General features: G+C 69.7%; 113 protein-coding genes and 2 pseudogenes (1 of these 115 running past the window's edge). 65 read left to right on the forward strand and 50 right to left on the reverse strand.

Annotated features, from left to right (window positions below; translation table 11 throughout):
• Both IE302_RS02955 and IE302_RS02960 read left to right on the forward strand, forming a co-directional pair.
• Nucleotides 1-625, forward strand: the end of a protein-coding gene (locus IE302_RS02955; RefSeq protein ID WP_191251458.1) for an alpha/beta hydrolase. Its footprint begins 983 nt before the window's first position; only the last 625 of its 1608 coding nucleotides appear in the window; the start codon falls outside the window, past its left edge; the stop codon is at nt 623-625.
• A gap of 11 nt (nt 626-636) precedes the next feature.
• Nucleotides 637-792, forward strand: a complete 156-nt coding sequence (locus tag IE302_RS02960) for a hypothetical protein (RefSeq protein ID WP_191251460.1) — start codon at nt 637-639, stop codon at nt 790-792.
• Between the two features lie 32 nt (nt 793-824).
• Here IE302_RS02960 and IE302_RS02965 read toward each other — a convergent pair whose 3' ends face one another.
• The 3 genes from IE302_RS02965 to IE302_RS02975 are packed head-to-tail and all read right to left on the reverse strand — an operon-like array spanning nt 825 to nt 3510.
• A complete protein-coding gene (locus IE302_RS02965; protein ID WP_191251462.1) occupies nt 825-1172 on the reverse strand; it encodes a darcynin family protein in 348 nt (115 codons plus the stop codon).
• 14 nt (nt 1173-1186) lie between these two features.
• The gene (locus IE302_RS02970) at nt 1187-2077 is read right to left on the reverse strand and encodes an SDR family oxidoreductase (RefSeq protein WP_191251464.1); all 891 of its coding nucleotides are present in this window, start codon (nt 2075-2077) and stop codon (nt 1187-1189) included.
• Nucleotides 2078-2082: 5 nt separating this feature from the next.
• Nucleotides 2083-3510: an MFS transporter gene (locus tag IE302_RS02975; protein ID WP_229907647.1), complete on the reverse strand. Its 1428-nt coding sequence runs from the start codon at nt 3508-3510 to the stop codon at nt 2083-2085.
• Between the two features lie 156 nt (nt 3511-3666).
• Between IE302_RS02975 and IE302_RS02980 the strand changes: the two genes are divergently transcribed.
• Both IE302_RS02980 and IE302_RS02985 read left to right on the forward strand, forming a co-directional pair.
• Nucleotides 3667-4572 carry a LysR family transcriptional regulator gene (locus IE302_RS02980; protein ID WP_191251467.1) on the forward strand — a complete coding sequence of 302 codons (906 nt, stop codon included), beginning with the start codon at nt 3667-3669 and terminating at the stop codon, nt 4570-4572.
• Nucleotides 4573-4907: 335 nt separating this feature from the next.
• Nucleotides 4908-5384: an MgtC/SapB family protein gene (locus tag IE302_RS02985; protein ID WP_020635103.1), complete on the forward strand. Its 477-nt coding sequence runs from the start codon at nt 4908-4910 to the stop codon at nt 5382-5384.
• On the opposite strand, the gene IE302_RS02990 is transcribed toward IE302_RS02985, so the two are convergent.
• Nucleotides 5381-6181, reverse strand: coding sequence for an alpha/beta fold hydrolase (locus IE302_RS02990; protein WP_191251469.1), 801 nt, complete (start codon nt 6179-6181; stop codon nt 5381-5383). The two genes, IE302_RS02985 and IE302_RS02990, sit on opposite strands and share 4 nt — an antisense overlap.
• A 74-nt stretch (nt 6182-6255) precedes the next feature.
• On the reverse strand, nt 6256-9063 hold the full coding sequence (gene acnA, locus IE302_RS02995; RefSeq protein WP_191251471.1) for an aconitate hydratase AcnA: 2808 nt from the start codon (nt 9061-9063) through the stop codon (nt 6256-6258).
• A gap of 343 nt (nt 9064-9406) precedes the next feature.
• On the opposite strand from acnA, the gene IE302_RS03000 reads away from it, so the two are divergent.
• From IE302_RS03000 to IE302_RS03025, 6 genes are all read left to right on the forward strand, one after another.
• Complete coding sequence (locus IE302_RS03000) at nt 9407-10756, forward strand: NlpC/P60 family protein (protein WP_191251473.1); 1350 nt, start codon at nt 9407-9409, stop codon at nt 10754-10756.
• A 3-nt stretch (nt 10757-10759) separates the two neighbouring features.
• The gene (mobA, locus tag IE302_RS03005; protein WP_191251475.1) at nt 10760-11302 is read left to right on the forward strand and encodes a molybdenum cofactor guanylyltransferase; all 543 of its coding nucleotides are present in this window, start codon (nt 10760-10762) and stop codon (nt 11300-11302) included.
• Between the two features lie 43 nt (nt 11303-11345).
• Nucleotides 11346-13613: a hypothetical protein gene (locus IE302_RS03010; RefSeq protein ID WP_191251477.1), complete on the forward strand. Its 2268-nt coding sequence runs from the start codon at nt 11346-11348 to the stop codon at nt 13611-13613.
• 120 nt (nt 13614-13733) lie between these two features.
• Nucleotides 13734-14804 (forward strand): AAA family ATPase, encoded by a 1071-nt coding sequence (locus tag IE302_RS03015; RefSeq protein ID WP_037305078.1) that lies wholly within the window; start codon nt 13734-13736, stop codon nt 14802-14804.
• A 69-nt stretch (nt 14805-14873) separates the two neighbouring features.
• The gene (locus tag IE302_RS03020; RefSeq protein ID WP_229907648.1) at nt 14874-15758 is read left to right on the forward strand and encodes a DUF58 domain-containing protein; all 885 of its coding nucleotides are present in this window, start codon (nt 14874-14876) and stop codon (nt 15756-15758) included.
• On the forward strand, nt 15755-16735 hold the full coding sequence (locus IE302_RS03025; protein ID WP_016334115.1) for a VWA domain-containing protein: 981 nt from the start codon (nt 15755-15757) through the stop codon (nt 16733-16735). The genes IE302_RS03020 and IE302_RS03025 overlap by 4 nt, the downstream gene beginning before the upstream one ends.
• Before the next feature lie 88 nt (nt 16736-16823).
• Here the strand turns inward: IE302_RS03025 and IE302_RS03030 are convergent, their stop codons facing one another.
• Nucleotides 16824-17285, reverse strand: a complete 462-nt coding sequence (locus IE302_RS03030) for a tRNA (cytidine(34)-2'-O)-methyltransferase (protein WP_005150128.1) — start codon at nt 17283-17285, stop codon at nt 16824-16826.
• A 111-nt stretch (nt 17286-17396) separates the two neighbouring features.
• Here IE302_RS03030 and IE302_RS03035 point away from each other — a divergent pair, with 111 nt between their 5' ends.
• The gene (locus IE302_RS03035; RefSeq protein ID WP_191251481.1) at nt 17397-18992 is read left to right on the forward strand and encodes an alkaline phosphatase D family protein; all 1596 of its coding nucleotides are present in this window, start codon (nt 17397-17399) and stop codon (nt 18990-18992) included.
• On the opposite strand, the gene IE302_RS03040 is transcribed toward IE302_RS03035, so the two are convergent.
• The 6 genes from IE302_RS03040 to IE302_RS03065 form a co-directional block, all read right to left on the reverse strand.
• Nucleotides 18980-19411, reverse strand: coding sequence for an acyl-CoA thioesterase (locus IE302_RS03040; protein ID WP_191251483.1), 432 nt, complete (start codon nt 19409-19411; stop codon nt 18980-18982). The genes IE302_RS03035 and IE302_RS03040 overlap by 13 nt on opposite strands.
• Before the next feature lie 61 nt (nt 19412-19472).
• Nucleotides 19473-20762 (reverse strand): alpha/beta hydrolase family protein, encoded by a 1290-nt coding sequence (locus IE302_RS03045; protein ID WP_191251484.1) that lies wholly within the window; start codon nt 20760-20762, stop codon nt 19473-19475.
• Nucleotides 20763-20860: 98 nt separating this feature from the next.
• Complete coding sequence (locus IE302_RS03050) at nt 20861-21802, reverse strand: TAXI family TRAP transporter solute-binding subunit (protein ID WP_191251486.1); 942 nt, start codon at nt 21800-21802, stop codon at nt 20861-20863.
• Nucleotides 21799-23202, reverse strand: coding sequence for a sensor histidine kinase (locus IE302_RS03055; RefSeq protein WP_191251488.1), 1404 nt, complete (start codon nt 23200-23202; stop codon nt 21799-21801). The genes IE302_RS03050 and IE302_RS03055 overlap by 4 nt, the downstream gene beginning before the upstream one ends.
• Before the next feature lie 3 nt (nt 23203-23205).
• Nucleotides 23206-23868 (reverse strand): response regulator transcription factor, encoded by a 663-nt coding sequence (locus tag IE302_RS03060; protein ID WP_191251490.1) that lies wholly within the window; start codon nt 23866-23868, stop codon nt 23206-23208.
• A gap of 16 nt (nt 23869-23884) precedes the next feature.
• Entirely contained in the window at nt 23885-25240 is a 1356-nt protein-coding gene (locus tag IE302_RS03065; RefSeq protein ID WP_191251492.1) for an MFS transporter, read from the reverse strand.
• Nucleotides 25241-25431: 191 nt separating this feature from the next.
• Between IE302_RS03065 and fabG the strand changes: the two genes are divergently transcribed.
• On the forward strand, nt 25432-26136 hold the full coding sequence (gene fabG, locus IE302_RS03070) for a beta-ketoacyl-ACP reductase (RefSeq protein WP_191251494.1): 705 nt from the start codon (nt 25432-25434) through the stop codon (nt 26134-26136).
• 49 nt (nt 26137-26185) lie between these two features.
• Nucleotides 26186-26953, forward strand: coding sequence for an enoyl-ACP reductase FabI (gene fabI, locus IE302_RS03075; protein ID WP_191251496.1), 768 nt, complete (start codon nt 26186-26188; stop codon nt 26951-26953).
• A gap of 72 nt (nt 26954-27025) precedes the next feature.
• Here fabI and IE302_RS03080 read toward each other — a convergent pair whose 3' ends face one another.
• From IE302_RS03080 to IE302_RS03090, 3 genes are all read right to left on the reverse strand, one after another.
• Entirely contained in the window at nt 27026-27424 is a 399-nt protein-coding gene (locus tag IE302_RS03080) for a nuclear transport factor 2 family protein (protein ID WP_191251498.1), read from the reverse strand.
• Nucleotides 27425-27438: 14 nt separating this feature from the next.
• On the reverse strand, nt 27439-28620 hold the full coding sequence (locus IE302_RS03085; RefSeq protein WP_191251500.1) for a Cmx/CmrA family chloramphenicol efflux MFS transporter: 1182 nt from the start codon (nt 28618-28620) through the stop codon (nt 27439-27441).
• 71 nt (nt 28621-28691) lie between these two features.
• Entirely contained in the window at nt 28692-29276 is a 585-nt protein-coding gene (locus tag IE302_RS03090; RefSeq protein ID WP_191251502.1) for a TetR/AcrR family transcriptional regulator, read from the reverse strand.
• 85 nt (nt 29277-29361) lie between these two features.
• On the opposite strand from IE302_RS03090, the gene IE302_RS03095 reads away from it, so the two are divergent.
• Nucleotides 29362-30408: a ferrochelatase gene (locus IE302_RS03095; protein WP_191251504.1), complete on the forward strand. Its 1047-nt coding sequence runs from the start codon at nt 29362-29364 to the stop codon at nt 30406-30408.
• Nucleotides 30409-30494: 86 nt separating this feature from the next.
• On the opposite strand, the gene IE302_RS03100 is transcribed toward IE302_RS03095, so the two are convergent.
• Both IE302_RS03100 and IE302_RS03105 read right to left on the reverse strand, forming a co-directional pair.
• Entirely contained in the window at nt 30495-30908 is a 414-nt protein-coding gene (locus tag IE302_RS03100; RefSeq protein ID WP_229907565.1) for a hypothetical protein, read from the reverse strand.
• Nucleotides 30905-31501, reverse strand: coding sequence for a TetR/AcrR family transcriptional regulator (locus IE302_RS03105; protein ID WP_191251506.1), 597 nt, complete (start codon nt 31499-31501; stop codon nt 30905-30907). Before IE302_RS03105 ends, IE302_RS03100 begins: the two co-directional genes overlap by 4 nt.
• A gap of 88 nt (nt 31502-31589) precedes the next feature.
• Here IE302_RS03105 and IE302_RS03110 point away from each other — a divergent pair, with 88 nt between their 5' ends.
• Both IE302_RS03110 and IE302_RS03115 read left to right on the forward strand, forming a co-directional pair.
• A complete protein-coding gene (locus IE302_RS03110; RefSeq protein WP_191251508.1) occupies nt 31590-32486 on the forward strand; it encodes an alpha/beta fold hydrolase in 897 nt (298 codons plus the stop codon).
• Nucleotides 32483-33103, forward strand: coding sequence for a VC0807 family protein (locus tag IE302_RS03115; RefSeq protein WP_191251510.1), 621 nt, complete (start codon nt 32483-32485; stop codon nt 33101-33103). The genes IE302_RS03110 and IE302_RS03115 overlap by 4 nt, the downstream gene beginning before the upstream one ends.
• Here IE302_RS03115 and IE302_RS03120 read toward each other — a convergent pair whose 3' ends face one another.
• On the reverse strand, nt 33104-33901 hold the full coding sequence (locus IE302_RS03120; RefSeq protein WP_191251512.1) for an Rv1486c family protein: 798 nt from the start codon (nt 33899-33901) through the stop codon (nt 33104-33106).
• A gap of 10 nt (nt 33902-33911) precedes the next feature.
• A complete protein-coding gene (locus tag IE302_RS03125; protein WP_229907566.1) occupies nt 33912-34403 on the reverse strand; it encodes a hypothetical protein in 492 nt (163 codons plus the stop codon).
• A 133-nt stretch (nt 34404-34536) separates the two neighbouring features.
• On the opposite strand from IE302_RS03125, the gene IE302_RS03130 reads away from it, so the two are divergent.
• Both IE302_RS03130 and IE302_RS03135 read left to right on the forward strand, forming a co-directional pair.
• A complete protein-coding gene (locus IE302_RS03130) occupies nt 34537-35934 on the forward strand; it encodes a sigma 54-interacting transcriptional regulator (protein WP_191251514.1) in 1398 nt (465 codons plus the stop codon).
• Nucleotides 35931-37889: a vWA domain-containing protein gene (locus IE302_RS03135; RefSeq protein ID WP_191251516.1), complete on the forward strand. Its 1959-nt coding sequence runs from the start codon at nt 35931-35933 to the stop codon at nt 37887-37889. The genes IE302_RS03130 and IE302_RS03135 overlap by 4 nt, the downstream gene beginning before the upstream one ends.
• A gap of 1 nt (nt 37890) precedes the next feature.
• Here IE302_RS03135 and IE302_RS03140 read toward each other — a convergent pair whose 3' ends face one another.
• A complete protein-coding gene (locus IE302_RS03140; RefSeq protein WP_191251518.1) occupies nt 37891-39204 on the reverse strand; it encodes a cytochrome P450 in 1314 nt (437 codons plus the stop codon).
• Between the two features lie 49 nt (nt 39205-39253).
• Here IE302_RS03140 and IE302_RS03145 point away from each other — a divergent pair, with 49 nt between their 5' ends.
• Nucleotides 39254-40018: a MerR family transcriptional regulator gene (locus IE302_RS03145; protein ID WP_191251520.1), complete on the forward strand. Its 765-nt coding sequence runs from the start codon at nt 39254-39256 to the stop codon at nt 40016-40018.
• Between the two features lie 75 nt (nt 40019-40093).
• A complete protein-coding gene (gene mshC, locus IE302_RS03150) occupies nt 40094-41332 on the forward strand; it encodes a cysteine--1-D-myo-inosityl 2-amino-2-deoxy-alpha-D-glucopyranoside ligase (RefSeq protein ID WP_191251522.1) in 1239 nt (412 codons plus the stop codon).
• 72 nt (nt 41333-41404) lie between these two features.
• Here the strand turns inward: mshC and IE302_RS03155 are convergent, their stop codons facing one another.
• Nucleotides 41405-43012, reverse strand: coding sequence for an ABC-F family ATP-binding cassette domain-containing protein (locus tag IE302_RS03155; protein WP_191251524.1), 1608 nt, complete (start codon nt 43010-43012; stop codon nt 41405-41407).
• Between the two features lie 150 nt (nt 43013-43162).
• Nucleotides 43163-43642, reverse strand: coding sequence for a MarR family winged helix-turn-helix transcriptional regulator (locus IE302_RS03160; RefSeq protein ID WP_005150195.1), 480 nt, complete (start codon nt 43640-43642; stop codon nt 43163-43165).
• 156 nt (nt 43643-43798) lie between these two features.
• Between IE302_RS03160 and IE302_RS03165 the strand changes: the two genes are divergently transcribed.
• The 3 genes from IE302_RS03165 to IE302_RS03175 are packed head-to-tail and all read left to right on the forward strand — an operon-like array spanning nt 43799 to nt 46452.
• Nucleotides 43799-44377, forward strand: coding sequence for an ArsR/SmtB family transcription factor (locus tag IE302_RS03165; RefSeq protein ID WP_191251526.1), 579 nt, complete (start codon nt 43799-43801; stop codon nt 44375-44377).
• A complete protein-coding gene (locus IE302_RS03170; RefSeq protein ID WP_191251527.1) occupies nt 44374-45612 on the forward strand; it encodes an MFS transporter in 1239 nt (412 codons plus the stop codon). The genes IE302_RS03165 and IE302_RS03170 overlap by 4 nt, the downstream gene beginning before the upstream one ends.
• 15 nt (nt 45613-45627) lie before the next feature.
• A complete protein-coding gene (locus IE302_RS03175; protein WP_191251529.1) occupies nt 45628-46452 on the forward strand; it encodes a metallophosphoesterase family protein in 825 nt (274 codons plus the stop codon).
• A gap of 98 nt (nt 46453-46550) precedes the next feature.
• Here the strand turns inward: IE302_RS03175 and IE302_RS03180 are convergent, their stop codons facing one another.
• A complete protein-coding gene (locus IE302_RS03180; protein WP_005150209.1) occupies nt 46551-47450 on the reverse strand; it encodes a PAC2 family protein in 900 nt (299 codons plus the stop codon).
• 190 nt (nt 47451-47640) lie between these two features.
• Between IE302_RS03180 and IE302_RS03185 the strand changes: the two genes are divergently transcribed.
• The 5 genes from IE302_RS03185 to hisG all read left to right on the forward strand — a co-directional run bounded on the left by IE302_RS03185 (nt 47641) and on the right by hisG (nt 51562).
• Complete coding sequence (locus IE302_RS03185; RefSeq protein ID WP_191251531.1) at nt 47641-48321, forward strand: HAD family hydrolase; 681 nt, start codon at nt 47641-47643, stop codon at nt 48319-48321.
• Nucleotides 48322-48377: 56 nt separating this feature from the next.
• Nucleotides 48378-49841, forward strand: a complete 1464-nt coding sequence (locus IE302_RS03190; protein ID WP_191251533.1) for a DNA-3-methyladenine glycosylase 2 family protein — start codon at nt 48378-48380, stop codon at nt 49839-49841.
• Between the two features lie 15 nt (nt 49842-49856).
• Nucleotides 49857-50348, forward strand: coding sequence for a methylated-DNA--[protein]-cysteine S-methyltransferase (locus IE302_RS03195; protein ID WP_191251534.1), 492 nt, complete (start codon nt 49857-49859; stop codon nt 50346-50348).
• Between the two features lie 72 nt (nt 50349-50420).
• Nucleotides 50421-50684 (forward strand): phosphoribosyl-ATP diphosphatase, encoded by a 264-nt coding sequence (locus tag IE302_RS03200; protein ID WP_020635144.1) that lies wholly within the window; start codon nt 50421-50423, stop codon nt 50682-50684.
• 32 nt (nt 50685-50716) lie between these two features.
• Nucleotides 50717-51562 (forward strand): ATP phosphoribosyltransferase, encoded by an 846-nt coding sequence (gene hisG, locus IE302_RS03205; protein WP_191251536.1) that lies wholly within the window; start codon nt 50717-50719, stop codon nt 51560-51562.
• 111 nt (nt 51563-51673) lie between these two features.
• On the opposite strand, the gene IE302_RS03210 is transcribed toward hisG, so the two are convergent.
• The 3 genes from IE302_RS03210 to IE302_RS03220 form a co-directional block, all read right to left on the reverse strand.
• A complete protein-coding gene (locus tag IE302_RS03210) occupies nt 51674-52609 on the reverse strand; it encodes a ParA family protein (RefSeq protein WP_191251538.1) in 936 nt (311 codons plus the stop codon).
• Nucleotides 52610-52676: 67 nt separating this feature from the next.
• Complete coding sequence (locus IE302_RS03215; RefSeq protein WP_191251540.1) at nt 52677-53462, reverse strand: thioesterase family protein; 786 nt, start codon at nt 53460-53462, stop codon at nt 52677-52679.
• A gap of 17 nt (nt 53463-53479) precedes the next feature.
• A complete protein-coding gene (locus IE302_RS03220; RefSeq protein WP_005150226.1) occupies nt 53480-54373 on the reverse strand; it encodes a RecB family exonuclease in 894 nt (297 codons plus the stop codon).
• Nucleotides 54374-54501: 128 nt separating this feature from the next.
• Here IE302_RS03220 and IE302_RS03225 point away from each other — a divergent pair, with 128 nt between their 5' ends.
• On the forward strand, nt 54502-55653 hold the full coding sequence (locus IE302_RS03225) for a M50 family metallopeptidase (RefSeq protein WP_191251542.1): 1152 nt from the start codon (nt 54502-54504) through the stop codon (nt 55651-55653).
• A 57-nt stretch (nt 55654-55710) separates the two neighbouring features.
• Nucleotides 55711-56535, forward strand: a complete 825-nt coding sequence (locus tag IE302_RS03230; RefSeq protein ID WP_007035384.1) for a tRNA (adenine-N1)-methyltransferase — start codon at nt 55711-55713, stop codon at nt 56533-56535.
• Nucleotides 56536-56682: 147 nt separating this feature from the next.
• Here IE302_RS03230 and IE302_RS03235 read toward each other — a convergent pair whose 3' ends face one another.
• Both IE302_RS03235 and IE302_RS03240 read right to left on the reverse strand, forming a co-directional pair.
• Nucleotides 56683-57132, reverse strand: coding sequence for a hypothetical protein (locus IE302_RS03235; protein ID WP_191251544.1), 450 nt, complete (start codon nt 57130-57132; stop codon nt 56683-56685).
• Between the two features lie 10 nt (nt 57133-57142).
• Entirely contained in the window at nt 57143-57994 is an 852-nt protein-coding gene (locus IE302_RS03240; protein WP_191251545.1) for a hypothetical protein, read from the reverse strand.
• Between the two features lie 363 nt (nt 57995-58357).
• On the opposite strand from IE302_RS03240, the gene arc reads away from it, so the two are divergent.
• Nucleotides 58358-60160 (forward strand): proteasome ATPase, encoded by a 1803-nt coding sequence (arc, locus tag IE302_RS03245; RefSeq protein ID WP_191251547.1) that lies wholly within the window; start codon nt 58358-58360, stop codon nt 60158-60160.
• A 54-nt stretch (nt 60161-60214) separates the two neighbouring features.
• Here the strand turns inward: arc and IE302_RS03250 are convergent, their stop codons facing one another.
• Nucleotides 60215-61138, reverse strand: coding sequence for a DMT family transporter (locus IE302_RS03250; RefSeq protein ID WP_191251549.1), 924 nt, complete (start codon nt 61136-61138; stop codon nt 60215-60217).
• A gap of 143 nt (nt 61139-61281) precedes the next feature.
• Between IE302_RS03250 and IE302_RS03255 the strand changes: the two genes are divergently transcribed.
• The 3 genes from IE302_RS03255 to IE302_RS03265 are packed head-to-tail and all read left to right on the forward strand — an operon-like array spanning nt 61282 to nt 63232.
• Nucleotides 61282-61626: a hypothetical protein gene (locus IE302_RS03255; RefSeq protein ID WP_191251551.1), complete on the forward strand. Its 345-nt coding sequence runs from the start codon at nt 61282-61284 to the stop codon at nt 61624-61626.
• Nucleotides 61623-62570 carry an aldo/keto reductase gene (locus IE302_RS03260; protein WP_191251553.1) on the forward strand — a complete coding sequence of 316 codons (948 nt, stop codon included), beginning with the start codon at nt 61623-61625 and terminating at the stop codon, nt 62568-62570. Before IE302_RS03255 ends, IE302_RS03260 begins: the two co-directional genes overlap by 4 nt.
• 56 nt (nt 62571-62626) lie before the next feature.
• Nucleotides 62627-63232 carry a hypothetical protein gene (locus tag IE302_RS03265; RefSeq protein ID WP_191251555.1) on the forward strand — a complete coding sequence of 202 codons (606 nt, stop codon included), beginning with the start codon at nt 62627-62629 and terminating at the stop codon, nt 63230-63232.
• Here the strand turns inward: IE302_RS03265 and IE302_RS03270 are convergent.
• Nucleotides 63229-63744, reverse strand: a complete 516-nt coding sequence (locus IE302_RS03270; protein ID WP_191251557.1) for an NUDIX hydrolase — start codon at nt 63742-63744, stop codon at nt 63229-63231. The genes IE302_RS03265 and IE302_RS03270 overlap by 4 nt on opposite strands.
• Before the next feature lie 43 nt (nt 63745-63787).
• Between IE302_RS03270 and dop the strand changes: the two genes are divergently transcribed.
• The 4 genes from dop (at nt 63788) to prcA (ending at nt 67318) form a co-directional block, all read left to right on the forward strand.
• Entirely contained in the window at nt 63788-65290 is a 1503-nt protein-coding gene (gene dop, locus IE302_RS03275; RefSeq protein ID WP_191251559.1) for a depupylase/deamidase Dop, read from the forward strand.
• 97 nt (nt 65291-65387) lie between these two features.
• Nucleotides 65388-65582 (forward strand): ubiquitin-like protein Pup, encoded by a 195-nt coding sequence (locus IE302_RS03280; protein WP_005150863.1) that lies wholly within the window; start codon nt 65388-65390, stop codon nt 65580-65582.
• A gap of 74 nt (nt 65583-65656) precedes the next feature.
• Nucleotides 65657-66493 (forward strand): proteasome subunit beta, encoded by an 837-nt coding sequence (gene prcB / locus IE302_RS03285; protein ID WP_191251561.1) that lies wholly within the window; start codon nt 65657-65659, stop codon nt 66491-66493.
• A gap of 63 nt (nt 66494-66556) precedes the next feature.
• Nucleotides 66557-67318, forward strand: a complete 762-nt coding sequence (prcA, locus tag IE302_RS03290; RefSeq protein ID WP_191251563.1) for a proteasome subunit alpha — start codon at nt 66557-66559, stop codon at nt 67316-67318.
• A gap of 332 nt (nt 67319-67650) precedes the next feature.
• Here the strand turns inward: prcA and IE302_RS03295 are convergent, their stop codons facing one another.
• Entirely contained in the window at nt 67651-68289 is a 639-nt protein-coding gene (locus tag IE302_RS03295; protein ID WP_191251565.1) for an RICIN domain-containing protein, read from the reverse strand.
• A gap of 286 nt (nt 68290-68575) precedes the next feature.
• Between IE302_RS03295 and IE302_RS03300 the strand changes: the two genes are divergently transcribed.
• Nucleotides 68576-69550, forward strand: a complete 975-nt coding sequence (locus IE302_RS03300; protein ID WP_191251567.1) for an ArsR/SmtB family transcription factor — start codon at nt 68576-68578, stop codon at nt 69548-69550.
• An 8-nt stretch (nt 69551-69558) separates the two neighbouring features.
• Here the strand turns inward: IE302_RS03300 and IE302_RS03305 are convergent, their stop codons facing one another.
• A complete protein-coding gene (locus IE302_RS03305) occupies nt 69559-71037 on the reverse strand; it encodes a bifunctional phosphatase PAP2/diacylglycerol kinase family protein (protein WP_191251569.1) in 1479 nt (492 codons plus the stop codon).
• A gap of 147 nt (nt 71038-71184) precedes the next feature.
• Here IE302_RS03305 and pafA point away from each other — a divergent pair, with 147 nt between their 5' ends.
• The 4 genes from pafA to IE302_RS03325 all read left to right on the forward strand — a co-directional run bounded on the left by pafA (nt 71185) and on the right by IE302_RS03325 (nt 74951).
• A complete protein-coding gene (gene pafA, locus IE302_RS03310; RefSeq protein WP_007035399.1) occupies nt 71185-72543 on the forward strand; it encodes a Pup--protein ligase in 1359 nt (452 codons plus the stop codon).
• An 80-nt stretch (nt 72544-72623) separates the two neighbouring features.
• Complete coding sequence (locus IE302_RS03315) at nt 72624-73667, forward strand: YCF48-related protein (protein WP_191251571.1); 1044 nt, start codon at nt 72624-72626, stop codon at nt 73665-73667.
• A 12-nt stretch (nt 73668-73679) separates the two neighbouring features.
• Nucleotides 73680-74021, forward strand: a complete 342-nt coding sequence (locus IE302_RS03320; RefSeq protein WP_191251573.1) for an ArsR/SmtB family transcription factor — start codon at nt 73680-73682, stop codon at nt 74019-74021.
• A 69-nt stretch (nt 74022-74090) separates the two neighbouring features.
• Nucleotides 74091-74951 carry a TIGR03620 family F420-dependent LLM class oxidoreductase gene (locus IE302_RS03325; protein ID WP_191251574.1) on the forward strand — a complete coding sequence of 287 codons (861 nt, stop codon included), beginning with the start codon at nt 74091-74093 and terminating at the stop codon, nt 74949-74951.
• Between the two features lie 3 nt (nt 74952-74954).
• Here IE302_RS03325 and IE302_RS03330 read toward each other — a convergent pair whose 3' ends face one another.
• From IE302_RS03330 to IE302_RS03340, 3 genes are read right to left on the reverse strand one after another with little or no spacing between them, the layout of a single operon-like run.
• A complete protein-coding gene (locus IE302_RS03330) occupies nt 74955-75653 on the reverse strand; it encodes an SDR family oxidoreductase (protein ID WP_191251576.1) in 699 nt (232 codons plus the stop codon).
• A complete protein-coding gene (locus IE302_RS03335; protein WP_191251578.1) occupies nt 75650-76102 on the reverse strand; it encodes an SRPBCC family protein in 453 nt (150 codons plus the stop codon). The genes IE302_RS03330 and IE302_RS03335 overlap by 4 nt, the downstream gene beginning before the upstream one ends.
• A 37-nt stretch (nt 76103-76139) precedes the next feature.
• Nucleotides 76140-77078, reverse strand: a complete 939-nt coding sequence (locus IE302_RS03340) for an NADP-dependent oxidoreductase (RefSeq protein WP_191251580.1) — start codon at nt 77076-77078, stop codon at nt 76140-76142.
• A 104-nt stretch (nt 77079-77182) separates the two neighbouring features.
• Here IE302_RS03340 and IE302_RS03345 point away from each other — a divergent pair, with 104 nt between their 5' ends.
• From IE302_RS03345 to IE302_RS03375, 7 genes are all read left to right on the forward strand, one after another.
• A complete protein-coding gene (locus tag IE302_RS03345; protein ID WP_191253066.1) occupies nt 77183-77614 on the forward strand; it encodes a winged helix-turn-helix transcriptional regulator in 432 nt (143 codons plus the stop codon).
• 9 nt (nt 77615-77623) lie between these two features.
• Nucleotides 77624-78604: a helix-turn-helix transcriptional regulator gene (locus IE302_RS03350; protein WP_191251582.1), complete on the forward strand. Its 981-nt coding sequence runs from the start codon at nt 77624-77626 to the stop codon at nt 78602-78604.
• Nucleotides 78601-79578 carry a helix-turn-helix transcriptional regulator gene (locus tag IE302_RS03355; protein ID WP_191251584.1) on the forward strand — a complete coding sequence of 326 codons (978 nt, stop codon included), beginning with the start codon at nt 78601-78603 and terminating at the stop codon, nt 79576-79578. Before IE302_RS03350 ends, IE302_RS03355 begins: the two co-directional genes overlap by 4 nt.
• Nucleotides 79579-79587: 9 nt before the next feature.
• On the forward strand, nt 79588-79797 hold the full coding sequence (locus IE302_RS03360; RefSeq protein WP_191251586.1) for a bacteriophage holin: 210 nt from the start codon (nt 79588-79590) through the stop codon (nt 79795-79797).
• Between the two features lie 37 nt (nt 79798-79834).
• Entirely contained in the window at nt 79835-80176 is a 342-nt protein-coding gene (gene tatA / locus IE302_RS03365; RefSeq protein WP_191251588.1) for a Sec-independent protein translocase subunit TatA, read from the forward strand.
• A 110-nt stretch (nt 80177-80286) separates the two neighbouring features.
• Complete coding sequence (gene tatC / locus IE302_RS03370) at nt 80287-81258, forward strand: twin-arginine translocase subunit TatC (protein ID WP_191251590.1); 972 nt, start codon at nt 80287-80289, stop codon at nt 81256-81258.
• A gap of 7 nt (nt 81259-81265) precedes the next feature.
• Complete coding sequence (locus tag IE302_RS03375; RefSeq protein ID WP_191251592.1) at nt 81266-82141, forward strand: diacylglycerol/lipid kinase family protein; 876 nt, start codon at nt 81266-81268, stop codon at nt 82139-82141.
• Here IE302_RS03375 and IE302_RS03380 read toward each other — a convergent pair.
• Nucleotides 82125-82712, reverse strand: coding sequence for a hypothetical protein (locus IE302_RS03380; protein WP_191251594.1), 588 nt, complete (start codon nt 82710-82712; stop codon nt 82125-82127). The genes IE302_RS03375 and IE302_RS03380 overlap by 17 nt on opposite strands.
• A gap of 112 nt (nt 82713-82824) precedes the next feature.
• Between IE302_RS03380 and IE302_RS03385 the strand changes: the two genes are divergently transcribed.
• From IE302_RS03385 to IE302_RS03405, 5 genes are all read left to right on the forward strand, one after another.
• A complete protein-coding gene (locus IE302_RS03385) occupies nt 82825-85602 on the forward strand; it encodes a DEAD/DEAH box helicase (RefSeq protein ID WP_191251596.1) in 2778 nt (925 codons plus the stop codon).
• 296 nt (nt 85603-85898) lie between these two features.
• Complete coding sequence (locus tag IE302_RS03390) at nt 85899-86690, forward strand: DUF4333 domain-containing protein (RefSeq protein ID WP_191251598.1); 792 nt, start codon at nt 85899-85901, stop codon at nt 86688-86690.
• A gap of 42 nt (nt 86691-86732) precedes the next feature.
• Complete coding sequence (locus IE302_RS03395; protein WP_191251600.1) at nt 86733-87932, forward strand: GNAT family N-acetyltransferase; 1200 nt, start codon at nt 86733-86735, stop codon at nt 87930-87932.
• 35 nt (nt 87933-87967) lie between these two features.
• On the forward strand, nt 87968-88363 hold the full coding sequence (locus tag IE302_RS03400) for a DUF4333 domain-containing protein (RefSeq protein ID WP_191251602.1): 396 nt from the start codon (nt 87968-87970) through the stop codon (nt 88361-88363).
• Nucleotides 88364-88407: 44 nt separating this feature from the next.
• Nucleotides 88408-89628, forward strand: a complete 1221-nt coding sequence (locus tag IE302_RS03405) for a GNAT family N-acetyltransferase (protein WP_191251604.1) — start codon at nt 88408-88410, stop codon at nt 89626-89628.
• On the opposite strand, the gene IE302_RS03410 is transcribed toward IE302_RS03405, so the two are convergent.
• From IE302_RS03410 to IE302_RS03425, 4 genes are all read right to left on the reverse strand, one after another.
• Entirely contained in the window at nt 89625-90593 is a 969-nt protein-coding gene (locus IE302_RS03410; protein WP_191251606.1) for a pirin family protein, read from the reverse strand. The genes IE302_RS03405 and IE302_RS03410 overlap by 4 nt on opposite strands.
• Nucleotides 90590-91534, reverse strand: coding sequence for a 5'-3' exonuclease (locus tag IE302_RS03415; protein WP_191251608.1), 945 nt, complete (start codon nt 91532-91534; stop codon nt 90590-90592). The genes IE302_RS03410 and IE302_RS03415 overlap by 4 nt, the downstream gene beginning before the upstream one ends.
• A 61-nt stretch (nt 91535-91595) precedes the next feature.
• Nucleotides 91596-91733, reverse strand: coding sequence for a hypothetical protein (locus tag IE302_RS03420; protein WP_191251609.1), 138 nt, complete (start codon nt 91731-91733; stop codon nt 91596-91598).
• A 79-nt stretch (nt 91734-91812) separates the two neighbouring features.
• Nucleotides 91813-92349: an NADPH-dependent FMN reductase gene (locus IE302_RS03425; RefSeq protein WP_191251611.1), complete on the reverse strand. Its 537-nt coding sequence runs from the start codon at nt 92347-92349 to the stop codon at nt 91813-91815.
• A gap of 104 nt (nt 92350-92453) precedes the next feature.
• On the opposite strand from IE302_RS03425, the gene IE302_RS03430 reads away from it, so the two are divergent.
• The 6 genes from IE302_RS03430 (at nt 92454) to IE302_RS03455 (ending at nt 96468) form a co-directional block, all read left to right on the forward strand.
• Nucleotides 92454-93032, forward strand: a complete 579-nt coding sequence (locus IE302_RS03430; protein WP_191251613.1) for an ArsR/SmtB family transcription factor — start codon at nt 92454-92456, stop codon at nt 93030-93032.
• Nucleotides 93029-94279, forward strand: a complete 1251-nt coding sequence (locus tag IE302_RS03435; RefSeq protein ID WP_191251615.1) for an MFS transporter — start codon at nt 93029-93031, stop codon at nt 94277-94279. The genes IE302_RS03430 and IE302_RS03435 overlap by 4 nt, the downstream gene beginning before the upstream one ends.
• 10 nt (nt 94280-94289) lie before the next feature.
• Complete coding sequence (locus IE302_RS03440; protein ID WP_191251617.1) at nt 94290-95432, forward strand: M24 family metallopeptidase; 1143 nt, start codon at nt 94290-94292, stop codon at nt 95430-95432.
• Nucleotides 95429-95881 carry an Lrp/AsnC family transcriptional regulator gene (locus tag IE302_RS03445; RefSeq protein WP_016334198.1) on the forward strand — a complete coding sequence of 151 codons (453 nt, stop codon included), beginning with the start codon at nt 95429-95431 and terminating at the stop codon, nt 95879-95881. Before IE302_RS03440 ends, IE302_RS03445 begins: the two co-directional genes overlap by 4 nt.
• Before the next feature lie 73 nt (nt 95882-95954).
• Nucleotides 95955-96182: a hypothetical protein gene (locus IE302_RS03450; RefSeq protein ID WP_191251619.1), complete on the forward strand. Its 228-nt coding sequence runs from the start codon at nt 95955-95957 to the stop codon at nt 96180-96182.
• A complete protein-coding gene (locus IE302_RS03455; RefSeq protein ID WP_005150941.1) occupies nt 96169-96468 on the forward strand; it encodes a hypothetical protein in 300 nt (99 codons plus the stop codon). Before IE302_RS03450 ends, IE302_RS03455 begins: the two co-directional genes overlap by 14 nt.
• A gap of 4 nt (nt 96469-96472) precedes the next feature.
• Here IE302_RS03455 and IE302_RS03460 read toward each other — a convergent pair whose 3' ends face one another.
• Complete coding sequence (locus IE302_RS03460) at nt 96473-97546, reverse strand: GDSL-type esterase/lipase family protein (RefSeq protein WP_191251621.1); 1074 nt, start codon at nt 97544-97546, stop codon at nt 96473-96475.
• Between the two features lie 69 nt (nt 97547-97615).
• Nucleotides 97616-98518, reverse strand: a complete 903-nt coding sequence (locus tag IE302_RS03465; protein WP_191251623.1) for a LysR substrate-binding domain-containing protein — start codon at nt 98516-98518, stop codon at nt 97616-97618.
• A gap of 96 nt (nt 98519-98614) precedes the next feature.
• On the opposite strand from IE302_RS03465, the gene IE302_RS03470 reads away from it, so the two are divergent.
• Nucleotides 98615-99454 carry an oxidoreductase gene (locus IE302_RS03470; protein ID WP_191251625.1) on the forward strand — a complete coding sequence of 280 codons (840 nt, stop codon included), beginning with the start codon at nt 98615-98617 and terminating at the stop codon, nt 99452-99454.
• Nucleotides 99455-99575: 121 nt separating this feature from the next.
• Here IE302_RS03470 and IE302_RS03475 read toward each other — a convergent pair.
• Nucleotides 99576-101033 (reverse strand): annotated as a pseudogene (locus IE302_RS03475) (FAD-dependent oxidoreductase); the annotation flags it as partial.
• A 66-nt stretch (nt 101034-101099) separates the two neighbouring features.
• Between IE302_RS03475 and IE302_RS03480 the strand changes: the two are divergent.
• On the forward strand, nt 101100-101708 hold the full coding sequence (locus IE302_RS03480) for a TetR family transcriptional regulator (protein ID WP_191251627.1): 609 nt from the start codon (nt 101100-101102) through the stop codon (nt 101706-101708).
• Between the two features lie 7 nt (nt 101709-101715).
• On the opposite strand, the gene IE302_RS03485 is transcribed toward IE302_RS03480, so the two are convergent.
• From IE302_RS03485 to IE302_RS03500, 4 genes are all read right to left on the reverse strand, one after another.
• The gene (locus tag IE302_RS03485) at nt 101716-102342 is read right to left on the reverse strand and encodes a maleylpyruvate isomerase family mycothiol-dependent enzyme (protein ID WP_191251629.1); all 627 of its coding nucleotides are present in this window, start codon (nt 102340-102342) and stop codon (nt 101716-101718) included.
• 215 nt (nt 102343-102557) lie between these two features.
• Nucleotides 102558-103853: a M20/M25/M40 family metallo-hydrolase gene (locus IE302_RS03490; RefSeq protein WP_191251630.1), complete on the reverse strand. Its 1296-nt coding sequence runs from the start codon at nt 103851-103853 to the stop codon at nt 102558-102560.
• A complete protein-coding gene (locus IE302_RS03495) occupies nt 103846-104673 on the reverse strand; it encodes a M55 family metallopeptidase (protein WP_191251631.1) in 828 nt (275 codons plus the stop codon). The genes IE302_RS03490 and IE302_RS03495 overlap by 8 nt, the downstream gene beginning before the upstream one ends.
• A gap of 42 nt (nt 104674-104715) precedes the next feature.
• Nucleotides 104716-105312: an Rv1733c family protein gene (locus tag IE302_RS03500; protein WP_229907567.1), complete on the reverse strand. Its 597-nt coding sequence runs from the start codon at nt 105310-105312 to the stop codon at nt 104716-104718.
• A 325-nt stretch (nt 105313-105637) separates the two neighbouring features.
• Between IE302_RS03500 and abc-f the strand changes: the two genes are divergently transcribed.
• Entirely contained in the window at nt 105638-107266 is a 1629-nt protein-coding gene (gene abc-f / locus IE302_RS03505) for a ribosomal protection-like ABC-F family protein (protein WP_191251633.1), read from the forward strand.
• Between the two features lie 9 nt (nt 107267-107275).
• On the opposite strand, the gene IE302_RS03510 is transcribed toward abc-f, so the two are convergent.
• Nucleotides 107276-108541 carry a family 1 glycosylhydrolase gene (locus IE302_RS03510; RefSeq protein WP_191251635.1) on the reverse strand — a complete coding sequence of 422 codons (1266 nt, stop codon included), beginning with the start codon at nt 108539-108541 and terminating at the stop codon, nt 107276-107278.
• A gap of 181 nt (nt 108542-108722) precedes the next feature.
• Between IE302_RS03510 and IE302_RS03515 the strand changes: the two are divergent.
• Nucleotides 108723-109412: pseudogene (locus tag IE302_RS03515) on the forward strand (LLM class flavin-dependent oxidoreductase); the annotation flags it as partial.
• A gap of 34 nt (nt 109413-109446) precedes the next feature.
• On the opposite strand, the gene IE302_RS03520 reads toward IE302_RS03515, so the two are convergent.
• The gene (locus IE302_RS03520) at nt 109447-110910 is read right to left on the reverse strand and encodes an MFS transporter (protein ID WP_191251637.1); all 1464 of its coding nucleotides are present in this window, start codon (nt 110908-110910) and stop codon (nt 109447-109449) included.
• Entirely contained in the window at nt 110907-111479 is a 573-nt protein-coding gene (locus IE302_RS03525; RefSeq protein WP_229907568.1) for a TetR/AcrR family transcriptional regulator, read from the reverse strand. The genes IE302_RS03520 and IE302_RS03525 overlap by 4 nt, the downstream gene beginning before the upstream one ends.
• Nucleotides 111480-111792 lie beyond the last annotated feature (313 nt).

Consider the following 111792-nt stretch of genomic DNA (forward strand, 5'->3'; position numbering starts at 1 on the left):
GGTTTCCGGCGTGCTGTACTCGCCGACGTCGTTCCCGCCGCTGGCCGACGACCTGCAGGCGCTGTACAACGTCGTCCACCCGCCGGCGGCGCAGACGCAGACGGCGCAGGCCGTCGAGCTGAAGGTGCTGCGGTCGGGGGCGAACGGGCGCGCGGACGCGAACCCGGACAGCCCGTACGTCGGTGACGATTCCTACTTCGCCGTGAACTGCTCGGACAAGAAGATCACGGTCAAGCAGGAGAAGGTGCCCGAGATCGCCGCGAAGTGGGAGAAGGAATCGCCCACCTTCGGTCGTTACCAGGCGTTCTCGGACGTGGCGGGCTGCCCGGTGTGGCCCGCGAAGAAGCCGGACGTCTACCGCGGCCCGTGGCAGGCCAAGACCGACACCCCGGTGCTGGTCATCGGCAACTACTACGACCCGGCGACCCAGTATCTGTTCTCGAAGCGGATGGCCGACGAGCTGGGCAACGCCCGGCTGCTCTCGGTCGACGCCTTCGGGCACTGCATCCTGGGCGACTCGCTCGGGGTGGACAAGGCCACGGCCGACTACCTGATCGACCTCAAGGTTCCGGCCAACGGTCAGGTGTTCCAGCCGAACGTCCAGCCGTTCGAAGCCACCACCTGAAAATCAGGTACATGACCACGAAGGCCACCGTCTCGGCGGTGGCCTTCGTGGCGTTTCGGGACCGGTCCCGGGCACCCGGCGCTACGTTCTTCCCCGGGGAGGACCGGACGAGCCGGGGCGAGATCTTCGCCCCGGTGATCCGGGTGGGTTACCAGGGCACCGGCTGACACCGCCGGTGTTCCTGGCTTCCCCGCCGGCTTCAGACGCTGAAGCTCGCGTAGGCGTCCAGCCCGTAGTTCGTGGCGTACGCGTTCTCGACCCCGACCAGCAGGTCGACGATCTCGAAGTAGCGGTCCCAGAACGGCGTCTCGCGCAGTGCCTCGATGAGCAGCTGGTACGAGTGGTGGTCTTCGGCCTCCCACACCCACACGTCGGTCACCCGCGCGGAGTAGAACTCGGTGTCGAAGAACCGCGACCGGACGCCCTTCACCTTGCTCTCGATCGCCGGGAGGACCTCGGTCTTGAAGGATTCCACCCGCTGCTCGACCGTGAGGCCGAGCCATTCGGGGGTGGTCTTGACCAGCATGAAAGCGGTCACTTCGGCCATGGTGTCCCTTCCTTTCAGGCGTAGGCGCCGGCTTCGATGTCCTCGACGAGGGTCGGTCCGAAGGGGGCCCACTTGAGCAGTTCGCGGGTGCGCTCGCTGGACGCGGACATGTCCAGCGCGAAGAACCGGCCGACGAATCCGAAGTGCTCGGCCGCGTTCTCCGGCGCCACGGACACCACCGGGACGTCGAGCGTCCGCCCGATGGCTTCGGCGATTTCCTTCGTCGTCACGGCTTCTTCGGCGACGGCGTGGAGCAGCGAGCCGGTGGGCGCGCCTTCCAGGCCCAGCCGGACGAGCCGGGCCGCGTCGGTGCGGTGGATCGCCGCCCAGGACGCGGTGCCGTCGCCGAGGTAGCCGGAGACGCCGTGCTCGCGGGCCGCCGCGACGAGCGCCGCGACGAAACCGTGGTCGCCGACGCCGTGGACCGAGGGCGCGAAGCGGGCGCTGATCACCCGCATGCCCTTCTCGGCGTACTCGAGGGCGAGGTTCTCGGCGCCACCGCGATGCGAGTCGGGGCCGACTGCGGGGGAGAGGTCGGTTTCGGTGGCGGGTCGTCCCGTCGCCATGGTCGAGAGCCCCGCGGCGAGAACGAAGGCCCGGCCGGTCCCGGTCAGCGCGTCGGCGAAGGTTTCGACGGCGGCCCGCTCGGCCCGGTTGGACTCGGCGGGGTTGCCCCAGTCGTGTTTGTTGGCCAGGTGGATGACGGCCTCTGCTTCCCCGGCGCCCGCGCGGAGGCCGTCGAGATCGTCCAGGTCGCCGCGGCGGACCCGGGCGCCCTTCCGCTCCAGCGTGGCGGCGGAAGCGTCCGAGCGAGCGAGGCCGGTGACCTCGTGGCCGGCGTCGAGCAGCTCGTCCACGACGGCCGAGCCGATCCAGCCGGTCGCTCCGGTGACGAATACGTGCATGGGAATTACTCCTTCTCCTTGGTGGTGCGGGAAAGACGTGATTGCAGGACGACGAGCGCCCCGAGGACGAGCACACTCACGCCGATCACCCGCAGGGCCGTGCTCGTACTGGTGACGAACGCGGAAATCACTTCGGGCTCGCGCCCGGGGGCCGTGGCGAGGGCCTGTGCCACGGTGTGCGGATCGTGGGCCGCGCGGAGGTCGGACGGCAGCGCCGCGACGAACCGTCCGGTGAGGACGGTGCCGATGACCGCGACGCCGAGCGCGCTGCCGAACTCGCGGGTGGTGGCCTGGAGACCGGCGCCGACACCGGCCTGGGCGGGCGGCAGCGAACCGGAGATCGCGGCGGACAGCGTCGGTAGGGCCAGCGTGACACCGATGCCGGTCACCACGAGCCAGGCCGCGTAGACGGGATACGGCGTCGAAGCGTCGTTTGTGGACAGTCCGAGGAGGCCGCAGCCGCAGAAGACGAACGCGATGGCCACGGTGGCGTCGACGCCGGCACGCTGGACGAGTTTGCCCACATGCCGCGCGCCGAGGATGACCGGGACGGTCAGCGGGATGATCCCCAGCCCGGTCAGCAGCACACCGAATCCCTTGCCGTACTGCAGGAAGGACGCGTTGACGTAGAACAGCGCGAACATCCCGAAGAAGATCGCCGTCATGCCGAGGCAGGCGCTGCGCAGCGCGGGCACGCGGAACAACCTGGGGTCGAGCAGCGGGTGCTCGGCTTTCAGCTCCACGAACGTCCATACGGCGAAGAGCAGGACCGAGCCGGCGAACCCGATCAGGACGATCGGGCTGCCCCAACCTTTTTCAGGCCCTTCGACGATGCCGAGCAGCAACGCGACGGACGCGCCGACGAGCAGGAGCGCACCGAAAAGGCTGAGCGGCCGGTCGTGCCGCGGGGAGACCGGAGCGATCCGGGCGACGAGCGCCGCGAGCACCAGCGAGAGCGGGACGGCGGCCGCGAACAGCCAGCGCCACGACCCGCCGGACAGCACCGCGCCGCCGCCGACGTTGCCGACGACACCGCCGATCCCGGTCATCGACGCCCAGGTCGCGATGGTCACGCCCTTGCGCTCGGCGGGCACGGCGTGCAGCAGGACGGCGAGCGTGTTGGGCAGCACGGCGGCGGCCCCGATCCCGGTGATCGCCCGGCCCGCCAGCAGGAAGGGCACGTTCGGCGCGACCGTCGAGAGCAGCGCGCCGACCGCGAAGAGCGCCAGACCGGCGAGCAGGACGCCCTTGCGGCCGAAGCGGTCGCCCGCCGCGCCACCGGGGATCACGAGACAGGCGAAGAAAACGACGTAGGTGTCGACGATCCAGATGAGCGCCGACGCGGACGGGTGGAGGTCGCTCGCGGCCAGCATCGGGACGGCGAGGTTGATCGCGGCGACCATCCCGACCACGAGTACGACACAGGCGCACATGGCGGCCAGCAGGCCGTTTCGCGGGGCCGGACGGCTCGCCGCGGGCGCGGCGTCGTCACGGAGTTGAAGTCGGAGTGGCATGTCCATGAAGCTATTGACCAGCGAGGTCTTCGTGCCACGCAACTTTGACAAAGCAGACTTGCGTACGATGCAACTATGGCCGACCAGCTGGATCTGAACCTTCTGCGGGTGTTCGACGCGTTGCTGCGGGAAGGCAGCGTCACGGCGGCCGCGGAGCGACTGCATCTGTCGATCCCGGCGGCGAGCCGGGCGCTGGGCCGGTTGCGGCGGGCGATGGGGGACCCGATCCTGGTGCGCGCCGGCCGCGGGATGGTGCCGACGCCGTTCGCGCTCCGGACCGCGCCGCGCGTACGGTCGCTGCTCGACGAGGCGTCGGCACTGATCAGTGCCGACCGCGACCTGACGATCGGCGACCTCGAACGGACCTTCACGATCCGCATCAACGACGGCGTCGCCGCGACCTTGACGACGGCGGCCGTCGAGGCGACCGCCGCCGTCGCGCCGGGCGTGGTCCTGCGTTTCGTCGCGGAGGGCAGCGAAAGCACGGAGGCGCTTCGGGACGGCTCGGTGGATCTGGACATCGGCGCCGGTGACGTCACCGCTCCCGACATCCGCTCGATGCCGCTGTACCGCGAACGGGTGGTCGGGATCGTCAGGGCGGACGGCCCGCTCGGCGGCAAGCGGCACCCGACGCTGGCTCAGCTCTGCCGCTACCCCCACGTTTCCGCTTCCCGGCGAGGCAGGGGCAGAGGACCGCTCGACGACGTGCTCGAAGCGGCCGGGCTCCAGCGCCGGGTCGCGGCGGTGGTCCCCACGTCCGCCGTCGCCGCTTTCCTGGTCTCGTCGAGCGACTACATCGGACTCGTCCCCTCGCGACTGGCCGAGCAGTACGGCCGGTCGCTCGGCATCCGCTGGTTCCCGATCCCGGCGGACCTCCCGGAGATCGAAGTCTGCCTGCTCTGGCACGCCCGGCTCGACGCCGATCCGGCCCAGCGCTGGCTGCGGGAGACGATCCGCGACGCGCTCAACGCACCGTCCTGACGGAAAAGGTGTCTCACTCGCTCGCCGGTGTGCCGGGTTCGGATGTTGTGAAAGCCACATTCGCAACCTTCAACGTTGTGAAAGTGGCTTTCACAACGCCACCGACCCTCTTGACCTCCACGCGCGGGGTGGCCGGACGGCCGTCCGGTGGTACAGTCCCGGAGGTTGATCAACACCGATCGAGTACGAAAGCGAGGTGAGCGGCACATGCCGGAAGACAGTTCTGGAACGACCGGAAGTGGTCGCCGTTCACCCGTGTGCGCGGTGCGCTGACCTTCTCCGGTCTCCTTTCCCTGTCTGGCCTTGTGTACGCACGCCAGAAAAGAGCCGGAATCATGAACACCTTCGAAATGCTGCTCAGGGTCGGCACCGGCGTCGGTCTGGGCGCCGTCATCGGCATCGAGCGCCAGTACCGCGCCCGGATGGCCGGACTCCGCACCAACGCCCTCGTCGCCGTCGGCGCCACCCTTTTCGTCCTGTTGTCCGCGCACGGTTTCGGCGGGCTGAACACCAGCGGCGACGCCGACCCGACGCGGGTCGCCGCCCAGATCGTCTCCGGGATCGGCTTCCTCGGCGCCGGGGTGATCCTGCGGGACGGGCTGAACGTGCGCGGGCTCAACACCGCCGCCACGCTGTGGTGCTCGGCGGCCGTCGGATCCCTTGCGGGAGCGGGACTTTACGTCGTCGCGCTCGCCGGGACCGCGGTGATCGTCGGGGTCAACGTGCTGCTGCGTCCGCTCGGCCGCGTCGTCGACCGCCGTCCGGAGAACCGGGAAGACTGCTCGGAGCAGGAGGAGCCCGAGAGGGCTTAGCAATCCAGGAAGTCGAGCAATATCCGGGAGAACTCGGCCGGCTTCTCCAGATTGATCATGTGCGCGACCCCGGGGACGACAAGTTTCCGGGCGTCGCGTGCCTCGCTTTCGATCTGGTCGGCGATGGCGAGGATGTCCGAGGAATCCAGATCGCCCACCAGTGTCATCGTTCGGGGCGTGAGCTCGCCGACGCGTTCGATGGCCCGCAACTCGTCCATCAGCATGAAACCACTGCCGCGGTGCCGGGTGATCGTGTTCGTGTACATCTCCTGGCACCGCCGCCGGACGTCCTGGTCGACGACGTCCGGAGCGCGCCGGGGGCCGTCCACCCACATCCGCAGCACGCATTCGATGACGGCGGGCAGATCACCCTTGGCGCCCGCTTCCTCGAGTTTCTTGTTCTGCTCCAGGACAAAGGGATCCTTCGTCACCATCGCGCTGAGACCGGTGGCCACGAGGACGAGGTTCTCGACGAGGTCCGGACAGGTCAGCGCGAAGTCGACCGCGATGCGCCCGCCGCCGGACAGCCCGACCAGCGACGCACGGGGGAGTTCCAGCGCGGTCATCAGCTCGCGAAGGTCCTCGTAGTGCTTGAAGCGCTGTGTCGGCGTGGAGGACTCACCGTGTCCGCGCGCGTCGTACCGGATGGCGGTGTGGTGCCGTTCGAGCGCCGTCATTTCGGCGTCCCACATCCGGGAGTCGAGCATGCCGCCGTGCAGCAGGACGACGGGATCACCCGCGCCCCGGATCTCGTACGCGAGCTCGCCGTTCTCGACCTGAATCCGACCGTGGGCCATCCACCCACGCTAGCGGAAGACGACGATGGCCCCTTTCCCCAAAGTGCGGGAAAAGGGGCCATCGAGGGTGGTGCTTACGCCTGGGTCATCTTCCGCAGGACGTACTGCAGGATGCCGCCGTTGCGGTAGTAGTCCGCCTCACCCGGGGTGTCGATGCGGACGTCCGCGTCGAACTCCACCTTGGTGCCGTCGGTCTTCGTCGCGGTGACGTGGACCGTGCGCGGGGTCTCCCCGTCGTTCAGCTTCGTGATGCCCGAGATGTCGAACGTCTCGGTGCCGTCGAGGCCGAGCGACGAGGCCGACTCGCCCGCCGGGAACTGCAGCGGGATGACGCCCATGCCGATCAGGTTCGACCGGTGGATCCGCTCGAACGACTCGGTGATCACCGCGCGCACACCCAGCAGGCGCGTGCCCTTGGCCGCCCAGTCGCGGGACGAACCGGAGCCGTACTCCTTGCCGCCCAGGACGACCAGCGGGATGTCCTGCGCCGCGTAGTTCTGCGCCGCGTCGTAGATGAACGACTGCGGGGCGTCGTCCTGGGTGAAGTCGCGGGTGTAGCCGCCCTGCACGTCGTCCAGCAGCTGGTTGCGCAGCCGGATGTTCGCGAAGGTGCCGCGGATCATGACCTCGTGGTTACCGCGACGCGAGCCGTAGGAGTTGAAGTCCTTCTTCTCCACGCCGTGCTCGGTCAGGTACTGCGCGGCCGGGGTGCCCGGCTTGATCGCGCCGGCGGGGGAGATGTGGTCGGTGGTGACCGAGTCGCCCAGCTTCGCCAGCACGCGGGCACCGGCGATGTCGGTGACCGGCGACGGCTCCGCCTTCATGCCCTCGAAGTACGGGGGCTTCCGGACGTAGGTGGACTCCGCGTCCCAGTCGAAGGTCTTGCCTTCGGGGGTCGGCAGCGACTTCCACCGCTCGCCGCCGTCGAAGACGTCGGCGTAGTCCTTGGTGAACATCTCCTGCGTGATCGCGTAGTCGATGGTCTCCTGGATCTCCTTGGCCGAGGGCCAGATGTCCTTCAGGAAGACGTCGTTGCCGTCGGTGTCCGTGCCGAGCGGCTGGTTCTCGAAGTCGAAGTCCATCGTGCCGGCGAGCGCGTACGCGATGACCAGCGGCGGCGACGCGAGGTAGTTCATCTTCACGTCGGGGTTGATGCGGCCTTCGAAGTTCCGGTTGCCCGAGAGCACCGAAACCGCGGTGAGGTCGTTCTCCTGGATCGCCGCGGAGATCTCGTCCGACAGCGGGCCTGAGTTGCCGATGCAGGTGGTGCAGCCGTAGCCGACCAGGTGGTAGCCCAGCTTCTCCAGGTACGGCCACAGGTTGGCCTTGGTGTAGTAGTCCGTGACGACCTGCGAACCCGGCGCCATCGAGGTCTTGACCCACGGCTTGACCGCGAGGCCCTTGTCGACCGCGTTCCGGGCGAGCAGCGCCGCGCCGAGCATGACCGACGGGTTGGAGGTGTTGGTGCAGGAGGTGATCGAGGCGATCACCACGGCGCCGTGGTCGAGGATGAACTCGCCGCGGTCGGAGGTGCTGACCTTGACCGGGTTGGTCGGGCGGCCGCTGTGGCCGTTCGCCGCCGACTGCAGTTCGACCGCGTCCTCGTCCTTGAAGGAGAGGGCGGCGGGGTCGCTGGCCGGGAAGGTCTCCTCGACGGTCTCGTCCACGTTGGTGTGCGGGACCTGCTCGCCGCCGACGTAGTCGTGGATCGACTTGCGGAACGAGTTCTTCGCGTCGGTGAGCTCGATGCGGTCCTGCGGGCGCTTCGGGCCGGCGATCGACGGGACGACCGTCGACAGGTCCAGCTCGATGTACTCGGAGTACTCCGGCTCGTGCGACGGGTCGTGCCAGAGGCCCTGCTCCTTGGCGTACGCCTCGACGAGCGCGACCTGCTCCTCGGAGCGGCCGGTGAGCTTGAGGTACCGGACGGTCTCGTCGTCGATCGGGAAGATCGCCGCGGTGGAGCCGAATTCCGGGCTCATGTTGCCGATGGTGGCGCGGTTGGCCAGCGGCACCGCGCCGACGCTCTCGCCGTAGAACTCGACGAACTTGCTGACCACACCGTGCTTGCGCAGCATCTCGGTGATGGTGAGCACGACGTCGGTGGCGGTGACGCCGGTCGGGATCTCGCCGGTGAGCTTGAAGCCGACGACGCGCGGGATGAGCATGGAGACCGGCTGGCCCAGCATGGCCGCCTCGGCCTCGATGCCGCCGACGCCCCAGCCCAGCACGCCGAGGCCGTTGACCATGGTGGTGTGCGAGTCGGTGCCGACGCAGGAGTCGGGGTACGCCTGGCCGTTGCGGGACATCACCGTGCGCGCGAGGTGCTCGATGTTGACCTGGTGCACGATGCCGGTGCCCGGCGGGACGACCTTGAACTCGTCGAAGGCGCCCTGGCCCCAGCGCAGGAACTGGTAGCGCTCGCGGTTGCGCTCGTACTCGATCTCGACGTTGCGCTCGAAGGCGTCGGCGCGGCCGAAGACGTCGATGATGACCGAGTGGTCGATGACCAGCTCGGCGGGCGCCAGCGGGTTGACCTTGTCCGGGTCGCCGCCGAGGTCGGTGACGGCCTCGCGCATGGTGGCGAGGTCGACGACGCAGGGCACGCCGGTGAAGTCCTGCATGATCACGCGGGCGGGCGTGAACTGGATCTCGATCGACGGGTCCGCGCTCGCGTCCCAGTTGCCGAGCGCGCGGATGTGGTCAGCGGTGATGTTCGCGCCGTCCTCGGTCCGCAGCAGGTTCTCGAGCAGGATCTTCAAGCTGTAGGGAAGGCGCTTGGAGCCCTCGACCTTGTCCAGGCGGAACACCTCGTAGGAGGCGTCGCCGACCTTCAGCGTGTCTTTGGCGCCGAAGCTGTCCTTGCTGGCAGGTGCTGTCACTTCTTACTCCAGTGGCGGGTCAGTTCGGTGTGGTTCTCCGAGCCGTTCGGGCAGGCCCGGAGCGAGTGTTGCGCACCCCCACCGTAAGTCCGGACCCGGGATGGCACACCTCGTTCGTCCCCTCAAACAGTACGCCTGTCCTTTTTGGCTGGCAACCCGACACGCGGGTAGGGAACGTCTCATCCACCTGCGGCCGTTCGAGTGACGAAACGTTCGTCTGTTCGTCCCCCGTTGAGGGGAAATGGTGCCTACGGTGTGTAAGTTCCTGGTGGTGCTTCTGGTAATGCTGTGACGGCAGTGGCACAGTGAGCTCGTTGTTTCAAGATCGGGAGGTGGGTGGATCGTGCGTGGTGAAACCGGGTCTGGGGCCGGTGCCCGCCGTGGCACGACCATCGGTGCGCTGGGAATCGCCCTGTTGCTCGGGGTGACGGGTACCGCCATCGCGGTACCCCCGCCCCCGCCGAACCCCAGCGACTCCGAGATCAACTCCAGCAAGGCCGAGGCCAACGCCAAGGCGGGCGACGTCGGCAGGCTGACGAATCAGCTGGCCCAGGCCGAGTCGAAGCTCGCGCAGCTCAACGACGACGTCGAGCTGAAGATGGAAGAGGCCAACAAGGCGCGGGTCGACGCGGAGACCGCGCAGGACGAAGCCGCCCAGGCCGACCGTGAGGCGCAGTCCGCGCGCACCGAGTCCGACGCCGCGCAGGCGACCATCGACAAGGCCCGCGCCGACCTCGACAAGTTCGCCGCCGCCAGCTTCCAGCAGGGCAGCACCATCGGTTCGGTGTGGGCGTACCTGACCGCCAACAGCCCCAAGGAACTTCTCGGCCGCGCCCAGATGCTCGACGCGGTCGGCGGCAGCAGGCTCAACGCGCTCGACACGATGAAGCGCGCGCAGACGGACAAGTCCAACAAGGACGCGACGGCGCGCAAGAAGCTGGAGATCGCGCAGGAGCGCAAGCGCGCGGCCGAGGCGGCCAAGCACGAGGCCGACAACGCGCAGAGCGCCGCGCAGCACGCGCAGGACACCCAGGCCACGCAGAACGAGAAGCTCGAAGCCGACAAGACGAACGTCGAGAAGCAGCTCTTCGAAGCGCAGCAGAAGGTCAGCGGCCTGCAGGGGCAGCGGCAGCGCTACGAGGACTGGAAGGCGCAGAAGGCCCGCGAGGACGAGGAGCGCGCTCGCCAGGCCGCGCTCGCCGCGTCGAGGCCCAGTCAGGGCGGCGGTGGCCGTCCGTCGAGCAGGCCCGTCCAGTCGGCGCCCGCCGGGGCCAGTGTCGAGGCCGCCGTCCAGCGGGCCTTGTCGCAGCTGGGACTCCCGTACGCGTGGGGCGGCGGCAACACCTCCGGCCCGACGCGCGGTATCCGCGACGGCGGCGTCGCCGACCGCTACGGCGACTACATGAAGATCGGCTTCGACTGCTCGGGCCTGATGATCTACGCGTTCGCCGGGGTTCGGGCGCTCCCGCACTACAGCGGATACCAGTACAACGCCGGCCGGAAGGTGCCGCTCTCGCAGATGCGCCGCGGCGACATGCTCTTCTGGGGCGGCAGCGCGCGGGGCATCCACCACGTCGCGATGTACCTCGGGAACGGCCAGATGGTCGAGGCGCCGCAGTCCGGGCTGCGGGTCCGGGTCGCTCCGGTGCGCTACGGCGGCATCATGCCGTACGCGACCCGCATGATCGGCTAGGCGGTGTCCTACGCGGGGATAGTGCTGGCGGGCGGTGCCGCTCGCCGCCTGTCCGGTGTGGACAAACCCGCGCTCCCCGTCGGGGGGAAACCGTTGCTGGCCAGGGCTCTGGCCGCGCTCGCGGACGCGGATCCGGTGATCGTCGTCGGCCCCGAACGGCCGGGGTTCGGCGACGTGTTGTGGACTCGGGAGTCCTCGCCCGGAACGGGTCCGGTCGCCGCGCTGGCCGCCGGTCTCGCGTTGGTGCGCACCGAGATCGTCGTCGTGCTGGCCGGTGATCTCGCCGGTGTCCGGTCGTCCACGGTGGATCGTCTGGTGGGTTCGCTCGGTACCGCCTCCGGCGCGGTGCTGGTTGACGGCTCTGGAGAGCGGCAATGGCTGCTCGGTGCCTGGCGGGCGGAGGCGCTGCGCGAGGCCCTGCCTGAGACCGTCGAGAACGCGTCGCTGCGGCGGACGCTGGGCGGGCTGGAGATCGTCGACGTGCCCGAGGAACCGGGGGAGAGCGACGACATCGACACACCCGAGGATTTGGACCGGTTTTCCTAGCGTTCTTCCGGAACGTGGGGAGATGGTTCGGCATCATAAGCCGGTGACCGAGCTGCCCAGGGAAACGAACCAGCCGAGCGTTCTCCACGACAGCGACGCCTTCTTCGACGATTTCGAAACCTGGTCCACCCGGCTGGCCTTGGAAGAGCTGCTCGACGAGGCCCTGGGCACAGACGAGATCTCTTACACGCTGAAGCAGGAGGAACTGCGCGCCGAAGAGGCGAGGGAAGCGGTTCTCACCAGCGCCTCCGCCCTCGCGAGGGTCAGGCTGGAACGCGAACGGGCCTTGCGTGTCCACCGCGGCCGGCCGTCGTCCTGGGAGCTGGCCCTCCAGGAAGCGCGCGTGTTGGCGGTCGCCGGGTTCCTGGTCGTCGGCTACTTCAGCGTCCTGCGGGTGACTTGGCCGGCGATGCCGCCGTTCTTGCGGGTCTTCGGTCTGGTCGGGTTCCTGTGCGTGCTCGTGCTGGCGGCCGGGTCGATCGTCCGGCGGATGCCCGTGCTGTTCGTCAGGGACAAGGAGCGGAGCTCCGGGGCGGTCCCGCATCCGGATTTGGTCGCCCTCGGCGACCGCCGGGACCACGCGCTCCGCGAGATCGTCCTGCCGGAACTGCACGCTTACATCCGGGCCAACCGGCGGACCTACGACCGGACGGACCTGGTCTTCGCCGAGCCGGACTCGTTCGACCCGGTCTTCGGCCCCGGTCTGGTGCAGACGGCGGCGGTCAAGAGACTGCGCCGGATCATCGTCCGGGCCGAGTCGGTGGCCATCGCGCTGGCCGGGTCGCGGGGAGCCGGGAAGACCACCTCGATCCGATCGCTCGAAGAAGGACTGCTCAGCCAGGCGGGGCAGGCCGCACCGCTGGTGGTGGTCGCTTCAGCGCCGGCGGCCTACGAAGCCCGCGATTTCGTGCTGCATCTGCACGCGTTGCTGTGCAAGGCGGTGCTCGCGACGATCTCACCGGGGGCACCGGTCCGTGTCCGGTGGTGGAGCAGGCTGGGTGGCCTGATCCGGCGCACGGTCTGGTTCCTCGTGAGGCTCGGTGCCGCGGCTGCGGCCGTTTGGCTACTGTGGGGCGAGGAACCGCGCCGGATCTTCGCGGAAATCGGCGCGTTCGCCGCCGAAGCGGTCAACAGCGGGCTCCTGTCGCAGCGGCTCTGGGCGGGAATGCCGGTCGGCCGCGTGCTGGCCCTCGGTGTGCTGGCGATCGTCTTCGTCAGGTTGACGTTCGGCCTCGGCGCCTTGCTCGTCAACGCGGTCCTCGGTGTGATCGCGCGACGGCGGAACGCGAGGATCGGTCACCTGAAGTGGATCGCCGAGCGGCAACTCGACCGGATCCGGTTCCTTCAGACCTACACGACCGGGTGGTCCGGGAAATTGAGCATGCCGCTCAAAGGGGAGGCCGGCCGCACCTGGTCGACCCAGCGGGCCGAGCAGCAGCTCACCCATCCCGAGGTCGTCGACAAGTTCCGCGAGTTCGCCGAACTGGCCGCCGAGTGCCTGGCCGAGGAGGACGTCGCCGGGCGGGTCGTCATCGCCATCGACGAACTGGACAAGATCGGCGAGCCGGAGAAGGCGCATCAGTTCATCAATGACGTCAAGGGAGTCTTCGACGTCCCGGGGTGCCTGTTCTTCGTGTCCGTTTCGGACGACGCCGTGCTCGGTTTCGAACAGCGCGGGCTCGGCGTCCGCGACGCGTTCGACAGCGCGTTCTCGGAGATGGTGCGGCTCGAACCGTTCACTTTGGACGAAAGCAGGCTCTGGATCGCCTTGCGGCTGCGGGGGATCTCCGAACAGTTCTGCTATCTGGCGCACTGTCTTTCGGGCGGCCTGCCCCGCGATCTCAAGCGGTGCGCCGTCGAGATGGTCGATCTCGCGAACGAGGTCTACCAGCCGTCACTGGAGTTCGTGACGCGAAGCCTCGTCACCGGTGAGATGGCGGGGAAGATCCGGGCCTTCACCGCCACCGCGGCCACTTTGGAGCGATCGCCGGAGCTGGTCGCGCTGACCACGGATCTGCTCGGCGTCCCGGGGACGGAAGAAGCCGGGGAACTCGCGGAGATCGCCGAGCGGCTGGTGCGGGACGACGGCGAGATCGCCGCGCCGATCAGCGAACTGCGCAGGCAGAGCGGCAGCTTCGTGCTGTTCTGCGCGACCGTTCTGGAGGTCTTCGACGACACGCTGACCGGCGATCGCCTGAGCCCCGGACTGCACCGGCTCGCCGTCGTCCGGCAGCGGATGGCGATGCACCCGCAGCAGGCGTGGGACGACCTGGTGGAGTTTCGGAAGGACCTCGGCCGCTGGGCGCGGTGAAGCCCCTTCACAGCCGTCATACCGCTGATCGGGTTGGCTACCTTCACGAACGGCTGTGCCACCGACCACTACGGTCACATCCGGACGGAACAACGCAAGCGGGGAACACAGGAGGCACGAGTGACCGAGCCCGGCTACGCCGACGGCGCGCAGCAGCAGCCCGGAACGCCGGCGCGGGACGCCCAGTTGCTGGAGCGGACCGTGTTCGAGGTCAAGCGGATCATCGTCGGCCAGGACAGGCTGGTCGAGCGGATGCTGGTCGGCCTGCTGGCCAGGGGGCACCTCCTCCTCGAAGGTGTGCCCGGTGTCGCCAAGACCCTCGCCGTGGAGACGTTCGCCCGGGTGGTCGGCGGTTCGTTCTCGCGTGTGCAGTTCACCCCGGACCTGGTCCCCGCCGACATCCTCGGCACCCGGATCTACCGCCAGGGCGCCGAGCGGTTCGACGTCGAGCTCGGCCCGGTCGTGGCGAACTTCGTGCTCGCCGACGAGATCAACCGCGCGCCGGCGAAGGTGCAGTCGGCGATGCTCGAGGTGATGGCCGAGCGGCACGTGTCGATCGGCGGCCAGACCTTCCCGATGCCCGACCCGTTCCTCGTGCTCGCCACGCAGAACCCGATCGAGAACGAGGGCGTGTACCCGCTGCCCGAGGCGCAGCGCGACCGGTTCCTGTTCAAGATCGTCGTCGAGTACCCGACCGCCGAGGAAGAGCGGGAGATCATCTACCGGATGGGTGTCACCCCGCCCACCCCGCAAGAGGTGCTGAGCCCGGCCGAGCTGGTCCGGCTGCAGAACGTCGCCTCGCAGGTCTTCGTGCATCACGCGCTGGTCGACTACGTCGTCCGCCTCGTGCTCACCACCCGTACACCGAACGATCATGGCCTCGCCGACGTCGCGGGCTGGGTGTCCTATGGCGCTTCGCCGCGTGCGAGCCTCGGCATCATCGCGGCGGCCCGCGCGCTGGCGCTGGTCCGCGGCCGGGACTACGTACTGCCGCAGGACGTCGTCGACGTCGTTCCCGACGTGCTGCGGCACCGGCTCGTGCTGTCCTACGACGCGCTCGCCGACGGTGTCCCCATCGACCACATCATCACGCGGGTGCTGCAGACCGTGCCGCTGCCGCAGGTCTCGGCCCGTCCGCAGGGCGGTGCCGGGCAGGGCGGCCCGGTCCCGGCCGGCGCACCCGTCAGGTAAGGAATCCGCGTGAAGAACGAGAAGGGCGAACGTCCTTCCTGGGCACCGCCGGTACTCCGCGGGGAGCGGATGGAGGCGGGCCTGCGCACGCTCGAACTCGACGTGCGCCGCCGTCTCGACGGTCTGCTGCAGGGCAACCATCTCGGCCTGGTGCCGGGACCCGGTTCGGAACCGGGGGAGGCCCGGCCGTACCAGCCCGGTGACGACGTCCGCCGGATGGACTGGGCGGTCACCGCGCGGACGACGAGCCCGCACATCCGGGAGACCGTCGCCGACCGCGAACTGGAGACCTGGCTGGTGGCGGACGTGTCCGCGAGCCTCGACTTCGGCACGGCGCTGTGCGAGAAGCGCGACCTGGTCGTCTGCGCGACGGCCGCGGTCGCCCATCTCACCGGGGGCGGTGGCAACCGGATCGGCGCGCTCGTCTCCAACGGGGCGGGCAGCATCACGCGCGTCCCGGCCCGCGGCGGGCTCCCGCACGCGCGGGGGCTGGTCCGCAAGATCGCCGAGACCCCGCGCGCCGAGGAAGGTGTCCGAGGGGATCTCGCCGCGGCACTGGAGAAGCTGCGTCGTCCGCCCCGTCGTCGCGGGCTTGCCGTCGTGATCTCCGACTTCCTCGGTGACACCGAATGGCAGCGCCCGTTGCGCGCGCTCGGCGGGCACCACGATCTCATCGCCATCGAAGTCCTCGACCCGCGCGACATCGACCTGCCCGACGTGGGCACCGTCGTGCTGGCCGACCCGGAGACAGGGAAACAGCGCGAAGTGCACGCTTCGGCCTTGCTGCGCAAGGAATTCGGCGCCGCGGCCCATGCACACCGGCAGGAGGTCGCGGCCGCGCTGCGCCGCGCCGGTGCCGCGCATCTGGTGCTGCGCACCGATTCGGACTGGATCGCCGACATGGTCCGGTTCGTGGTGGCCCGCAAGCGCCGCTGGTCCGGTGGTGTCGCGTGAGCCTGACCGGATTCGCCTCGCCGTGGTGGTTCCTGCTGCTGCTGGCGGTCGCCGCGGTGGCCGTGGGTTACGTGCTTTCCCAGCGCGCCCGGCGCAAGCGCACCATGCGGTTCGCCAACCTGGAACTGCTGGAGAAGGTCGCACCGAAGAGCCAGGGCTGGGTGCGCCACGTTCCCGCGATCCTGATCGTGCTCTCGCTGCTGGTGCTCACCGTCGCGCTCGCCGGGCCGACCGCCGAGCAGAAGGTGCCCCGCAACCGGGCCACCGTGATGCTGGTGATCGACACCTCGCTGTCGATGGAAGCCACCGACGTCGCCCCGACCCGGCTGAAGGCGGCTCAGGAGTCCGCGCGTTCGTTCGCGCAGAACATGACCCCGGGGGTCAACCTCGGGCTGATCTCCTTCGCGGGGACGGCGACCGTGCTGGTGGCGCCGACCACCGATCGCGGTGGTGTCGTGAAGGCGATCGACAACCTGAAGCTGGCGCAGTCGACGGCCACCGGTGAAGGGATCTTCGCCGCGTTGCAGTCGATCGAGAGCTTCTCGGCGATCGTCGGCGGCGCGGAAGGTCCGCCGCCCGCCCGGATCGTGCTGATGAGCGACGGCAAACAGACCGTCCCGGACGACCTGTACGCCCCGCGGGGCGGCTACACGGCCGCGCAGGCGGCGAAGCAGGCGCAGGTGCCGATCTCGTCGATCTCGTTCGGCACCACGCACGGCTCCGTCGACATCGACGGCAAGCCCCAGGACGTGAAGGTCGACGACGAATCGCTGGAGGAGATCGCCCGGCTTTCCGGCGGCGACTTCTACAAGGCGGCGAGTGCGGACGAGCTGAAACGCGTGTACGACGATCTCGGCGAGCAGATCGGTTACGAGCTGAAGGACGCCGACGCGAGTCGGCCGTGGGTGATCCTCGGGACCTTGGTGCTGATGATCGGTGCCGCCGCTTCGCTCTTCCTGGGCCAACGCCTGCCCTAGTTGCGTCGTCAAATGTCATGAAAGGGCCGTTCAGGACAAGAAATGTCCTGAACGGCCCTTTCATGACATCCGGACCAAAGCCGGGTGCTCAGGGAGTCGCGAAGCCGTTCTGCCGCCAAGCCTCGTAGACGCTGATCGCCGCGGTGTTCGAGAGGTTCAGCGACCGGCTCGACGGCAGCATCGGCAGCCGCACCCGGTCGGTCACCTGCGGGGACTCCTGGATCTCGCGAGGCAGCCCCGCCGACTCCGGCCCGAACATCAGCACGTCCCCGGGTTCGTAGGCGACGTCGGTGTGCAGCCGCGTCGCCGAGGCGCTGAACGCGAAGACCCGGGCGGGCAGCAAGGCCGCCCACGCCGCGTCGAGGTCCGCGTGGACGTGGACGCGCGCGAGGTCGTGGTAGTCGAGCCCGGCGCGCCGCAACTGCTTGTCCTCCAGCGTGAAACCGAGTGGCTCCACCAGGTGGAGCTCGCAGCCGGTGTTCGCGGTCAAGCGGATCGCGTTACCCGTGTTGGGCGGTATTTCGGGGCGGTAGAACAGGATGCGGAACACGAGGGTTGATCGTCTTTCGTTCACGGGCGCTTCGCCTGGGCGCGGCCGGGTGGCCACCGAACCGGACGAGCATGAGGCCCGCCCGTGACCATCCCACCACAGGAGGGCTTCATGCCTTCGCTCCCTCACCCCCTGTCGCGGCGTCGCTTCCTCGGTTATGGCTCCGCCGGCGCGGCCGCCGTGCTGCTGGGGACCGGTGCCTGGAACGCCGCCGGTGCGATGCCGCTGGCCAGCGGCGCCGGCGACCCGTTCACCCTCGGAGTCGCGTCGGGTGACCCGTTGCCCGGCGGCGTCGTGCTCTGGACCCGGCTCGCGCCGAAGCCGTACGAGGCCGACGGCTTCGGCGGCATGCCGCGCACGCCGGTCCGCGTCGAGTACGAGGTCTCGCTCGACGAGCGGTTCCGTGCGGTGATCCGCCGCGGTTCCGTGGTCGCCACGCCCGAACTCGGCCACTCCGTGCACCCCGAGATCCACGGGCTCGCGCCGGACCACGAGTACTTCTACCGCTTCCGCACCGGCGGCGTGATCTCGCCGGTCGGCCGCACCCGGACGGCGCCCGTCGCGTGGTCGTCGCCGCGTGAGCTGAACTTCGCGTTCGCGTCCTGCCAGAACTGGGAGGCCGGGCACTTCACCGCGTACGACCACATGGCGGCCGAGGACCTCGACCTGGTCGTGCACCTGGGTGACTACCTCTACGAAAGCGGCGTCACCGGGGTCGGCCGCGGTACGCCGGTGGGGCCGCAGTTCAAGGGCGAGACCTTCGACCTGGCCCGGTATCGGCTCCAGTACGCGCTTTACAAGTCCGAAGCGCCGCTGATGGCCGCGCACGCCGCCTTCCCGTGGATCCACGTCAACGACGACCACGAGGTCGAGAACAACTGGGCGGGCGACCACTCGCAGGCCGACAACGAGCCCGACCAGGACCCGGTGGTGTTCCGCCAGCGCCGTGCCCAGGCGTTCCAGGCGATGTACGAGCACCTGCCGTACCGCATCGCGCAGCTGCCGAAGGGGCCGGACGCGCGTCTGCACCGGCGGCTGAGCTACGGCACGCTGGCCGACTTCACCATGCTCGACACCCGCCAGTACCGCGACGACCAGCCGTGCGGCGACGGCCAGTCGGCGAACTGCACGGAGCGGTTCGACGAGGACCGCACACTGCTCGGCTCGGAACAGCGGAAGTGGCTGCTCGACGGCTTCTCCCGGTCCCACGCGCGGTGGCAGATCCTGGGCAACCAGGCGCCGATGGGCCAGACCGACACCGACGCGGGCGAGGCGACCAACGTCTACCTCGACCCGTGGGACGGCTACGTCGCCGACCGCGACCGCGTGCTCGCGGCGGCGCAGGAGCGGGGTGTGCGGAATCTGGTGGTCATCACCGGTGACCGGCACCAGAATTACGCCTGGGACCTCAAGAAGAACTTCGGCGACCCGGGCTCGCCCACGGTGGCGAGCGAGTTCGTCGGGACGTCGATCACCAGCGGTGGCAACGGCGCCGACATGACGCCCGCCGGGGAGAACCTGCTGAAGGCCAACCCGCACATGAAGTTCTTCAACAACCAACGCGGGTACGTCCGGGTCAACGTCAATCGGCACCGCTGGCAGAGCGACTTCCGGGTGGTGCCGTTCGTGAACACCCCCGGCGCGCCGATCAGCACGCGGGCCAGTTACGTCGTCGAAGACCGGCGCCCCGGCGTTCAGTCCGCCTGAGCGGGCAGGAGGGCGGCGTACACCTCGCGTACCGACGCGGGTGGCGCCGCCTTCCTGAGCGTCGCCGGATCGACGAAGACGTAGCGGGTCTTCACTTCCGTGCACAGGTCACCGCCACGGGTGATCTCGAAGTCGATGATCAGCGACGTCGTGCCGAGGTGGTTCAGGAACACGGCCACGACCAGTTCGTCGTCGTAGCGGCAGGGCGCCCGGTAACGGAGGTTCGATTCGGCGACGACGACGTCGACACCGCGCGCCAAGGCTTCTTCGTGGGAGCCGAAGAGGACTTTCTCCACTTCGAACATGGCCATGTCGACGTACGCGAGGTAGTTCGCGTTGAAGACGATGCCCTGCCCGTCGCACTCGTGGTAGCGGACGCGCAGCGGCATTTCGACGATCGGTTTCCGTGGCTCGGTCACGGTTCCAACCTACGTGAAGGGCCCTTCCCCCTCAGCGGGGAAAGGGCCCTTCACCCCGGGCTCAGTCGATGAAGTCGATGTTCGGATAGCGCGGCGACTCACGGTCGAGCAGATGCCGGTCACGGCCCTTCAAGTGCAGATCGAAGAACGCGCCGACGTACTCCCGCTGCGCGGCCAGCGATCGGCGGGGATCGATGGTGCCGATGACCGCCTCCCGCTTCTCCGGCGTCACCCGCGAACTCAGCTGCGGCACGACGACCTGAAGATCGCTGTACGCCATGTGGGTACTGCCGCCGCGCAGGAGCAGATCCCGCTTCCAGCCGCGCTGGTTGGCCCAGAAATCCGCCCAGCTCCGGTCGAATTCGGGAGTCCGGTGGGTGTGCTGGAGCGGTTTCCCGTCCTGGCCGACCCCTTCGGCGCCCATCAGCATGAACGGCCGGTCCAGGCCGCGTTTCGTGACTTCGCCCGGTACGTAAGGGCTCCCGGGCGGGTAACCGAAGGCGGTCGCCATCGCGCCGTCCAGGTTGATCCCGGCGTCGATCCGGCGGTCCTGCACCATCGTCTCACCGGAGGTGAACCCGCCGTAGGAATGCCCATAGGCGCCGACGCGGGACAGGTCGAGGGACCGGCCGAGATCGCGGGGGAGCGGCCGGTTCTCCGCGTCCGGGTTCTGGCCGCGGGCGAGCTTGGCGAGCTGGTCGAGGACGAAGCGGGTGTCGCCGACGCGCGCGTCGAGCGCCTTCTTCATGAACTCGGGGCCTTCACCCGGCGGGAGCGCCGGTTCGAGCCGTCCACCGGGGAATTCGACGGCCGCGCTCTCGTAGGTGTGCGAGAGCGCGACGACGACATACCCGCGGCTCGCCAGGTCGTCCACGAGAGCCGAGTAGGTCTCACGTGGCGCACCGAAGCCGGGGGAGAAGAGCGTGACCGGCTTCGGCGCGCCGTGCGCGGCGGGGACGCCGAGTTCGGCGTTGCGTTTCGCGGACTTCCAATCGATGGAACCCGCCGGGAGATCGAGATAGTCCTTGCCCGCGAGGATCTGGTCGACTACCGAGCCCAAGGCGGGACCGACCCACGGTGCGCGCGGCCCGTGGGCGGACCGTGGGTCGGCTGGGTAGGTGACGGTGACCATGAGCTCCCGGCGCCGCTCCGGCTTCCACGGATCGGAGCGGGCGTTGTCGACGAGATGGAGGTCGGTGGTGCCGACGTCGTAGTGACCGGTGAGGGCCGGTGCGGTGAGTTCGACCTGTTCGGCCGCGACGGCGGGGGCCGCCGTCGCGAGCCCGCCCGCGAGCGCGAGGCCCGCGATCAGCGCCGAACCCCGTACCACCCTGGTGTGTCTCGATGACACTGTGGAGTCCTTCCGGATCGGGGCGGCCCGGTGGCCGCCTGTTTCCGACCCTGGCAGCGCCCCGGGGTGACCGCATCCCTCTGAGGTTTGAGCGTGGGTCACCCGTGCAGGGCACGGTAGGCCGACGCGGCCCCAGGGTGCAGCGGCACCTGGCCGGTGCCGATCAGCGTCCGGACGTCGAGGAACTGGGTCCCGACGGCGGGTGCCGGGACGAGGTCGGCGGCGTGCCCGGCCAGTACCCGCGCGACCGCGGCCGCGGCGTCCTCGGGCAGGGAAGGCGCCGCCAGCAGCAGGTTCGCGACGCCGATCGTCCGCAGCTCACCGACCCCTTGATACGCCTGCGCCGGGACGTGGACCTGGTCGTACACCGGGCCGTAGCCCGCGCGCAGGGCGGGAAGGTGGGTGTCGAGCGGGAGGAGCGTGATCGGGGTCGTCCGGTTCAGCTCGGTGAGCGCGGGTGTGGGGATACCGCCGGACCAGAACAGCGCGTCGACCTCGTGCGCGACCAGCGCGTTGATCGCCTCGCCGAGGAGGAGGTTCTTCGCGTGCACCGGGATCTCCGCGCGGGCGAACAGCCGCGTGCTGAACACCGCGACGCCGGATCCGTTCGCGCCCATCGCCACCGGCCGCCCGGCCAGATCGGACAGGGACCGCACGCCGACGTCCGCGCGGACCACGAGCTGGTGGTAGTTCTCGTAGACGCGGCCGATGGCCGAGAACGCGATCGGGACGGAGAACGGCGCCGCTCCGGCGAGGGCGGATTCGGCGACGTCGCCGAGGACGAGCCCGAGATCGGCCCGCCCGTCCCGTAGCCGGCGCAGGTTCTCGACACTGGCCTCGGTCGCGACGGCCGTCGCGTGCAGCCGCGGTTCCGCCCGGTTCAGCTGCTGGGCGAGCAGTTCCGCGAAGGCGAGATAGAAGCCGCCGCTCTCGCCCGCAGCGATGACGACCTCGCGTTCCGGGCCCTGGTATCCCGCCGTGGAACAGCCCGCGAGCGTGGCGAGTCCGGCGAGCAGCGCGGTACGCCTGGTGACGGTCACGGTGTGCCCCCTGCCGCGAGCGGGAGTTCGACGCGGACTTCGAGTCCGTGCGGTTTCGCCTCGCGCAATTCGAGCTTCCCGCCCCGGGCGAGCACGTGCTGGCTCGCGATCGCGAGGCCCAGACCGGTACCGCGCGGGGCGCCGTCGCCACCGGCCCGCCAGAACCGCTCCGTCGCGCGCTCTCGGTCCTCTGTGGACAGTCCAGGGCCGTTGTCGGACACGAAGAGCGTCGCCGTCGTGTCGCCGATCTCGTAGCCGGTGGTGATCGTGGCGCCGCGTCCGGCGTAGTGCACCGCGTTGTCCAGCAGGACATCCAGCACCTGGGCCAGTTCGCTTTCCTCGCAGCGCACCGGCACCGGCTCGTCGTGGCCTTCCGCGGCCGCGAGGCCGACTCCCGCGTCGTCGGCCGACGGGCGCCACGCGTCGACCCGTTCGGCCAGCACCGCCGGGAGGTCACAGGGTTCGTCGCCGGATTCGCCGGCGGCGAGCCGGGTCGCGGCGCTCTCGGCGAGCGCCAGCGCGAGCAGCCCGTCGAGCAACGACTCAAGGCGTTCGACTTCGGCGACGGTCGCCCGGTAGGCCCGCTGACCGTCGCCGTCGACCTGCGCGGCCAGGGAATCCACCCGCAGACGCAAGGCTGCCATGGGATTCCGCAGCTGGTGCGACGCGTCCGCGACGAGCCGCCGCTGCTGTTCGGACGCCTCGACGACGGCGTCGGACATCCGGTTGAACGACGTCGCGAGCGAACGCAGCTCCTTCGGCCCGGCCCGGTCGGGGACCTGGGCGCGATGCCCTCCGGTGACCGCCCGCACGCCGGTCTCCAGTTCGTGCAGCGGCCGCACCATCCAGCGGGCCAGGAGGACCGCGAGCAGCACGAACACCGCCGCGACCAGCACCGCGCCCGCCACGATCGCCGCCCAGCGGGCGGTGACGTCGGCCGCCGCGGTGGTGACCGACGCGCGAAGCACGACCACTCCGGCCACCCGGGTCCCGGTCCCCACCGGACGGGCGAAGTAGACCGGATCCGCCGACCACGGGCTCACCTGCTCGGGTCCTTTCGCGGGCTGGTTGCGCAACGCGGACTCGACAAGCGAGCTGACGACCGGCTCCGCGGCCGTCATCCCGCCGGTCTCGACCAGCGGCACTCCGCGCGCGTCGACGACCACGACGGCCTCGCCGTATAACGACGAATACCTCGCGGCGTCGACGGCCAGCGTGGTCGGGTCGTCGGCGTCGACGGCCTGCTGAGCGAGGACGACGAACCGGTCGACGTCGGCGTTGCGGGCGATGACCAGCTGCTGGGTCCGCTGCGCGGCGGTCGACCCGAACAGCGGGATCGCGAACGCGGCGACCACGGTCAGCGCGAGCGCGACGAGGACGACCAGCAGCCGGGTGCGCACCGGTCAGTCCCGGCCCAGCCGGTAGCCGAATCCCCGGATCGTGGTCAGCAGGCCCGGCCGGTCCAGCTTCGCCCGAAGCTGCGTCAGGTGTACGTCCAGCGAACGCGAGACGGCGAGGTAGGCGTCGCCCCAGACCTCGTCCATCACCTGCTGACGGCTCACCGCGGTCCCCGGCCGGGCGGCGAGCACGGCCAGCACGGCGAATTCCTTGGCGGTGAGCCCGATGTCGGTCCCGTCGACCAGTACGCGCCGGGCCCCGAGGTCGATCTCGACGTCCTCGACGCGCACGATGCCGTCCTGCGGCGTGGCCGAGACCGCGGCGCGGCGGACGACCGCGTCCATCCTCGCCAGCAGTTCGGCCAGGCGGACCGGTTTGGTCAGGTAGTCGTCGGCGCCGAGCCGCAGCCCGCGTACGACGGATCGTTCGTCCCCGCTCGCGGTGAGCACGAGCACCGGCACGGGGGAGACCTGCCGGACCTTCCTGAGCACGTCGAGCCCGTGCATGTCCGGCAGGTTGAGATCGAGCAGGATCACGTCGGCGGCGCGATGCCGGTGCAGCGCGTCGCTCCCGCGGATCGCGTGGGAGACGGTGTGGCCGCGCGTCTGCAGCGCTTCGGCGAGCGCGTCGGCGACACCGGCGTCGTCCTCGACGAGCAGCACCCGCACGGCCACACCTTCCCGCCTAGCCTTCGCGGCTGGACACGAGCTCGGGCTCGGGCTGCTTCTTCTCCAGCTCCGAGGTCTTCGAGGTTTCCCGCATTGTGCCGTACACGATGAGCGACACCAGGACACAGCCCGCGACGTAGTAGAAGAACACCGATTCGTGGCCGGCGCCCTTGAGCGCCTGCGCGATGAGCTCGGCGGTGCCGCCGAAGATCGCCACGGTGAGGGCGTAGGGGAGACCGACGCCGATCGCGCGGATCTTCGTCGGGAACAGCTCGGCCTTCACGATCGCGTTGATCGACGTGTACCCGGTGACGATCACGAGCCCGGACAGCATCAGCAGGAAGGCGAGCACCGGCTGCTTGGTCGCGCCCATCAGCGTCATGATCGGGACGGTCAGCAGCGTGCCGCCGATCCCGAAGAACATCAGCAGCGGGCGGCGGCCGATGCGGTCGGACAGCTTCCCGGCCAGGGGCTGCAGGATCGCGGCGACGAGGATCGCGCAGAACAGGATCAGCGTGACCGTCCGGCGCGGGATGCCCGCGGTGTTCTCCATGAACTTCTGGCTGTAGGTGGCGAAGGTGTAGAACGACACCGTGCCGCCGAGGGTGAGGCCGACGACGAGCGCGATCTCCTTGGGGTACTTGATCAGCGCGCGCAGCGTGCCCTTGTCGCCCGCGTCCTTGCCGGTGCCGGAGGCCTTGGTCTCCTCGAAGCTGGCCGACTCGTCCATCCCGCGGCGCAGGATCATCACCACGACCGCGGCGAGCGCGCCGACGACGAACGCGATCCGCCAGCCCCACGAGGTCAGCTGCTGCTCGGTGAGGATGGCCTGCAGCAGGAGCTGGAGGCCGAGCGCCAGCAGCTGGCCGCCGTACAGCGTCACGTACTGGAAGCTGGAGTAGAAGCCGCGCTTGCCCGGAGTGGCCACTTCGGACAGATAGGTCGCGGAGGTCGAGTACTCGCCGCCGACCGAGAGCCCCTGGATGAGCCGGGCCACCAGCAGCAGGATCGGCGCGGCGATCCCGATCGTGGCGTAGGTCGGGGTCAGCGCGATCATCAGTGACCCCGCCGCCATCAACGTGACGGAAAGCACGAGTGCGCTTCGTCGCCCGAAGCGGTCGGCGAACCGGCCCAGCATCCAGCCGCCGAGCGGCCGCATGAGGAAGCCGACGGCGAACACCGCCGCGGTGCCGAGGAAGGCCGCCGTCGTGTCCTTGGTGGGGAAGAAGGACTTGGCGAAGTACGTGGTGAAGGCGGCGTAGGCGTACCAGTCGTACCACTCGACCAGGTTGCCGATGGAGCCGCGCAGCACGTTGCCGACGACTCGCCTCTCGCTTACGGGCGGCGACGCTTCGCCGATCCGGGTTGTCATCTTTGACCTCCTGTGTTCCGGCTCACGGTGAACAATCCGTGACGGCCGGGCAAGGTTTCGGCCTGGTTCCTAACATCCGCTTAGGACGGTCGCGGTTACCCGGAGGTAGGGGTGGCGCGGCTCTGTCGTGCGCCGGGCGAGCCGATAGCCTCAGTGCCGTCACGGACGAAGACGAGGCGAGGAGAGCTGAAGTGGGACGGTCGGTACTGGTCACCGGCGGCAATCGCGGCATCGGTCTGGCGATCGCGCAGGACCTCGCGGCGCAGGGGCACAAGGTCGCGATCACGCACCGCGGTTCCGGCGCGCCCGACGGCCTCTTCGGGGTGCAGGCCGACGTCACGGACGCCGAGCAGATCGACGCCGCCTTCAAGCTCGTCGAGGAGCACCAGGGCCCGGTCGAGGTCCTCGTCGCGAACGCCGGCATGACCGACGACACGCTGCTCATGCGCATGAGCGAGGAGCAGTTCACCCGCGTCGTCGACGCCAACCTCACCGGCGCCTACCGGGTCGCCAAGCGCGCCTCCCGCGGCATGCTGCGCGGCAAGTGGGGGCGCTACATCTTCATCTCGTCCGTCGTCGGCCTCACCGGGTCGGCCGGTCAGGTCAACTACGCGGCGAGCAAGGCCGGTCTCGTCGGCCTCGCCCGCTCGCTCGCCCGTGAGCTGGGCTCTCGCAACATCACCTCGAACGTCATCGCCCCGGGCTTCGTCGCCACGGACATGACCGACGAACTCGGCGAGGACCGCAAGAAGGAGATCCTCGCCCAGGTTCCCTCCGGCCGGTACGCCGAGCCGTCGGAGATCGCCGCCGCCGTCCGCTACCTCGCTTCCGAAGAGGCCGGTTACGTCAACGGCGCGGTGCTGCCGGTCGACGGCGGCCTCGGCATGGGCCACTGACGTCCCCGTTTTCCCGTACTGATCGCAACCACTCCGGACTGGAGGTCCCGTGCCAGGACTGCTCGAAGGCAAGCGCCTGCTGATCACCGGCGTCATCACCGACGCCTCGCTCGCGTTCCACGCGGCCAAGATCGCGCAGCAGGAGGGCGCGAAGGTCGTGCTCACCGGCTTCGGCAGGCTGTCGCTCGTCGAGCGCATCGCCAAGCGTCTCCCCGAGGAGGCGCCGGTGCTGGAGCTGGACGTCACCAACCAGGAACACCTCGACTCGCTCGCCGACCGCGTCCGTGAGCACGTCGACGGTCTCGACGGCGTGCTGCACTCGATCGGGTTCGCCCCGCAGTCCTGCCTCGGCGCGCCGTTCCTGGACGCCCCGGGCCAGGACGTGAAGGTGGCCGTCGACGTCTCGGCGTTCTCCTTCAAGTCCCTCGCCGTCGCGACCTTGCCGCTGCTCTCGCCCGGCTCGTCGATCGTCGGCATGGACTTCGACGCGCGCGTCGCCTGGCCCGTCTACAACTGGATGGGCGTGGCGAAGGCGGCGCTGGAGTCGGTGAACCGGTACCTGGCGCGCGACCTCGGCCCGAAGGGCATCCGGGTCAACCTGGTCAGCGCGGGTCCGATGAAGACCATGGCGGCGAAGTCGATCCCCGGTTTCTCCGAGCTGGAGGAGGGCTGGGGCGACCGCGCGCCGCTCGGCTGGGACAGCTCCGACCCGGACCCGACGGCGAAGTCGGTCTGTGCCGTGCTGTCGGACTGGCTGCCCGCCACGACCGGCTCGATGATCATGGTCGACGGCGGAGTGCACGCCCTCGGCATCTGAGTTCTTCCCTGCGCGTGAAGGCCCCCTTCCCTCTGCTCAGCCGAGGGAAGGGGGCCTTCACGCGTGTCAGGGCTAGACGGCGTTCGCGACGTGCCAGGAGTCTTCGAGCAGCAGGTACTTGGTGATCCGGCCGTGGTCGTCCACCGCGAACTCGATGGTGAAGGGTGAGTCGATCACCTTGCCGGTGCTGCGGATGATCGAGCGCAGGCGCCCGATCGCGACGGCGTGCGGCCCGTCGACGAGCACCCGTTCGACGTCGAACCGGTCCTTAATGATGCCCTTGTCCAGCAGGGCGTAGAACTCCCGGACCTCCGCCGGGTTCCGGCGCGGGCCGATCCACGGGACCAGATCCGTGGCGCCGGGGATGTCCCAGGCGACGTCGTCGGCGAAGAGTTCGGAGGCACCGTCGGTGTCCCCTGTGGACATTCGGCGGAAGAACTCGTCGAGGACGGTTCGGGTTCGATCGGACATGATTCCTTCTTTCCTTACTGGGTAACAGGTTCGCGAAGCAGACGGGTGTCGTCGGTGCGCTGGACACCGGCGGCGAAGGTGAGTGCGAGCACGGTGGCGGCCCCGAGTCCGACGCTCACCCACGCGACGCTGGGATAGCCGAGACCGGCGTCGATCGACTCGCCACCGAGCCAGGGACCGACGGTGTTGCCGACGTTGAAGGCGGCTGTCGTGCTCGCGCCGACGAGCGTGGGCGCGTTGCCCGCCACGGCGAACGCGCGGACGTTCAGGGCCGGGTTGATCCCGAATCCGGCGACGCCGAACAGGAACACGGCGAAGATCGCGACCGGGGTCGCCGGGCCCGAGAGCGCGAGCAGCACCAGGGCGAGCAGGGCGACGCCGAGACCGCCGTACAGGGTCGCGAAAGGCCTCGCGTCGGCGAGCCTGCCACCGGCGGTGATGCCGATCAGCGCGCCGAGCCCGAACAGCGACAGCACTCCCGGCACCCAGCTTTCCGGCAGCCCGGCGATCTCGGTCAGCAAGGGCGCGAGGTAGCTGAAGGTCGCGAAGATCATCGCCTGCGCGAGCGCGATCACGCCGAGCGCCAGCCAGAACCGGCCGCCGCGGTACAGCCGCAGTTCGGTCGCGACGTCGGTCTTGTCTTCGCCGTTCTGCGTCTCCGGGACGAGGAAGAAGACGCCGATCAACGCGATGACGGTCAGCGCCGTGACCGCCCAGAACGCCGCCCGCCAGCCCGCGTGCTGGCCGAGGAAGGTCCCGGCGGGCACGCCGGCGATGTTCGCGACGGTGAGCCCGCCGACCAGGATGGCCAGTGCGCGGCCGCGGCGTTCGACCGGGACCATCGCGACGGCGGTGGCCGCCGCGACCGCCCAGAACCCGGCGCAGGCGACGGCGCTGACGACGCGGGTCGCGAAGAGCAGGGCGTACCCGGACCCCAGCGCGCCGACGACGTGCGAGATCCCGAAGACGACGAGCAGCGCCATCAGGGTGGCGCGCCTCGGCACCCTCAGCGTCGCGATCGCGAGCAGGGGAGCGCCGACCACCATGCCGATCGCGAAGGCCGAGATGAGCAGCCCGGCCTCCGGGATGCCGACGTTCAGATCGGCCGCCATCCCCGGCAACAGGCCGGTGATCATGAACTCGGACGTGCCGAGCGCGAACACGCTCAGTCCGAGTACGCAGACTGCCAAAGGCACGGGAATTCCCTCCAGTTTTGTATTGATCAGTCCAAAATGTGGGCAGCGTTGCGCACAGGTTTTGCTTTGGTCTACTTCGCGGCGATCGCGTGCAGCGCGATGTCGGCGACGCCCTCCATGGCCCTTCGCCCGGCGCCGCGGCGGGACATCAGCCGGAGGCCGGCGACGGTGCTGTGCGCGAACTCGGCGATGTCGCCGGGCTCGCGAGCGCTGTCGATCGTCCCGTCGAGCTGTCCTTCCCTGGCGCAGGCCGAGAGAAGGGTGAGGTGCCGTGCGGTGTCGGCGTCGATCCGTGCCTTGATCTCGGGATCGCGGTCGCCGAACTCGGCCACGGTGTTGACCACGAGGCAGCCTCGGCCGTGGTGCGTGACTTCCTCGTCGATCGTGTACGAGAACAGGGCGCGGAATCGCTCGACGCCAGTCCCGGATTCCTCCAGCAAGGCCGTTCTGAGCACGATCCCGCGCTCGGCGTAGTGGTCGAGCGCGCGCATGAACAGCTCGTGCTTGCTGGTGAAGGTGTTGTAGATGCTGCTGCGGCCCAGGCCGGTGGCCTCGCAGAGCGCCTGCGTCGACGTGCCCTCGTAACCGCGGGCCCAGAACGCGTCCATGGCGCGCCCGATCGCCGCGCGCTCGTCGAATTCCTTCGGCCTGGCCATGGAATCGACCGTACCAGGTTTTGGATCGGTCGGTTCAAAATGGGCCGGGTCAGCGTGCGGGGCGCCACAACGGCAAGATGACAGGGTGGGTTACGACGCGCTGCTTTGGCTTTCGTTCGGTGGTCCCGAGGGGCCCGACGAGGTGATGCCGTTCCTGGAGAACGTCACCCGGGGACGGGGAGTCCCCCGGGAACGGCTGCTCGAGGTCTCAGAGCACTACCAGCACTTCGGCGGGGTCTCGCCGATCAACCGCCTGAACCGGGACGCGATCTCCGCCGTGGAGAAGCAACTCGCGGCCGCGGGGATCGATCTGCCCGTCCACTTCGGCAACCGCAACTGGCGGCCGATGGTCGAGGACACCCTCGCCGAGATCACCAAGGCGGGCGCTCAGCGCGTCCTGGTCTTCCCCACCAGCGCGTACGGCGGCTACTCCGCCTGCCGTCAGTACGACGAGGACATCGAGCGCGCCCGCGCGGCCGTCGGCGACGGCGCGCCGGAACTGGTGAAGCTGCGGCAGTTCTTCGACCACCCGCTGTTCATCGCGGCCTTCGTCGACGCAGTCCGCGCCGCGCACGCGGAACTGGGGAACAAGCCCGGAACGCGGACGGTCTTCTGCGCCCACTCGGTGCCCGAGTCCGCCGACACCGCGTCCGGGCCGCCCTCGGAAGGCGGACGCCGCTACTCGCGTCAGATCGCCGAGGCCGCCCGGCTCGTCGCGGCCGAAGCGGGGATCGAGGCCTACGACGTCGTCTGGCAGTCGCGCTCCGGTCCGCCGCAGGTGCCGTGGCTGGAGCCGGACATCGTCGACCACATCGACGCGCTGCACGCGGAAGGCGTCACCTCGGTGGTCGTCTGCCCGGTGGGTTTCGTGTCCGACCACCTCGAGGTGATCTGGGACCTCGACAACGAGGCCGCCGAGCGCGCCGCGGAGCACGGCATGGGCTTCGCGCGGGCCGCGACACCGGACACCGACCCGCGATTCGCGGAACTCGTCGTGGAACTGGTGCGGGAACACACGGAAGGGGCGCCGGCGCGGAAGCTGTCGCCGTTCCCGGCGGCCGGGTGCACGGTCAACGGGGCACCTTGCGCCGTCGGGTGCTGCGAGCCGGCGAAGCGCCCCTCGCGTCCGTAAGCGTTCGAGAGTGTCATGAAAGGGCCGTTCCTGACGAAATCCGTCAGGAACGGCCCTTTCATGACATCCGGGAACCCCAGAACCGCTCAGTCGTAGAAGCCCATGCTGGTGGACTCGTCCCGGACGAGGAACCGCGCCTTCGCGGTGATGTCCTGCTTGTAGCTGTCCAGCAAGCTGCCGGGGGTGTAGTCGTAGACCCGGGCGTCGATCTGGACGGTCTGGTCCTTGAAGCGGGCCGAGCAGCTCAGTGAAGAGCCGGAGAACTCGCCGCACTGAAGCGTGAGGCCGGGGTTCGGCCCGCCGATCATGCCCTCGGCCCGTCCTTTGATGTCGTACTGGACTTTGCCCGCGAGGTCCCGCGGTGAGTCCTCGCGATCCGCCACCGAGGTGGGCGCGGGGCTGGGGACGAGTTCCGTGGTGGCCTCGTCGTAGCTCGGCGCGCACGCGCTGAGCAGGGCGAGCGAGGCAACGGCGAGTACTGGAGCGGCGCGATGTGTCATGGGGTTTTCCTCGGGGTGGCGGTGATCCTCGACAGGTGGAGGTCGATCAGGGCGACGGCCTCTTCGCCGGTCTGGTAACCCAGCAGCACCGCGTCCCCCAGGCCGGACATCAGGGCCAGGAGCAGGCCGGCCTCGGTGGCGGGCTCGACGGTGGGCAGGAGATCGCCGTCGTCCCGCGCGGCGGCGATCATGGCCGCCACCGCGTCGCGGAGCTGGCCATGGCCGGTCCGGAAATGACCGGCGATCTCCGCATCCTTCAGCGCGCGCACCAGGAAGGCATTGGCGACCAGCGCGTCGTCCCGGGCGGCGTCGTCCAGGGGGAGGAGGGCGACGAGCAGGTCGCGCACGGTCGGGTCGGCCTCCGGTGGGGCGGCGGTGATCCGCTCTTCGAGTCCGCTTCGCAGGGTCGTCGTCGCGAAGCGCAGCATGTCGTCCCTCGACGCGAAGTAGTGCTGGACGAACCCTTTCGAGATCCCGGCTTCGGCCGCGACCTCGTTCAGGCTGACGCCTTCGAGTCCCCGGTCGGCCGCGATGCGGCGGACGGCCGCGGCGATCTGCTGCCGCCGGTGCTCGTGATCGACTCGCTTGGGCACCGCTCCTCCTTTTGGCAGTCCGATCAGATTGCCAACATATCACCAACTGCTTTACAATCCGATCGTACCGTAAAAAGAGGAGGGCGAAATGAAGCTGGGCGGGTTCGCCTCGTCGGAGGCGCGAGCCGAGTACGAGGCTGTGTACGAACGTGGTCTGGCGGCGTTGCCCACGCCGGCCGGGACGCACGACATCCAGACGGCGTTCGGGGTGGCGCGGGTGTACCGCTTCGGGCGGCCGGGCGGAACGCCGATCGTGCTGTTGCCCGGCCGGGCCGGGACCGTCGTGATGTGGGAGCCCAACCTCAAGGCGCTGCTGCGGCATGGCGAGGTCTACGCGATGGACCTCATCGGCGAGGCAGGACGCAGCGAACAGACCGCGCCCATCCGCGACGGCGCGGACCAGGCCGCCTGGCTGACCACGGTGCTCACGCACCTCGACCTGCCGTCCGTCCACCTGATCGGGTACTCGTTCGGCGGCTGGCTCGCGGCGAACTTCGCCGCGCGGGCACCGGAACGGCTCAAGTCGCTCACCGTGATCGACCCCGTGCTGACGTTCGGCGGCTTGACCGCGGGACTGGTCGTCCGAGCCACACTTTCCGCTGTCCCCGTCGTCGACCGGTGGGCCCGACCGTCGTTCCTCCGCTGGATCTCCGGGGGCGCGGAAGTCGATGCCACGGATCCGGTCGCGCGGGTGATCGACGAAGGAATGCGGACCTACCGCATCGCCCTGCCTGCCCCCAGGTTGTTCACCGACGAACAGTTGCGCTCACTGAAAATGCCCGTGCTGGCCCTCGTGGCCGGGCGCAGCGGCATCCATCATCCCGAACGCGCGGCCGCTCGTGCCCGCAAGCTCTTGCCGCAAGGACAGGTCGAGCTGTGGCCGTCGGCGACCCACGCGATCGCGGGCGAAGCGGCGGACGAGGTCAACGCGCGGATCTTGACCTTCCTGTCCGAATGCGACGCGGCCGGGAAGGCGCCCTCGTGACGGCGCGCGGGAGGAACCCGACGCTTTCGTTGCTGCTCTGGGACGTCGCGCTGCCGTTGGCCGCCTACTACGGGCTCCGGATCGCCGGGCAGAGCGAACAGGTCTCGTTGCTGGCCGGGGCCGTGCTGGCGGCTTGCCGGATCGCCTGGGTCGCGGTCCGTGACCGGTCCTTCGACGGCTTCGCCGCGTTGCTGGCCGGGGTCCTCGGGGTCGGGCTCGTGCTCTCCCTGGTCACTGGTGACGCGAAGTTCTTGCTGCTGAAGGAATCCTTCGCCACCGGGACAGCCGCGATCGTGCTGCTGGTGAGCTGTTTCAGCCGGACGCCGATGGTGCTCGTCGCCGTGCGCGCCGGTTCCAGTGCGGCGAAACGCGCCGAGATCGACAGGCTCAGTGACGAGGTGCCCGCCTTCCGCCGGGCCTTCACCCGGATGTCGGCGGTGTGGGGACTCGCTCTGCTGCTGGAGGCCGTGATCCGGGTGCCGCTGGTCTACCTCTTGTCGGCCGACGTGATGAACGCGCTCAGCGTGGTCCTGCTCGTCGCAGTCATCGGCGGTTTGTCCCTGTGGTCGGTCCGGTATGCCGAAAAGGTCCAGAAAAGGCACACCGTGTCCGCGTGACTACGGGTGCCTGTCCGCCTGCTCCGCGAACACCCGCACCGCTTCGTTGATGGCCGCACAGCGCGCGTTGCGGACGGCCTCGTTCAGCGGCCGCAAGGCTTCCGCTCGCTGAAGCGCCGCTGACGAGGAGAGCGCGCCGCCGGGGTCGTCGGACTCGGCGATGGCGAGGATCGCCGCGATCTCCTCGGACCGCTGCAGCACCCGCAGCGCCCGGCTGGGCATCCCGGCAGGCCAGGGCGAATCGGTCGCCGAGCGCAGCCGCGCCGAGAGTTCCGCTCGCACGCCCGGTCGTTCGCTGGCGACGTCCAGCGTCTGCAAAGCGCCGGCGCTCGCGCGGATCGCGTCGGTCAGGCCGTGCTCGGCCTCGCCCAGCGGGCGATATTCGAGGACGCCCGGTGTCGGCACCGAGTACACGGTCCACCGCATCAGGCCTTCGGCGATCGCCTCGGGCACCACGCCGTAGCCGAGATCTGGCAGCACTGCGGCATCGCCGGTCCGCAACGCGGCCTCGGTGAACGGCCCGCCACCGCCCAGTCCCCGGACGTCGCCGGGCACCGGGAGCAGCAGCTGCATGCTCTTCGCGCCTTGCGAGCGCAGGGCGAGCAGCAACTGGACCGGGGTCGCGGCCCGGTTGAACGCGAGTGGCAGGTCGAACGCTTCGGCGGCCGCCGCGTCGGCGGCGACGAAGTCGTGGGCTTCGCCCCAGACCTGAAGGGCGTCAAGGACGTCGTCGGAGGCGGCGGCTCCGTTCAGCCACGCCGAAGACCAGACCGCGAGGGTCGCACTAGGACGGCACACCGGACTGATTTTAGTCGGGCTTCGAAGCAGCGGGGCCGCCCGTCCCCGCGACGCGGACCACATCACCGTCTCCTCGGCGTGCGAACAACGACCGCAGGCGGGTCCCGTTGGCGATCACCGCGACACCGATCAGGACGAGCCCGCAGAGTCCTTGTTCCACCCGCATCCACACCGGCAGGAAGCCGGGGAGCGAGATCAGCACCGCGATGGCCACGACCATGGCCGCCGAGGCGATCCGCAGCCGCAGGTACGCGCCGCGACGCCCCCGTGTGGTCCCGACGACGAACAGGAACAGCACCACGGACGCGACGAGAACGCCCTCGCCGCGGACCCAGACGAGGTCGGTCACCAGATCCGGCCGGTTCCGCCAGAGGTAGGCCACGCCGAGGGTCAGGACACTGAGGCCGATATAGCAGGAGACGAGCACCTTGATCCGGCGGAAGTCGGCGCGGACGCGGGGGTGGCGGAGTTCGCCGTCCGGTATGGGTGGTTTCTTGGGCATGGATCCAGCCTTCCGGGATGGCGCGTCTCCCACATCGACCGATCCTTTGAGCCGCCCTCCACCGATCGGTTGATCCAGAGCTGGAGTTGCTTCACGTCGACAGGGGCCATGATCGCGACGTAGCGTCGAACGGGTGAACGATGTTCCCGCAAACCTGCCCCGGACCGCCGGGGACCTCCGCGCGGCGGGTCACCTGCCGCGTTCGATCAAACAAGAACTGCACGACAACCTGCTCGCCATGCTCCGCGCCGGGGAAGACCCCTGGCCGGGGATCGTCGGTTTCTCGCGGACCGTGGTGCCACAGCTGGAACGCGCGTTGCTGGCCGGGCACGACGTCGTCCTCCTCGGCGAACGCGGTCAGGGCAAGACGCGCCTGCTGCGCACCCTCGCGGGACTGCTCGACGAATGGACGCCCGTCATCGAGGGCGCCGAACTGGCGGAACACCCGCTCGACCCGATCACCCCGGAGTCACGCCGCCGTGCCGCCGAGCTCGGCGACGCCCTGCCGGTGACCTGGCGCCACCGCGACGAGCGGTACACGGAGAAACTGGCCACACCGGACACTTCGGTCGGTGACCTGATCGGCGACGTCGACCCGGTGAAGGTCGCCGAAGGCCGCAGCCTCGGCGATCCCGAGACCATCCACTTCGGACTCGTCCCGCGCGCCCACCGCGGCATCGTGGCGATCAACGAGCTGCCGGACCTCGCCGAGCGCATCCAGGTCGCGCTGCTGAACGTGATGGAGGAACGCGACATCCAGGTGCGCGGGTACACCCTGCGCCTGCCGCTGGACGTACTCCTGGTGTCGACGGCCAACCCGGAGGACTACACCAACCGCGGCCGCATCATCACCCCGCTCAAGGACCGGTTCGGCGCGGAGATCCGGACGCACTACCCGCTCGACGTCGACGCCGAGATCGCGGTCGTCCGGCAGGAGGCGCGTCTGGTCGCCGAGGTCGGCGAGCCGCTGCTGGAGGTGCTCGCGCGGTTCGTGCGGAACCTGCGTGAATCGCCGGCCATCGACCAGCGGTCCGGCGTCTCGGCCCGGTTCGCCGTCGCGGCGGCGGAAACCGTCGGCGCGGCCGCGCTGCGCCGGTCCGCGCTCACCGGCGAAGAGCCCGCCGTGGCGCGTCCGGTCGACCTCGACGCCGTACCCGCGGTTCTGCGCGGCAAGCTCGAATTCGAGCCGGGGGAGGAGGGACGCGAGACCGAGCACCTCGTGCACCTGCTGCGCCGGGCGGTCGCGGAGACGGCCCGTTCGCGGTTCGCCGGCCTGGACCTCGTGCCGCTGGCCGACGCCGTCGAGAACGGGCACCTGGTCGCGACCGGGGAACGCGTTCCCGGCAAGGACGTCCTCGCCGCCTTGCCCGAACTGCCGGTACTCCACGATGTCGCCGCGCGTGCCGGTGTCGGCCCGGACGAACCGGCGGGGCGGATCGCGGCGGCGGTCGAACTGGCGCTGGAATCGCTGTTCCTGTCGAGGAGACTCGCCAAAGACTCCGACGACTCGACGACCGTCTACGGCCGATGAGCTTCCTCCCTGAGGGATATTCGTACGGGCCGTGGCACGACGGCCCGGATCCGCTGGCGCCGCCGGCGGACCTGCGGGACGCGCTCGACGAGATCGGCCGCGACGTCATGGCGGGCGCCTCGCCCCGGTCCGCGCTGGAAGAGCTGCTGCGGCGCGGTACTCCGCGCACCGCCGGGCTGGACGAGCTGACCAGGCGGCTTTGGCAGCGCCGGTCGGAGATCCAGCGGCGGCATCGGCTGGGCGGCACGCTCCAGGAGGTCCGGCGGTTGCTGGACGAGGCGCTGGAGGCCGAGCGGCGAGAGCTGTTCCCCGATCCGGACGACGACGCCCGCTTCCGCGAGGCGCAGCTGGACGCCCTTCCGCCGGGAACGGCGGCGGCCGTCCGCGAACTCGGTCAGTACGACTGGCGCTCACAGCAGGGCAGGGAGAACTTCGAGAAGATCCGCGACCTGCTCGGCCGGGAACTGCTGGATTCCCGTTTCGAAGGGATGAAGGAAGCACTCCAGAACGCCGGACCGGAGGACGCCGAGCGGGCGAACAAGATGCTCGCCGACCTCAACGCACTCCTGGCCGCGCACGCCCAGGGGCGCGAGGACGTCCCCGAACGGTTCGCGGAGTTCATGCGTGAGCACGGCGAGTTCTTCCCGGAGAACCCGAAGAACGTCGAGGAGCTGATCGACGTCCTCGCTGCCCGCGCCGCCGCGGCCCAGCGGATGCTCAACTCGATGACGCCCGAGCAGCGCGCCGAACTGGCCGAGCTGTCCCAGCAGGCGTTCGGCGATCCCCGGCTCGCGCAACAGCTGTCCACTTTGGACGCCCAGCTGCGCGCGCTGCGGCCCGGCGAGGACTGGACGTCGTCGGAACGGTTCCGGGGCAACGATCCGCTCGGCCTCGGCGAGGGCGCCAGGGCGATGTCCGATCTGGCCGAACTGGACGCGCTGGCCGAACAACTCGGCCAGTCGTACCCGGGCGCGAGGCTGGAGGACATCGACGTCGACGCGCTGGAACGACAGCTCGGACCGGATGCCGGAGTCGACGCGCGGCGGCTGTCCGAACTGGAACGCGAGCTCCGCCGCCAAGGTCTGTTCGAACGAGCACCCGACGGCACGCTCCGGTTGTCCCCCAAGGCTTTGCGGCGGCTGGGGGAGACGGCGCTCGCCGACGTCGTGCACGCGTTGCGCGGCAAGACGGGGCAGCGGGAGACCGAGTCGGCCGGGGCCGCGGGCGAGCCGACCGGCGCGACCAGGCCGTGGCGGTTCGGGGACATGCAGCCGTGGGACGTCTCCCGGACGGTCCGCAACTCCGTCCTGCGCTCGGTTTCGGTGGGCGAGCGGTCGGTCCGGATGGACGTCTCCGACGTCGAGGTGATCGAGACCGAGCACCGGTCGCGCGCGGCGGTCGCGTTGCTCGTGGACACCTCGTGGTCGATGGTGCAGGAGGGCCGCTGGCTGCCGATGAAGCGGACGGCGCTCGCGCTGCACCAGCTGATCAGCACCCGGTTCCGCAACGACGCGCTTCAGCTGATCACCTTCGGCCGCTACGCGACATCGGTCGAACTGGCGGAGCTGGTGGGGCTCGAAGGCGCCTGGGAGCAGGGCACCAACGCCCACCACGCACTCCTGCTGGCCGGACGGCATCTGCGGCGGCACCCGGACGCGCAGCCGGTGGTCCTGATGGTGACCGACGGCGAGCCGACAGCGCATCTGGAGCCCGACGGCACGGCGGAATTCGACTACCCGCCCCAGCCGAGGACGCTGCTCAAGACACTGTCCGAAGTGGACCGGATGGCGAAACTGGGCGCGTCGGTGACGGTGTTCCGGCTCGGTGACGACCCGCGCCTGACGGAGTTCGTCGACCTGCTCGCACGCCGTTCGGGCGGCCGGGTGGTCGCCCCAGATCTCGACGGGCTCGGCGCCGCGGTGGTCGGCGACTACCTGCGGACGAGAAAGCGGTAGCTCAGCGGCCGGTCACCTTGATCCTGGCTCCCCGCGCCGGTTCCAGGGTGATCGGCCGCGACCGGATCCGTTCCGGCCGCGCGTGTTCCGGGGCGACGGCGAACCGGCCGAACAGCTCCCGCAGCACGATCGAGCCCTCCATCAACGAGAAGCCCGCGCCGAGGCACCGGCGCGCGCCACCGCCGAACGGCAGCCAGCTGCCCGCCGGGGGCGAACCGTCGAGGAACCGCCGGGGCCGGAAGAGCCTCGCATCGGGATGGTGATCGTCGTCGCCGTGGACGACGAGGATCGACGGCATGACGTCGAAGCCGGCAGGGATCCGGTAGCCGCCGATTTCGACGTCCTCGGTCAGCCGTCGAACGACCTCGCCCACCACGGGGCGCAGCCGCAACGACTCCTTCATCACCGCTTCGAGTGCCTTTTCGTCGCCTTCGTCCGCCGCCCGCGTGGTGAACGCGGCCTGCTCGGGATCCCGGGAAATCTCGTGCAGTGCCCAGGCGAGCGCGGTCGCCGTGGTTTCGTGCCCGGCGAGCAGCAGGGTGACCAGCTGGTCACGGAGCTCCGCGTCGCTCAGTTCGTCCCCGTCGGCGGGCACCGTGAGGAGGCGGGACAGGACGTCGGTCCGCTGGTCGAGATCGGACGCCTGGCGCCGTTCGGAGATCTCGGCGTAGAGCAGCTCGTCGACCCGGGCCTGTCGTTCGGCGTACGTGCGCCAGGGCCGGTAGCGCTGGAGGCGAGGACTCTGCCAGCCGATCACCTGGACCAGGTCGAGCTCCACCAGATGTCCGATCAGCCGCCGGAGTTCGTCGAGCCGCGGTCCTTCCGCGACACCGAACACGACCCGCAGGATGATCTCCAGCGTCAGCGCGCGCATCCGGTCGTGCGCGCCGAACGCCCGGTTCTGCGGCCAGCGGTCCAGTTCGGCCGTGGTCAGCTCGGTGATCATGGCGCGGTAGCCGCGCAGTGCCGCGCCGTTGAACGCGGGCATCAGCAGCTTCCGGGTGCGCAGATGGGTGTCTTCGTCGGTGACCAGGACGGAGTGGTCGCCCATGAGCGGCTTCAGGGTGACGTTGCCTTCGCCGCCGTGGAACGTCGTGACCGGCCCGGAGAACACGGTCTTGATGTCGTCGAGATCGGTGAGCATGACGATGTCGCGGTGTGGCGCGAACTTCATCCGGACGACGGATCCGTAGCGGCGCTTGAGCAGCGGAAGCACGTGATGCCGGAGGTTGCCCACGACGAGCGTCTGGACGAGGGCGGGCAGCGGTGGCCCCGGCGGCAGTGTGGTCGACGTGATGGTTCCGGCTCTCCCCATACCCCGGTTCTACGCGCGATGCGTGACGGAGTCCACCTACGCTGGGCCGATGGGGTATCCGGTGGGGAAGGTCGCGGAGCTGTCCGGGGTCACCGTGCGCACGCTGCATCACTACGACGAGATCGGCCTGGTGTCACCGAGCGGGCGGACGGCCGCCGGCTACCGCAGCTACAGCGATGACGACCTCGACCGCTTGCAGCGAGTCCTGTTCTACCGCGAACTCGGCTTCGGCCTGGACGCGATCGCGAAGGTCGTCGACGACCCGGAAGTGGACGCCCTGGAGCACCTGCGGCGTCAGCGCGCGCTGCTCGTGGAGCGGATCGGCGAGCTGACGCGGATGGCCGAATCCGTCGACCGGGTGATCGCGGCGAAGCAAGTCGGCAGCGCTTTGACGCCGGAAGAGCGGTTCGAGGTCTTCGGCGAGTTCCGCGAACCGGAGGGCTACGCGGAGGAGGCCGTCCGCCGTTGGGGTGAGACCTCGCAGTGGCGTGCGGCGGCCGTGCCACGGTCCAAGGAGGAGTGGATCGAGGCGGAGAAAGCCCGGCAGGACTGGGTCCGGCGGCTGCTCGACGTGGTCGACTCCGGCGCGCCCGCGGACAGCGCCGCGGCGATGGACCTCGCCGAGGAGCACCGCCGGATGCTCGTGGAGTTCATGGGCGAGTGCGGCCACGCGACGCACCGCGAGCTCGCCGGGCTGTACGCGACCGAACCGGTCCAGCTCGGCTTCCTGGTGCGCGAGCCGGACCAGCGGCCTGGCCTCGGCGAGTACATCCGGGACGCTGTCCACGCCAACGCCGACAGGGCCGGGAAATAGCGACTTCGGTTACTCCGGCCGTGTTCGTCTCCCACCGGACGGGAACGGCGTGGCGGCTCCGCTTACAGTCGGGGTATGCAGACTTGGTCATCGGTCGACGTGCCCCGTATCCCCGGCACCCCCCGTCCGCTGCGGCTCCACGACACCGCGACGGGGCAGATCCGCCCCACGGCGCCCGGGTCCACCGCCCGGATGTACGTCTGCGGCATCACGCCGTACGACGCCACCCACTTGGGGCACGCCGCCACGTACCTGACGTTCGACCTGGTGAACCGCCTGTGGCGGGACGCCGGGCACGACGTCCACTACGTGCAGAACGTGACGGACATCGACGAGCCCCTGCTGGAGCGGGCCGAGCGGGACAAGGACGACTGGGTCGTCCTCGGCATGCGCGAGACGGCGTTGTTCCGCGAGGACATGACCGCGCTGCGGGTGCTGCCGCCGCGACAGTTCGTCGGCGCGGTGGAGAGCATCCCGGAGATCGTCGAGGTCATCGCGAAACTGCTGGCGAACGGCAGCGCGTACCGCGCGGACGACGCGGAGTACCCGGACATCTACTTCGACCACAACGCGACCGGGCACTTCGGTTCCGAGTCGAACTACGACGCCGAGACCATGGCCAAGTTCTTCGCCGAACGCGGCGGCGACCCGGACCGGCCCGGCAAGCAGCATCCGCTCGACGCCCTGCTGTGGCGGATGGCGCGGCCCGGTGAGCCGTCGTGGGAGTCCGAGCTGGGCGCGGGACGGCCCGGCTGGCACATCGAGTGCAGCGCGATCGCGGTCAACCGCCTCGGCCTCGGCTTCGACGTCCAGGGCGGCGGCTCGGACCTGATCTTCCCGCACCACGAGTACAGCGCCGCGCACGCGGAGGCCGTCGCGGGGGACCGGCCGTTCGCGCGGCACTACGTGCACGCCGGGATGATCGGCCTCGACGGCGAGAAGATGTCGAAGTCGCGCGGGAACCTCGTGTTCGTCTCGCGGCTGCGGGCCGACAAGGTCGATCCGGGCGCCATCCGGCTCGCGCTGTTCGCCGGCCACTACCGCGAAGACCGGCCGTGGACCGCGCAGTTGCACGCGGAAGCCGAGGACCGCCTCGCCCGCTGGCGGGACGCCGTCTCCCTCGGCACCGGTCCGGCCGCGGAGGACACCGTCGCGCGCCTGCGCGACCACCTCACCGACGATCTCGACACACCCAAGGCGCTCGCGGCCGTCGACGCGTGGGCCGAGCAGGCACTGAACCGTTCGGGCACCGACCCGGCGGCGCCCGGGCTGATCCGGAACGCGGTCGACGCACTGCTCGGCATCGAGCTCTGAGAAGTGTCAGGAACGTGGCTTTCAGGACATTTTTCGTCCTGAAAGCCACTTTCCTGACACGTGTATAACGCCCTACACGGCGACGCGACCGGCTTCCAGCCGGAGGTGGTCACCCGACCAGTCCCGGCGCAGCCACCGATCGTGAGAAGCGATGACGACGGCTCCGGGCGCCGAATCGAGCGCGGCGAACAACTCCTCGGCCAAGGTGAGCGAGATGTGGTTCGTCGGCTCGTCCAGCAGGAGCACCTCCGGCGGGTCGGCGATCAGCAACGCGAGCGCGAGCCGGCGCCGCTGCCCGACCGACAGTGCGCCCACCCGGGTCCCGAGATCGCGTGGTGCCAGCAGGCCCAGCCCGCGCAACGGGGGAGCACCCTCGCCGAGGGCTTCGGCGTAGGTCCGCTGCGCGGTCTTCTCCGGCTCGGCGAACACGACATCCTGGGCCAGCATGCCGATCCGCATCCCGCGTCCGGAAAGGACGGTCCCGGAGTCCGGCTCCAGCGAGCCGGCGAGAACCGACAGCAGCGTCGACTTCCCGGCGCCGTTCCCGCCGGTGATCAGGAGCCTCGACGTCGTCGTGATGTCGAGCGTCGCCAGCCGCAGCCGCCCGGTGATCTCGATGTCCCGCACCGAGATCGCCGTCTTGCCCTCCCCGGGTTCGCCGGTCAGGTCGCCCTCGAACCGCAGCGGCGCGGGTGGTTTCCGCACCTGGTCGCGTTCCAGTTCGTCCAGCCGCAGCTGCGCGTTGCGGACCCGGCGTGAGATCTGCTTCTGCACCCTCCCGGTCTTGAAGTCGTAGAGCATCTTGGCGTTGTCGCGCTGCGGCCGGTTGTGCGCGACGTTGCGCGCGGTGACGGCCACCGATTCGCGCAGTTCCTTGAGCTCGTCCTGCTCCTCGTTGTAGCGCTGCTCCCAACGCGCCCGTTCGGCCCGTTTCTGGTCCAGGTAGTCGGAATACGTGCCGCCGTACCGGGTCGGGCCGCCCAGCGCGGGGTCGAGGTCGACGATGTCGGTGCACACCGCGTCGAGGAAGACGCGATCGTGCGACGACAGCACGAGGACACCGGTCAGCGACGCGAGATGCTGTTCCAGGAACTCCATCGCGGCGTCGTCGAGGTGGTTCGTCGGCTCGTCCAGGACGAGCGTGCCCGGCCGCCGGATCAGCAGCGCGGCCAGGCCGAGCCGTGACCGCTGCCCGCCCGACAGAGTGCCCAGTTCGCGCGCCGGGTCGATCCCGGCGAGCCCGAGACCCGCGCATACGACTTCGGCCCGCCGGTCGGCGTCCCAGAGGTCGTGCGCCTGGGCCCATTCGAGCACGGTGCCGTACTCGTCGAGCACCGCCGCGTCGTCCGGATGTTCCGCGAGCGCCGCGGTCAGTTCGTCGAGTCTCGCCGACGCTCGCCGGATCTCGGCGAGTGCGTCGTCGATGACGTCGGAGAACCGTGCGGTCAGCGGAAACGGCAGTTCCTGCAAGAGGAATCCGAGGTCGTCGCCACGCAGGACCTCGCCTCCTTGTGGCTCTTCGACCCCGGCCAGCAACCTCAGGAGCGTGGACTTGCCGACGCCGTTCTCGCCGACGAGGCCGAGGCGTTGCCCGGCCGATGCGGTCAGGTTCACGCCGTCGAGCACGACACGGGCGCCGTAGGAGTGCACGAGGTCTTTGGCGATCAGGGAAAGAGACATACGACATCACCGGGTTTCTTCGGACATGAGGGATCCCCGCCGGGCTTCGTGGCTTACGGGAGCCGTGCTCGACCGAAGCCGCCTCGGAGACGGGGAGGGTGCGATGTCAGTTGTCCATGATGCGAGCAGTCTAACGCAACCTGTGTAGCGTTAGTCAACCCCCTCTTTCCGGGATCCGGATCGCAGTCGTGTGGCCTCTTGTTCGGCGAAGGCGCGCCCGTCGGTCAGGACGCCGAGGAGGGCGGCGAGCTGGCGCCGGTCGAGCCGGGCGAGGCGGTCGCCGAAGAAGCGGGCCATGGGGGAGTAGAGGTCGGCCACGTCGTCCAGCCGGTCGGGGAGCGGGCGCACCGCGAGCCGTCGTCGGTCGGCGGGGTCGGGGACGCGTTCGACCAGGCGCCGCGCCTCCATGCGGTCGAGCATCCGGGTCACCGCGCCGGTGGTCATGCCGAGGGCGCGCGCCAGCTGGGTCGGCGAGGTCGCGGCACCGCTGATGACCAGCTGGAGTCCATGCAACTCGGTGGGGCTGATCCCGAGCCGCTCCGCCATGGCCGTCTGGAACAGGACGGTCGCGCTGACGAACCGGGGGATCTCCAGGGCTGCCGCGGTGGCGAGTTCTCGCTGGTCAGGCATGTGCTTCCTTCGTGCAGTAGCTGATTTGTGCAGTTACTGCCACAGGCAGCAACTGCCTGGGAAAGGGTACCGGGAGGGATTTCTTGACATCTTCGAAGCCGCCTGTGAATCTGAAAGAGAACTTTCGAAAGAAGTCTTTCAGATTGGATCGAGCCGATGACGGGGTTGCCGCCGCGCAAGCGGATCGAGGACGTCGAGCTGATGCGGGCGCTGGCGCATCCGCTCCGGTCGGCGCTCGTGGACCATCTGATGGCAGTCGGCCCGCGCACCGCGAGCGAATGCGCGGCCGCGGTCGGCTCGACCGCTTCGAACTGCAGCTGGCACCTGCGTCAGCTGGCCCAGCACGGACTCGTGGAGCGGGTCGAAGGGGAGGACGGGCGAGAGCGGCCCTGGCGCGCTTGTCAGGTCGGCATCGAGTTCGGCGACGACCCGGAACTGCACGGGGCGCAGCTGGCGGTCGTGGGCACGAACCTGGCGCGGGAGAAGGAGCTGACCGAGCGCTACCTCGACGTCGTCGACCGGCTCGACGAGGAATGGCGGGACGCGTCGGGGCTCAACACCTACTCCCTGCGGGTGACCGCGGCCGAGCTGGACGAGCTGGTCCGGGAGATCGACGCGCTCGTCCGGCCTTACGTCGGCGCGATCCGCGAAGACGCCCCCGCGGGAGCCCGTCCGGTCCACTTGGGACTGCGGGCGTTCCTGCGTATCGACGCCGAAGGGAAGCCGAGCGCATGAGACCGCTGAGAGAACCCGCCTTCGCGCGGCTGTGGATCGCCGCCTTCTTCTCCGAGACCGCCGAGTGGATGCTGCAGATCGCGCTGCCGGTGTTCATCTTCCAGACCACCGGCTCCGCGGCCACCACCGCGCTGAGCATCGTCCTCGGGTTGTTGCCCGCGGTGCTGCTCAGCCCGGTCGCCGGTGTCGTCGCGGACCGCTGGAACCGGCGGCTGGTGCTGTGCGTGGTGTGCGCGGGGCAGGCGTTCGTCGCGCTCCCGCTACTGTTCGTCGCTTCCGGCGGACCGGCGTTCGTGATCTACGGGGTCATGGCCGCGCAGGCGGGCCTGGCCTCGTTGTTCGAGCCCGCCCGCAACGCGCTCGTGCCGGAACTGGTCGCCCCGGACGAGCTGATCGGCGCCAACGGGCTCATGAGCATCAACGGCAGCGTCGCGCGGCTCGCCGGCGGCTGGGCGGGCGGTCTCCTGCTCGGTTTCGGCGGCCTGGGCTGGGTCGTGGTGGCGTACCTCGGCGTGCTGGTGATCGGTTCGATCCTGCTGGCGCGCCCGTTCCGGCGGACCGCCGCGCCCATCCAGGCGGGCCCGCACGAGCCGGTGCTGCGAGCCTGGATCGACGGCCTCCGCGAGATCGGCCGCGAAGGACGCCTTCGTCTCGCCGGTGTCGTCGTGGTCCTGACCTCCCTGGCGCAGGGAATGTTCCTGGTGCTCTTCGTGGTCTTCGTGCTCGACATCCTCAAGGGCACCGAAGGCGACGTCGGCCTGCTGCGCGGTGTGCAGGCACTCGGCGGGCTGGCCGCGGGATTCGCCGTCGCCACCGTCGCCCGCAAGGTCGCGCCCACCGCTCTGCTCGGCTGGGGCGGGCTCGCGCTCGGCCTGCTGTCGGCGGTGATCTGGAACCTGCCCGCGCTGACCGCGTCGCTGGGCGTCTTCGTCGGCCTCTTCGGCCTGGTGGGCGCACCCGGGGTGCTGGCGGGGTCCGGGTTGCTCTCACTGGTCCAGACGACCGCGTCGCCCGAACGGTCCGGCCGCGTCCTGAGCACCGTGTTCGCCGGGACCGCGGGGTTCACCGCGCTGGGCGCGCTGCTGGCCGGTGGGCTGGTTTCCGTCCTGGGCAGCGGTGTCCTGCTGAACATCCAGGCGGCACTGCACGTCGCCTCGGCGTTGGTCGTGCTGGGAGTGTCGGCGTCGGGCCGGTTACGCTGCGATGCGGTTTTGGCGGTTCGCCGGTCCGAGTGAAGCTACGGTGGAGGAGTGCCGCATCTCTTCGCCACCAGCGACCTCCACGTCACCCATGAGGGCAACGCCCCGATCGTCGACGAGGTCGTCCCCCGGACCCCCGACGACTGGCTGCTCGTGGCCGGTGACGTCGCCGAACGCGCCGAATCCGTGATCGGGGTGCTCAAGACCTTGCGGGAACGCTTCGCGAAGGTCGTCTGGGTGCCCGGCAACCACGAGCTGTGGACCACCCAGAAGGACGAATGTCAGCTGCGCGGCCAGGCGCGCTACGAGCACCTGGTCGAGCGATGCCGGGAGATCGACGTCCTCACTCCGGAGGACCCGTATCCGGTGTGGGAACACCAGGAGAAGCCGCTGACGATCGCCCCGCTGTTCGTGCTGTACGACTACAGCTGGCGGACCCCGTCGGCCGAGGGGCTGCCGATGGCGGCGGCCGTCGAAGAGGCACGTGAGGCGGGCGTGCTGTGCACCGACGAGTTCTTCCTGCACCCCGACCCGTACCCCAGCAGGCAGGCCTGGTGCGCCGACCGGGTGAAGATCAGCACGGAGCGGCTGGAGGCGATCCCCGAGGACCACGGGACGATCCTGATGTCGCACTGGCCGCTGCACCGCCACCCGACCGCGCCGTTGTACTTCCCGGAGTTCGCGCTCTGGTGCGGCACGACCGAGACCGAGGACTGGCACCGCCGGTTCCGGGCGGAGGTCGCCGTCTACGGGCACCTGCACATCCCGCGCTCCACCGAGGCGGACGGGGTGCGCTTCGAGGAGGTCTCGCTCGGCTATCCGCGTGAGTGGCGGAAGCGGGCGCGGGGTCCCATCCCGCTGCGGCGCATCTTCTGAGGTCCGCCCGCCAAGTGACCTGAACCGAATGACATGAAAGGCCCCTTCATTGCAAAATTTGCAATGAAGGGGCCTTTCATGTCGCTTGAGAGCCGCCGTCAGCCCCGTCCGGGACCGTCCTGTCCCGGACGACGGCGCCGCAGGTACCGCTCGAACTCGGCCGCGATCTTGTCCCCGCTCACGTCGTCGAGCGTGAACTCGGTCTCCGCGTCGCCGCGCTCCTCGAGTCCCCGGACGTACTCGCTGATCTCCTCGTCCTCCTCGGCCATCTCGGTGACCGTCCGCTGCCACTCCTCGGCCTGCTCGGGAAGGGCACCGAGCGGGATCTCGACGTCGAGGACGTCCTCGAGTTTGTGCAGCAGCGCCAGCGTGGCCTTGGGCGACGGCGGATGCGAGACGTAGTGCGGCACGGCCGCCCAGATCGAGACCGCCGGGACACCCGCCTGCACGCAGTAGTCCTGCAGGACCCCGACGATGCCGGTCGGCCCCTGGTAGTTGTTCAGCTCCAGGCCGAACTGCGAAGCGGTGTCCTTGTCGTACGCCGTTCCGGTGACCGGGACGGGCCGGGTGTGCGCGGTGTCGGCGAGCAGTGCGCCGAGGGTGACGACGGTGGCCACGTCCAGTTGCTGGATGTGCTCCAGCAGTTCGGCGCAGAAGGCGCGCCAGCGCATGTTCGGTTCGGGTCCCTGGACCAGCACGATGTCCCGGCTCAGGCCCTCCGGGCGGCACACCGAGAGCCGCGTGGTCGGCCAGTCGACCCTTCGGGTGACGCCGTCCACCATGCGGACGGTAGGTCTGCTCACCTGGAAGTCGTAGTACTCGTCCGGACTCAGCTCGCTCAGCGGTGTCGCATCCCAGTTGAGCTGAAGATGCTCGACCGCCCGGCTGGCCGCGTCACCTGCGTCGTTCCATCCTTCGAAGGCGACGATCATGATCGGCTTGGTGTCATCCGGGTGGTCGCGGCCGGGCCGCTGGGTCTCGTCGACGGGCTCACTCACCGGACCAGCCTACGACCAGGCGGGTATTCACCGTTGAGCATGTCCGATCGCCTTCGCTCAGGGCGAACCAGGCATAGGTGCCGTAATACGACATTCAGGGCAAGACGCCGCGACGTCGGCGTGATCGTGTCTCGGCTACCGTGGGGTACGGAACGTCGAAACGCGCAAGATCCGATCGTGAGGGGGAGCCGTGACCGAACCGTCCACACTGGACGGACTCGCCGCCGTGCTGTGGGATATGGACGGCACGCTGGTCGACTCGGAGAAGCTGTGGGACGTCGCCCTCTACGAGGCCGTCGAGACCCTCGGCGGCACGCTGACCGAGGAGCAGCGCCTGAGCCTCGTCGGGTCCAATATGGACGACACGGCCGCGTTCCTCCTCGAAGTGTGCGGCAAACCCGTCGATCCCGAGTCGATCGCGGAGATGGGCGAGTGGATCCGCAAGCGGACGGCCAACCTCTTCGACGGTCCGCTCCCGTGGCGTCCCGGCGCGCAGGAGCTGCTGGAACTGTTGCGCGCCAAGGGTGTCCCGATGGCGCTGGTCACCTCCACCGAACGGTCGCTGACCGAACTCGCGCTCAACACGATCGGCCGCGAGTACTTCGCCGCCACTGTCTGCGGTGACGAGGTCGATGGTCTGAACAAGCCGGACGCGCGGCCGTATCGGCTGGCGACGGAGTTGCTGGGGGTCCCGGCTTCCCGGTGCGTCGCGATCGAGGATTCCCCGCCGGGCGCGGCGTCCGCCGCCGCGGCGGGCTGCACGGTCGTGGTGATCCCGAACGACGTCGACGTCGAACCGGGGGAGCGGCGCGTGTTCCGCTCGTCGCTGGTCGGCCTCGACGTGCCCACGCTGACCGCGCTGCTGCCCTGACCGCCATGTCGCGTTTCCGCTAGACCTCACCCCTGGTGGTCGGTGATGCTGGCCTGGTGCATGAGGATTTCGAGCGCTGCGTACGGGCGGTCCAGGCGAAGGACGCCCGCTTTGACGGCTGGTTCTTCACCGCCGTCCTGACGACGCGGATCTATTGCCGGGCGAGCTGTCCCGTCGTCCCGCCCAAACCGGAGAACATGTCGTTCTACCCGAGCGCGGCGGCCGCTCAGGAGGCCGGGTTCCGCGCCTGCAAACGGTGCAGGCCGGACGCGAGTCCCGGTTCACCGCAGTGGAACGAGCGGGCGGACCTGGTGGCCAGGGCGATGCGGCTGATCGCCGACGGCGTCGTCGACACCGACGGCGTGAGCGGGCTGGCCGCCCGGCTCGGGTACAGCGTCCGGCAGGTCGAGCGGCACGTGCGCGCCGAACTCGGCGCGGGCCCGCTCAGCCTCGCCCGTGCGCAGCGCGCGCAGACGGCACGGCTGCTGATCGAGACGACCGGGCTGTCGATGATCGACGTCGCCCTCGCCGCGGGGTTCGGCAGCGTCCGGACCTTCAACGACACCGTCCGCGAGGTGTTCGCGCTGTCGCCGACCGAACTGCGGGCCCGCGTGCGCACCGCGCCGGCGACCGCGCCCGGGACGCTGAACCTGCGCTTGCCGTACCGCAAGCCGTTGTTCCCGGACAACCTCTTCGGGCATCTGGTCGCGACCGGCGTCCCCGGTGTCGAGGAGTGGCGTGACGGCGCGTACCGGCGGACGCTGCGGTTGCCGCACGGTCCGGCCGTCGTCGCGCTCAAACCCGAAGACGGCTTCATCGGCTGCCGGCTGACGCTGTCGGATCTGCGGGACCTCTCGACCGCGATCAGCCGTTGCCGCCGCCTGCTCGACCTCGACGCCGACCCGGTCGCGGTCGACGACGCCCTGGCCTCGGACCGGTTGCTCGGACCGCTCGTGACCGCCGCACCGGGCAGGCGGGTGCCGAGGACGGTCGACGGCGACGAGTTCGCCGTCCGCGCGGTCCTGGGCCAGCAGGTCTCCACCGCCGCCGCCCGGACCCACGCCGCCCGCCTGGTCCTCGCGCACGGCGAGCCCGTCGACGATCCGGAAGGCGGTCTTACCCACGTCTTCCCGGACGCCGCCGCGCTCGCGGAGCTCGACCCGGGAAGCCTGGCGATGCCGCAGAGCCGGAAGCGGACCCTGCTCGGCCTCGTCGCCGAACTGAACGGCGGCGAACTCGACCTCGGCGCGGGCAGTGACTGGCAGCGGGCCCGGGAACGGCTGCTCGCGCTGCCCGGTTTCGGCCCGTGGACCGTCGAGAGCATCGCGATGCGCTCACTCGGCGACCCGGACGCCTTCCTGCCGACCGACCTCGGCGTCAAGGTCGCCGCGAAGGGGCTCGGGCTCGCCCCGGCCGCGTTCGCCGCGCACGCCGAGCGCTGGCGCCCGTGGCGCGCCTACGCCGTCCAGCATCTCTGGGCGACCGGTGATCACCCGATCAACCGGCTGCCCGCCGCCTGAGTCCTGAGGAGCTCCATGCGCACGCACACCGTCATCGACAGCCCGTACGACCGGCTGACCCTGGTCGCGGAGGGCGACAGCCTCCGCGGGCTGTACATGGTCCAGCAGCGGCATCGTCCGGCCGAGGAGAGCTTCGGCCACCCGGATCCGGGCGCGCCGATCTTCGTGGAGACCGAGAGACAGCTCAAGGAGTACTTCGCCGGGCAGCGGAAGGACTTCGATCTTCCGCTGAGCTTCGGCGGCACCGACTTCCAGCGGATGGTCTGGGAAGGCCTGCTCGGGATCCCTTATGGCGAGACGGTCTCCTACGGCGAACTCGCCGACCGGCTCGGCAGGCCCACGGCGTCACGCGCGGTCGGGCTCGCGAACGGGAAGAACCCGATCGGCATCATCGTGCCGTGCCATCGCGTGATCGGTTCCAACGGCGATCTGACCGGTTACGGCGGTGGTGTCGAACGGAAGCGGCACCTGCTCGACTTCGAGCGGGGTGGCGCGGCGCTGTTCTGAGGTGTGACGCCGACGTCAACACACCGGCCCGGGGCAGCGCGACGCGAGCGCGGATGGAAGGATCTCCAGACTGTGAAGACCTTCGATGAGCTGTTCGCCGAGCTTGCCGAGCGCGCCCGTACGCGCCCCGACGGTTCCGGCACCGTCGCCGCGCTGGACGCGGGAGTGCACGCACAGGGCAAGAAGGTGCTCGAAGAGGCGGGCGAGGTGTGGATCGCCGCCGAGCACGAATCCGACGACAGGCTCGCGGAGGAGATTTCACAGCTGCTGTACCGGTTGCAGGTGCTCATGATCGGCCGTGGCCTGTCGAAAGAGGACGTGTACCGGTACCTGTGACGCGTCCGCGTCCGGAGAACCAAGGAGAAGCAATGCTGCGTGTCGCCGTGCCGAACAAGGGAGCCCTCGCCGCCGCCGCGTCGGAGATGCTCGGAGAGGCCGGCTACCGCAAGCGACATGAGGCCCGCGATCTGACCGTGCTGGACACGGTCAACGAGGTCGAGTTCTTCTTCTTGCGCCCCAAGGACATCGCGATCTACGTCGGGTCCGGTGAGCTGGACCTCGGCATCACCGGCCGCGACCTCGCGCTCGACTCCGGAGCTCCGGTGGAGGAGATCCTCGGCCTCGGCTTCGGCGGGTCCACCTTCCGGTACGCCGCGCCCGCGGGCCGGGACTGGAAGGTCGAGGACCTGCAGGGCAAGCGGCTCGCGACCTCGTACCCGCGGCTCGTGCGGGAGAACCTGAAGCAGCAGGGAGTGGAGGCGGAGGTCATCCGCCTCGACGGCGCCGTCGAGATCTCGATCCAGCTCGGCGTGGCCGACGCCATCGCCGACGTCGTCGAGTCCGGGCGTTCGCTGCGCCAGCACAACCTCGTGGCCTTCGCGGATCCGATCTGCGTGTCGGAGGCGGTGCTGCTCCAGCGGGCGGGGACCGAGCACACCCGGCCGAAGGATCAGCTGAAGGCACGGCTGCAGGGTGTCGTGTTCGCCCAGCACTACATGATGCTGGACTACGACTGCCCGCGTTCGCTGCTCGAAGCGGCCATCGCGATCACGCCGGGCCTCGAGTCGCCGACCGTCGCGCCGCTGGCCGACGAGGACTGGGTGGCCGTGCGGGCGATGGTGCCGCGCAAGGAGGTCAACCGGATCATGGACGAACTCGCCGAGACCGGCGCGAAGGCCGTCTTGGCCTCGGACATCCGGGCCTGTCGCCTCTGACCCCGCCTCCAGACGCTATGAAAGGTCCTTTCCTTGCGAAATTTGCAAGGAAAGGACCTTTCATAGCGTTCGGTACCGGGCCGGACGAGAGTCTGAGCGCCGACGTGGCGGCTACCGGGGCCGGTTCGGCTTCTTGGGCATCAGGTCGTAGAGCCGCTTCCGGGCGCCGTTGTCGTTGGCGCTGCGCGTCACCGAGACCTCGGTGATGAAGTCCTCGAAGACGAACTCCTCGTCCGCGGGGACGATCGCCGGGGCCGGATGGTTCTTCGCGTACCCGTCCAGTGTTTCCGCGATCTCACGGAACGACAGAGCTTGCAGTGTTTCCGGCGCGTACGTCGTCACCGGCACTCCGTGCGCGGCCGCCTCGTTCATCACCACACCGAGCGGTACGTGCGACAACATCGGGATCCCGAACGCGTAGAGCTCCTGCAACGCGGCCGCGGCGTAATGCGAGACCGGGCGGCGGTACAGCCCGGGAACCAGGCCGTAGTAGGCGATCGGCGGACGGCCGACGGTCTGTTCGACGTAACGCACCTGGTCCGAAAGCAGGCGCAGCGCCCGGATGCTCGTCCGGTCCGGCTGCACCGGCACGAGGATGCCGTGCGAGGCGGCCAGCGCGTTGTTGGTCAGCACGTCGAGGGCGGGCGGGCAATCGATGATGATGTGGTCGTAGTTCGCGAACTGGATGACCCTGGCCAGCTGCCAGCCCGGGACGCGGAACTGGTCCAGCCGCCGGATGAGGTCGAACATTCCCGGCGACGTCGGGATGACGTCGAACGCGCCACCCCGCCCGAGGTTGCTGCGCGGATGCCGCACCGCGAGTTCCTCGATCGGGCCCTTCCACACCTTGGTCAGGGCTTTTGCCAGGCTGGGCATATCGGGGGCCACTTCGTCCAGCCCGAGGAGTTCGGTCGTCGCGTGGCCCTGTGGGTCGAGGTCGATCAGCAGCACCCGGCGACCGCGTTCGGCCAAAGCGGCCGCCGCGCCCACGCTGAGTGAGGTCTTGCCGACCCCGCCTTTCTGGTTGACCACCGAGGTGATCTGCATGCCGAAGCGCTCCCTGTGTCTGTTGTTCCGGGAAGGCTATTGGAAACCCGCCGAGAAAGCGCGTCTATCAGCCCGCCTGTCGCGGTCGCACCAGGAGAGCCTGCGCTCCGGAGGCGACCGGGCCGGAGACGTCGTGCAGGGTGGTGGTCGCCGTGCCGATGCCGTTCGGGCCGACCAGGGTGGCCGCGTCGACGCCGATCCAGTCGCCCAGCGGCGGCCGGCGCAGGTGCACGGTCAGCTCGGAGTTGATGAACCACCACTCGCGAGGGTCGAGGAAATTCGAAATCCCGTTGCCCGAGTCGGCCAGGACGAACAGCCGCTGCAACGCGCTCGGCTTCTCCCCGTCCACGAGGGCGACGCGCTGACGGCCCCAGACCGTCGCGGGCCCGGGCTCGTCGAGCGCGCCCTTGACACGCCGCCACTCGACGGCGTCCAGGTAGCCGCCGTGCCAGCCTTCCGGCCAGTTCGAAGTCGGGAGGTCGTCCGGTGCCGGCAGCGCGGGCCCCTCCGCCGTGGCCACCTCGGTGGTGTCCGAGGTCGCGATGCGCCACGCCGAAGCACGGGCGACGACCCGCTCCCCGTGGGACAGTTCGGCCTCCAGCCACTCGACCGACCGGCCCGGGCGTTCCACCCAGGCCCGCACCGAGAGCTCCTTCAGCGGGGCGGGCCCGAGGATCTCGATCGTCACCCGCGCCAGCTGGCTCACATGCGGCGCTTCGACCGCTTCGAGCGCGCGGACCAGCAACGCCGAGGGTGGCCCGAAGTGCTGCGCGTCCGGGGTCCACGGGCCGGCGGTGTGCTGGGTCGGGAGGAAGAGGCCCTCGCCAGTCGGTACGTAGAAGGCTTCTGTCACAAAGGGCACCTTAGGCGCTAATCCGCTCGGTCCAATACGGACTCCTCGCCGGGATCCGGCTCCGGCCAGCCGGGATAGGGCGGGGGAGTGCCGCCGTACTGCGGGCAGAGCGCCTGGTGGTCGCACCACGCGCAGAGTTTGCTCGGATTGGGCCGGAAATCGCCGGTCTTGCCCGCTTTGAGGATCGCCTGCCAGATCGCTTCCAGCGTGCGCTCGAAGCGGATCAGTTCGCCCTCGTCGGGCGTGTACGCGAGGGACTGGCCATCGGTGAGGTACATCAGTTTCAGCTGGCGCGGCACGACACCGCGAAGCCGCCAGAGGACCACGGCGTAGAACTTCATCTGGAACATCGCCTTGGCCTCGCCGATCTCGCGGGGCGCGGCACCGGTCTTGTAGTCGACGACCCGGATCTCGCCGGTCGGCGCCACGTCCAGCCTGTCGACGTAGCCGCGCAGCAACACCCCGGAGCCCAGTTCGATCTCGACGTGCAGCTCGCACGCTTCGGGCTCCAGCCGACGCGGATCCTCCAGGCCGAAGTAGGTGTCGACGAGCTGCTCCGCCGACGAGAGCCACGAGGTGACGGCCTCGGGATCGTCCTGATCGAACAGCTCGATCCACTCCGGACGTTCCGCCGACAGGTCCTCCCACGCCGGCGCGAGGAGTTCCTTGGCCTGCGGAGGGGTGCGGTCGGCTTGCGGGAGAGAGAACAAGCGTTCCAGCACGGAATGCACCAGGGTGCCGCGAAGCTGGGCCTTCGTCGGGATCTCGGGCAGTCTGTCCACCGCGCGGAAACGGTAGAGCAGCGGGCACTGCTTGAAGTCGCTGGCACGCGACGGGGACAGGGCCGGCCGACGGCGCGGGACTTCGGCGCCGGGCGGCGGATCGGCGGTGACCGTGTCGGTGTCGGGCATGGGAGGAGGGTATCGCCGGGTACCGACAGTTCCGGGACCGCGACGCACCGGAGTGGCATGACCGACACCACCCGGACGGGCGGGACGGGTTACCGGCACCCCACACCTGGGCATCTACGCTCTGACACATGGCGGTGACGGGTGAGCAGGGCCCGCCTCGACGAGGCGTGGCGCCGGAGGGCGGTCTCCTGCTTTTCCGCGTGTCCGGAATCCCCGTGCTGCTCGCCCCGTCGTGGTGGATCGGCTCCCTGATCATCGTGGTGCTCTACACACCACTGGTCGAACGGTTCCTGCCCGGAGCGACGACGCTGACCTCGTGGCTGCTGGCGGCCGCGTTCGCGGTCCTTCTCGGACTTTCGGTGCTCGCGCACGAGCTGGGGCACTGCCTGGTGGCGCTGCGGCTCGGCATCCCCGTCCGGCGCCTGCGCCTCTTCCTGCTCGGCGGCCTTTCCGAGGTCGCCAGGACTCCCCGGCAGCCGCGGCAGGAAGGCCTCGTCGCCGCCGCGGGACCGGTGGTTTCATTGCTGCTCGGCGGTTTCTGCGGTCTGCTCATGTTCGCCGTCCCGGCGGAGAGCGCGGCGTGGCTGCTCATCGCCGAATGCGCCGTCGCGAACTTCGCCGTCGGGATCTTCAATCTCCTGCCCGGGCTCCCGCTCGACGGCGGCCGCCTGGTTCGCGCCGGGGTCTGGGCGGCCACCGGTCGACGGGAAAAGGGCACGCGGGCGGCGGTCGTGGGCGGCGGCATCGTCGCGGCGGGACTGGTCGTCTGGGCGCTGTGGGGGCTGGCGGCGGGCAGTGAGGACCGCTGGCTGCGGCTCGGTGTCTGCGTCGTGACGGCGTGGTTCGTGATCCTCGGCGCGCGAAGCGAACTCGCCGCCGAAACGCGCCGAGGGTGGCCCGAAGGGGTGCGGCTGAGCGAGCTCGTCCGCCCCGTTCTCCAGCTTCCCGCGGAAAGCCCCGTCTCGGACGCGCTGGCCGCTTCGGCGGGACGTGGGGTGGTCCTGGTGCGTGCCGACGGTGTCGCGGCCGGGCTGCTCGACGAGACGGCGGCCGCGCATCTGGCCGGAACGTCGCCGCACGCCCCGGCGGAGCTGGCCGCGGAGCCGATCCGTGCCGACACCGTGCTGCTGTCCTCGGAGTCAGGGGAGGAGATCGCCGAGCGCGTCCGGGAAACCGCCGCCTGGCAGTTCCTCGTCGTGGACGACGAAGGCAGGCCGGCGGGCGTGCTCCGGCGCGAGGACCTGCGCGCCGCGATGACCCGGAGCCGACCCCCGGCGTAGCGCGGTACGGCCACCTGCGAGGATCGGTCGTCGATCATTCGCGGGTATGGAGGTTCAGTGTCGGTCCGAGGGCCGTTTCGTGTTGGTGACCGGGTTCAGCTGACCGACTCCAAGGGGCGGCACTACACCATGGTGCTGGCCGAGGGACAGCAGTATCACACCCACCGCGGCGCGCTGGCGCACGACGACGTGATCGGTGCGCAGGAGGGTTCGGTCGTCACGTCGGCAGGCGGCAGCCACTATCTGGCGCTGCGCCCGCTGCTGCCGGACTACGTGCTGTCGATGCCGCGCGGCGCGCAGGTGATCTACCCGAAGGACGCCGCGCAGATCGTGATGTGGGGCGACATCTTCCCGGGCGCGCGGGTACTCGAAGCGGGCGCCGGTTCCGGCGCGCTGACCTGTTCGCTGCTGCGGGCGGTCGGTTCGGAAGGCACCGTGCAGTCCTACGAGATCCGGGACGACCACGCCGAGCACGCCGAACGGAACGTGGAGAAGTTCTTCGGCCACAAACCGGACAACTGGTCGCTGACGGTCGCGGACCTGTCGACGCACACCGGCGAGGTCGACCGCGTCGTCCTCGACATGCTGGCGCCCTGGGACCAGCTGGAGACGGTCGCCGCGCATCTGGTGCCCGGCGGCGTGCTCACGGTCTATGTGGCGACGGTCACACAACTTTCGAGGATCACGGAAGCCTTGCGGGACCAGCAGTGCTGGACCGAGCCGGAATCGTGGGAGACCCTCATGCGGCCCTGGCACGTCGTGAGCCTCGCGGTGCGGCCGGATCACCGGATGGTCGCGCACACGGCTTTCCTGCTGACGGCGCGCCGTCTGGCCGACGGGACCGTGTCACCGCGGGTCCACCGCCGTTCCGGCAAGGGCTGACCCGGCTCCTAGGTGTTTGTTGGGTGCCAAGTCCGTGAAGGCCCCCTTCCCTCGGCTGAGCCGAGGGAAGGGGGCCTTCACGCGCGGCCGCAAGTTGCAAGTGGAACGGCGCCCCTTGAGCGAGTTTTCGTCAGCGCTCGACAGACATCACGGCACGCACCACTTGCCGTCGCGCTTCTTCAATGGGAAGGGCGTGTCCTTCCGGCCGCCCGCGCCCTCGACATGCACGGTCACGGTGGCGGAGTCGCCACCGACCTTCGGCGGATCCGGGACGGTCGCGGACACCTTGCCCGCCGCCTCCCACTTCCGCTTGAGTTCGGCCAGATCGGCCGACGACTGCTGGACGCAGGTGAGTTTGCCGAACGCCGTCGCGTCGTGATTGACGATGGCGGCGGCGATCGCCTTGCCGACCACCTCGACCGCCGCCACGTCCGGATCCACCGGGACCGGACGGGACGAACTCGGCCACGACGTGGGCGTCGCCGAGTCCGGCGCGGCCGGGTCGGAGCCGGACGGGGCCACCAGGAGCAGCCCCGCCACGACGCCGACCAGGACCGCGCCGAAGCCGGCGAGAACGGCGATCAGCCTGCTGGACACCGGTTCCGGATCAGCGCTTCGCGCCGGTGAAGCACCAGAGGTCGGATTCCTTCTTGAAGTTGAGGGTTCCGGTCTCGGTCTTGCCTTCCGTGGTGGCCGTGATCGGGAGCTTCGCCGTGTCCCCGCTCGTCGCCAGTTCCCCGGCCTTCACGAGCTTGAGGTCCTTGGCGACGGAGATGTCGTCCTTGGTGTTCACGCTGCGGCAGGCCGACTGCGCGACGACCTTGCCGTCATGCGCGTTGTAGGCGTTGAACACCGCCTCGGAGACCTCTTCCGGCGTCGCCTTGCCCAGCGGAGCCGGTCCCGAACCCTTGGGGGTCGACGAGGTGCTCGGCGAGCTGGACTTGCTCCGGGTGGACGAAGTGGACGGCTTCGAGGACGACGAGGCGGAACCCGTCGGGGCGGCGCTGCTGGAGCTGGCAGGCGGGGCCGCGGTCGGGTTGTCGTCGCCCGAGTTCAGGGCGATGACGAGGGCGGTGACACCGCCACCGACCAGAACGACCGCGCCGATCGCGATCCCGACGATCAGACCGGTCTTCTTTTTCTTGGGTGGCTCGCCCCCGTACCCGCCGCCTTCCTGCGGGTAGGCGTTGTAGCCGCCCTGCTGCTGCCCGTACGGATCCGCCTGGCCGAACTGCTGCGTGGCGCCGGGGTATCCCTGCTGGGGCTGAGGACCGCTCTGCGGGTAGCCGCCCTGCTGCTGGCCATACGGATCCTGCCCGTACTGACCGGGCTGCTGCTGGCCGTACTGGCCGCCACCGGGGTATCCCTGCTGCGGCTGGGGACCGCTCTGCGGGTACCCGCCCTGCTGGCCGTACGGATCTTGTCCGTAGCCGCCGGGCTGTTGCGGCGGGTAAGTCATGGCTGTTGCCCCCTAGCTGTTCTGCGAAAATGCTCAACACGACCTGCCGGTCCGCCTCCCCGGCGAACGTCGGCCCGATGCTAGCCACCGAGCCGGATCGCCGCTCGATTAGGGCCGAACTGATACCGGAAACCCGTTTGCACCCGGTCGGAGCCGGGTATCCCGCCGCAGGTCAGGCCAGGTGGACGGAATGTGACCAATAGAGTGCCGGACCCGGCACCGGGATGGCCCCTTGCGCGTCGTGAACGTACGTGCTGTGAGGTCGTCCGGAACGCGACGCGCCGATCTTGTGATGCGGAAAGGCCTTTTATTGTCGGTGATCGCCGGTACCGTGGAATGAAAAGCACTCCGAGGAGGTGCCCGATGCATCATGACCTTCCCGGAGGTCGGCGCGAGGAGGCCGACCCTTCAGAAACGACCGGAGCTGGAACCACGTCCGACGAGCAGGCACGTCAAATTCGCTTCCTCGAGGAGGAAGTGGCCCTGCTGCGCCGGAAGCTCACCGATTCGCCACGTCAGAACCGAGTGCTGGAGCAGCGACTCGCCGAGGCGTCGGAACGAGTGAGCCAACTCACGGAACGCAACACGAAACTGGTCGAGACGCTCCGCGAGGCGCGTGGCCAGTTGCTCGCGTTGCGAGAGGAGGTCGACAGGCTGGCCCAGCCTCCGAGCGGTTACGGCGTGTTCGTCACCGCTTACGAGGACAACACGGTGGACGTGTTCACCGCGGGCCGCAAGATGCGGGTTTCGGTCTCACCCGCGGTCGAGGTCTCGTCCCTGCAGCGCGGACAGGCGTTGCGGCTCAACGAGGCACTCACCGTCGTCGAAGGCGGTGACTTCGAGCGGATCGGCGAGGTCTGCGCGCTGCGCGAGGTGCTGGCACCGGACGTCGAGGGCGGCAGCCCCCGTGCGCTGGTGGTCGGGCACGCGGACGAGGAGCGGGTCGTCCTGCTCTCCGATCCGCTGGCCGAACAGCCCCTCAAGCCGGGCGATTCCCTGCTGGTGGACTCGAAGGCCGGTTACGCCTACGAGCGCGTGCCGAAGGCGGAGGTCGAGGATCTCGTGCTGGAGGAGGTGCCCGACGTCCGTTACGAGGACATCGGTGGCCTCAGCAGGCAGATCGAGCAGATCCGCGACGCCGTCGAGCTTCCGTTCCTGCACGCGGATCTCTACCAGGAGTACCAGCTGCGCCCGCCCAAGGGCGTGCTGCTCTACGGGCCTCCTGGTTGCGGTAAGACCCTCATCGCGAAGGCGGTGGCCAACTCGCTCGCCAAGAAGGTCGCGGAAGCACGCGGTGACGCGGCGGACGGGAAGTCCTACTTCCTGAACATCAAGGGTCCGGAGCTGCTGAACAAGTTCGTCGGGGAGACCGAGCGGCACATCCGCCTGATCTTCCAGCGGGCTCGGGAAAAGGCCTCCGAAGGCACCCCGGTGATCGTGTTCTTCGACGAGATGGACTCGATCTTCCGCACCCGCGGTTCGGGCGTGTCCTCCGATGTGGAGACCACGATCGTCCCGCAGCTGCTTTCGGAGATCGACGGTGTCGAGGGCCTGGAGAACGTCATCGTCATCGGCGCCTCCAACCGCGAGGACATGATCGACCCGGCGATCCTGCGGCCGGGCCGGCTCGACGTCAAGATCAAGATCGAGCGTCCGGACGCCGAAGGCGCGAAGGACATCTTCTCCAAGTACCTGTCCGACGGTCTGCCGATCCATTCGGACGACCTCGCCGAGTTCGGCGGCGATGTCCGGGCGACGTTCGACGCGATGATCCAGCACACGGTCGAGCGGATGTACGAGGAGACGGACGAGAACCGGTTCCTCGAGGTCACCTACGCCAACGGTGACAAGGAAGTCCTGTACTTCCGTGACTTCAACTCGGGCGCGATGATCCAGAACATCGTGGACCGGGCGAAGAAGTCGGCCATCAAGTCGGTGCTGGAGACCAAGCAGCCCGGCCTGCGCGTGCAGCATCTGCTGGACGCGATCGTCGACGAGTTCGCGGAGAACGAGGACCTGCCCAACACCACCAACCCGGACGACTGGGCCCGGATCTCCGGCAAGAAGGGCGAGCGGATCGTCTACATCCGCACGCTCGTCACCGGCAAGAACCAGGACTCGGGGCGGGCGATAGACACCGCCACGAACACCGGTCAGTACCTGTAAAGCGAGCCGAAGGGGCCCTTCGCCGCAGGACATGCGGCGAAGGGCCCCTTCGTTTCACGCGGGTGTTTTCACGGCGACGGCTTCTTCGGCCTTCTTGCGCGGCTTCAGGCGCCCGTGCGCGGCCAGGATCCCGAGGACGACGAGCAACGCGCCGACGGGTTGGTTCCACGCCAGTGGCTCGTCGAGGACCAGGACTCCGAGCAGTACACCGACCACGGGTGTGAGGTAGGTCACCGCCGACGCGTTCGACGCGCCCCACGCCGCGATGATCGACGCGTTCCAGGCGTACGCGAGGCCGGTGCCCAGCGCCCCGAGCGCGATCATGCTGAGGACGATCGGCGTGTCGAGGTGTACCGGTGCCGTCGCGATGAACGGCGCGAGCAGCAGCATCACGACGGAACCGCAGCAGACCTGCCCGAGCGCGATGGTCGGCGCGTCGAGGTTCCGCCAGGAGATGAACCGCCGCATGTAGACGAACGAGATCCCGTAGCAGGTCGTCGCGCCGAGACACGCGAGCTGCGCGGTCAGCTCGTGCGAGACGTCGATCCCTTGCCAGACCCCGACGATGGTGAGCACGCCGAGGAAGCCGAGGACGAGGCCGGTCGTGCGGGCCTTCGTGAACCGCTCGGACGGCAGGGCCGCCGCCGCGATGAGCATGGTGATCAGCGGGGTCGTCGCGTTGAAGATGCTGGCCAGCCCGGAGGAGATGTACTGCTCGGCCCAGGAGAAGAGCAGGAACGGGATGACGCACAGCAGGACGGACACGACCGCGAGATGGCCCCAGACGGCGGGATCGCGGGGGAGTGGCTTACGCCGCCAGGCGGCGATGGCGATCAGTGCCACCGCGCCGAGGCAGACGCGGGTAAGCGCCACCTGGGCCGGCGACAGACCGGTGAGCCCGACTTTGATGAACAGAAAACTCGCGCCCCATACGATCGCGAGTGCCGCGAATCGGATCGCGATACCGAAACGTCCCAATTGTCCTTCTCTCGAGTTCTCAGCTTCGAACTCAGTGAATCGGGAATCGCTTGGGCGCTCCAGCGGTTTTCGGACGATGTGTTCGACGCCTCCCGCGTGGCGCTACGCCCTACCGTGCGTATAACGACCTATACTCATCGGCTGTGAACGAATCTTCCGGCCGCCCGCGCGCGCCGATCACCGAGGCCGATGTCCTGGCGTGGCTGGAAACGACGGCGGCCGCCGTCCGGGCGGGAGAGATGAGCGCGCCCGAGCTCATCGAGCTGCTGGGCGAGTTGCGGCGCGCCTCCGCGGCCTGTGCCGACGCGTCCGACTGGGCGCTGCTCGCCGCCAGGGAGGAGGGTGCCAGCCTCCGCCAGATCGCGCCGGTGTTCGGCAAGGGTTACGTCCGGGCTCCGGCGGCCCGGCTGGAAAAGCTCCACCGGCAGGCGCAGAACTCGGGCCAGTGGCTCGCGATCCTCCGCCACAAGAACGAAGGAGCCCGGTGACAGACTCGGAGATCGGCGATCGGATCGCCGTCGGACTGGCGGCGCTCGGCAGGCCCGCGTACATCAACCTCGGCCGGGCCGAGGCGCTCCCGCCCGGACGCGAGTTCGAGGCGATGCGCGCGGCGACCTACGACGTCCTGGACGACGCGTACCGCGCCGGCGTCCGGTGGATCGACGTCGCCCGTTCGTATGGTTCTTCGGAGGAGTTCCTCGCCGGCTGGCTCACCGATCGCGCGCACCGCGACGTGACGGTGTCGAGCAAATGGGGCTACCGCTACGTGGGGGAGTGGAAGCTCGACGCGGAGGTGCACGAGGTCAAGGAGCACACCGCGCCGCGGTTCGTCGAGCAGTGGGCGGAAACCGTTGGCCTGCTGGGGAAAGCCGTCTCGCTCTACCAGGTCCACTCGCTCACTGTGGACAGTCCGCTGTTCACCGACGAGCGGCTGATCGGGGCGCTGGCCGAACTCGCCGCCGACGGTGTCCCGGTCGGCTTCTCCACGTCCGGCCCGGCGCAGGCCGACGCGGTCCGCCGGGCGTTCGAGCTGGAAGTGGCCGGGACGCCGGTGTTCAGCGCCGTGCAGTCGACGTGGAATCTTCTCGAACCCTCCGTCGGCCCCGCGCTCGCGGAGGCGCGCGCCGCCGGGAAACAGGTGCTGGTCAAGGAAACCGTCGCGAACGGGCGGCTGGTGGTCGAACCGCCGCCGTCGCTCGCGCGGATCGCGCGCGAACACGAAGCGGGCCCGGACGCGGTCGCGATCGCGGCGGTGCTGGCCCAGGAGTGGCGGCCGGTGGCCGTCATCGGCCCGTCGAGCACGGCTCAGCTGGCGGAGAATCTCGTTGCGGCGAAGGCGAAGCTGACCGCGGACGAGCTCTCGGAGCTGGCCGCGCTCGCCGAAGAACCGGTGGCCTATTGGCGGCACAGGTCCTGCCTCGGCTGGCACTGAGGGCCTGGACTAGTCTCGCGGCAAACGTCAGGCGGGACATCCGGGGAGGGTCGAGGGTGCGTCATCGGCAGGTGCTCGCGGTGGCGACGGTCGCGCTGTTCGGTCTGTCGGGATGCGCCGACCGGCCCAACGACCTCGACACCTACTACGACGACCCGACACCGACGCCCACGGTCGAACCCGCGCAGCCTTCCGTCAAGCCGCAGGCCGCCCCGGTCCCGCCGCCGTCGACCCAGGCTCCCGTCCCCGCCGCGGTTTCCGCCGCGTTGCTGACCGACGAGGACGTCGCCGAGGAAGAGGTCGTCCCGGGCGAGAGCAAGGTGTCCGGCTGTCTGACCGGACTGACCCGCGGCACGAGCCGTTCGACGGCGTGGTCGTACCCGAGCGGTTCGACGCTGGAACATCAGGTCACGGAGTACACCGACCGCGACGCCGCGGACGTCGTCGCCCAGGCGGACTGCGAAGGCAAGAAGCTCACGCTGACGAAGCAAACCGGCGTCGAAGCCCAGCGCGCCTGGTGCGAGGGCACGACGTGCACGGTGTTGCTCGCCAAGGGGAAACTCGTCTCCGCCCTCAGCGTGACCGCCGGGACCGAGGCGCGGGCGACGGACGCGGCGAAGCGGCTGCTGCCGATCGTCGCCCAGCGGCTCCGTTCGGTCTAAACCGCTTCCCGCCTGAACCACTCCAGCGCGCCCAGACGTCCATCCGGGATGAACCCGCTGTCCGGATCGTCCAGCCACAAACGCAACTCGCGCAGCGTCAGCCACCGTCCTTCGACCACTTCGGACGGCTGATGGACGAAAGGACCGTCCCACCGCGCTTCGAAGGCGAAGTTGTGAGCCCGGATCGTCTCGTCTTCGGTGACGTGGACGAAAAGCGGCCGCAGTTCCACTCCGTGAACACCCAGTTCTTCGGCCAGCTCCCGGCGGGCGCATTCCTCCGGGGTCTCGCCTGCCGCGACGATGCCGCCTGCCCAGCAGTCCCATGTGGAGGGATAGACGTCCTTGGTGGCCGTACGGAGATGCACGTAGACGCGCTCCCCGTCACCCGAACGGACCAACACCACGCCCGCCGCGTGCCAGAGGCCCTCGGCACGGACCCGGGAACGGGTGGCCGCTCCCACCACGGTTCCGCCGAGGTCATAGAGCGCAACGAGTTCGTCACTGCCTGACATGGGGGGCATCGTCGCACGCCCCCGACCCCGTAGGGTGGTGGGTATGCGGCGGATCATGGGAACCGAAGTCGAGTACGGCATCGCGGTGCCGGGCGACGCGACGGCGAACCCGGTACTTACCTCGACTCAGGTCGTGCTGGCCTACGCGGCCGCGGCGGACATCCCGCGGGCGAGGCGGGCACGGTGGGACTACGAGGTGGAATCGCCCCTGCGCGACGCCCGTGGGTTCGACCTCACCGGCCCGAGCGGCCCAGGGCACGACCCGGACGTCGAGGACCTCGGCGCGGCGAACGTGATCCTGACCAACGGGGCGCGGCTGTACGTCGACCACGCTCACCCGGAGTACTCGGCGCCCGAGGTGACGAACGCGCGTGACGCGGTCATCTGGGACAAGGCGGGGGAGCGGGTCATGGAGGAGGCGGCGCGCAAGGCCGCCACCGTCCCCGGCCAGCCGCCGTTGCAGCTGTACAAGAACAACGTCGACGGCAAGGGCGCGAGCTACGGCACGCACGAGAACTACCTGATGCAGCGCTCGACGCCGTTCACTGCGGTGATCGCGGGGCTGACGCCGTTCTTCGTGTCCCGCCAGGTGGTCACCGGTTCGGGCCGCGTGGGTGTCGGGCAGCAGAGCGAGGAAGCGGGCTTCCAGCTCTCGCAGCGCTCCGACTACATCGAGGTCGAGGTCGGCCTGGAGACGACGCTCAAGCGCGGCATCATCAACACGCGCGACGAGCCGCACGCCGACGCGGACAAGTACCGGCGCCTGCACGTCATCATCGGCGACGCCAACCTGGCCGAGTACTCGACGTACCTCAAGGTCGGGACGACGGCGCTGGTGCTGGACCTCATCGAGGCGGGCATCCGGTTCGACGACCTGAAACTCGACGAGCCGGTGCGGGCGGTGCACCAGATCAGCCACGACCCCACGCTGAAGGCGAAGGTGTCGCTGGCCAACGGACGGAAGTACACCGGGCTGGACCTCCAGTTCGCCTACCACGAGATCGCGTCGGCGAACCTGGAGCGCACCGGCGCGGACGAGGCCTCCAAGGAGGTCCTGCGAGTCTGGGGCGAGATCCTGGACGCGCTGGCGCGGGACCCCCAGGAATGCGCGGACAGGCTGGACTGGCCGGCGAAGCTGCGGTTGCTCGAGGGCTACCGCGCGCGGGACCAGCTGGCCTGGGGCGCGCCGCGGTTGCGGCTGGTCGACCTGCAGTACTCGGATGTCCGGCTGGACAAGGGCCTGTACAACAGGCTCGTCACCAGGGGTTCGATGAAGCGCCTGGTGTCCGAGGAGGAGGTGCTGGAGGCGATCACGACCCCGCCTTCGGACACCAGGGCCTATTTCCGGGGCCGCACGCTGGAGAAGTACGCCAACTCCATCGCCGCGGCGTCCTGGGATTCGGTCATCTTCGACGTCGGCAGGGAATCGCTGGTGCGGATCCCGACGTTGGAGCCGTTGCGGGGCACGAAGGCCCACGTGGGGAAGTTGCTGGACGACTCCGCGACCGCCGAGGAGCTGGTGGAGGCGCTCACCGGTTCGGACTAGCGGGATTTCCTTTCATCGGGGTTAAGCGATCACGGATCCCACGGAATGTCGGGACCGCTGGGTAGGCTAGGAAACATCGGCCACACCGGGAGGCGAGATGGCTCAGGAAAAGATCGAAAAGCACGGCGGCGGCGACTCGGACGAAGAGTTCGAGGGTGGCGGTCCGGCGGGCCAGGAGCGGCGCGAGAAGCTCGGTGAGGACGTCGACACGATCCTCGACGAGATCGACGACGTACTCGAAGAGAACGCCGAGGACTTCGTGCGCGCGTACGTGCAAAAGGGCGGCGAGTAACCGTCTTCCGGCGGCCCTCGTGGGGCCGCCTGTGCGGAGCCGGCGGATCACACAGATTGGAACTTTGAGCACGTATGGAACACACCTCGGGTAAGTCGGCGCTGCCCGCCGCGTACTTCTCGTCGGCGACCTCGTCGTTCTCGGACTTCCTTCGGGCGCAGGCGCCCGAGCTGCTCCCGGAGCGGCGCGTCTCGGCCGCGTCGAGCGGGCTGGACGTGCCGCACGGGACGACGATCGTCGCGGTCAAGTTCGCGGGCGGGGTGCTGATCGCCGGTGACCGGCGGGCGACGGCGGGCAACCTGATCGCTTCGCGGGACATGGAGAAGGTCCACGTCACCGACCAGTACTCGGCGGTGGGCATCGCGGGCTCGGCCGGGCTGGCGATCGAGATGGTGCGGCTGTACGCGGTCGAACTGGCGCACTACGAGAAGATCGAGGGCGTTTCGCTCTCGCTCGACGGCAAGACGAACAAGCTCGCGGGGCTGGTGAAGTCCAACCTCGAAATGGCGATGGCGGGCTTGGCCGTGCTGCCGCTGTTCGTCGGGTACGACCTCGACGCGGAGGACGCGAAGCACGCGGGCCGGATCGTCTCGTACGACCCGACGGGCGGGCGTTACGAGGAGAACGCCGGGTATCACGCCATCGGCTCGGGTTCGCTGTTCGCGAAGGGCTCGCTGAAGAAGCTGCACGACCCGGACGCGGACGCCGAAGCCGCGATCCGGACGGCGGTGGAGGCGTTGTACGACGCGGCGGACGATGACACCGCGACCGGCGGACCGGATCTGGTGCGCCGGATCTTCCCGACGATCGTGACGGTCACCGCGGAGCAGGGTGCGGTGGCGTTGCCGCTCGAACAGACGACCGCGGTGGCCGAGGCGGTCGTGGCCGGGCGAGCCGAGCGCGGGCGCTAGGTCGCGACCTGACCGACTTCCCTGTCCCTTTCCGATGAGAGCCAGAAAGAGCGGAGCACCACAGTGACGATGCCGTTGTACGCCTCTCCCGAGCAGTTGATGCGGGAGCGTTCCGAGATCGCGCGCAAGGGCATCGCGCGTGGCCGGAGCGTGGTCGTGCTCAAGTACCGCGGTGGCGTGCTGTTCGTGGCCGAGAACCCTTCGGCGACGTTGCACAAGGTGTCTGAGATCTACGACCGGATCGGTTTCGCGGCCGTGGGCCGCTACAGCGAGTTCGAAAACCTCCGTGTCGCCGGTATCCGGCACGCGGACCTGAAGGGCTACCAGTACGACCGGCGGGACGTCAGCGCGCGTGCGCTGGCGAACGCGTACGCCGCGACGCTGGGCAGCATCTTCACCGAGCAGCTGAAGCCGTTCGAGGTCGAGGTCTGCGTCGCCGAGGTCGGCGCGACGGCGGCCGAGGACCAGCTGTACCGGTTGACCTACGACGGTTCGATCTTCGACGAGCCGCAGTTCGTCGTGATGGGCGGGCAGGCCGACACGCTCTCCACGAAGCTGAAGGAGAGCTACGAAGCGGATCTGGAGCTGGGTGTCGCGCTCGGTGTCGCGGTGAAGGCGTTGCGCGACAACACCCCGGCGCCCGCCAACGGTGACTCGGACCCGGTGAAGCTCGAGGTGGCCGTTCTTGAGCGGGACCGTCCGGGCCGCAAGTTCCGCCGGGTCGCCGGTGCGGCGCTGGACGCGCTGCTGCCTGCCGAGCCGGACGAGTCGAAGAAGGACGATGCCGAGGGCGACAAGCCCGAAGGTGAGTCCAAGAAGGACTGAGCCTCGCCGATACGTGAAGGCCCCCTCCACTGCGCTAGACGCAGTGAAGGGGGCCTTCACGTACTGCAGGGGTGCTGTGCACAGTGGACCCGTCACCGGAAGCGGTGGGCGAAGCGTGACTCGCGTGATCAGGACCGGAACTCGCGTGATCAGAGACGGAACTCGGTGAACGTCGTCTGATCACGCGAGTTCCGTCTCTGATCACGTGAGATCGCCGCCTGATTACGCGTGATCCGCCCATCTCGCCCGATTGCGACATGCCGTGAAGGCCTCCTTCCCTACCTTGACAGTAGGGAAGGAGGCCTTCACGGTGTCAGCGGCCGGGCCTGGGATCAGGCGGGGCCGGTGCCCCACCACTGGCTACGGCCGCCGGCGATGAAGCTCCACAGCTGGAGCCGCGTGCCGTTGCTGGCCGAGTTGCCCTCCGCGGTCAGGTAGCGGCCGCCGCTCGGGTTCTGGAACCGGACGTAACCCTCGGGGTTGACGGTGCCGCCCCACCACTGGTTCTTGGCACCGGCGATGAAGTCCCAGAGCTGGACGACGGTGCCGTTCTTGTTGATGGAGTTGAGGTCCGCGTCCAGGTAGCGGCCGCTGGCCACGTTCTGGAAGCGGGTGTAGCCCTCGGGGTTGTCGGTGATGTAGAACGCCTGGTGGTCCGCGTCCATGTTGCAGTCCCAGACCTGCATCTTGGTGCCGTTGCGGTTGATGGTGTTCAGGTCGGCGTCCCAGCACTTGTTCCGGTCGAGACCGGACGGGATGAGGTACATCTCCGCGTCGGCGACACCGGCGGCCTGGGTGCGGGCGCCGCTCGGGGTGCGCTTGACCGGGATGAGCTTGAACCCGTTCACGGTGACCGTCTTGAACCCGTCGCCGGTGGGCTGCGGGGCCGCGGTGGCGGCAGGTGCGGTGACCAGCGTGAGGACACCCGCGGCGGCGGCGATGATTCCCGCCAGACGCTTCATTTTCGTCATTTTCTCTCCCCTTTGTGGAAAGCGTTTTCTCCCAGTGAGATGAAGGGGAACGGCAGAAGACATCAGGCCGCGACGAAACGCGGCCTCGTGGCCATACCGGTGAATCCCCCTCGTGGAAGGTTCCGCGTAAACCCCCGAGAAGCGGACCTTCTGCGAACATCATTCAGGTCTGAACCACGGTAGTCGAGGAGATTTCCGGTAGCGGCAATAAAGCAGTTCAGCGATGTAACGGAATGGCCTGGCTCGCGATCACACGGCAACGACTTCGATCAAGGCGAGGACATCCGTGCGCATCGAGCTGACGTTGCAGGACCTGACGCGCGTCCGACTCGCGCCCGAATCCGATCCCTTGGCCGAGCTGGTTTCGAGCCTGCAGATCCTGCAGCGGCGCGACGCCGGATCGGCGTTGTTCAACCGATGGCGGCACCGGGTCCGGCTGGGGCTGGCGGAGTCGGCGTCGGTCCTGCTGTGGCTGTGCCGCCCGTACGCGCCGATCCCGGCGTTTCTCGTTCCGGACACGGACGAAGGCGGTTTGGAGGCGGGGCTCGCGGAGATCGCCCGGACCGATCCGGTGTGCCTGAAGTCGGCGCTGCGGAACGCCCCGGTCAATCGCGAGCTGCCCGCCTGGGCGGCGGGACTGCCGGACGGGGACACCGCCGGGCTGCCGAAGCTCGTCCAGGCGATGCAGGATTACTTCGAGCTGTCGCTGGCGCCGGGATGGGAGCCGGCGCGGGCCCAGGTCGACGCCGACCGGGGGATGCGGGCGCAGCTGTTGCTGCACGACGGCGTGGACGCGGTGCTGGCGAGCCTGCGGCCACTGGTGCGCTGGGCGTCGCCGGTGCTGGAGATCGGCGACGGGATCGTCGGTTCCTGCGGCACCGGGGGAGCCGGACTGACGCTCTCGCCGACCTACTTCGCGGTGTGCCCGGTGATCGTCCCGGCGTCGGGCAAGGCCTCGGTCCGGCTGCTGTACCCGTCGGTGCGGCAGGCCGCGCCGTCGACCGGGTACGGCCGTGACGTGCGAAGATCCCCGGACACCGCCCTCGCCGACCTGCTCGGGCCGACCCGCGCGGCGACGCTCGCGGTCCTCGCGGTCGGCTGCAGTACCTCTGAGCTGGCCGCGAGGCTAGGCGTGACAGCCTCGGCGGCCAGCAAGCACACCACCGTGTTGCGGCGCGCCGGGCTGATCACCACCGAACGCGACCGCAACGCCGTCCTGCACTCGCTGACCCCGCTGGGCACCGCTCTCCTGGGCGCCTAGGCCATGTCTTAGAGACGGTAGATGGTCAGCGCGCTGGGGCGCGACCGGAACAGGAAGTCGTTGCCGAGCGGGCCGACCTCGCCGTCGGTGGCGACGCGGCGGTTGCCGTTGAGCAGCCGGACGTGCAGCTCCGGGACGTCGAGTTCCTGGTAGACGTGGCTGGCGTTGAGGCTGTTCGTGATCGTCGCGAGGATGAACCGCGCCCGCGAGTAGGGCAAGTCGGCTCGCAGGTAGCGGACGTCGAGGAGGCCGGTGTCGAGTGCCGGCCGGTGCGAGGGCGCGAACCCCTTCGGTGAGTAGGTCCCGTTGCCGACGAACAGCAGCCAGATGCTGGTGTTCTTGCCGTTGAGGGTCACTTCGAGCGGTTTCGCGCGCCGGAGGGTCCGGGCGAGCGCGATCGCCGCGGACGGCCACTTCGGATGCCGCTTCTGCAGCTTTTCCCTGATCCGCACCATTTCCGGGTAGCCGCCGAGGCTGGCGGTGTTGACGAAGTAGCGGTGGTCATCGTCGTCGTTGATCTCGACCTCGCCGAGGTCGACACCGACGGCGTTGCCCGCTTCGGTGGCGGCGTCCGCGTCGGGCATCGAGCGCATGCCGACGTCGCGGGCGAAGTGATTGAGGGTGCCCGCCGGGATGAGCGCGAGCGGGAGGTCGTGGTCGGCCGCGACGGCGGCCACCGCGGCGACCGTCCCGTCCCCGCCGGCGACACCGAGCGCGCGCACCGTGTCGTCGCGGGCGGCGATCTCGTCGCAGAGCTGTTCGCGCAGGTCCCGCTTCGAGTCCGGGTACAGGATGGTGGCCTTGGGCCAGGCGAAGCGGGCTTCCTCGGTCGGGTCCTGGCCGTCGATCCCGGAATGCGGGTTGACCAGGACGAGCATGTCTTCGCCGTCGCGCATTTCGGGTGCTTCGGCGGTGTGCGCGGTGCGGCCGGGGACGTCGGGGTTCAGCGGCCACCAGTGCCGCGTCAGCAGGCCCGCGCCGACACCGATGCCGATTCCGACGCCGACGTCACTGGGCCAGTGGACGCCGGTGTGGACCCGGGAATAGGCGACGGCGGCGGCCAGCGGCACGAGGGCCGCGCCCGCTTTGGGTGATTCCATCGCGACGGCCGTGACGAAGGCGGCCGCCGACGCCGAGTGCCCGGACGGGAACGACGACGAGGTCGGGCGCCGGACGAGACGCCGGTGCACGGGAACCTCCTCGGCCGCGGGACGGCGGCGGGGGAACAGCGGCTTGCCGATCAGGTTCGCCGCGGCGCTCGCCCCGGCGATGGCGGCCACGCCGCGGAGCGCGCCCCGGCGTGTCGGGCCCTTCTTCGCCGCGAGGGCGATCGCGACACACCACCAGAGCTTGGATTTGTCGGCACTTTTGGAGAGTGCCGTGATCACGTCGTCGGCCCTGGTCATCGGCAGCGCGGCACTCCGGGCCATCAGCCGTCTGTCGGTCCGCCCGACCTTACGGAAAGGGCGCTTGAGCTGCTTTAACACGGGTTCCCCACTTCCGGTCCGGGCCGTCATGTGCGTGGTACCCGATCGGGACTTCCCGCACACCTTTCACCGAATGCAACGTACCGACCGCGTGTCGACGCCCGAACGGCGCACCTTCAGTGGGTCCTCACCGCCTACTCTGGTGGGATGCAGCGGCGGATCTTTGGCATCGAGACCGAGTTCGGGGTGACGTGCACCTTTCACGGGCAACGCAGGCTCTCCCCGGACGAAGTGGCGCGTTACCTGTTTCGGCGTGTCGTGTCCTGGGGGCGTTCCTCGAACGTCTTCCTGTCGAACGGCTCGCGGCTCTACCTCGACGTGGGCTCCCACCCGGAGTACGCGACGGCGGAATGCGACGACCTCGTCCAGCTCGTCACGCATGACAAGGCCGGTGAGCGGATCCTCGAGGACCTCCTGGTCGACGCCGAGCGGCGGCTGGCGGACGAGGGCATCGGCGGCGACATCTTCCTGTTCAAGAACAACACCGACTCGGCGGGCAACTCCTACGGCTGTCACGAGAACTACCTCGTGACCCGTGCCGGGGAGTTCTCGCGGATCGCCGACGTGCTGCTGCCGTTCCTGGTGACCCGGCAGCTGATCTGCGGTGCGGGCAAGGTGCTGCAGACACCGCGCGGCGCGGTGTACTGCCTGTCCCAGCGGGCGGAACACATCTGGGAAGGCGTCTCCAGCGCCACCACGCGCTCGCGGCCGATCATCAACACCCGCGACGAGCCGCACGCCGACGCCGAGCGCTACCGGCGCCTGCACGTGATCGTCGGCGACTCGAACATGGCCGAACCGACCACGATGCTCAAGGTCGGGTCGGCGAACCTGGTGCTGGAGATGATCGAGGCCGGCGTCCAGTTCCGCGACTTCACCCTGGACAACCCGATAAGGGCCATCCGCGAGATCAGCCACGACCTCACCGGCCGTCGCCAGGTGCGGCTCGCCGGCGGTCGCGAGGCGTCCGCGCTGGACATCCAGCGCGAGTACCACGCTCGCGCCGTCCAGCACGTCAAGGAGACCGGCTCGTCGCCGCAGTCGGAGCGCGTCGTGGAGCTGTGGGGCCGGGCCCTGGAGGCGGTGGAGCAGCAGGACTTCAGCAAGATCGACACCGAGATCGACTGGGCGATCAAGCACCGGCTGGTCGAGCGCTACCGCAACAAGCACGACCTCGACCTGTCGAGCCCGCGGATCGCCCAGCTCGACCTGGCCTACCACGACATCCGGCGTGGCCGCGGCATCTTCGACCTGCTGCAGCGCAAGGGCCTCGTGCGCCGCGTGACCGACGACGGCGAGATCGAACTGGCCAAGGACACCCCGCCGCAGACCACGCGGGCGAAGCTGCGCGGTGACTTCATCGCCGCCGCGCAGGCCGCCGGACGCGACTTCACCGTGGACTGGGTGCACCTGAAGCTGAACGACCAGGCCCAGCGGACCGTACTGTGCAAGGACCCGTTCCGCTCGGTGGACGAACGGGTCGAAAGGCTCATTTCCTCGCTCTGAATTACTCCGTGAAGGCCATCCTGGAAGGCTCTGTGGCCTCTAGGGTGGCCTTCACGGATCTTCGAGGGAGAGGTGCGCCGATGCGCCGTGCGTTGCTGGTCCTGCTGGGAGCGGTCGTCCCGTTGGCGTTCCCCGGCGTCGCGCACGCCGCACCGGAATGCCCCGATCCCGCGTGGACGGAGACCCCGACGGGCACGGACGCGCAGTTGCGCGGGCTCTCCGCGGTGGATTCCCGGACGGCGTGGGTCAGCGGCAGCAGGGGCACCATCCTGCGCACCACCGACCGCGGCCGCACCTGGAAGCCGGTCGCCCCGGCGGGCACCGAGGCCCTCGACTTCCGCGACATCGAGGCCTTCGATGCCGACCACGCGGTCGCTCTGTCCATCGGGCCGGGCGACGCGTCCCGGATCTACCGCACCGACAACGGCGGCAAGAGCTGGCGACTGTCCTTCCAGAACAGTGACCCGGCCGCGTTCTACGACTGTGTCGCGTTCTTCGACCACCGGCGGGGCCTCGCGATGAGCGACCCGGTGGACGGCAAGTTCCGGTTGCAGTCCACTTCGGACGGCGGCCGCACCTGGACGGCCGTGCCCGCCGAGGGCATGGTCCCCGCGCTCGACGGCGAGTTCGGGTTCGCCGCCAGCGGCCAATGCCTCACCACGGCGGGCCCGCGCGACGCCTGGATCGCCACCGGCGGCGGGGCCCGCGCGCGCGTCCTGCACTCCGGCGACGGCGGGAAGACCTGGGAAGCCGCCGACACCCCGCTGCTCAGTGGCGCCTCCGCCGGGGTCTTCTCGGTGATGTTCCGGGATCCGCGGCACGGCGTGGCCATCGGCGGCGACTACGCGGCGCCGAACGCGCCCGGCCCGGCGGTCGCGCTGAGCGCGGACAAGGGACGCACCTGGCGGACGCCGCCGCAGGCCCCGGTCGGCTACCGGTCCGGGCTGGCGTGGCTGGGGAACGCGGTCATCGCCGTCGGCCCCGGCGGGAGCGACCTGAGCCCGGACGGCGGACGGCACTGGAAGTCGTTCGACACCGGCTCCCTGGACTCGGTCGACTGCGCTCGCGGCGCGTGCTGGGCGAGCGGGGCCAAGGGAAGGGCCGCCCGGCTCGCCGGGTACTAAGCTCGAAGGACCATGACCGCACACGCGCGACCCGTTCCGGAGACCACCGAGCAGCTGGTCGAGGTGCTCAAGGCGCTCGCCAACCCGATCCGGCTCCAGGTGCTCGGCTGGCTGCGTGAACCGGACCGGCATTTCCCGCCGGAGAGGGCGATCGCCGACCAGAACGAGGTCGGCGTCTGCGTCAGCCACCTCCAGGAGAAGCTGGGGCTCGCGCAGTCGACGGTGTCGGCGTACATGGCGTTGCTGCAGCGCGCCGGGCTGGTCCAGTCCACCCGGGTGGGGAAGTGGACGCACTACCGCCGTGACGAACAGCGGATCGCCCGGCTCATCGACCTGCTGGGACGTTCCATCTGAGCCTCGGGAATAACATATCGAGAATCTGCGATACTTCGATATGTAGGACTCGACCTGAGGAGAAGACAGATGGAACTGGGGCGTTTCGGGATCTGGACGTTCGACTTCGAGGACCAGCCCGCGAGCATGCTGCGGGATTCGGTGCGAGAGCTGGAAGAACTCGGCTGGCCCGCGATCTGGATCCCGGAGCGAGACGGACGTGAAGCGCTGACCCACGCCGGGTTCCTGCTCGCGTCCACCGAACGCCTCGCGGTGGTCAACGGGATCGCGCGGATCGGATCCCGCGGTGCGCGCTGGACCCGCGGCGCGGCGGTCCTGCTGGCCGACGCCTATCCGGACCGGCATGTCCTGGGGCTCGGCTTCGGCGGGGCGCAGCCCGGCGTGAAGCCACTGGAAGCGATGAACGACTACCTCGACGAACTCGACGCGGTCACCAGTGCGAACCCGCTGCCCGCCGCGCCGATGCGGCGGCTGCTGGCCGCGTACGGGCCGAAGATGCTCGAACTGGCCCGCGACCGGTCCGAGGGCGCGCACACGTATCACGTGACGGTGTCGCACACGGCCCAGGCGAGGGAAGTGCTGGGGGAGAAGGCCTTCCTCGGTGTCGAGCACGCCGTGCTGTTCGAGACCGACTCGGGCAAGGCGCGCGAGATCGCGCGCGAACACCTGCACGGGTACCTGACGTCAAAGTACAACGTCGCCAAGTTCCTCCGCCTCGGCTACACCGAAGCCGACATCGACGGCGGGCGCGGCAGCGACCGGCTCGTCGACGATCTCGTGTTCTGGGGCGATCTCGACACCGTCACCGCGAAACTGCACGGGCATCTCGACGCCGGTGCCGACCACGTCGGTGTCCAGGTCATCGGCGTCCGGCCCGGAGAGTCGGCCATGCCGCACTGGCGGCGGCTGGCCGGCTCCCTGCTGTCCTGACCGCTAGCGGACCTGGCCGGTCGGCCGGACCACGATCTCGTTGACGTCGACCGAGGGCGGCTGCTCCAGCGCGTAGAGCACCGCCCTCGCGATGTCGTCGGGTTCGAGTTTCGGCTTGGACTTCGAGTCCTCGGGGATCATCGAGGTGTCGACGAGGCCCGGCTGGACGACGGTGACCCTCACGCCGGTGCCGATGGCTTCCTCTCGGATGGAGCCCGCCAGTCCGGTCACCGCCCATTTCGTCGCCGAGTAGAGGTTTCCCGGCCGGTGGTAGCGCCCGGCGACCGAACCGGTGAGCACGAGGTGCCCCTTCGATTCCGCCAGCGACGGCAGGGTCGCCCGCGCGGTGAGAGCGGTGCCGTAGACGTTCGTCAGCACCATGTCCCGCCACTGTTCGGGATCCGCGCCGCCGTCGCCGAAGAACGAGACCACCACGCTCTGTCCCGCGTTGGCGAACACCGCGTCCAGCCCGCCGAACGTCTTCTTCACCGTCTCCACGGCGGTGGACAGCGACTCCCAGTCGGTGACGTCCGCCGCGAGCGCGAGGGCGCGGTCCTCGCCGAATTCGGCGACGAGGGGGAGCAGCGCCTCGCGGTCGCGGGAGAGCAGCGCCAGCCGGAACCCGGCGGCCGCGGCCCGGCGTGCGGTGGCCTCGCCGAGGCCGCGGGAAGCGCCGGTGATCAGCAGTACTCGATCGTTCATGCCTCCAAAGTAGGCGGCGTGTAGGTCTCCCACGCGGGCACCGGTTCGCCGGCGAGGGCGGCGCCCAGCCGGTCCAGGTAGAAGTGCCATCCCTTGGCGATGTCCGAGGTGTCCCAATCGGGCCGGGGCATCCGGTGCACGAAGTCGAGCACCGTTCCGTCGCCGTGCGGGGTCAGGGTCAGCTCCACCTGCCAGATCGGCTCGCCGGTGTTGTGCAGATCCATGGCAAGGCGTTTCGGCGGATCGCATTCGCGGATGACGGCGGGAGCCGGTTCGGAGCCCTCCTCGGCGGTCATCGAGAGCATGATCGTGTTACCGATCCCGGTCTCGCCCGTCCACGTACCGATCCAGCGAGCCGTGCGATCGGATTCGGTGAGCGCCGACCAGACGTCTTCGATCGGGTCCGGATACTCGCGCCGGAGTTCGATCCGGGTCTCCTTGTTGTCCATATCGCGAAGATAACCGGAGACTTAATTAAGCGTCAACTTATTCTTCGGTCAGGACCAGCCGGCCGCGAAGCCCGCCCTCGGCCAGTCGCTCGTGCGCTTTCACCGCTTCGGTCAAGGGCAGGGTGTCCGCGACCCGGAGCGCGAGCGCGCCGTCGTCGGCCAAGGACACCAGTCCGGCCAGCGCGGCGCCGTCCGCGCGGATCCAGACGTGCTCGACCCTGATGTCACGCAAGGGAATCGGAGCCGCCCCGGCCGCGAAGACCACGAACCGGCCTCGGTTCGCGACGGCGTCCAACGCTTCGAGCCCGAGCAACGCCGTGTCCAGTGCTGCGTCCGCGCCGCCGGGGACCACCGCTCGCACCCGGTCGCCCAGGAAGTCGCCACGAGGGACGAAAACCTCCGCGCCGAAGGACCGGACCAGTGCTTCGTCCGCAGGCCCGGCGACCGCCACCACGCGGAAACCACGTGCCTTCGCCAAAGCGACCGCGTAGCCGCCGACAGCGCCCGCCGCGCCGGTCACCAGGATCGTCGCTCCCGGCGGCAGGTCGAGCTGATCGAGCGCCTGCGTCGCGGTGAGCCCGTTCAGCGGCAGAGTCGCGGCTTCCGCAAGGGACGCGTTACGCGGGGCGGCGGCAATCACGGAGGCGTCGAGGACGACGAACTCCGCGTAGGTGCCGAGCGCGGCCGACGGCCGGTCTCGCAAGCCGATCACGGCGTCGCCCACGGTGAACCAGGTGACGCCCTCGCCCACCGCGTCGACGGTCCCGGCCACGTCCCAGCCGATCCCGAGTACGGCACGCGGCGGGATGATCCCCGCCTCGGTCAGGAAACCCGATCTGGTGGCGGCGTCGACCGGGTTGACCGCGGCCGCCGCCACCTTCAGCCGGACCTGGCCGATCCCCGGCACGGGCACCGGCTGCTCGGTGAACTCCAGGACCTCGGGTCCGCCGAACCGGCGGACCACCACTGCGCGCATCGTTCTCCTCCAAGGTGTCGTTCCCCGGCGAACGTATGGGGAGTTACTCTCCATCGGGAAGTACGCACCTCGAGGTGCCCAACCCACGCGGAGGTACGCGCACCGTGGTCACGCGCACGGCACAGGAGCGACGGGACGAGGAAAAACGGGCCTACGACGCCTATCTCGCGGCCTGCCCGGCACGGAAGCTGCTCGACGAGGTGTCGGGCAAGTGGGTCAGCCTGGTCCTGGTCGCCCTCGGCGACGGGCCCCAGCGCTACAGCGATCTCTCCCGCCGGATCGCCGGGGTCAGCCAGAAGATGCTCACGCAGACCTTGCGGACCCTGGAACGGGACGGCCTGCTGACCCGCACCGTCACCGCGTGCGTGCCGGTCCGCGTCGACTACGAACTGACCGAGCTCGGCCGGAGCCTCCGGCAACTGCTGGCCGGGATCAAGGACTGGGCGGAGACCCGGTTCGACGAGGTCGAGTCCGCCAGGGATCGTTACGACGCGCGATCGGCGGCTCTCACCATCGGGTCGGACGGCGCGGGCTAGGGTAGCCGGGTGTCCACCGCACGCGCCGAACGATTGGTCAACCTGGTCCTGGCCCTGCTGTCCACCCGGCAGTACCTCACCGCCGAGCGGATCCGCGGCATCGTGCCCGGGTACGCCGACGCGGCCAGCGACGAGGCCTACTTCCGCATGTTCGAGCGCGACAAGACCGAACTGCGCGAACTCGGCATCCCACTGGAGACCGGCCGTAACTCCGCGTTCGACGCGATCGACGGCTACCGCATCGCGCGCCGCGACTACGAACTCGGCGAAATCGACCTCGCGCCCGACGAGGCGACCGCGGTCGGGCTCGCCGTCCGGCTCTGGGATTCACCGGAACTGACGGGAGAGGCCCAAGGCGCGCTGGTGAAGCTCCGCGCCGCCGGGGTCGAGGTCGACGATCACGCCCCGACCGTCGTCGAACCGCGCGTCCGCGCCGAACCGGCGTTCGGCCCGTTGCTCGCCGCCGTCCAGGCCGGGCAGGCGGTGCGCTTCGAATACCGCCGCAGCGGTTCGGCCGAACGCAAGATCCGCACCCTCGAACCGTGGGGCGTGGTGTCGTGGCGGGGCCGCTGGTACGTCGTCGGCCACGACAGGGACCGTGGCGCGCCGAGGTGTTTCCGGCTCTCGCGCGTGACCGGGAAGGTCGACGCCTTCGGGGCGACCGGCGTCGTCGAGCGCCCGGAAGGGGTCAACCTGCTGCAGATGGTCTCCGCCAGCAGCAGCGAGGACCCGTCCGCGGCGACCACCGCCAGCGTCTGGGTCGCCGACGGCAGGGCCGCCGGGGTCCGCCGCCGGGGCCGGGTGGTCGGCCGCAGCGACGCCGGGGGAGAAGAAGGCGACCTCGTGGAGATCGAGCTGTACTACCCCGAATCCGCCGCCGACTGGCTGACCGCGCACGGCCCGGACGTCCTCGTCCTCGAACCCGAAGTCCTCGCGAAGTCGGTCTTCAGCCGTCTCGAAGCCGTCGCGCACGCCGGCGGTGCCCGATGAGCGCCACCGGACGGATGCCGCGCCTGCTCGCGCTCGTGCCGTACCTGCTCGCCCGGCCCGGTATCAAGATCACCGACGCCGCCCACGACTTCGACGTCACGCCCAAGCAGCTGCGCAAGGACCTCGAACTCCTGTGGATGTGCGGGCTGCCCGGCTACGGCCCCGGCGACCTGATCGACCTCTCCTTCGAGGGCGACACGATCGTCGTCACGCACGACGCCGGCATGAACCGCCCGCTGCGGCTCACCGGTGGCGAGGCGACGGCCATGCTCGTCGCGCTGCGGGCGCTGGCCGAGACGCCCGGCGTGGTCGACGCCGACGCGGTCCGCCGCGCCATCGCGAAGATCGAGGCCGCCGCGGGCCAGGCCCAGCCGTCGGGGATCGTCGTCGGCGGAGGAGTGCGGGAAGGCAAGAAGACCGCCGGTACCCGCGAAGCCGTCCGGGCCGCTCTCACCGCGAAGCGCGCGTTGCGGATCCGGTACTACACCGCGTCGAAGGACGAGATCACCGAGCGGACCGTCGACCCGATGCGGTTGCTCATCGTCCAGGCGGTCGGCTACCTCGAAGCGTGGTGCCGCCGCGCCGAAGACGTCCGGCTGTTCCGGCTCGACCGCATCGACGAGCTCACCGTCCTCGACGAACCCGCCGTGCCGCCGGCGCACGCCCGGCCCACTGACATTTCCGATGGTGTTTTCCGGCCCCGTCCCGATCAGCAGGAAGCCGTCCTCGCCCTCGACCCCGACGCACGCTGGGTAGCCGAGTACTACCCCTGCGAGGAACTCGACGAGCTCGACGGCGGGCGGCTGCGGATCCGGATGCGCTACGCCGACGAGTCGTGGATGGTCCGGCTCATCCTCGGTCTAGGCGGGGACGCGCAGGTGGAGAGCCCCGCCACACTCGCCGAGGCGGTTCGTCGTCGAGCGGCCGACGCGCTGGCCCGGGCTCGTCACCTAACGTCAACCTACGAGCAGTAGGGTGACGCCGTGTCGTACCTGCCGAGCATCGTGCTCGCCGTCGCCGGGCTGATCCTGCTCTTCGTTTTGCTAATCAAATTACGCAGAGTCTTGCGCGTGCTCACCCATACGGTGAGCATGGTGGCTACGAACACCCGAAAACGGACAGGGCTGCTTCGTGCCCGGTCGGCCGCGCTCCGCGTGGCGATCGCGCAACGACGTGGGCTCGAAGACCGGTAACATCACACCCAGATACTCGAGAAGGAGGCCGCAAACGATGAACGCGCTGCAGCCGTGGCACATCATCATCCTGGTGCTCGTCGTTGTTCTGCTGTTCGGCGCCAAGAGGCTTCCGGACGCCGCGCGGTCCATCGGCAAGTCCATGAAGATCTTCAAGGCCGAGACCAAGGACATGGCGGGGGACAAGGACAAGGCCGCCGAGACCGAAGAGGTCGAGACCAAGCAGCTGCCGCAGGCCACCACGCCCGCGCCCGCCGCTCCTGCCGCGTCCGCGCAGGACAAGCAGGTCGCCGACCTCCAGCGTCAGCTCGACGAGCTCAAGAAGCAGCAGGCCGCCACGCCCGCTCCGGCGGAGCAGGCGCAGAAGAACGCCAGCTGAGCGATCTTTTGGCAAGCAGCTTCTAGCCAGGCAAGCGGAGCCTGTTCGCGGATGAGCGCGCCGAAGTCCCGGCGCGCTCATGGTGGACCTTGACGAGAACGGACTGTTCAGTGGCGGATTCCGCCTCAGGTGAGGAACGCCGCGGGTCGAAGCGGCGCAAGCGCAGCCGCCGGACCAACCCCGACGGCACGATGACGCTCATCGAGCACATCTACGAGTTCCGGCGCCGCCTGGGCTTCGCGCTGCTCGCTCTCGTCGCGGGCGGGATCATCGGCTTCATCTGGTTCCAGACCAGGGTCGGCCCGATCCCGTCGCTGGGTGACATCATGACCGGCCCCTACTGCGGTATCCCTTGGGAGCGCAGGCTTGGAGCCAAGCCGGACGGTCACTGCCAGCTGCTCCAGACGGTCCCGTTCGAAGCCTTCATGATCCAGCTGAAGGTCGGCCTCGCCGCAGGTGCGGTGCTGTTCGCGCCGCTGTGGCTCTACCAGCTGTGGGCGTTCATCGCGCCCGGTCTCTACTCGAAGGAGCGCAAGTACGCGCTCACCTTCGTCTTCTTCGCGTCGCTGCTCTTCGCCGCCGGCGCCGTGCTCGCGTACCTGCTCATCCCGCACGCTCTAGAGCTGCTGATGAACTTCGGTGGCGACCAGTTCATCACCGCCCTCACCGGTGACAAGTACATCTCGTTCATCCTGTCGCTGCTGCTGATCTTCGGCGTCAGTTTCGAGCTCCCGCTGCTCGTGGTGATGCTGAACCGCGTCGGCGTCCTCAAGTACCAGACGCTGAAGAAGTGGCGCCGCGGCCTGATCATGGTCGTGTTCGTGTTCGCCGCCTTCGCGACGCCCGGTTCGGACCCGTTCTCGATGCTCGGCCTGTCGGGCGCGCTGATCGTGCTGCTGGAGCTGTCCATCCAGATCGCGCGCTTCCACGATCGGAAGCTCGACAAGGTGCGCGAGGACGAGGGCTGGGACAAGCTCTCCGACGACGAGGCCGCGCCGTTCGACTACACGCCGAGCACGATCGAAGACGAGCCCTCGACCACCGCCGGTGGCAAGCGGACCAACACCGACGACGTCACCTGACCCCGGGATGCACGCGGCACTCGCCGTCCACCCCGCGTCGGGTAACGGCAGCGCGGGACGGCTGATGGAGTCGGTCGCGGCGCGGCTGCGGCCCGTCGTGGACCGGCTCGACGTCCTCGTGGCCGACACGGTCGAGGAATCGCGCGCGCTGATGACCGACTCGCGCGCGGCGGGGCTGGATGTCCTCGTCGTTCTCGGCGGTGACGGCGCGGCGCATCAAGGCGTCCAGTTCTGCGCCGAATCCGGCGTCGCGCTCGGGCTCGTTCCTGCGGGCACAGGCAACGACTTCGCCAGGGCGCTCGGGATCCCGGAGGAGCCGCACGCGGCCGCCGATCTCGTCGCCCGGCGGATCGCGGAGGGCGAACGGCGGCGGGTCGACCTCGGCCGGGCCGGTGGCGAATGGTTCGCCACCGTGCTGTGCTCCGGCTTCGACGCCCTCGTCACCGAACGCGCCAACCGGCTGACCTGGCCACGCGGCCCGCGCCGCTACGACGTCGCGATCCTGGCCGAACTCGTTGCGTTCCGGCCCCGTCCGGTCGTGCTCCGCACCGACGTCGAGACCCTCGAACTCGACGCCACCATGATCGCCGTCGGCAACACCCCGTTCTACGGCGGCGGCATGCGGATCTGCCCGGGAGCCGATCCGGAAGACGGCCGGTTCGACGTCACCGTCGTGGGCGACGCGACCCGTCGCGATCTCCTGCGCATGCTGCCGGGTGTCCGTTCGGGACGGCACGTCGAACATCCGGCTGTCCGGACCCTGAAGGCGAGTCAGCTCCACCTCGCGGGCAGCGATCTGCCGGTCTACGCCGACGGCGAGCCGCTGGGCGGACTGCCGATCGACATCACCTGCGTCCCCGGCGCCCTCACCGTCGTCGGCTGATTCCGGCGTAGTCGCCCGCGCGCCACACCTGCCCGCGGAACGTCGCGGCCGACATCAGCTCGCCGCGCGGGAAGAACACCCCGCCGCAACGATGGCAGAACCACGCCTGCCGCCAGTACGCCAGCGCGTCGGGGATGCCCCGCCGGATCCGCGCGTTGCGCCTGAGCCGGAGCACGAACAGGACCGCGAAGAGCGCGACCAGCGCGAACGCGCCGAACGGGAAGATCCAGGCTCCGATGGCCTGTCCGGCGCGGCCGCCCGCGGTCGGCGCGGGGTTCTCGGCGAGCACGTCGGTGGCGAACGAGACGAACACGAACGCCGGGATCAGCAGGAACAGCGCGAGCGCCAGGAAGCATCCGCCGCCGCGGAGCATCGGGTACGGGTTGAGCGCCGCGGCGGTCGCGGTCACCGACACGCCGGTGTGCGTGGTCGCGGTGTAGACCACGCCGTCACCGGCGGGGACGGCCGTCATGCCCCCTCGCACCCGGTACGTTGTCTGCCCGCTCTGGAACACCGCCGGCACGCTTTGCACCTGGTCGACCTGCGCGCACCGCGGGCAAGCGATCTCCATGGCGTCCCCTCTCGATCCCGGATCCGTCCCTTGGATGACAGAGGCGTGCCGGACGTTCCCGAGATCGTCACACCGAGTGCGAACTGTCGGTGGGGTATGGAACCCTGACGAAGTGGTCAATAGCCCTCCCCAGACCCCGGCCGAGGCTTACGCAGCCTCCCAGCGCCGCGCTCAGTACCCCCAGCTGACCCGCTTCGCGGCGGAGTCGTCGTTCGAATTCGACGACTTCCAGGTCCGCGGCTGCGAGGCGCTCGAAGACGGGCACGGCGTGCTCGTCTGCGCGCCCACCGGCGCCGGGAAGACCGTGGTCGGCGAGTTCGCGGTGCATCTCGCCCTCGCCGAAGGCCGCAAATGCTTCTACACGACACCCATCAAGGCGTTGTCGAACCAGAAGTACGCCGACCTCGTCGGCCGCTACGGCACCGACGCCGTCGGCCTGCTGACCGGGGACACCTCGATCAACGGCAACGCGCAGGTCGTGGTCATGACCACCGAGGTCCTGCGCAACATGCTCTACGCCGGGTCCTCGACCATCGGCGAGCTCGCGTACGTCGTGATGGACGAGGTCCATTACCTCGCCGACCGGTTCCGCGGCGCGGTCTGGGAAGAGGTCATCCTCCACCTGCCGGAGCACGTCCGGGTCGTCGGCCTGTCGGCCACCGTGAGCAACGCCGAGGAGTTCGGCGAATGGCTCGTCGAGGTCCGCGGCGACACCACCGTCGTCGTCGACGAGCACCGTCCCGTGCCGCTGTGGCAGCACATGCTGGTCGGGAACCGGCTGATGGACCTGTTCGCCGGCCAGGAGGAACACGCGCCCGGCACCGAACTGCGGATCAACCCCAGCCTGCTGCGCCGTACCGAGGAGGTCGGCCGCGGGTTCGCCCCGGCCGGGGGACGCGGGCCGAGGGGGCGTCGCGGGGTGCCGTCCCGGATGCCGAGGTTCCGGCCGCCGTCCCGCACCGACACGGTCGAGCGCCTGGACAACGCCGGGCTGCTCCCCGCCATCGTGTTCATCTTCTCCCGCGCGGGCTGCGACGCCGCCGTCGGCCAATGCGTCCGGTCGGGTCTGCGGCTCAACGGCCCCGAAGAGGTCGAGAAGGTCCGCCGCATCGTCGCCGAGCGCACCAAGGACCTGCCCGAAGGCGACCTCGGCGTCCTCGGGTACTGGGAATGGCGTGAGGCACTCGAACGCGGCATCGCCGGGCACCACGCGGGGCTGCTCCCCGCTTTCAAGGAGACCGTCGAGGAACTGTTCGTCCAGGGCCTGGTGAAGGTCGTCTTCGCCACCGAGACGCTCGCGCTCGGCATCAACATGCCCGCGCGCACCGTCGTCCTGGAACGGCTGGTCAAGTACAACGGCGAGGCGCACGTCGACCTGACGCCGGGGGAGTACACGCAGCTCACCGGCCGTGCCGGGCGGCGCGGGATCGACGTCGAGGGCCACGCCGTCGTCGCCTGGCAGCCGGGCATCGACCCGAAGCAGGTCGGCGGCCTCGCCTCGACCCGGACGTACCCGCTGCGGTCGTCCTTCCGGCCCGGCTACAACATGGCGGTGAACCTGGTCGCGCAGGTCGGCGCCGAAGCGGCCCGTGACCTGCTGGAGCAGTCGTTCGCGCAGTTCCAGGCCGACCGGTCGGTGGTCGGGACGGCCCGGCGGATCGAGCGGAACAAGGAGGCCCTGCGGGGCTACACCACCGCCATCACCGGCGATTTCGACGAGATGCTGGAGTACGTCGAGCTGCGCGCGAAGATCTCCGCCCGGGAGAAGGCGCTTTCGCGGCAGAACACCTCCGCTCGCCGGGCCGGGACCGCCGAGTCGCTGGAGAAGCTCCGCAAGGGGGACGTCATCGCCGTGCCCGCGGGCCGGCGCGCGGGGCTCGCGGTCGTCGTCGACCCGGGGCTCGACCCGATCCGCGAACCGCGTCCCGTCGTGGTCACCGAAGACCGCTGGTCCGGACCACTCTCGGTCTCGGACTTCCCGTCGCCGGTGGAGGCGCTGGGGAACATCAAGCTGCCGAAGCACATCGAGCTGCGCTCGCCCAAGACCCGCCGGGACATCGCTTCCAGCCTGCGCAACGCGGGAATCTCCTTGCCCGGCAGGCAAAAGCGCCGCGCCGGGGCCAATGAGGACGGTGAGCTGGCCGCGCTGCGGCGTGCGTTGCGCTCGCATCCGTGCCACGGCCTGGCCGAACGCGAGGCCAATCTGCGCTGGGTCGAGCGCTATCAGCGTCTCTCCGCGGAGACCGAACAGCTGGAACGCAAGGTCGCCGCGACGACGCACTCGCTCGCGCGCGCCTTCGACCGCATCCTGCGGCTGCTCGGCGAGCGCGGGTACCTCGGCCCGGAGTCCAAGGGCGACGGCGAGGACCGCGTCACCGAACACGGCAAGCGGCTCACCCGCCTCTACAGCGAGTCCGATCTGCTCGCCGCCGAGTGCATCCGGCACGACGTCTGGAAGGGCCTGGCTCCCGCCGAACTCGCGGCCGTCGTCTCGACGCTGGTCTTCGAGGCGCGCCGCGACACGGCGGGGGAGCCTCGCCTGCCGATGGGCAAGGTGCTCGATGCCTGGCAGGCGACCACGCGGCTCTGGATGGAGCTCACCGAGGACGAGCGGCGGCACAAGCTGGACCGCACCCGCGAGCCGGACGCCGGATTCGCCTGGCCCGTCTACCGCTGGGCACGCGGCGAGTCGCTGGAGAAGGTGCTCACCGCCGCCGAGGCCAACGGGCAGGAGCTGTCCGCCGGTGACTTCGTGCGCTGGTCGCGGCAGGTCATCGACCTGCTGGACCAGATCCGCGACGTCCTCGGGAAGGCCGATCCGGTCGGCGCGGCGGCTTCGGACGCGGTGAAGGCGCTGAGGCGCGGGGTCGTCGCGGCGGGCGGCGCCTGACCCGGGTCAGTCACTCAAGCGCTATGAACGGTCCTTTCCTTGCAAAATTTGCAAGGAAAGGACCTTTCATAGCGCGTGGGGGCACATCGCGGCAGGTGTGCTCACGGGAGTCCGACCCGGGAGGCATTGGGCTGACCGGCGGACAGGATGCCGCCACCGGTGGGAGCACGGTGGCTTCGAGTTGCCCCGACACCACCCGGGAACAGTGGGCAGGGGCGCCGACCTGTGGTTGGATCGCCCACGACGGCCGAGGTAGGTGGGCCGGTGACGATGGCGGAACAGGCGGAGGCGAAACGATGAGCACGCCGTATGGCGGCAACGACCCGCAGCAGCAGCCCCAGTGGGGGCAGCAGCCGGGCTACGGGCAACAGCCGGGCGGCGCTCAACCGCCGAGCGGCCCGCAGCAACAACCCCAATGGGGGCAGCCGCCGCAGCAGGACCCGTCGCAGACGCAGCAGCAACAGCCCCAGTGGGGCCAGCAGCCCGCACCGTACGACCCGTCCCAGCAGGGATACCCGCAGCAGCCGCAGCCCGGCTACGACCCGTCGCAGACGCAGCAACAGCAGCCTCAGTGGGGTCAGCAGCCGCCGCAGTACGGGCAGCAGCCGGGTTATCCGCAGAGCGGACCCCAGCAACAGCCCGGCTACCCGCAGAGCGGCCCGCAGCAACAGCCGCAGTACGGCCAGCCGCAGCAGCCGGGCCAGTACGACTACGGCCAGAGCCAGTTCCCGGGCACCCCGGGCGAGGCGCAGGACAAGCCGAAGTCCAAGAAGGGCCTGTTCATCGGGATCGGCGCGCTCGTGGTGATCATCGCCGCGGTCGGTGTCCTCGGGTTCGTCACGCCGGGCTGGTTCAACACCCAGGTGTTCAACAACACCCAGATGCAGACCGACGTGCAGAAGCTGCTCACCGAGACCTACGGGATCAAGGAGATCAGCGCGGTCACCTGCCCCGCCGGCCAGGAAGTCAAGGACGGGGTGAAGTTCACCTGCACCGCGACGATCGAAGGCAAGCCGCAGGAGGTGCCGATCACCGTGAAGGGTGACACCGGCAACTACGAGGTCTCACCGCCCGCCGTCACCAAGTAAACGGCGGGCGCCGGGGACGGTCGATCCTGCATGATCGTCCCCATGAGCGATTTCTCTGTGCGGCTGCTGCGGTCCGACGAGGAACGGACCGCGACCGATGTGTTCAGGCGTGCCTTGCACGTCAAGGAGATGACCGATGAGGAATGGTCGGCCATTTCCGCGTCGAGGCAGCCGGACCGCGCGTTCGGCGCGTTCGACCCGGAGCTGATCGGCACCACCCGGTCCTTCGACTCGGAAGTGACACTGCCCGGCGGCGGCACCACGCCGCTCGCCGCGGTCAGCCTGGTCGGTGTCCGCGCCGACCGCACCCGGCGTGGTGTGCTGACCGGTTTGATGCGCGCTCAGTTCGAGGATTTCGCCGCTCGCGGTGTGCCCGCGGCGATGCTGCACGCGTCCGAGGGCGCCATCTACGGCAGGTTCGGGTACGGCATCGGCGCCCGGGCCAAGTCGATCGAGGTCGACCGGCACCGTGCCCGGTTCCGCCCCGAGGTCCCGGTGGGCGGAGAGATCTCCGTGCTGGGCCTGGAAAGCACCATCGAACAATGGCCGTCGCTGTTCGACGCCCTCCCGCGTACCCGGCCCGGCATGATCGCGCGGAGCCCGCATCTGTGGCCGGGTTACGAGCGGGAGGTGCGCCGGGCGACCACACCGGTCTCGACGGCGGTGCATCGCGGTCCGGACGGCGTCGACGGCTACGTGACCTACACCGTGGAGAGGGCCAAATTCGGCGCCCCGTCGGTGTTGAAGATCCAGTCCTTCCATCACTCGGGTTCCGACGCGTTCGCGGGGCTGTGGCGGTACCTGCTGTCCGTGGACCTGGTCGACCGCATCACCGCCGAGAAACGGCCGCTCGACGAGCCGGTCGAGCTGCTGTTCACGGACCCGCGGCACGTGAGCGTGGAGAAGACCCAAGACGAGGGCTGGCTCCGGCTCGTGGACGTCGCCACCATGCTCGACGCCCGCACCTACCAGGGCGAGCCGGTCGTCATCGAGGTCACCGATCCCTTCCTGGAGCACAACTCCGGCCGCTACCGCCTTTCCGAGGACGGCGCGGCCCGCACCACCGACCCAGCGGATCTCGAACTCGGTGTCGACACCTTGTCGATGGTGTACCTCGGCGCCTGGCGTGTGTCGGAACTCGCGGCCGTCGGACGCGTCCGAGCCACCGGTGAGGCCGCATCGGTGCGGGCGGACCTGCTGTTCGGCACGCGGGTGAACCCCTGGTGCGGTACCTTCTTCTGACGTTGGATGATCACATTCGGTGGGGGTGGAGAAGCTTGAGCAGGCGAGCCGTCGCGACGGTCGTTCTGTGCTGTGCCGCTCTGGCGGGACTGGCGGCGTGTTCGGACACCCCGGCACCCGCGCCGGCGACGAAGACCGTCACGGCCACGCCGACGACGAGCGCCTCGTCGAGCGCGTCGGCCTCCGGCGGTTCGCCCTCCGGCAACCCGGGCAGAGTCTTCGATCCCCGGACCATGCAGGCGGATGTGCGGAAGATCCTCACCGAGACCTACGAGGTGCGGGAGGTCGGGGACGTGCTCTGCCCGGCGAACCAGACGGTGAAGGACGGCAGCACGTTCACCTGCACCGTCCAGGTCGCCGGTGAGGGCAAGACTGTCACGATCACCGTCACCGGTGAAGACGGCCGGTACGAGGTCGGCGCGCCCGCCTGAAAACCGGTTGGGTTCGCCGGGGACGGACGGCAGGATCTCTTGTCATGAGTGAATTCCACGTGCGCGCCGTGGCCGAAGGCGAACAGCGGGCCTGCCTCGAAGTCCTGGAAGAGGCCTTGCACGCCAAGCCGATCTCGGACGAGGCCTGGGCCAAGATGGCGCCGTCCTGGCCCGCCGCCGGCAAGTTCGCCGCGTTCGACGACCACGACACTCCGGTGGGGATCGCCAGTTCCTTCGACCTCGAGCTCACCGTCCCGGGTGGACGGAAGCTGGCCACCGCGGCCGTCGACGGTGTCGCCGTCCGCGCGGACTGGACCCGCCGCGGGATTCTCAGCGCGATGATGGCCGTCCAGCTGGAGGACTTCGCCGCGCGCGGGGTTCCGCTGGCGGCGCTGCACGCTTCGGAAGGCGTGATCTACGGCCGCTTCGGTTACGGCGCCGCCACTTTCGACAGGGGCGTGTTCATCGAACGTCCCCGCGCCCAGGTCCGTGACGGTGTGGGGCGCGACGGGACGGTCAGGTTCGTCACGCCCGCCGAAGCCGTCGAGCGTGTTCCCGCGCTGTACAACAGGTTCGAGGGAACACGGCCCGGGTTCGCCGTCCGGCCCGCGCAATGGTGGCCGGGCTTCTTCGACCGGCTGGTGACCGGGGACGGCGGCTATCGCGTCGCCATCCACAGTGGACCGAGCGGTGACGACGGCTTCGTCGTCTACCAGACCATCGACACCCGCGACAGGACGGCGCCGGATCGCGGCGCGATTCTCGAGATCCGCGAGCTCCACGCCGGGACACCGCAGGCGTGGGCGGGGCTGTGGCGCTTCCTGCTGTCGGTCGATCTGGTCTCGGGCGTCGCCGGACGGGGCCGCCCGCTGGACGAGCCGATCGCCGAGCTGCTCACCGACCCGCGTGCGGTGAACACCACCGAGGTCATGGACGAGCTGTGGGTGCGGCTCGTCGACGTGCTCGCCGCGCTGCGGGCGCGCACCTACGGCACCGCCGGACCCGTGGTGCTCGAAGTGCTCGACAAGCAGCTCCCCGACAACAACGGCCGCTACCTCGTCGGCCCCGGCGGCGTGGAACGCACGACCGCCGAGGCGGAACTCCGGCTCGACGTCGCCGCGCTGTCGTCCCTCTACTTCGGACACGGCTTCTTCGGCGATCTGGCGCTTTCAGGCCGTGTCGAGGTACTGGACGAAGGTGCGGCCGACCGTGCCGACGCGTTGTTCCACACCGCGCGGGCCGCGTGGTGCGGGACGTTCTTCTAGGCCGGATTGCGCCGTGGTTTGATCCGCACCTGTGGCAACGCGGGTGCGGGCAACCACGTCGTCGGCCCCTCGTAGCCCTCGACCGAGCCGAAGCGGTCCGCCTGCGCCTGCCACGTCTCGCGGTACTCGGCGATCTCCTCGTGGCTGCGGCCCACGAAGTTCCACCACATGACGAGTTCTTCGGTGAACGGCGTCCCGCCGAGCAGAAGTACTCGCGCCGGTTCGCCGCCGTCGTTCGCCAACACCAGCCGCCCGGCCCCGGGCGCGAGGTACGCGAGTTCCCCGGTGCCCAGCGCGGTTCCGGCGACGGTGGCAGAACCGAGGTCCTGCAGGACACCGTGCTCGAAGGCCGGGTCGACGTCGAGGGCCAAGGTCGCCCCGGGCTCCACGGTGAGTTCGGCGCCCAGCAGGGGAGTGAACGCACGCACCGGTGAGGTGGTCCCGGCGAGAGTGCCGAGGAAGACCCGCGCGGTGGCTCCGGGCAGCTGAAGAAGCGGCGGGGCGTAGTGGTGGAAGTCGCGTGCGGTGTCGCGGTGTTCGTCCGGCAGCGCGATCCAGAGCTGGACGCCGTGCAGCGTGCCGGTGTCCGGTGTGGACACTTCGGAATGCGCGATGCCGTGCCCGGCGGTCATCAGGTTGAGCTCGCCGGGCCGGACCATGGCGTGGGTGCCGATGCTGTCGCGGTGCTCGATCTCGCCGCTGAACAGCCAGCTCGCGGTCTGCAGCCCGGTGTGCGGATGCGGCGCGACGTCCATCCCACCGGCCTCCGACACATCCTGCGGCCCGTAGTGGTCGGCGAAGCACCACGCGCCGATCAGGGATCGCCGCCGTTGCGGAAGTGTCCGGCGGACCCGGATCGCGCGCGGCCCGCCGAGCGGGACGTCGCGCGGGGTCAGCACGGTGACGCCGTCGCCGGGACGGTCCCGGCACACCAGCTCGGCCGGATCGGCCTCGGTGTTGCTCATGACTTGGGGAGCGCGGCCAGCAGCCGCTCCACCGAACGGCCGAGATTCCAGCGCTCCGCCAGTTCCGCGACCTTGTCCGGGTCGGCGGGCTCGGACGGGACGGTGTCCGGGCGCGACTGCTCGACCGGCGCGTCGGCCGCGACCCGCACGACGGTCGGCGCGACCGCGAGGTAGTCGGCGGCTTCGGTCAGCCGCAGCCGGGTCTTGAGCGGCACCCGCGAGTCGCCCGCGTTGGACGCCTCGATCAGCTCCTGCAGCGAACCGAACTGCGTGATCAGCTTCGCCGCGGTCTTCTCGCCGATCCCGGCGACGCCGGGCAGCCCGTCGGACGGGTCTCCGCGCAGCGCGGCCATGTCGGCGTATCCGGGGCCGGCGTTCCCGGCCGGGATCCCGTACTTCTCGGCGAGCTCGTCCGGGCCGAGGATCTCGGCCTTGTTCCAGCCCTTGCCGACGTAGATGACCACCGTCGACGTCGGCTCGCGGCGGACCAGCTGAAACAGGTCGCGGTCACCGGTGATGACCTCGACCGGGGACTTCTCCTCGCGGATCGCGAGCGCGCCGATGACGTCGTCGGCCTCGTACCCGGCCGCCTCGGCCGTCGCCAGTCCGAAGGCCTCCAGCAGTTCGAGGATGATCGGCACCTGCGGGGTCAGCGTGTCCGGCACCTCCTCGACGTCGCCGCCTTCCGGGACCTCTTCGGCCACGCGGTGCGCCTTGTAGCTGGGCAGCAGATCGGTGCGGAACTTCGGCCGCCAGTCCGCGTCCAGGCACGCCACGAGCCGTTCGGGCCGCCGGTCGACGAGGATCCGCGCGACGGTGTCGGTGAACCCGCGCACGGCGTTGACCGGCGTCCCGTCCGGGGCGGTCATCGACTGGGGCAGTGCGTAGAACGAGCGGAAGTAGAGGCTCGCGGAGTCAAGGAGGGCGAGAGGTCCGGTCACGCGGACAGCCTGCCACGACCTTCCCTCCGTGCCCACTTGCCGCGCCCTGCGCGTGCCGGACTCAGATCTCGATCATGGACTCCGGGACCCGGGTCAGGTCGTCGGTGCCCGCCACGGCGACCAGGTGCGCCGCGGCCATCAGACCGCTCGGTTCCGACCAGCCAGGCACGCGGAGATCCGCGTGAACTTCCCCAGTCATTTCTCCTCCTCGGTACGAAGAGAAGTTAGCGGCGGGCACCGACAGGACCCGACCCCCAGTCGGGTCCTGCACGGACGCGTCAGGCTGCGTAAGGCCTCACCCGGCGTGCGTCACGCAGCGCGTTGGCCCACCAGTTCAGCTGATCCAGCAGCGTGGTGGCCGCGGCCGAGGCGCCTTCGAAGTCGTCGTGCTCGCCGTCGGGGCCGAAGTGGTTCCAGGCGTAGGGAAAGCTCACGGTCTCGCGGATCGTGGCGGCGTGGAGTTCGGCGAAGACCGGGCGCAGGTGCTCGACCGCGCGCAGGCCGCCGGAGATCCCGCCGTAGGAAACGAAGGCGACCGGCTTTCCGTGCCACTCGCGGGAGGTGGCGTCGAGCGCGGCCTTGAGCGGGCCGGGGTAGCTGTGGTTGTACTCGGGGACGATCACGACGACGGCGTCCGCGGCGGCGACGCCGGACGAGAGGTCTTCGGGGGCTTCGGCCAGGTCGATGACGGACAGGGTGACGTCTTCGCGCTGTTTCGCGCGTTCGAGGAACCAGTTCGCGACGACGGGAGCGAAGCGTCCCTCGCGGACGCTGCTGATCACGACGGCGAGCTGGTAAGGCGTGTCGGTTGTCATGGCACAGAACCTAGAACCTGAACTTAAGTAGAGGTCAAACTCCAGAATCGTTTTCTTGTCTGAAGTCGATTGCAGAGAACTCTCTGCAATGTAGGATCGCCGGTATGGGGAAGAGCGAGAGATATCTCGCGCGGATCGACGGACGCCTGCTGCGAGCGTTGTCGCATCCACTGCGGGTCAGGATCTTGGAGCTGCTGCGGGAGGACGGTCCGGCGACGGCGTCCGGACTGGGGAAACGGCTGGGGGAGAGTTCCGGGACCACGAGCTGGCATCTGCGCCAGCTGGCCGAGTACGGCCTGGTCACCGAGGAACCCGAACGCGGCAACCGGCGCGACCGGTGGTGGAAGGCCGTGCACGAAGGGGATCGGCTGCAGGGCCGGGACTTCATCAGGGATCCGGACCTCGCGGGGCCGTTCAGCACGTACGCCCACACGATGGTCGAGCAACGCCATGCGGCCGAGGCGCAGTTCGTCGCCGAGATGCGGGAGTGGTCGGACGAGTGGATCGACAAGGTGTCCTTCCACGACTCGCCGCTGTCGCTGACTCCCGACGAGGCCGCGGCGCTGAGCGACGAGATCCTCGACGTGATCAAGCGCTATCGCCGTCCGGCCGAGGAAGGTGATACCTCCGTCCGGGTCCACTGGGCGGCCTTCCCGAGGAAATCGCGGCCGGAGACGCCATGAGCCGGATGCCACTGGGGGCTCTGGTCGTGGCTTCGGGGATCTCCTCGGCCGGGGTGATGATGACCCTGCTCGCGATTCCCTGGTTCGTCCTGCAGAGCACCGGCAGCGGGACCAAGACCGGCCTCGTCACCGCGGCCGAAGTGCTCGGCCTGATGGTCGCCGCGATGCTGGGCGGGCCGATCGTGGACCGGGTCGGCACGCGCCGGGCGAGCATCGGCGCGGACCTGCTGACCACCGTCACGGTGCTGCTGATCCCGCTCGCGATGAACACGACCGGGCTCAGCCTGCCCGGGCTGATCGCGCTGTCGTTCGTGATGGGCGTGTCCCGCGGCCCCGCCGACACCGCGAAGCAGGTCCTGCTCCCCGGAGTCGCCGAAATCGGCGGCGTCCGCGTGAGCCGGGCGGCGAGCGCCGTCGAAGCGGCGATGAGGACCGGCCGGATGGTCGGCGGACCCGCCGCCGGTGCGCTCATCGCGCTGATCGGCCCGATGCAGGTGCTGTACGCCGACGCCGGCGCGTTGCTGCTGTCCGCCGCGCTGGTGTTCACGCTGATCCCGTCGGCGGCCGGCCCGCCGAGGCCGTCGTCGGGCGGGTACCTCAAGGAACTGCGCGAAGGGCTCGGGTACCTCAAGCGGGACGGCTTGCTGCGCGCGGTCGTCGGCATGCTGATGCTCACCAACAGCCTCGACTTCGGCCTGCTCGGCGTCCTGTACCCGGCGTACGGAGACCAGGTCCTGCACAGCACCGCGCTCATCGGCGCGATGATCACCGCGGTCGCCGTCGGCGCGCTGATCGGGTCGGCGCTCTACGGCTGGGCGGGCCATCGGCTTTCGAGGCGGACCGCGATCCTCGTCGCCGTCGGCATCGAAGGCGCGCCGAGATTCGCCTTGCTCGCGCTGGAACCGACGCCCGCCGTCCTGCTGGCCGGGCTGGTGGTCGCCGGGATCGGCGCGGGGGCGCTCAACCCGATCCTGCTCCCGGTGGTCTACGAACGCGTTCCGGAAGCCGTCCGCGGCCGCGTGCTCAGCCTCCTGGTGGGCGGGGTGCTCGCCGCGATGCCGCTCGGCTCGATGGCGGCGGGACTGCTGCTCGACGGCGTCGGGCTCGTCGGGGCGCTGGCCACTTTCGGCGGCCTCTACCTGATCGCCGGCGTCTTCCCGGCGATCTTCCGTGTCTGGCGCAGGCTCGACGATCCCGCCCCGATCGGGGGTGACCGGCCGGTGAACCAAGGGGCGCGGACCGACTAGGCTCGCCATCATGTCGCGCCGTTCCCTTCACAACCCAGCCCCCGACGCCGCCAGCCTCCGCGCCCGCCTCGACCGGGCCCGCGCCGCCGCGGCCGCCGCCGACACCGACGCCCTGCTGATCGCACCCGGCTCGGACCTGCGCTACCTCATCGGCCAGGCCGGCGGTTCCTTCGAACGGCTGACCACGCTGGTGATCCCGGCCGACGGCGTCCCGGCGCTGGTGCTGCCGAAGCTGGAAGCGCCCGGCTACGCCGACGTCCCGGCGGACGAGCTGGGCATCGAGATCGTCACCTGGGTCGACGGGGACAACGCCTACGAACTGGTCGCCGACAGGCTGGGCAAGCCGGGCCGGGTCGCGGTCAGCGACTTCACCCCGGCCCTGCACGTTCTCGCGTTCCGCGGCGCGCTCGGCGAGGCCGAGCAGACGCTGGCCGGGCCGATCGTGCGCGAGCTGCGGATGCGCAAGGACGCGGCCGAGATCCAGGCGCTGCGCGACGCGGGCGCCGCCATCGACCGGGTGCACGCCCGCGTGCACGAATGGCTGCGGCCCGGCCGCACCGAGGCCGAGGTCGGCGCGGACATCACCGCCGCGATCGTCGAAGAGGGCCACACCCACGCCGACTTCGTGATCGTCGGCTCGGGCCCGAACGGCGCCAGCCCGCACCACGACGTGTCCGAGCGCGTCATCGAGCGCGGCGACGTCGTCGTGGTGGACATCGGCGGCCCGATCGCCGAGGGCTACAACTCCGACTCCACCCGCACGTACGCGGTCGGCGAGCCGCGCGACGCCGACGTCGCCGAGACCTACGCGGTCCTGCAGCGCGCCCAGCGCGCCGCCGTCGAGGCCGTCCGTCCCGGTGCCACCGCCGAATCGATCGACGCCGCCGCCCGCGACATCATCGCCGAGGCGGGTTACGGCGAGTTCTTCATCCACCGCACCGGCCACGGCATCGGCCTCGACGTGCACGAAGAGCCGTACATCATCAAGGGCAACGCGCTGCCGCTGGAGCCGGGCATGGCCTTCAGCGTCGAGCCCGGCATCTACCAGCCGGGCCGCTGGGGCGCCCGCATCGAGGACATCGTCGTGGTCACCGAGGACGGCGTGGAGTCGGTCAACCAGCGTCCGCACGACCTGATCGTGCTCGACGCATGACCGGTTCCCTGGAGCCGCTGGACCAGGCCATCGTGCAGGAGCTGGCCGCGGACGGACGGCGCAGCTTCACCGATCTGGCCGAACGGGTCGGGCTTTCGGTTTCGGCGGTCCACCAGCGGGTGCGGCGCCTGGAGCAGCGCGGGGTGATCCTCGGGTACACCGCGCGGCTCGACGGCGAGCAGATCGGCCTCCCGCTCACCGCGCTGATCTCGCTGACGCCGAACGACCCGGCGGCCCCGGACGACTATCCGCAGCGTCTGGAGCACATCAAGGAGATCGAGTCCTGCTACTCGGTCGCCGGGGACGAGTCGTACATCCTCCTGGTCCGGGTGGCTTCGCCGCTCGGTCTGGAGGACCTGCTCCGCCGGATCCGCGAGTCCGCCAAGGTCTCGACCCGGACCACGGTGGTGCTGTCGACGCCGTTCGAAGGTCGCTCGCCGACGCTGTGAGCGACCGGCGCATCCCGGGCAGCGCAGTCCCGGATAATGGGTGGGCTTGCGCGGCGCTGGTACGATAAAAGGTATGGCAACACGTAAGGTCACACTCTCACTCGACAGTGGTGCGCTCGAGTTCGCCGAGCGGGCCGCCAAGGCGCACGGGATCTCGGTCTCGTCGTGGTTGTCCAAGGCGGCCCGCAGGGAAGCCGTCCGCACCGGATACACCCCGCAGCGAGCTCCGGCCCAGCCGTCCGCCGAATCGGACGAGGCCGAGCTGACCGCCGCGGAGAAGGATCTGCGTGCACAGGGGTGAAGTCTGGACGTACCACCCCCCGACCGAACCGGCACGGCAGCGCACCGTCGTCCTGCTGTCCTCGGACGGGGTGAACGAATCCGAGCGGCCGTGGCTGCTCGGCACCGAATTGCTGGACCGGGATCCGCAGGACATCCTCGGGGTCGCCGTCGACGCGCGATACTGGGTCTCCACGCTGAACCTCACGCGCCTGTACCGGCCGTGGTTCGACGAGAAGATCGCGGAGATCGACCAAGAGGTCCAGGAGCGTATCGACATCGCGTTGCGCGCCGCGCTGGATCTCTAGGACTTCAGCGGGCGACGACCTCGGGCGCGGCGTGCAGTTTGCCGTCGGCCCCGGAGAGACATGACGCGTTGCCACCGCGGGCGGCCAGGAACTCGTTGAGGCAGTTCGCGATCTGCGCGTGGCCGTTGGCGTTGGGGTGGAACGACTCCTGCAACGCGTGGCTCGCGCGGTCCACCTGGCCGAGGTCGCTCAGTTGCAGGGTCAGCCTGCTGAACCACTCGTTCGCCGGGTCGCTGCTGCACGCTTCGCGACCGGCACCCGCCCGCGAAAGGTCGAGGAACCGTGCACTCGTCGCCCTCGACGCCTGCTTGAGCCCGTCCGACAGGACGGAGACGCCGTCGCGGCGCATCCACTCCAGATCCTCCGTGCGGAACGGGCAGCCGTTGAGGCTGCGCAGCGTTTCCGGGATCTGGGGCCCGACGGGCGAGGCGTACGACATCAGCACGAGCTGGTAGTCCGCCGGGACGTAACCGGCCTGTGCCAGCACCTTCTTGACGTCGGCGACGGCGTTGGTCACCTTCGGCACCATGGCGTCCACTTTGGACTTCCAGGTCCGGCGGAGCGCCTCGCTGCACGGCGGGTTCTGCGGGGAGAACCACGCCTTGAAGCATTCGCTGACCTGAGCGGAGAACTTCGGCTCGTCGTTCGCGCCGACCGCGATCACCACCGCGGCGACCCGGTGATCCTTGATCAGGTTCGCCAGCTGTTGAGCCTGCGAAGGTTCGGTCCACTGCTTCGCCTCGCCGAGGGCGATCTGCTCCGACGGCGCCCCCGAACACGCTAGGTTCACGCGCGCGGTGACGTCGGGGATCTTGATCTGCTCGACGAAGGCGTTGGGGGAGCGGTGGCACCAGTTGCCGCCCTGCCCGTTGGTCGTGGGCGTGTAGTTGCCCGCGCCCTCACCGGAAACCGTGCTGTCGCCGATGGAGACGACCGTCAGCGGCCCCGTTCCCGGCGGGCCCTGGCGCGGGGACGGCTGCCCTGGGCGGCTTTCCGACCCGGTAAGGGCAATGAACCCGACGAGGACCACCACGAACGTGAGCGCGAGTGCACCCCACCACCAACGGAAATGTCGCATCGTCATCGGATTCTACGGAAAGCCGGACCCGGCAGGGTGATCATGCCGGTGTGACGGTGGCGATGCCGGTCAGCCCGCTTCCGTCAGGTCCGTTCCGGCCGCCAGCTCCGACACGATGTCGAGGACCCCGGGCAGCGCGGGTTTGCCGTTCCCCGGTACCCAGGCGACCACGGTCCGGGCGGTGTCGCCCGCCAGCGGCACGAACACCACGCCGCTTCGCCGCAGGCTGTGCGAAGACCGCGCCAGCCTCGTGACGCCGATGCCGGCGGCGACCAGGCCGAGCAGTCCCTGCACGGTCGCCGCCCGCTGGACCACGCGCGGGGTGAACCCGGCCGCCTCGAATTCGCTGTCGTAGCGCTGATGCCAGGGCTCCCACGAACTCCGCGGCGTGAGCACCCACGGCTCGTCCGCGAGGTCCGCGAGCTTCACTTCCGTCGCGGTCGCGAGTCTGTGCCCTTCAGGAAGGACGGCACAGACCTCCTCGGTGACCAGTGTCCGGATCTCGAAGCCGTCGACCAGTGGCGGCCGCGTGAAGATCAAGTCGTAGCGTCCGGCGGTGAGCCCGTCGACGAGTGACGCGATCTGGGTGGCGTCCGTGGTGAGGGTGAGATCGGGGAGCCGGTCGCGGACCGCGCGCACGACCGGCGGGAGCAGGTAGTTGGCCGTGGTGGTGAGGAAGCCGAGGTGGAGGGTGCCGATCTCTCCGCGCACCGCCCGGTTCACCACCGAAAGGGCTTCATCGCTGCGCGCCAGGACCGCGCGAGCCTCCGGCAGGAACAGCGATCCGATCTCGGTGAGCCGTGTCCCTCGGCTGTCGCGTCGCAGCAGGCTTGCGCCGAGAAGCCGTTCCAGGACGGTGATCTGCTGGGAAAGCGACTGCTGGGCGAGGTGCAGGCGGCGCGCGGCCTTGGTGAAGCTCGCTTCTTCGGCGACGGCGACGAAGTAGCGCAACTGCCGCAGCTCAGGGGTCACAGGCTCTGACTGTAGCTGCACCAGGAAACCGGTGTTGGCCGGCAAAGCGCGATCTCCGCAGGATGGGCGGCAGGAACTTCACTGGAGGAAACAGGAATGACGAAGGAAACCGAGGGCCGCGTCTGGCTGATCACCGGCTGCTCGTCCGGGTTCGGCAGGCACCTCGTCCTGGCCGCGCTCGACGCCGGTGACCGCGTGATGGCCACGGCGCGCCGCCCGGAAACGCTGGCCGAACTGGAAGATCTCGGCCAAGGCCGGGTGCGCACCGCGGCGCTCGACGTCACCGATCCCGCTCAGGTCGAGGCCGCCGTCCAGGCCACCCTCGCCGAGTTCGGCCGGATCGACGTCGTGGTCAACAACGCCGGCCACGGCTCGGTCGGCGCGGTCGAGGAATTGACCATGCCCGATCTGCGGTCGCTGATGGACGTGATGTTCTTCGGTGCCGTCGAGGTGACGAAGGCCGTCCTGCCACACCTGCGGGAGCAGGGCAGCGGGGCGATCGTGCAGATGAGTTCGATGGGCGGGCAGCAGAGCCCGCCCGGGTTCGGGGCCTACTGCTCGGCGAAGTTCGCCCTGGAAGCGATGTCGGAGGCTCTCGCCGCCGAGGTCGCGCCGTTCGGCGTGCAGGTGCTGATCGTGGAGCCCGGCGCGTTCCGGACCGAGTTCGGCGGCAGCCGGTTGCAGCGTTCGCGGGTGATCGACGCCTATCGTGAATCCACCGGCACCATCCGGGATTTCGTGGAAGGGATGGACGGTTCCCAGCCCGGCGACCCCGCGAAGGCCGCGGCCGCGATCCTGAAGGTGCTTGACGGCGACAACCCGCCGCTCCGGCTCGCCCTCGGGGACGACGCCGTCGACGGTCTCCGGGCCACGCACGAGGCGAGGGCGGCGGAGCTGGCCGCCTGGGAGTCGTTGAGCCGCTCCACCGCCCTCTGAGGCATTCAGCCGATCCAGCGTCGGATCGCGACGTCGAGCAGCTTGCGCGCGTTGTCGGCCGAGTCCTCGGGGTGTCCGCCCAGGCGATGATCCCGTCCGGGCGCACGAACAGGCTCGCCGTGTCGGCGGCCGGATCCGCCGTGTAGGCGATCCGGTCGGCCGGCCCGTGGACCGCGTCGGCGTACCGGCCGTCAGGTGAGCTGTCGACGAGCACGAATCGGCCGTCGTGCGCGTGATCGGCGAGTCGTGAGCCGGACTTCAGTTCGACGTCCCCGGTGATCGAGCCGACCGGAGCTGTGGCGTCGTCGGCGACGTCGTACCGCTGCAGGATCCCGGAGGAGAGCGCGATCATCCGGTTGGTCGCGCCGGGGACGGCGAACAATTCGTCACCGACGACCTTCCGCAGTTGAGCGGTCCGTTCGTCGCCGCGCATGAGCGCCACCTGGGCCCGCGTCCAGTCCAGGACCCACGCTCCGATCGGATGCCGTTCGGAGTGGTAGGTGTCGAGCAGCCCGGCGGGGGCCTGGCCGTTCACGGTCGCGGCGAGTTTCCAGCCGAGGTTCACGGCGTCACCGAGGCCGAGGTTGAGGCCTTGGGCGCTGAACGGCGAGTGCACGTGGGCGGCGTCGCCGGCGAGGAACACCCTGCCCTGGCGGTAGGTCCGGGCCTGGCGTGCGTTGTCCGACCAGCGGGTCGCCCGCCCCCGCAGGCCCGTGATCGTCACCGGGACGCCGGTGACGTCGCGGACCGCGCTCTGCAGTTCTTCGACGGTCACGGGCGCGTTCTTGTCCTCGGGCTGCGGCGCGAACCTGGCGACGAGAATGCGTCCCGGCACCGGTCCGTAGGTGTAGATCCCGCGCGGCGTCCAGTTCCACCCGCGGCGCAGTTCGCTCGGGTCGTCGAAATCCGCGATGGCCTGATAACCCACCAGTTCCGGGTCGGTGCCCACGAAGTCGACGCCGAGCCGCTTGCGGACGACGCTCCGCCCGCCGTCGGCCGCGACGACCCACCCGGCGGTGAAGTCGCCCGCGCTGGTCTCGACCACCACATCGGCATCGTCGTCGAGGCCGGCGCCGGTGCTACGCAGGTCCCGGACCTCGACACCGCGCCGGATCCCGACACCCAGCCTGGCGCAGTGCTCGCCGAGCAGCAGTTCGAGGTCGTGCTGCGGCACCAAGATCCCGTTCGCCACCGCCGCGTGCGCGGCCAGGACCGGATCGGTCTGGTCGACCAGGTCGTGCCGGAACATGAGCCCCGCGAAATGCCCGAGGACCGGAAACCGGCGGGAGGTCCGGCCCGCCGCCGCGGTCAAGTCGCGCACCGTCCGGTTCGAGCGGCCGTCGGTGAACGCGGTCGCCTCCGCCAGACGACGGCGTTGCACCTCCTCCGCGGCGGGCAGCAGACCACGCCGGTCCAGGATTTCGGCGCTGGCGACGTTGATCGAGCCGGATTTGATCGTCGGATCCGGCTCCGCCAGCCGCTCCAGCACGGTCACCCGCACTCCTCGCAGCGCCAGCTCGCTCGCGGCGAACAGGCCGGTGGGTCCCGCTCCGACCACGATCACATCGGTTCGCTCCATGACCACTCCAAACCTTACTCGGTAAGTTTACTTGGTAAGCTTAATGAGTAAAGGTAAGCTTGTCACATGGCGAAGCGAGGAGACCGGGGCGGTTCGAAGACACGGGCGCAGATCGCCGCTGTCGGGACGGAGCTGTTCGTCGAGCGCGGTTTCGACGACGTCACCGTCGCCGAGGTGGCCGCCGCGGCCGGTGTTTCGAAGGTGACGGTCTTCTCGCACTTCGATCGCAAGGAAGACATCGCGCTCGACCGGCTCCCGGACGCCGTCGGCATGGTGCGGGCGGCGATCCGTGAGCGGGCGGACGATGTCGGTGCCGTCGAAGCACTGCACGCCCTGGCCGCCGGGCTGGTCGCGGAACAGCACCCGCTGTCCGGCCTGAGCGAGGATGCCTTGCCGCTCATGCGCACGGTCGCCGGGTCGCGGGCGCTCGTCTCCCGGCTTCGTGAATTCGAGCACGAGATCGACGCGGAGCTGGCAAGCGAACTCGACGGTGATGCCCGGTTCTCGGGCGACAGCGCACTGGTCGCCGCGCTCGTCGTCGCCGCGTACCGCACGGTGGCCGTGGCGACCGTCCGGCGCCGCCTCGCCGGAGACGAGCTCGCGGAACTCGTCGCGGACCATCGTCAGCGGCTGGACACCGCCTTCGCCTTGCTTTCGGAAGCCTTCCCGGGCTGACCTGGGTTCAGCCGTCCAACCGGGAAGCGAGGATCGCCGCGCCAGGCCCGGAAAGTTCGCCCAAAGCCGCGTCCCGTCCGGCGATCGCCAGCAGGATCGCCTCCCCGGGGCCGCGGAGTTCGGGTCCGGAACCGGCCGACCAGTCGAGGTCCGTCGCGACGAGCCGGAGCCCCCGTGCGCGCTTGTCGGCCTTGATGACCCGGGCGTGGCGCGCGAAGGCCAAGGCGTGCCGCAGCCGCTCCGGGGGAATGTCGCGGGGGAGTCCGAGCGGCCGCCGGATGTCCTGTTGATGGACGAGGCTGTCGAGCAGCCCGACCCGTCCGCCGAACACGGCGGTCAGGCCGCGGGGTTCGAGGTTGTCCTCGATTCTCGCGATCAGTTCGTCCGGCGTCCGGCCGGGTTCGCGCGCGAGACCGAGCGCGTTCATCCGGTCCAGCCGCAGCCCGCCGCGGACGGCCTGGGTGAACAGATCGCGGAAGCGCAGGGCGTCGTAGTCGACGACGTGAGTGACCACTTCCCGAACCGTCCACTCCGAACACAATGTCCGCGCGTCCCATTGCTCGGGGGTCAGTGTCCGCAGGAACGCGGCGAAGTCCGTCCGTTCGTCCCGTACGAGTCGCGCGACCGACTTCACCGGCGGCCTCCTGGAGTCACTTGTGGTCGAGCCACCCGCAAACGTAGTGGGTCACGCCACCGAACTCACGTGATCAGAGACGGATCTCGGGTGACGGGAGACGGATCTCGTGTGATCAGACACCGCACACTCGAGTGCGGTGTCTCATCACGTGAGTTCCGCCTTCCCTCACGCGAGTTCGCCGCCCGCGCACGCGAGTCACGTCTTCGTCCTGCTCAGCAGTTCTCCAGGAAGTGCCGCAGTACCCGGGTGCCGAACCGCAGGCCCTCGACCGGGACGCGTTCGTCCACGCCGTGCGCCATCGCGCGGTAGGGGAAGCCTTCCGGAAGCCACAGTGGCGCGAAGCCGTAGCAGTCGATCCCGAGCGGACTGAACGCCTTCGCGTCCGTACCGCCGCCCATGCAGTAGGGGACCACGACGGCTTCGGGGTCTTGCGAGCGCAGCGCGTCCGCCATCGCGTCGAACCACGGCGAATCGACCGGTGCCTGGACCGGCGGCTGATGCGCGACGAACTCACGGGTGACGCCCTCGCCGAGCATCGCGTCGAGTTCGGCGAACAGCCCGGGTTCGGCATCGGGCAGGACGCGCACGTCCACCTGGGCCTCGGCCGAACTGGGGATCACGTTCACCTTGTACCCGGCGTCGAGCATGGTCGGCGTCGTGCTGTTGCGGACGGTCGGCACCACCAGCGCCCCGGCGGGCCCGAGCCGCGCGATCGTTCCGTCCACATCGGACAGATCGACCGGGACGCCGAGCGCCTCGCCGGTGCGTTCGAGAAAGGCCTGGACCGTCGGGGTCAGCTGGACCGGCCAGCGATGCGCGGCGATCTTGCCGAGCGCGGTGACCAGCCGGGTGACCGCGTTCTCGTCGTTGGGGCGTGAACCGTGCCCCGCGCGCCCCTTCGCGGTCAGCCGCAGATGCGCGGTGCCGCGTTCGGCCGTCGCCACCGGATAGAGCCGCACGGTCCGGCCGTCGGCGGCGGGAACGTGGTAGGTGTACGCGCCCGATTCGCTGATCGCGGCCGCGCAGCCGTCGAACAGGTCCCGGTGCGTCGCGGCGAGCCAGTGCGCGCCGTAGTCACCCTTGTCCTCCTCGTCGGCCACGAACGCCAGGACGAGGTCCCGGCGCGGCCGGAAACCGGTGGCGAGGGCGGCGAGCACCATCGCGCAGAAGTCCTTCATGTCGACCGCGCCGCGGCCCCAGAGGAACCCGTCGCGCACCTCACCGGAGAACGGGTCCACCGACCAGTCGGCGGCGTCGGCCGGGACGACGTCGAGATGTCCCTGCACGAGCAGCGCGGGCAGGCTCGGGTCGGTGCCGGGCACCCGGGCGATCACGTTCGCGCGCCTGGGCGCGGACTCGATGATCTTCGAATCGATCCCGAGCCCGGACAGGAGCGACGCGACGTACTCGGCGGCTTCGCGCTCGCCCTCGGAGTCCCCGTTGCCCCGGTTCGTGGTGTCGAACCGGATCAGGCGCGAACAGACTTCGACGACATTCAGCTCAGCCATAGATACCCTGCACCGCCCCGGCCGCGATCGCCGTGACGATCTTGAACGCCTTCATCGCTTCGGTCATGTCCGGCGCGTCGAAACCGACCCGCCGCACGCCGATCTGTTCCACCGTCGGGATCACCGCCGCGGCCTGCGCGAGATGACTCGCGTCGAACTCGACCTCGATCCGGTGGTGAGTGGTGAACCGCTCGACCCGGCCCGCCCGGTTCATCGCGTCCGACGCGGCCGAGGACAGCAGCTCGGCGGTCCTGGCGGGCGGGAGGCAGATCGCGGCGTAGCGGCTGATGCACTCCTTCACCGTGACCAGCTCAGCCTCCGGCGCGTAGTCCTGGGCGTCGTCGCAGGCCTTGTCGTCGCCGGACACGACCAGCACCGGGACGCCGTACTCGGCGGCCATCGCGGCGTTGAGCCTGCCTTCGCTGGCGGGAACGTCGTCGAGCCACACCCCGGTGATCTGATTCTCCAGGTAGGTGTGGGACAGGACGCCGTCGAAACCGGCCCCGGCGTGGTAGCCGAGGAAGACGACACCGTCCACGCCGGTCTCGATCCCCTGCATCATCGAGAGCGGCTTGTGCCTGCCGGTGAGCATGCGCGCGCGGCCGTCGAGGTCTTCGAGGAGGAGGTTCCGCTGGGAGGAATGCGCCTCGTTGACGAGTACGTCGGTGGCCCCGGAGTCGAACAGGCCGGCGATGGTGGCGTTGACGTCGCCGGTGAACAGGCGCCGGAATCGCTGCCACTGTTCGGTGCCCGGGATGACGTCCTCGGTCCAGGTGACGCCGGTGGCGCCCTCCATGTCCGCCGAGATCATGATGCGCATGCCGGGCACCCTAGCCGAGGCCCTTTGTCCTCGCTCCCGGGATCAGGGCCAGGAACCGGACCGCGGATAGACCGCCCAGGCACGCTCCCAAGCCGCGGCCCGGTGCCGGTCCAGCACCAGCCGGACGACCCGCTGGAGCAGGACGAGCGCGGCGACCACCGCGAACCAGAGCCAGAGACCGACGAGCACGGAATCGAACACCGCCGTCGACGCCGTCCTCGGGGCGGCGGTGAGTTCACCGCGGGCGTCGACCCAGATCGGCACGGGCGATCCGGCGGGGCTGCCCGGTGTCGCGAAGACGCCGCCGGTGTGCCGGGCGCCGCGTGAGTCGGTCCAGGTCGCCTCGGTGGCCGAGTCGTCGGTCCCGACGCTCTCGCTGTCGACGATACGGACTGGGGCGGCCTTGAGCAGGTACGCGGTGGTGGCGTGCCGCCCGGCCGCGTCGGTGGCGGCCGCGGCCACCTGCCTGCCGTGGTTGGCCGATCCGACGGCGGCCGCGACGGGGATGGCGAGGAGCGCCGCGAGGATGACGAGTTTGAGGAGGAGGGCTTCGAACCGGTCCGAGCCGCGGGCCAGCGAGTTGTGACCCGGGAAGAGCCGTCGCCGGAACCGGGCGATCGGACCGCTGGACCCGTGCACGAGGAACCCCATTCCCTCAGACCGCGAAAACCTCCACTGTCGATTCTCGGTCACTGGGGCGTCGTTGTCGCGGTATGGGGACACAGACCACTCTGTGAACCCGTACACAACCTTTAATTCGTTTTACCCGGCCGCGTCCTCCCGCTACCGTCTCCGGCATGGGGATTTTCTTCACTCTGTGATTCTCGCCTTCGACGCGGCCCTGGCGTAGAGCCTTCGCTCCGCCGGGCCGCGTCCTTCCGCGTGCGCTCTTTCTTTCTTCGCCGCATGCGGACCTTCCTGCCCGATCGCGATCGGCCGTGCCGAGAATCAGGAGGACGCCCCTATGCGTACCCCGCATCGAAATCCCGGAACACAACTCGTGCTCTCCGGTGTCACCAAACGTTTCGACGACCAGGTCGTGCTCGACCAGGTCTCCTTCACCGCCAAACCGGGGGAGAAGGCGGGCGTGATCGGCGACAACGGCTCGGGCAAGTCCACCCTGCTGCGGCTGATCGCCGGCCGCGACCGGGCCGACAACGGCACGGTGACCGTCACCGCACCCGGCGGCGTCGGCTATCTCCCGCAGACCCTGGAGCTGCCCGACACCGCCACGGTCGGGGAAGCGATCGACCTCGCGCTGGCCGACATCCGGGACCTGGAATCCCGGTTGCGGGCGGCCGAGAAATCGCTGGAGAACGCCGAAGAACTGGCCGCGTACGGCGACCTCATGACCGCCTACGAGGCCCGCGGCGGTTACGAGGCCGACGCCAGGGTGGAGGTCGCACTGCACGGCCTCGGGCAGCCCGGCCTCGATCGCGGTCGCGCGCTGGGCACCCTGTCCGGCGGGCAGCGGTCCCGGCTGGCGCTCGCGGCCACTTTGGCCTCGTCACCCGAACTGCTGTTGCTGGACGAGCCGACCAACGATCTCGACGACGAAGCCGTGGCCTGGCTGGAGAACCACCTCCGCGGGCATCGCGGCAGGCTGGTCGCGATCACCCACGACCGGATGTTCCTCAGCCGGGTCACCACCACGATCCTCGAGGTCGACGCCGACCGCCGGACCGTGCACCGGCACGGCAACGGCTACGCGGGCTACCTCGCGGCGAAGGAGGCCGCCCGGGCCAGGTGGGTCCGCGAGTACGAGGAGTGGCGGCTGGAGAAGTCCCGTTACGAACGGATGGCGGACGTCAACATCGACCGGTTCTCGGCGATCCCGCGCAAGGCCCCGGCGGCGTTCAGCGGGGCGGGCGCGTTCCGGGCTCGCTCACGGGCGCACGGGGCGATGAGCCGGATCCGGTCGGCTCGCGAGCGGATCCAACGACTCGAAGCGGACCCGGTCCCGCCCCCGCCGCAGCCACTTCGGTTCACCGGGCGGATCGCGGCGGGGAAGGCGGAGGCCGATCGGTACGTGGTCAAGGTGGACGGCGTGTCGGTGGACGGCCGCCTGCCTCGGACATCGCTCAGCGTGCTGCCCGGCGAGCGGGTGCTCGTGACCGGTCCCAACGGGGCGGGCAAGACGACCCTGATGCGAGTGCTCGCCGGTGAGCTGGCGCCGTCGACCGGGTCGGCTGAGCGGACGGGCCGGATCGGGTTCCTGCACCAGAACGGCGGGCTCGCCGTCGATGCCCGGACCGTCCTCACCGTGTTCGCCGGAGACGACGACGAGGAGGAGGCCGCCCAGCGGTTGCTGTCACTGGGTCTGTTCCGGGCGCCGGATCTGCGCAAGCCGGTCCGGGAGCTGTCGGTCGGGCAGCGCCGCAGGCTGGAACTGGCCAGGCTGGTGACGGCCGGGTCCGACCTGTTGCTGCTCGACGAGCCGACCAACCACCTCGCCCCGGATCTCGTGGAGGAGATGGAGCAGGCGCTCGCGGAGTACTCCGGCGCGCTCGTGATCGTCACCCATGACCGGAGGATGCGGCGGACCTTCGAAGGCAGGCGGCTCGAACTCGTGCGCGAACCGATGGCCGTCTGATGTGGACGGTCACTTCAACGGTGCCAGGGGCCCGTTCACCTTCGCCGGGTTGAGGCAACTGTTCAGCCCGTCGACGAGAGAGCAGGTCCCGGGCCCGCGCTTGAGCCGGAAGCCCTGCGGTACGCCACCCGCGCCGACCAGTTCCCGGTAGGCGGGGACGGCGTCCGTGGGGCGCCGGTTCAGCGCGGGGTCGGTCAAGGCGTCCACTGTGTACAGTCCGAACCGGGCGCGGTAGCTGCCCCATTCGTAGTTGTCGGTGAGGCTCCAGTAGTTGTAGCCGATGAGGTTCATCCCGTCGGCTTTCGCCCGCTGGAGCCAGTACACGGTGTCGCGCACGTGGTCACCGCGGGAGTAGTCCGCGTCCCGCGGTTTCCCGTTGTCGGTCGCCATGCCGTTCTCGACGATGTAGAGCGGCAGGCGCGGGAACCGGTTGTGATAGCTGCGCAGCGCGTAGTAGATGCCCTCGGGCTGGAGCTTGACGTCCCAGAACTTGTCCGACGCGGCGGCGAACACCGTCCAGTTGTCGATGCTGAGTCCGTAGTAGTAATCGATGCCGATGAAGTCGAGCTTGTCCTTGACCTGGTCGAGGAAGAACCAGTCGGCCATCCCGTTGACCCCGGTGATGTAGGCCTGGTTGCTGGTGACCTTGGAGGTCGGATCGAGTTCGTGGATCAGGTCGTAGGCCCGCCGGTGCGCCTGGACGACGTTGGACTGCGCCGCGAAATACCGCGTCGCGCTCAGCGCGCCGACCTTCTGTTCGTTCTGGAGGAAGACGAGCGGTTCGTTGAACGTCACCCAGAGGACGTCCTGTCCGGCGTAGCGCTGGACGATCTTCCGGCTGAACTCCAGCCACGCGTCGGCCGTCCGTCCTTCGGCCCAGCCACCCTGATCGAGCGCCCAGCCCGGGTAGACCCAGTGGTTGAGCGTGATCATCGGGGTCATGCCCGCGGCCCGGACCTGCCGGAGCACGTCGTCGTAGAAGGCCAGCTCGGTCTCGTCCCACCGGCCGGGCGAGGGTTCGACGCGAGCCCACTCGACGCCGAAGCGGTAGGTGTTGACGCCGAGCCCGGCCGCGAGACGGATGTCGTCGGCGTAGCGGTGCCGGAAATCGACGGAATCCCGGTACTCGTCGACGCCGTCCTTGCCCGCGGAGCGGTCCACGAACCGCTTCCAATTGCTGTCCGGGGCGCTGCCTTCGGACTGGTAACCCGACGACGCCACGCCCCAGTAGAAGTCCCGGGACCAGCCGTCGTCCTGCGATGCGGACGCGTTCACGGCCGAAAGTGTCGCGCATAGTGAGACGGCGAGAAGCAGACCGGCTCCCCGGCGTAATCTTCCCCGATGCTCCGGCCACTTCGACGATCGTTCACCGGTGTCCGCCATCTTCCGGACGCTAACGTGAGTGAACGGCGTAAACAAGCGGCCGTCCGGGGACTTCGACGATGACGTTGGGGAGATGATCGACTTGACCGGCAGCACGGTCCGCCACGCCGTCTATCTGCCGCCTTTCGGCCCGTTCGGTGAGCCCGGGGTGCTCGTCGACCTCGCCGTGCGTGCCGAGGCCGCGGGCTGGGACGGCTTTTTCCTGTGGGATCACGTGGTCGCGGACACGATGCCCATCGCGGACCCATGGACGACGCTCGGCGCCATCGCGCACGCCACCAGCCGATTGCTGTTCGGGCCGATGATCACGCCGCCCGCCCGGCGCCGACCGTGGGTGGTCGCCCGGCACGCGTCGACGGTCAGCAGGCTCTCCGGCGGGCGGCTGATCCTCGGCACCGGGCTCGGCTCCGACGAATCCGGTGACTTCAGCCGGTTCGGTGAGCAGACCGACCTGCTGACCCGATCGGCGATGTTCGACGAAGGCCTCGACGTCATCCGTGCGATCTGGTCCGGCAAGCGGTTCGACCACGACGGCGCGCACTATCAGGTCGCGCTCGCCGAAGCCCCGCCCGAGCCGTTCCCGATCCCGATCTGGGTGGCCAGCTCCACCGACAACCCGCGCGTGGTCCGGCGAGCGGCGTTGTGCGACGGGATCTTCCCGAACCCGGAGGATCACACGCCGACCGCCGAAGAGATCGCCGATACCCATCGCGCGCTCGGCCTCGCCGGGCTGGAACCGGGCCGTCCCTTCGACGTCGCGGTCGCCGGGAACGCGAGTCCCGCGTGGGAAGAGCCGATCAAGGTCGATCTGCCCGCGCTGGGGCAGGCCGGGATGACGTGGTGGATGGAGTCGCTGATGCATCTCGATCCGCTGGAGCTTTCGCAGAAGATCGTGGACGCCGGCCCGCCGCGGTGGTGACGATGAGCGCGCTGGCCACGAGCGGGGGCAACGCCCAGAGCGCGGCGGTGAGGTAGCCGCTTCGGTCGGGGAGCAGGCTTCCGCTCGGGGTCGCGGCGGCGAGCAGGGAACCGGCGAGCGCGCTGCCGAGGCTGAAACCGATGCTCCGGATGATCTGGTTGATCGAGAGCACGCTGGCGGTCTCGTCTTGAGGCACACCGGCCAGGACGAGCTTGGGCATCAAGGCGAAGATGCCGCCGACGGCGAAGCCGAGCAGCCCGATCGCTGTGAGCACGGCCAGGAGCGAGGTGCCGGCGACGACGAACAGCAGCGCGCCGGCGATGGCGATCCCGGCCGACAGCGCGTAAGTCCACCGCTCGGTGATACGCGCGACGAGGCGCGGCATCGACTTCCCCGCGACGAATCCGAGCAGCGAGAACGGAATCAGTGCCGCACCGGCTGCGACGCCGGGGAGCGCGAATCCGTACGGGGCGCCGCCGGGAGTCTGCACGTAGCGGGTGAGCAGGCTGAACAGCAGATACAGGCCCAGCCCGGCGATGAGGATCGCCACGTTCGCGCGCAGGAGATGCCCTTGGCGCAGCAGCCGCAGGTTCACCAGCGGTGCCGAGGCGCGTAGTTCGATGATCGCCCAGACGGCGAGGATCGCGACAGAACCGGCGAGGACGCCACCGGCCAGCCAGGTGGTTTCCCAGATCGAAGGCTGGGCGATGACCAGGAGAAGGCCGAGCGTCCCGAGAGCGAGGAGAAGCGCACCGAGGACGTCGATCCGAGGGCGCTCGCCGGGCTCCTCGGCGGGCAGCGCGCGCCACGCGATCGCCAGTCCGGCGGTGGACAACACGAAGCCGAGTCCATAGGCGGCGCGCAGCCCTGCGATCTGGTCGAGAAGGCTGATCACCGGATAGCCGACCCCGATGCCCACCGTCGACGCGACGGACAGCAGGGCGATCGTCGATGTCGATCGTTCCGGTGGCAGGTGAGCGCGGGCGACGCTCATCAGCAGCGCACCCACGGCCACGGCGAGACCCTGCAGACCGCGTCCGATCAGCAACGCCGCGAACGGAAGCGGGAGAACCGTCAACAGACCGCCGACCGCGACCAGGGCGAGGGCGGTGAGGATCGTGATTCGGCGATAGGGGCCGCTGCCGAGCCGCCCGAGAACCGGGCCCGCGATCGCGCCGGCGAACAAGGTGATGGTCAGCGTCCATTGCGCGGCGCCGAGGGATACGTGCATGCCGGTGGCGACCGGGGTGATGAGGGGCGCCCCGACACTGCCGACCACCGCGGCCGACAGCGCCGTGCACACCAGCGCGGCGCTCAGCCGTCCGTCCCGCCGGGCGCTCATCGGTTCGTCTCGCTCGTGATGTGCGCGAACAGTCCCGCCTGGATCCTGGTGCGGACGCCGTCCGCCCACCGTGCGTCGACCTGCCCGACGTCCATCGCGGCCCCGGCGTTCAGCAGCATCCCGAAGGCGAGGAACGCCTTGACGGACACCGGTTCGAGCCCGGTGCCATCCTCGGTCGTGTCCCACATCCGCGCGAAACACCCTCGGACCACGTCCCGGACCTCCGGGTCTCCGCACGCGGCGAAGCCCTGCAGCTGCAGCAACAACCCGGTCCGGTCGGCGAGCTGGTCGAAGTACCGGGCGCCCATCGCCGAGAGCGCGTCCAGTCCGTGCTTGTCGCCGCCCGCTTCTCGCATCCCTTCGCTGACGGCTTCGAACGCCGCCTGGACGAGTTCGAGGAACAGGGCCTTCTTCGTCCCGAACATCCTGAAGATGTAGGCCTGCGTGATCCCCGCTTCCCGCGCGATCGCCTCTGTCGACGCCCCGTGCAACCCGTGATCGGCGAACTCCTTCGCCGCGATGGTCAGCACCTGGGCTCGTCGTTCGGTTCCGCTCATCCGTCCGGCCATGGTCTTAAGTTACTGGTTACTAACTACTAAATAAAGGTGACGTGGATCTACCTCCGTGGCGGGCGGGTGGGTGGCGGTGCCGGATGGATTTCAGGTACCTGCTGGATCCTGGCTGCGGTCGGTCGCAGGTCTGGTCCGTGAAGGCCTCCGTGAGGGACTCTGGGTCCCTCACGGAGGCCTTCACGGAATCGACGATCGCCACGTTCGCCCCATCTGCACCAGCAGTCACAGCGGGCGCGCGTGAAGGCCCCCTTCACGCGGCTCAGCGAAGGAAACTCGACCTTCGCACCCTTCATGTACAGCAGGCGGGCAA

The sequence above is a fragment of the Amycolatopsis oliviviridis genome (assembly GCF_014654365.1).
In the GTDB taxonomy this organism is placed as follows: domain Bacteria; phylum Actinomycetota; class Actinomycetes; order Mycobacteriales; family Pseudonocardiaceae; genus Amycolatopsis; species Amycolatopsis oliviviridis.

Coding starts and splice junctions, on each gene's coding strand:
- IE302_RS02960 (WP_191251460.1), top strand. CDS start 637: ATGACCACGAAGGCCACCGTCTCGGCGGTGGCCTTCGTGGCGTTTCGG.
- IE302_RS02965 (WP_191251462.1), bottom strand. CDS start 1,172: ATGGCCGAAGTGACCGCTTTCATGCTGGTCAAGACCACCCCCGAATGG.
- IE302_RS02970 (WP_191251464.1), bottom strand. CDS start 2,077: ATGCACGTATTCGTCACCGGAGCGACCGGCTGGATCGGCTCGGCCGTC.
- IE302_RS02975 (WP_229907647.1), bottom strand. CDS start 3,510: ATGTGCGCCTGTGTCGTACTCGTGGTCGGGATGGTCGCCGCGATCAAC.
- IE302_RS02980 (WP_191251467.1), top strand. CDS start 3,667: ATGGCCGACCAGCTGGATCTGAACCTTCTGCGGGTGTTCGACGCGTTG.
- IE302_RS02985 (WP_020635103.1), top strand. CDS start 4,908: ATGAACACCTTCGAAATGCTGCTCAGGGTCGGCACCGGCGTCGGTCTG.
- IE302_RS02990 (WP_191251469.1), bottom strand. CDS start 6,181: ATGGCCCACGGTCGGATTCAGGTCGAGAACGGCGAGCTCGCGTACGAG.
- IE302_RS03020 (WP_229907648.1), top strand. CDS start 14,874: ATGGAGGCGGGCCTGCGCACGCTCGAACTCGACGTGCGCCGCCGTCTC.
- IE302_RS03035 (WP_191251481.1), top strand. CDS start 17,397: ATGCCTTCGCTCCCTCACCCCCTGTCGCGGCGTCGCTTCCTCGGTTAT.
- IE302_RS03065 (WP_191251492.1), bottom strand. CDS start 25,240: ATGACAACCCGGATCGGCGAAGCGTCGCCGCCCGTAAGCGAGAGGCGA.
- IE302_RS03080 (WP_191251498.1), bottom strand. CDS start 27,424: ATGTCCGATCGAACCCGAACCGTCCTCGACGAGTTCTTCCGCCGAATG.
- IE302_RS03090 (WP_191251502.1), bottom strand. CDS start 29,276: ATGGCCAGGCCGAAGGAATTCGACGAGCGCGCGGCGATCGGGCGCGCC.
- IE302_RS03100 (WP_229907565.1), bottom strand. CDS start 30,908: ATGACACATCGCGCCGCTCCAGTACTCGCCGTTGCCTCGCTCGCCCTG.
- IE302_RS03110 (WP_191251508.1), top strand. CDS start 31,590: ATGAAGCTGGGCGGGTTCGCCTCGTCGGAGGCGCGAGCCGAGTACGAG.
- IE302_RS03125 (WP_229907566.1), bottom strand. CDS start 34,403: ATGCCCAAGAAACCACCCATACCGGACGGCGAACTCCGCCACCCCCGC.
- IE302_RS03135 (WP_191251516.1), top strand. CDS start 35,931: ATGAGCTTCCTCCCTGAGGGATATTCGTACGGGCCGTGGCACGACGGC.
- IE302_RS03140 (WP_191251518.1), bottom strand. CDS start 39,204: ATGGGGAGAGCCGGAACCATCACGTCGACCACACTGCCGCCGGGGCCA.
- IE302_RS03145 (WP_191251520.1), top strand. CDS start 39,254: ATGGGGTATCCGGTGGGGAAGGTCGCGGAGCTGTCCGGGGTCACCGTG.
- mshC (WP_191251522.1), top strand. CDS start 40,094: ATGCAGACTTGGTCATCGGTCGACGTGCCCCGTATCCCCGGCACCCCC.
- IE302_RS03155 (WP_191251524.1), bottom strand. CDS start 43,012: ATGTCTCTTTCCCTGATCGCCAAAGACCTCGTGCACTCCTACGGCGCC.
- IE302_RS03160 (WP_005150195.1), bottom strand. CDS start 43,642: ATGCCTGACCAGCGAGAACTCGCCACCGCGGCAGCCCTGGAGATCCCC.
- IE302_RS03165 (WP_191251526.1), top strand. CDS start 43,799: ATGACGGGGTTGCCGCCGCGCAAGCGGATCGAGGACGTCGAGCTGATG.
- IE302_RS03170 (WP_191251527.1), top strand. CDS start 44,374: ATGAGACCGCTGAGAGAACCCGCCTTCGCGCGGCTGTGGATCGCCGCC.
- IE302_RS03195 (WP_191251534.1), top strand. CDS start 49,857: ATGCGCACGCACACCGTCATCGACAGCCCGTACGACCGGCTGACCCTG.
- hisG (WP_191251536.1), top strand. CDS start 50,717: ATGCTGCGTGTCGCCGTGCCGAACAAGGGAGCCCTCGCCGCCGCCGCG.
- IE302_RS03210 (WP_191251538.1), bottom strand. CDS start 52,609: ATGCAGATCACCTCGGTGGTCAACCAGAAAGGCGGGGTCGGCAAGACC.
- IE302_RS03220 (WP_005150226.1), bottom strand. CDS start 54,373: ATGCCCGACACCGACACGGTCACCGCCGATCCGCCGCCCGGCGCCGAA.
- IE302_RS03225 (WP_191251542.1), top strand. CDS start 54,502: ATGGCGGTGACGGGTGAGCAGGGCCCGCCTCGACGAGGCGTGGCGCCG.
- IE302_RS03240 (WP_191251545.1), bottom strand. CDS start 57,994: ATGACTTACCCGCCGCAACAGCCCGGCGGCTACGGACAAGATCCGTAC.
- arc (WP_191251547.1), top strand. CDS start 58,358: ATGCATCATGACCTTCCCGGAGGTCGGCGCGAGGAGGCCGACCCTTCA.
- IE302_RS03270 (WP_191251557.1), bottom strand. CDS start 63,744: ATGTCAGGCAGTGACGAACTCGTTGCGCTCTATGACCTCGGCGGAACC.
- dop (WP_191251559.1), top strand. CDS start 63,788: ATGCGGCGGATCATGGGAACCGAAGTCGAGTACGGCATCGCGGTGCCG.
- IE302_RS03280 (WP_005150863.1), top strand. CDS start 65,388: ATGGCTCAGGAAAAGATCGAAAAGCACGGCGGCGGCGACTCGGACGAA.
- prcB (WP_191251561.1), top strand. CDS start 65,657: ATGGAACACACCTCGGGTAAGTCGGCGCTGCCCGCCGCGTACTTCTCG.
- IE302_RS03295 (WP_191251565.1), bottom strand. CDS start 68,289: ATGACGAAAATGAAGCGTCTGGCGGGAATCATCGCCGCCGCCGCGGGT.
- pafA (WP_007035399.1), top strand. CDS start 71,185: ATGCAGCGGCGGATCTTTGGCATCGAGACCGAGTTCGGGGTGACGTGC.
- IE302_RS03315 (WP_191251571.1), top strand. CDS start 72,624: ATGCGCCGTGCGTTGCTGGTCCTGCTGGGAGCGGTCGTCCCGTTGGCG.
- IE302_RS03320 (WP_191251573.1), top strand. CDS start 73,680: ATGACCGCACACGCGCGACCCGTTCCGGAGACCACCGAGCAGCTGGTC.
- IE302_RS03325 (WP_191251574.1), top strand. CDS start 74,091: ATGGAACTGGGGCGTTTCGGGATCTGGACGTTCGACTTCGAGGACCAG.
- IE302_RS03330 (WP_191251576.1), bottom strand. CDS start 75,653: ATGAACGATCGAGTACTGCTGATCACCGGCGCTTCCCGCGGCCTCGGC.
- IE302_RS03335 (WP_191251578.1), bottom strand. CDS start 76,102: ATGGACAACAAGGAGACCCGGATCGAACTCCGGCGCGAGTATCCGGAC.
- IE302_RS03340 (WP_191251580.1), bottom strand. CDS start 77,078: ATGCGCGCAGTGGTGGTCCGCCGGTTCGGCGGACCCGAGGTCCTGGAG.
- IE302_RS03355 (WP_191251584.1), top strand. CDS start 78,601: ATGAGCGCCACCGGACGGATGCCGCGCCTGCTCGCGCTCGTGCCGTAC.
- tatA (WP_191251588.1), top strand. CDS start 79,835: ATGAACGCGCTGCAGCCGTGGCACATCATCATCCTGGTGCTCGTCGTT.
- IE302_RS03375 (WP_191251592.1), top strand. CDS start 81,266: ATGCACGCGGCACTCGCCGTCCACCCCGCGTCGGGTAACGGCAGCGCG.
- IE302_RS03380 (WP_191251594.1), bottom strand. CDS start 82,712: ATGGAGATCGCTTGCCCGCGGTGCGCGCAGGTCGACCAGGTGCAAAGC.
- IE302_RS03390 (WP_191251598.1), top strand. CDS start 85,899: ATGAGCACGCCGTATGGCGGCAACGACCCGCAGCAGCAGCCCCAGTGG.
- IE302_RS03395 (WP_191251600.1), top strand. CDS start 86,733: ATGAGCGATTTCTCTGTGCGGCTGCTGCGGTCCGACGAGGAACGGACC.
- IE302_RS03405 (WP_191251604.1), top strand. CDS start 88,408: ATGAGTGAATTCCACGTGCGCGCCGTGGCCGAAGGCGAACAGCGGGCC.
- IE302_RS03410 (WP_191251606.1), bottom strand. CDS start 90,593: ATGAGCAACACCGAGGCCGATCCGGCCGAGCTGGTGTGCCGGGACCGT.
- IE302_RS03420 (WP_191251609.1), bottom strand. CDS start 91,733: ATGACTGGGGAAGTTCACGCGGATCTCCGCGTGCCTGGCTGGTCGGAA.
- IE302_RS03425 (WP_191251611.1), bottom strand. CDS start 92,349: ATGACAACCGACACGCCTTACCAGCTCGCCGTCGTGATCAGCAGCGTC.
- IE302_RS03430 (WP_191251613.1), top strand. CDS start 92,454: ATGGGGAAGAGCGAGAGATATCTCGCGCGGATCGACGGACGCCTGCTG.
- IE302_RS03435 (WP_191251615.1), top strand. CDS start 93,029: ATGAGCCGGATGCCACTGGGGGCTCTGGTCGTGGCTTCGGGGATCTCC.
- IE302_RS03440 (WP_191251617.1), top strand. CDS start 94,290: ATGTCGCGCCGTTCCCTTCACAACCCAGCCCCCGACGCCGCCAGCCTC.
- IE302_RS03445 (WP_016334198.1), top strand. CDS start 95,429: ATGACCGGTTCCCTGGAGCCGCTGGACCAGGCCATCGTGCAGGAGCTG.
- IE302_RS03450 (WP_191251619.1), top strand. CDS start 95,955: ATGGCAACACGTAAGGTCACACTCTCACTCGACAGTGGTGCGCTCGAG.
- IE302_RS03460 (WP_191251621.1), bottom strand. CDS start 97,546: ATGCGACATTTCCGTTGGTGGTGGGGTGCACTCGCGCTCACGTTCGTG.
- IE302_RS03470 (WP_191251625.1), top strand. CDS start 98,615: ATGACGAAGGAAACCGAGGGCCGCGTCTGGCTGATCACCGGCTGCTCG.
- IE302_RS03480 (WP_191251627.1), top strand. CDS start 101,100: ATGGCGAAGCGAGGAGACCGGGGCGGTTCGAAGACACGGGCGCAGATC.
- IE302_RS03490 (WP_191251630.1), bottom strand. CDS start 103,853: ATGGCTGAGCTGAATGTCGTCGAAGTCTGTTCGCGCCTGATCCGGTTC.
- IE302_RS03495 (WP_191251631.1), bottom strand. CDS start 104,673: ATGCGCATCATGATCTCGGCGGACATGGAGGGCGCCACCGGCGTCACC.
- abc-f (WP_191251633.1), top strand. CDS start 105,638: ATGCGTACCCCGCATCGAAATCCCGGAACACAACTCGTGCTCTCCGGT.
- IE302_RS03520 (WP_191251637.1), bottom strand. CDS start 110,910: ATGAGCGCCCGGCGGGACGGACGGCTGAGCGCCGCGCTGGTGTGCACG.
- IE302_RS03525 (WP_229907568.1), bottom strand. CDS start 111,479: ATGGCCGGACGGATGAGCGGAACCGAACGACGAGCCCAGGTGCTGACC.